The sequence below is a fragment of the Actibacterium pelagium genome, from assembly GCF_002285415.1.
Lineage (GTDB): Bacteria > Pseudomonadota > Alphaproteobacteria > Rhodobacterales > Rhodobacteraceae > Actibacterium_B > Actibacterium_B pelagium.
In genome coordinates this window covers 760,001-871,047 of the sequence record NZ_NSBU01000004.1, presented here as the reverse complement: position 1 = coordinate 871,047, position 111,047 = coordinate 760,001, and the positions used below count along the sequence as shown (strand labels likewise).

General features: G+C 58.6%; 116 protein-coding genes and 1 tRNA gene (2 of these 117 running past the window's edge). 54 read left to right on the top strand and 63 right to left on the bottom strand.

Annotation, left to right across the window (positions count from 1 at the left end; translation table 11 throughout):
• Positions 1 to 748 carry the 5' portion of an N-acetyltransferase DgcN gene (gene dgcN, locus CLM58_RS04485; RefSeq protein WP_095594673.1) on the bottom strand. It extends 254 nt beyond the left edge of the window, so the window shows 748 of its 1,002 coding nt (coding positions 1-748); it begins with the start codon at positions 746 to 748; the stop codon falls past the left edge of the window.
• A gap of 268 nt (positions 749 to 1,016) precedes the next feature.
• On the opposite strand from dgcN, the gene CLM58_RS04480 reads away from it, so the two are divergent.
• The 4 genes from CLM58_RS04480 to CLM58_RS04465 all read left to right on the top strand — a co-directional run bounded on the left by CLM58_RS04480 (position 1,017) and on the right by CLM58_RS04465 (position 4,596).
• Positions 1,017 to 1,976 (top strand): L-malyl-CoA/beta-methylmalyl-CoA lyase, encoded by a 960-nt coding sequence (locus tag CLM58_RS04480; protein ID WP_095594672.1) that lies wholly within the window; start codon positions 1,017 to 1,019, stop codon positions 1,974 to 1,976.
• A 221-nt stretch (positions 1,977 to 2,197) separates the two neighbouring features.
• A complete protein-coding gene (locus tag CLM58_RS04475) occupies positions 2,198 to 3,157 on the top strand; it encodes an acetyl-CoA carboxylase carboxyltransferase subunit alpha (protein ID WP_095594671.1) in 960 nt (319 codons plus the stop codon).
• A gap of 29 nt (positions 3,158 to 3,186) precedes the next feature.
• Entirely contained in the window at positions 3,187 to 4,011 is an 825-nt protein-coding gene (locus CLM58_RS04470) for a glycosyltransferase family 25 protein (RefSeq protein ID WP_095594670.1), read from the top strand.
• A 99-nt stretch (positions 4,012 to 4,110) separates the two neighbouring features.
• A complete protein-coding gene (locus CLM58_RS04465) occupies positions 4,111 to 4,596 on the top strand; it encodes a flavodoxin family protein (protein ID WP_095594669.1) in 486 nt (161 codons plus the stop codon).
• Between the two features lie 17 nt (positions 4,597 to 4,613).
• On the opposite strand, the gene CLM58_RS04460 is transcribed toward CLM58_RS04465, so the two are convergent.
• The 10 genes from CLM58_RS04460 to CLM58_RS04420 all read right to left on the bottom strand — a co-directional run bounded on the left by CLM58_RS04460 (position 4,614) and on the right by CLM58_RS04420 (position 12,476).
• Complete coding sequence (locus tag CLM58_RS04460; protein WP_095594668.1) at positions 4,614 to 5,297, bottom strand: leucine-rich repeat domain-containing protein; 684 nt, start codon at positions 5,295 to 5,297, stop codon at positions 4,614 to 4,616.
• Positions 5,288 to 5,734, bottom strand: coding sequence for a molybdenum cofactor biosynthesis protein MoaE (locus tag CLM58_RS04455; protein ID WP_095594667.1), 447 nt, complete (start codon positions 5,732 to 5,734; stop codon positions 5,288 to 5,290). The genes CLM58_RS04460 and CLM58_RS04455 overlap by 10 nt, the downstream gene beginning before the upstream one ends.
• A gap of 2 nt (positions 5,735 to 5,736) precedes the next feature.
• Positions 5,737 to 5,982 carry a molybdopterin converting factor subunit 1 gene (gene moaD, locus CLM58_RS04450; protein ID WP_095594839.1) on the bottom strand — a complete coding sequence of 82 codons (246 nt, stop codon included), beginning with the start codon at positions 5,980 to 5,982 and terminating at the stop codon, positions 5,737 to 5,739.
• A complete protein-coding gene (gene pgsA, locus CLM58_RS04445) occupies positions 5,982 to 6,647 on the bottom strand; it encodes a CDP-diacylglycerol--glycerol-3-phosphate 3-phosphatidyltransferase (RefSeq protein ID WP_095594666.1) in 666 nt (221 codons plus the stop codon). Before pgsA ends, moaD begins: the two co-directional genes overlap by 1 nt.
• 18 nt (positions 6,648 to 6,665) lie before the next feature.
• The gene (uvrC, locus tag CLM58_RS04440; protein WP_095594665.1) at positions 6,666 to 8,534 is read right to left on the bottom strand and encodes an excinuclease ABC subunit UvrC; all 1,869 of its coding nucleotides are present in this window, start codon (positions 8,532 to 8,534) and stop codon (positions 6,666 to 6,668) included.
• A 302-nt stretch (positions 8,535 to 8,836) separates the two neighbouring features.
• Positions 8,837 to 9,622 (bottom strand): SDR family oxidoreductase, encoded by a 786-nt coding sequence (locus tag CLM58_RS04435; RefSeq protein WP_095594664.1) that lies wholly within the window; start codon positions 9,620 to 9,622, stop codon positions 8,837 to 8,839.
• Between the two features lie 9 nt (positions 9,623 to 9,631).
• A complete protein-coding gene (locus tag CLM58_RS04430; RefSeq protein WP_095594663.1) occupies positions 9,632 to 10,591 on the bottom strand; it encodes a calcium/sodium antiporter in 960 nt (319 codons plus the stop codon).
• Between the two features lie 8 nt (positions 10,592 to 10,599).
• Positions 10,600 to 10,767 carry a hypothetical protein gene (locus CLM58_RS17245; RefSeq protein WP_188720532.1) on the bottom strand — a complete coding sequence of 56 codons (168 nt, stop codon included), beginning with the start codon at positions 10,765 to 10,767 and terminating at the stop codon, positions 10,600 to 10,602.
• A gap of 1 nt (position 10,768) precedes the next feature.
• A complete protein-coding gene (locus CLM58_RS04425; RefSeq protein WP_095594662.1) occupies positions 10,769 to 11,569 on the bottom strand; it encodes a S49 family peptidase in 801 nt (266 codons plus the stop codon).
• A gap of 79 nt (positions 11,570 to 11,648) precedes the next feature.
• Positions 11,649 to 12,476 carry a M15 family metallopeptidase gene (locus tag CLM58_RS04420; RefSeq protein WP_095594661.1) on the bottom strand — a complete coding sequence of 276 codons (828 nt, stop codon included), beginning with the start codon at positions 12,474 to 12,476 and terminating at the stop codon, positions 11,649 to 11,651.
• A gap of 192 nt (positions 12,477 to 12,668) precedes the next feature.
• Here CLM58_RS04420 and CLM58_RS17320 point away from each other — a divergent pair, with 192 nt between their 5' ends.
• Both CLM58_RS17320 and CLM58_RS04405 read left to right on the top strand, forming a co-directional pair.
• Positions 12,669 to 13,433 (top strand): OmpA family protein, encoded by a 765-nt coding sequence (locus tag CLM58_RS17320; protein WP_229666199.1) that lies wholly within the window; start codon positions 12,669 to 12,671, stop codon positions 13,431 to 13,433.
• A 41-nt stretch (positions 13,434 to 13,474) separates the two neighbouring features.
• Positions 13,475 to 15,628, top strand: a complete 2,154-nt coding sequence (locus tag CLM58_RS04405; RefSeq protein ID WP_095594660.1) for a serine/threonine protein kinase — start codon at positions 13,475 to 13,477, stop codon at positions 15,626 to 15,628.
• Positions 15,629 to 15,700: 72 nt separating this feature from the next.
• Here CLM58_RS04405 and moaB read toward each other — a convergent pair whose 3' ends face one another.
• Together moaB and CLM58_RS04395 are read right to left on the bottom strand one after the other, a co-directional pair.
• Positions 15,701 to 16,243, bottom strand: a complete 543-nt coding sequence (gene moaB, locus CLM58_RS04400; RefSeq protein WP_095594659.1) for a molybdenum cofactor biosynthesis protein B — start codon at positions 16,241 to 16,243, stop codon at positions 15,701 to 15,703.
• Positions 16,240 to 17,019, bottom strand: coding sequence for a uracil-DNA glycosylase (locus CLM58_RS04395; RefSeq protein WP_095594658.1), 780 nt, complete (start codon positions 17,017 to 17,019; stop codon positions 16,240 to 16,242). The genes moaB and CLM58_RS04395 overlap by 4 nt, the downstream gene beginning before the upstream one ends.
• A 134-nt stretch (positions 17,020 to 17,153) precedes the next feature.
• Between CLM58_RS04395 and CLM58_RS04390 the strand changes: the two genes are divergently transcribed.
• The 5 genes from CLM58_RS04390 to plsY all read left to right on the top strand — a co-directional run bounded on the left by CLM58_RS04390 (position 17,154) and on the right by plsY (position 21,255).
• Positions 17,154 to 17,900, top strand: coding sequence for a sulfite exporter TauE/SafE family protein (locus tag CLM58_RS04390; RefSeq protein WP_198950948.1), 747 nt, complete (start codon positions 17,154 to 17,156; stop codon positions 17,898 to 17,900).
• A 95-nt stretch (positions 17,901 to 17,995) separates the two neighbouring features.
• Entirely contained in the window at positions 17,996 to 18,949 is a 954-nt protein-coding gene (locus CLM58_RS04385; RefSeq protein ID WP_095594657.1) for an aspartate carbamoyltransferase catalytic subunit, read from the top strand.
• Positions 18,942 to 19,376, top strand: a complete 435-nt coding sequence (locus tag CLM58_RS04380; RefSeq protein ID WP_229666198.1) for a hypothetical protein — start codon at positions 18,942 to 18,944, stop codon at positions 19,374 to 19,376. The genes CLM58_RS04385 and CLM58_RS04380 overlap by 8 nt, the downstream gene beginning before the upstream one ends.
• Positions 19,373 to 20,647 (top strand): dihydroorotase, encoded by a 1,275-nt coding sequence (pyrC, locus tag CLM58_RS04375; protein ID WP_095594655.1) that lies wholly within the window; start codon positions 19,373 to 19,375, stop codon positions 20,645 to 20,647. Before CLM58_RS04380 ends, pyrC begins: the two co-directional genes overlap by 4 nt.
• Positions 20,647 to 21,255, top strand: coding sequence for a glycerol-3-phosphate 1-O-acyltransferase PlsY (gene plsY / locus CLM58_RS04370; RefSeq protein ID WP_095594654.1), 609 nt, complete (start codon positions 20,647 to 20,649; stop codon positions 21,253 to 21,255). The genes pyrC and plsY overlap by 1 nt, the downstream gene beginning before the upstream one ends.
• Here plsY and CLM58_RS04365 read toward each other — a convergent pair.
• The 4 genes from CLM58_RS04365 to CLM58_RS04350 are packed head-to-tail and all read right to left on the bottom strand — an operon-like array spanning position 21,252 to position 24,386.
• A complete protein-coding gene (locus CLM58_RS04365) occupies positions 21,252 to 21,662 on the bottom strand; it encodes a DUF1810 domain-containing protein (RefSeq protein ID WP_268236441.1) in 411 nt (136 codons plus the stop codon). The genes plsY and CLM58_RS04365 overlap by 4 nt on opposite strands.
• A 4-nt stretch (positions 21,663 to 21,666) precedes the next feature.
• Entirely contained in the window at positions 21,667 to 23,037 is a 1,371-nt protein-coding gene (locus CLM58_RS04360; protein WP_095594652.1) for a glutamate--cysteine ligase, read from the bottom strand.
• Between the two features lie 60 nt (positions 23,038 to 23,097).
• Positions 23,098 to 23,652, bottom strand: a complete 555-nt coding sequence (locus CLM58_RS04355) for a hypothetical protein (RefSeq protein ID WP_095594651.1) — start codon at positions 23,650 to 23,652, stop codon at positions 23,098 to 23,100.
• On the bottom strand, positions 23,649 to 24,386 hold the full coding sequence (locus CLM58_RS04350) for a 16S rRNA (uracil(1498)-N(3))-methyltransferase (protein ID WP_095594836.1): 738 nt from the start codon (positions 24,384 to 24,386) through the stop codon (positions 23,649 to 23,651). The genes CLM58_RS04355 and CLM58_RS04350 overlap by 4 nt, the downstream gene beginning before the upstream one ends.
• A gap of 12 nt (positions 24,387 to 24,398) precedes the next feature.
• Here CLM58_RS04350 and ubiA point away from each other — a divergent pair, with 12 nt between their 5' ends.
• The 6 genes from ubiA (at position 24,399) to modC (ending at position 30,498) form a co-directional block, all read left to right on the top strand.
• Entirely contained in the window at positions 24,399 to 25,364 is a 966-nt protein-coding gene (ubiA, locus tag CLM58_RS04345) for a 4-hydroxybenzoate octaprenyltransferase (RefSeq protein WP_095594650.1), read from the top strand.
• A gap of 65 nt (positions 25,365 to 25,429) precedes the next feature.
• Entirely contained in the window at positions 25,430 to 27,505 is a 2,076-nt protein-coding gene (locus tag CLM58_RS04340) for an OmpA family protein (RefSeq protein WP_095594649.1), read from the top strand.
• A gap of 9 nt (positions 27,506 to 27,514) precedes the next feature.
• Entirely contained in the window at positions 27,515 to 27,838 is a 324-nt protein-coding gene (locus CLM58_RS04335) for a hypothetical protein (RefSeq protein WP_095594648.1), read from the top strand.
• A 101-nt stretch (positions 27,839 to 27,939) separates the two neighbouring features.
• On the top strand, positions 27,940 to 28,731 hold the full coding sequence (modA, locus tag CLM58_RS04330; protein WP_229666197.1) for a molybdate ABC transporter substrate-binding protein: 792 nt from the start codon (positions 27,940 to 27,942) through the stop codon (positions 28,729 to 28,731).
• A complete protein-coding gene (modB, locus tag CLM58_RS04325) occupies positions 28,724 to 29,419 on the top strand; it encodes a molybdate ABC transporter permease subunit (protein WP_095594647.1) in 696 nt (231 codons plus the stop codon). Before modA ends, modB begins: the two co-directional genes overlap by 8 nt.
• Positions 29,416 to 30,498, top strand: a complete 1,083-nt coding sequence (modC, locus tag CLM58_RS04320) for a molybdenum ABC transporter ATP-binding protein (RefSeq protein WP_095594834.1) — start codon at positions 29,416 to 29,418, stop codon at positions 30,496 to 30,498. The genes modB and modC overlap by 4 nt, the downstream gene beginning before the upstream one ends.
• Positions 30,499 to 30,529: 31 nt before the next feature.
• Here the strand turns inward: modC and CLM58_RS04315 are convergent, their stop codons facing one another.
• From CLM58_RS04315 to CLM58_RS04250, 14 genes are all read right to left on the bottom strand, one after another.
• On the bottom strand, positions 30,530 to 32,038 hold the full coding sequence (locus tag CLM58_RS04315; protein ID WP_095594833.1) for an aldehyde dehydrogenase (NADP(+)): 1,509 nt from the start codon (positions 32,036 to 32,038) through the stop codon (positions 30,530 to 30,532).
• 185 nt (positions 32,039 to 32,223) lie between these two features.
• Positions 32,224 to 32,949 carry a ribonuclease activity regulator RraA gene (locus CLM58_RS04310; RefSeq protein WP_095594646.1) on the bottom strand — a complete coding sequence of 242 codons (726 nt, stop codon included), beginning with the start codon at positions 32,947 to 32,949 and terminating at the stop codon, positions 32,224 to 32,226.
• Between the two features lie 21 nt (positions 32,950 to 32,970).
• Positions 32,971 to 33,867: a dihydrodipicolinate synthase family protein gene (locus tag CLM58_RS04305; RefSeq protein WP_095594645.1), complete on the bottom strand. Its 897-nt coding sequence runs from the start codon at positions 33,865 to 33,867 to the stop codon at positions 32,971 to 32,973.
• A complete protein-coding gene (gene araD, locus CLM58_RS04300; protein ID WP_095594644.1) occupies positions 33,867 to 35,597 on the bottom strand; it encodes an L-arabinonate dehydratase in 1,731 nt (576 codons plus the stop codon). The genes CLM58_RS04305 and araD overlap by 1 nt, the downstream gene beginning before the upstream one ends.
• 81 nt (positions 35,598 to 35,678) lie before the next feature.
• On the bottom strand, positions 35,679 to 36,587 hold the full coding sequence (locus CLM58_RS04295; protein WP_095594643.1) for a DMT family transporter: 909 nt from the start codon (positions 36,585 to 36,587) through the stop codon (positions 35,679 to 35,681).
• The gene (locus tag CLM58_RS04290; protein ID WP_095594642.1) at positions 36,588 to 37,310 is read right to left on the bottom strand and encodes an SDR family oxidoreductase; all 723 of its coding nucleotides are present in this window, start codon (positions 37,308 to 37,310) and stop codon (positions 36,588 to 36,590) included.
• Positions 37,307 to 38,200: an NAD(P)-dependent oxidoreductase gene (locus CLM58_RS04285; protein ID WP_095594641.1), complete on the bottom strand. Its 894-nt coding sequence runs from the start codon at positions 38,198 to 38,200 to the stop codon at positions 37,307 to 37,309. The genes CLM58_RS04290 and CLM58_RS04285 overlap by 4 nt, the downstream gene beginning before the upstream one ends.
• A gap of 4 nt (positions 38,201 to 38,204) precedes the next feature.
• The gene (locus tag CLM58_RS04280; RefSeq protein WP_095594640.1) at positions 38,205 to 39,065 is read right to left on the bottom strand and encodes a shikimate dehydrogenase family protein; all 861 of its coding nucleotides are present in this window, start codon (positions 39,063 to 39,065) and stop codon (positions 38,205 to 38,207) included.
• Positions 39,062 to 40,096, bottom strand: coding sequence for a Gfo/Idh/MocA family protein (locus CLM58_RS04275; protein ID WP_095594639.1), 1,035 nt, complete (start codon positions 40,094 to 40,096; stop codon positions 39,062 to 39,064). The genes CLM58_RS04280 and CLM58_RS04275 overlap by 4 nt, the downstream gene beginning before the upstream one ends.
• Positions 40,096 to 41,589 (bottom strand): UxaA family hydrolase, encoded by a 1,494-nt coding sequence (locus CLM58_RS04270; RefSeq protein ID WP_095594638.1) that lies wholly within the window; start codon positions 41,587 to 41,589, stop codon positions 40,096 to 40,098. Before CLM58_RS04270 ends, CLM58_RS04275 begins: the two co-directional genes overlap by 1 nt.
• 9 nt (positions 41,590 to 41,598) lie before the next feature.
• Positions 41,599 to 42,549 (bottom strand): phytanoyl-CoA dioxygenase family protein, encoded by a 951-nt coding sequence (locus CLM58_RS04265; RefSeq protein WP_229666196.1) that lies wholly within the window; start codon positions 42,547 to 42,549, stop codon positions 41,599 to 41,601.
• Positions 42,550 to 42,619: 70 nt separating this feature from the next.
• Positions 42,620 to 44,218, bottom strand: coding sequence for a TRAP transporter large permease (locus tag CLM58_RS04260; protein ID WP_095594831.1), 1,599 nt, complete (start codon positions 44,216 to 44,218; stop codon positions 42,620 to 42,622).
• 28 nt (positions 44,219 to 44,246) lie between these two features.
• Positions 44,247 to 45,053: a TRAP transporter small permease subunit gene (locus tag CLM58_RS04255; protein WP_095594637.1), complete on the bottom strand. Its 807-nt coding sequence runs from the start codon at positions 45,051 to 45,053 to the stop codon at positions 44,247 to 44,249.
• A gap of 102 nt (positions 45,054 to 45,155) precedes the next feature.
• Positions 45,156 to 46,169 carry a TRAP transporter substrate-binding protein gene (locus CLM58_RS04250; RefSeq protein ID WP_095594636.1) on the bottom strand — a complete coding sequence of 338 codons (1,014 nt, stop codon included), beginning with the start codon at positions 46,167 to 46,169 and terminating at the stop codon, positions 45,156 to 45,158.
• Between the two features lie 218 nt (positions 46,170 to 46,387).
• On the opposite strand from CLM58_RS04250, the gene CLM58_RS04245 reads away from it, so the two are divergent.
• Genes CLM58_RS04245 through CLM58_RS04235 form a run of 3 tightly spaced genes read left to right on the top strand, consistent with a single transcriptional unit; the run spans position 46,388 to position 48,936 of the window.
• Positions 46,388 to 47,077, top strand: coding sequence for a GntR family transcriptional regulator (locus CLM58_RS04245; RefSeq protein ID WP_095594635.1), 690 nt, complete (start codon positions 46,388 to 46,390; stop codon positions 47,075 to 47,077).
• Positions 47,074 to 47,913 (top strand): fumarylacetoacetate hydrolase family protein, encoded by an 840-nt coding sequence (locus tag CLM58_RS04240; protein ID WP_095594634.1) that lies wholly within the window; start codon positions 47,074 to 47,076, stop codon positions 47,911 to 47,913. The genes CLM58_RS04245 and CLM58_RS04240 overlap by 4 nt, the downstream gene beginning before the upstream one ends.
• Positions 47,914 to 47,943: 30 nt before the next feature.
• Complete coding sequence (locus tag CLM58_RS04235; RefSeq protein ID WP_095594633.1) at positions 47,944 to 48,936, top strand: LysR substrate-binding domain-containing protein; 993 nt, start codon at positions 47,944 to 47,946, stop codon at positions 48,934 to 48,936.
• Between the two features lie 6 nt (positions 48,937 to 48,942).
• Here the strand turns inward: CLM58_RS04235 and CLM58_RS04230 are convergent, their stop codons facing one another.
• From CLM58_RS04230 to CLM58_RS04205, 6 genes are read right to left on the bottom strand one after another with little or no spacing between them, the layout of a single operon-like run.
• Entirely contained in the window at positions 48,943 to 50,043 is a 1,101-nt protein-coding gene (locus tag CLM58_RS04230; RefSeq protein WP_095594632.1) for a mandelate racemase/muconate lactonizing enzyme family protein, read from the bottom strand.
• An 18-nt stretch (positions 50,044 to 50,061) separates the two neighbouring features.
• Positions 50,062 to 50,823 (bottom strand): SDR family oxidoreductase, encoded by a 762-nt coding sequence (locus CLM58_RS04225; RefSeq protein ID WP_095594631.1) that lies wholly within the window; start codon positions 50,821 to 50,823, stop codon positions 50,062 to 50,064.
• 26 nt (positions 50,824 to 50,849) lie between these two features.
• Positions 50,850 to 51,602, bottom strand: coding sequence for an SDR family NAD(P)-dependent oxidoreductase (locus CLM58_RS04220; RefSeq protein ID WP_095594630.1), 753 nt, complete (start codon positions 51,600 to 51,602; stop codon positions 50,850 to 50,852).
• A gap of 17 nt (positions 51,603 to 51,619) precedes the next feature.
• Entirely contained in the window at positions 51,620 to 52,510 is an 891-nt protein-coding gene (locus CLM58_RS04215) for an NAD(P)-dependent oxidoreductase (protein WP_095594629.1), read from the bottom strand.
• A gap of 2 nt (positions 52,511 to 52,512) precedes the next feature.
• Positions 52,513 to 53,550, bottom strand: coding sequence for a transketolase family protein (locus tag CLM58_RS04210; protein ID WP_095594628.1), 1,038 nt, complete (start codon positions 53,548 to 53,550; stop codon positions 52,513 to 52,515).
• The gene (locus CLM58_RS04205) at positions 53,547 to 54,404 is read right to left on the bottom strand and encodes a transketolase (RefSeq protein WP_095594627.1); all 858 of its coding nucleotides are present in this window, start codon (positions 54,402 to 54,404) and stop codon (positions 53,547 to 53,549) included. Before CLM58_RS04205 ends, CLM58_RS04210 begins: the two co-directional genes overlap by 4 nt.
• 207 nt (positions 54,405 to 54,611) lie before the next feature.
• On the opposite strand from CLM58_RS04205, the gene CLM58_RS04200 reads away from it, so the two are divergent.
• Positions 54,612 to 55,952 (top strand): NAD(P)H-dependent oxidoreductase, encoded by a 1,341-nt coding sequence (locus tag CLM58_RS04200; RefSeq protein WP_095594626.1) that lies wholly within the window; start codon positions 54,612 to 54,614, stop codon positions 55,950 to 55,952.
• 102 nt (positions 55,953 to 56,054) lie between these two features.
• Here CLM58_RS04200 and CLM58_RS04195 read toward each other — a convergent pair whose 3' ends face one another.
• The 3 genes from CLM58_RS04195 to CLM58_RS04185 are packed head-to-tail and all read right to left on the bottom strand — an operon-like array spanning position 56,055 to position 59,388.
• The gene (locus CLM58_RS04195; RefSeq protein WP_095594625.1) at positions 56,055 to 56,855 is read right to left on the bottom strand and encodes an NAD-dependent epimerase/dehydratase family protein; all 801 of its coding nucleotides are present in this window, start codon (positions 56,853 to 56,855) and stop codon (positions 56,055 to 56,057) included.
• A gap of 4 nt (positions 56,856 to 56,859) precedes the next feature.
• Positions 56,860 to 57,597, bottom strand: coding sequence for an SDR family oxidoreductase (locus CLM58_RS04190; RefSeq protein ID WP_095594624.1), 738 nt, complete (start codon positions 57,595 to 57,597; stop codon positions 56,860 to 56,862).
• A gap of 9 nt (positions 57,598 to 57,606) precedes the next feature.
• Positions 57,607 to 59,388: an IlvD/Edd family dehydratase gene (locus CLM58_RS04185; RefSeq protein ID WP_095594623.1), complete on the bottom strand. Its 1,782-nt coding sequence runs from the start codon at positions 59,386 to 59,388 to the stop codon at positions 57,607 to 57,609.
• Between the two features lie 129 nt (positions 59,389 to 59,517).
• On the opposite strand from CLM58_RS04185, the gene CLM58_RS04180 reads away from it, so the two are divergent.
• The 5 genes from CLM58_RS04180 to CLM58_RS04160 are packed head-to-tail and all read left to right on the top strand — an operon-like array spanning position 59,518 to position 62,503.
• On the top strand, positions 59,518 to 59,991 hold the full coding sequence (locus CLM58_RS04180; RefSeq protein ID WP_095594622.1) for a hypothetical protein: 474 nt from the start codon (positions 59,518 to 59,520) through the stop codon (positions 59,989 to 59,991).
• Positions 59,988 to 60,701 carry an AzlC family ABC transporter permease gene (locus CLM58_RS04175; RefSeq protein WP_095594621.1) on the top strand — a complete coding sequence of 238 codons (714 nt, stop codon included), beginning with the start codon at positions 59,988 to 59,990 and terminating at the stop codon, positions 60,699 to 60,701. The genes CLM58_RS04180 and CLM58_RS04175 overlap by 4 nt, the downstream gene beginning before the upstream one ends.
• A complete protein-coding gene (locus tag CLM58_RS04170; protein ID WP_095594620.1) occupies positions 60,698 to 61,021 on the top strand; it encodes an AzlD domain-containing protein in 324 nt (107 codons plus the stop codon). The genes CLM58_RS04175 and CLM58_RS04170 overlap by 4 nt, the downstream gene beginning before the upstream one ends.
• Positions 61,022 to 61,034: 13 nt before the next feature.
• Positions 61,035 to 61,733, top strand: coding sequence for an RraA family protein (locus CLM58_RS04165; RefSeq protein ID WP_095594619.1), 699 nt, complete (start codon positions 61,035 to 61,037; stop codon positions 61,731 to 61,733).
• An 11-nt stretch (positions 61,734 to 61,744) separates the two neighbouring features.
• A complete protein-coding gene (locus tag CLM58_RS04160; protein WP_095594618.1) occupies positions 61,745 to 62,503 on the top strand; it encodes an SDR family NAD(P)-dependent oxidoreductase in 759 nt (252 codons plus the stop codon).
• Here the strand turns inward: CLM58_RS04160 and CLM58_RS04155 are convergent.
• Genes CLM58_RS04155 through CLM58_RS04135 form a run of 5 tightly spaced genes read right to left on the bottom strand, consistent with a single transcriptional unit; the run spans position 62,497 to position 67,063 of the window.
• A complete protein-coding gene (locus tag CLM58_RS04155; protein ID WP_143226520.1) occupies positions 62,497 to 63,237 on the bottom strand; it encodes a hypothetical protein in 741 nt (246 codons plus the stop codon). The genes CLM58_RS04160 and CLM58_RS04155 overlap by 7 nt on opposite strands.
• Positions 63,238 to 63,288: 51 nt before the next feature.
• A complete protein-coding gene (locus tag CLM58_RS04150) occupies positions 63,289 to 64,455 on the bottom strand; it encodes a mandelate racemase/muconate lactonizing enzyme family protein (protein WP_095594616.1) in 1,167 nt (388 codons plus the stop codon).
• Complete coding sequence (locus tag CLM58_RS04145; RefSeq protein ID WP_095594615.1) at positions 64,452 to 65,357, bottom strand: phytanoyl-CoA dioxygenase family protein; 906 nt, start codon at positions 65,355 to 65,357, stop codon at positions 64,452 to 64,454. Before CLM58_RS04145 ends, CLM58_RS04150 begins: the two co-directional genes overlap by 4 nt.
• A gap of 18 nt (positions 65,358 to 65,375) precedes the next feature.
• On the bottom strand, positions 65,376 to 66,290 hold the full coding sequence (locus CLM58_RS04140; RefSeq protein WP_095594614.1) for an NAD(P)-dependent oxidoreductase: 915 nt from the start codon (positions 66,288 to 66,290) through the stop codon (positions 65,376 to 65,378).
• A gap of 11 nt (positions 66,291 to 66,301) precedes the next feature.
• Complete coding sequence (locus tag CLM58_RS04135) at positions 66,302 to 67,063, bottom strand: SDR family oxidoreductase (RefSeq protein WP_095594613.1); 762 nt, start codon at positions 67,061 to 67,063, stop codon at positions 66,302 to 66,304.
• Positions 67,064 to 67,183: 120 nt separating this feature from the next.
• Here CLM58_RS04135 and CLM58_RS04130 point away from each other — a divergent pair, with 120 nt between their 5' ends.
• The 8 genes from CLM58_RS04130 to denD all read left to right on the top strand — a co-directional run bounded on the left by CLM58_RS04130 (position 67,184) and on the right by denD (position 74,531).
• Complete coding sequence (locus CLM58_RS04130; RefSeq protein ID WP_095594830.1) at positions 67,184 to 68,215, top strand: L-idonate 5-dehydrogenase; 1,032 nt, start codon at positions 67,184 to 67,186, stop codon at positions 68,213 to 68,215.
• The gene (locus CLM58_RS04125; protein ID WP_095594612.1) at positions 68,215 to 68,817 is read left to right on the top strand and encodes a LysE family translocator; all 603 of its coding nucleotides are present in this window, start codon (positions 68,215 to 68,217) and stop codon (positions 68,815 to 68,817) included. Before CLM58_RS04130 ends, CLM58_RS04125 begins: the two co-directional genes overlap by 1 nt.
• Positions 68,818 to 68,902: 85 nt before the next feature.
• A complete protein-coding gene (locus CLM58_RS04120) occupies positions 68,903 to 69,817 on the top strand; it encodes a dihydrodipicolinate synthase family protein (RefSeq protein WP_095594611.1) in 915 nt (304 codons plus the stop codon).
• On the top strand, positions 69,817 to 71,193 hold the full coding sequence (locus tag CLM58_RS04115; RefSeq protein ID WP_095594610.1) for an FAD-binding oxidoreductase: 1,377 nt from the start codon (positions 69,817 to 69,819) through the stop codon (positions 71,191 to 71,193). Before CLM58_RS04120 ends, CLM58_RS04115 begins: the two co-directional genes overlap by 1 nt.
• A gap of 11 nt (positions 71,194 to 71,204) precedes the next feature.
• A complete protein-coding gene (locus CLM58_RS04110; protein ID WP_095594609.1) occupies positions 71,205 to 72,356 on the top strand; it encodes a fumarylacetoacetate hydrolase family protein in 1,152 nt (383 codons plus the stop codon).
• Positions 72,356 to 72,655 carry an SMP-30/gluconolactonase/LRE family protein gene (locus CLM58_RS04105; RefSeq protein WP_095594608.1) on the top strand — a complete coding sequence of 100 codons (300 nt, stop codon included), beginning with the start codon at positions 72,356 to 72,358 and terminating at the stop codon, positions 72,653 to 72,655. Before CLM58_RS04110 ends, CLM58_RS04105 begins: the two co-directional genes overlap by 1 nt.
• A gap of 29 nt (positions 72,656 to 72,684) precedes the next feature.
• Positions 72,685 to 73,569 (top strand): sugar kinase, encoded by an 885-nt coding sequence (locus CLM58_RS04100; protein WP_095594607.1) that lies wholly within the window; start codon positions 72,685 to 72,687, stop codon positions 73,567 to 73,569.
• Positions 73,566 to 74,531: a D-erythronate dehydrogenase gene (gene denD / locus CLM58_RS04095; RefSeq protein ID WP_095594606.1), complete on the top strand. Its 966-nt coding sequence runs from the start codon at positions 73,566 to 73,568 to the stop codon at positions 74,529 to 74,531. Before CLM58_RS04100 ends, denD begins: the two co-directional genes overlap by 4 nt.
• 51 nt (positions 74,532 to 74,582) lie before the next feature.
• On the opposite strand, the gene CLM58_RS04090 is transcribed toward denD, so the two are convergent.
• From CLM58_RS04090 to CLM58_RS04070, 5 genes are all read right to left on the bottom strand, one after another.
• Positions 74,583 to 75,356 (bottom strand): HpcH/HpaI aldolase family protein, encoded by a 774-nt coding sequence (locus CLM58_RS04090; protein ID WP_095594605.1) that lies wholly within the window; start codon positions 75,354 to 75,356, stop codon positions 74,583 to 74,585.
• Positions 75,357 to 75,366: 10 nt separating this feature from the next.
• Positions 75,367 to 76,305, bottom strand: coding sequence for a 2-hydroxyacid dehydrogenase (locus CLM58_RS04085; RefSeq protein WP_095594604.1), 939 nt, complete (start codon positions 76,303 to 76,305; stop codon positions 75,367 to 75,369).
• Positions 76,306 to 76,397: 92 nt separating this feature from the next.
• A complete protein-coding gene (locus CLM58_RS04080) occupies positions 76,398 to 77,237 on the bottom strand; it encodes a phosphogluconate dehydrogenase C-terminal domain-containing protein (protein ID WP_095594829.1) in 840 nt (279 codons plus the stop codon).
• A 16-nt stretch (positions 77,238 to 77,253) separates the two neighbouring features.
• On the bottom strand, positions 77,254 to 78,612 hold the full coding sequence (locus CLM58_RS04075; protein ID WP_095594603.1) for a four-carbon acid sugar kinase family protein: 1,359 nt from the start codon (positions 78,610 to 78,612) through the stop codon (positions 77,254 to 77,256).
• Complete coding sequence (locus tag CLM58_RS04070; RefSeq protein ID WP_095594602.1) at positions 78,609 to 79,856, bottom strand: ribulose-bisphosphate carboxylase large subunit family protein; 1,248 nt, start codon at positions 79,854 to 79,856, stop codon at positions 78,609 to 78,611. The genes CLM58_RS04075 and CLM58_RS04070 overlap by 4 nt, the downstream gene beginning before the upstream one ends.
• A 194-nt stretch (positions 79,857 to 80,050) precedes the next feature.
• Here CLM58_RS04070 and CLM58_RS04065 point away from each other — a divergent pair, with 194 nt between their 5' ends.
• The 3 genes from CLM58_RS04065 (at position 80,051) to CLM58_RS04055 (ending at position 83,954) form a co-directional block, all read left to right on the top strand.
• Positions 80,051 to 81,220: a pyridoxal phosphate-dependent aminotransferase gene (locus tag CLM58_RS04065; RefSeq protein ID WP_229666195.1), complete on the top strand. Its 1,170-nt coding sequence runs from the start codon at positions 80,051 to 80,053 to the stop codon at positions 81,218 to 81,220.
• A 14-nt stretch (positions 81,221 to 81,234) separates the two neighbouring features.
• Positions 81,235 to 83,193 carry a transketolase gene (gene tkt / locus CLM58_RS04060; RefSeq protein ID WP_095594601.1) on the top strand — a complete coding sequence of 653 codons (1,959 nt, stop codon included), beginning with the start codon at positions 81,235 to 81,237 and terminating at the stop codon, positions 83,191 to 83,193.
• A gap of 359 nt (positions 83,194 to 83,552) precedes the next feature.
• Positions 83,553 to 83,954: a VanZ family protein gene (locus CLM58_RS04055; RefSeq protein WP_095594600.1), complete on the top strand. Its 402-nt coding sequence runs from the start codon at positions 83,553 to 83,555 to the stop codon at positions 83,952 to 83,954.
• Positions 83,955 to 84,271: 317 nt separating this feature from the next.
• On the opposite strand, the gene CLM58_RS04050 is transcribed toward CLM58_RS04055, so the two are convergent.
• From CLM58_RS04050 to CLM58_RS04035, 4 genes are all read right to left on the bottom strand, one after another.
• Complete coding sequence (locus CLM58_RS04050; protein WP_229666194.1) at positions 84,272 to 85,195, bottom strand: tyrosine-type recombinase/integrase; 924 nt, start codon at positions 85,193 to 85,195, stop codon at positions 84,272 to 84,274.
• Between the two features lie 99 nt (positions 85,196 to 85,294).
• Positions 85,295 to 85,720: a MerR family transcriptional regulator gene (locus CLM58_RS04045; protein ID WP_095594599.1), complete on the bottom strand. Its 426-nt coding sequence runs from the start codon at positions 85,718 to 85,720 to the stop codon at positions 85,295 to 85,297.
• A complete protein-coding gene (locus CLM58_RS04040; RefSeq protein WP_095594598.1) occupies positions 85,720 to 85,932 on the bottom strand; it encodes a helix-turn-helix domain-containing protein in 213 nt (70 codons plus the stop codon). Before CLM58_RS04040 ends, CLM58_RS04045 begins: the two co-directional genes overlap by 1 nt.
• A 154-nt stretch (positions 85,933 to 86,086) precedes the next feature.
• Positions 86,087 to 86,827, bottom strand: a complete 741-nt coding sequence (locus CLM58_RS04035) for a hypothetical protein (RefSeq protein ID WP_143226519.1) — start codon at positions 86,825 to 86,827, stop codon at positions 86,087 to 86,089.
• A 343-nt stretch (positions 86,828 to 87,170) separates the two neighbouring features.
• Here CLM58_RS04035 and CLM58_RS04030 point away from each other — a divergent pair, with 343 nt between their 5' ends.
• Positions 87,171 to 87,515, top strand: coding sequence for a cupin domain-containing protein (locus CLM58_RS04030; RefSeq protein WP_095594596.1), 345 nt, complete (start codon positions 87,171 to 87,173; stop codon positions 87,513 to 87,515).
• A gap of 185 nt (positions 87,516 to 87,700) precedes the next feature.
• Here the strand turns inward: CLM58_RS04030 and CLM58_RS17105 are convergent, their stop codons facing one another.
• Entirely contained in the window at positions 87,701 to 87,844 is a 144-nt protein-coding gene (locus CLM58_RS17105) for a hypothetical protein (RefSeq protein WP_158221850.1), read from the bottom strand.
• Between the two features lie 22 nt (positions 87,845 to 87,866).
• Positions 87,867 to 88,766, bottom strand: coding sequence for a LysR family transcriptional regulator (locus tag CLM58_RS04025; protein WP_229666193.1), 900 nt, complete (start codon positions 88,764 to 88,766; stop codon positions 87,867 to 87,869).
• A 109-nt stretch (positions 88,767 to 88,875) separates the two neighbouring features.
• Between CLM58_RS04025 and CLM58_RS04020 the strand changes: the two genes are divergently transcribed.
• From CLM58_RS04020 to CLM58_RS03990, 7 genes are all read left to right on the top strand, one after another.
• Complete coding sequence (locus CLM58_RS04020; RefSeq protein ID WP_095594594.1) at positions 88,876 to 89,925, top strand: ABC transporter ATP-binding protein; 1,050 nt, start codon at positions 88,876 to 88,878, stop codon at positions 89,923 to 89,925.
• Between the two features lie 78 nt (positions 89,926 to 90,003).
• Positions 90,004 to 91,251, top strand: coding sequence for an ABC transporter substrate-binding protein (locus tag CLM58_RS04015; RefSeq protein WP_095594593.1), 1,248 nt, complete (start codon positions 90,004 to 90,006; stop codon positions 91,249 to 91,251).
• Positions 91,252 to 91,330: 79 nt separating this feature from the next.
• Complete coding sequence (locus tag CLM58_RS04010; RefSeq protein WP_095594592.1) at positions 91,331 to 92,362, top strand: carbohydrate ABC transporter permease; 1,032 nt, start codon at positions 91,331 to 91,333, stop codon at positions 92,360 to 92,362.
• 10 nt (positions 92,363 to 92,372) lie between these two features.
• Entirely contained in the window at positions 92,373 to 93,254 is an 882-nt protein-coding gene (locus CLM58_RS04005; RefSeq protein ID WP_095594591.1) for a carbohydrate ABC transporter permease, read from the top strand.
• A gap of 22 nt (positions 93,255 to 93,276) precedes the next feature.
• Entirely contained in the window at positions 93,277 to 94,329 is a 1,053-nt protein-coding gene (locus tag CLM58_RS04000; RefSeq protein ID WP_095594827.1) for an ester cyclase, read from the top strand.
• Positions 94,330 to 94,331: 2 nt separating this feature from the next.
• Positions 94,332 to 95,324, top strand: a complete 993-nt coding sequence (locus tag CLM58_RS03995) for a nuclear transport factor 2 family protein (RefSeq protein WP_095594826.1) — start codon at positions 94,332 to 94,334, stop codon at positions 95,322 to 95,324.
• 260 nt (positions 95,325 to 95,584) lie between these two features.
• A complete protein-coding gene (locus tag CLM58_RS03990) occupies positions 95,585 to 96,484 on the top strand; it encodes a tetratricopeptide repeat protein (RefSeq protein WP_095594590.1) in 900 nt (299 codons plus the stop codon).
• 132 nt (positions 96,485 to 96,616) lie between these two features.
• On the opposite strand, the gene CLM58_RS03985 is transcribed toward CLM58_RS03990, so the two are convergent.
• The 5 genes from CLM58_RS03985 to CLM58_RS03970 all read right to left on the bottom strand — a co-directional run bounded on the left by CLM58_RS03985 (position 96,617) and on the right by CLM58_RS03970 (position 100,761).
• Positions 96,617 to 96,808 (bottom strand): hypothetical protein, encoded by a 192-nt coding sequence (locus CLM58_RS03985; RefSeq protein ID WP_095594589.1) that lies wholly within the window; start codon positions 96,806 to 96,808, stop codon positions 96,617 to 96,619.
• A gap of 400 nt (positions 96,809 to 97,208) precedes the next feature.
• Positions 97,209 to 97,373: a hypothetical protein gene (locus CLM58_RS17100; protein WP_158221849.1), complete on the bottom strand. Its 165-nt coding sequence runs from the start codon at positions 97,371 to 97,373 to the stop codon at positions 97,209 to 97,211.
• 259 nt (positions 97,374 to 97,632) lie between these two features.
• Positions 97,633 to 98,364, bottom strand: coding sequence for a transporter substrate-binding domain-containing protein (locus CLM58_RS03980; protein ID WP_095594588.1), 732 nt, complete (start codon positions 98,362 to 98,364; stop codon positions 97,633 to 97,635).
• A gap of 344 nt (positions 98,365 to 98,708) precedes the next feature.
• Entirely contained in the window at positions 98,709 to 100,046 is a 1,338-nt protein-coding gene (locus CLM58_RS03975) for a WG repeat-containing protein (RefSeq protein ID WP_095594587.1), read from the bottom strand.
• Positions 100,030 to 100,761 carry a hypothetical protein gene (locus CLM58_RS03970; RefSeq protein WP_143226518.1) on the bottom strand — a complete coding sequence of 244 codons (732 nt, stop codon included), beginning with the start codon at positions 100,759 to 100,761 and terminating at the stop codon, positions 100,030 to 100,032. Before CLM58_RS03970 ends, CLM58_RS03975 begins: the two co-directional genes overlap by 17 nt.
• Positions 100,762 to 101,301: 540 nt before the next feature.
• On the opposite strand from CLM58_RS03970, the gene CLM58_RS03965 reads away from it, so the two are divergent.
• From CLM58_RS03965 to CLM58_RS03955, 3 genes are read left to right on the top strand one after another with little or no spacing between them, the layout of a single operon-like run.
• On the top strand, positions 101,302 to 102,009 hold the full coding sequence (locus tag CLM58_RS03965) for a prolipoprotein diacylglyceryl transferase family protein (protein WP_158221848.1): 708 nt from the start codon (positions 101,302 to 101,304) through the stop codon (positions 102,007 to 102,009).
• Complete coding sequence (locus CLM58_RS03960; protein ID WP_095594584.1) at positions 101,996 to 103,411, top strand: radical SAM protein; 1,416 nt, start codon at positions 101,996 to 101,998, stop codon at positions 103,409 to 103,411. The genes CLM58_RS03965 and CLM58_RS03960 overlap by 14 nt, the downstream gene beginning before the upstream one ends.
• Positions 103,411 to 103,839, top strand: a complete 429-nt coding sequence (locus CLM58_RS03955; RefSeq protein ID WP_095594583.1) for a hypothetical protein — start codon at positions 103,411 to 103,413, stop codon at positions 103,837 to 103,839. Before CLM58_RS03960 ends, CLM58_RS03955 begins: the two co-directional genes overlap by 1 nt.
• Positions 103,840 to 103,974: 135 nt before the next feature.
• Here CLM58_RS03955 and CLM58_RS03950 read toward each other — a convergent pair whose 3' ends face one another.
• Entirely contained in the window at positions 103,975 to 105,183 is a 1,209-nt protein-coding gene (locus CLM58_RS03950; RefSeq protein WP_095594582.1) for a tyrosine-type recombinase/integrase, read from the bottom strand.
• A gap of 147 nt (positions 105,184 to 105,330) precedes the next feature.
• Positions 105,331 to 105,420 (bottom strand) — tRNA-Ser (locus CLM58_RS03945).
• Between the two features lie 161 nt (positions 105,421 to 105,581).
• On the opposite strand from CLM58_RS03945, the gene CLM58_RS03940 reads away from it, so the two are divergent.
• The 6 genes in view from CLM58_RS03940 to CLM58_RS03915 are tightly spaced (at most 15 nt apart) and all read left to right on the top strand, a layout consistent with a single transcriptional unit that may run on beyond the window.
• Positions 105,582 to 106,691: an SPOR domain-containing protein gene (locus CLM58_RS03940; RefSeq protein ID WP_158221847.1), complete on the top strand. Its 1,110-nt coding sequence runs from the start codon at positions 105,582 to 105,584 to the stop codon at positions 106,689 to 106,691.
• Positions 106,692 to 106,706: 15 nt separating this feature from the next.
• Positions 106,707 to 107,858, top strand: coding sequence for a D-alanyl-D-alanine carboxypeptidase family protein (locus tag CLM58_RS03935; protein WP_095594580.1), 1,152 nt, complete (start codon positions 106,707 to 106,709; stop codon positions 107,856 to 107,858).
• Position 107,859: 1 nt separating this feature from the next.
• Positions 107,860 to 108,471, top strand: coding sequence for a dTMP kinase (gene tmk / locus CLM58_RS03930; protein ID WP_095594579.1), 612 nt, complete (start codon positions 107,860 to 107,862; stop codon positions 108,469 to 108,471).
• On the top strand, positions 108,468 to 109,592 hold the full coding sequence (locus CLM58_RS03925; protein WP_095594578.1) for a DNA polymerase III subunit delta': 1,125 nt from the start codon (positions 108,468 to 108,470) through the stop codon (positions 109,590 to 109,592). Before tmk ends, CLM58_RS03925 begins: the two co-directional genes overlap by 4 nt.
• Positions 109,589 to 110,392 carry a TatD family hydrolase gene (locus CLM58_RS03920; protein ID WP_095594577.1) on the top strand — a complete coding sequence of 268 codons (804 nt, stop codon included), beginning with the start codon at positions 109,589 to 109,591 and terminating at the stop codon, positions 110,390 to 110,392. The genes CLM58_RS03925 and CLM58_RS03920 overlap by 4 nt, the downstream gene beginning before the upstream one ends.
• A protein-coding gene (locus tag CLM58_RS03915) for an MBL fold metallo-hydrolase (RefSeq protein WP_095594576.1) crosses the window boundary here: on the top strand, positions 110,389 to 111,047 show its 5' portion. Its footprint extends 139 nt past the window's final position; only the first 659 of its 798 coding nucleotides appear in the window; its start codon is at positions 110,389 to 110,391; its stop codon lies off the right edge, out of view. Before CLM58_RS03920 ends, CLM58_RS03915 begins: the two co-directional genes overlap by 4 nt.

Sequence of the window (111,047 nt, the reverse complement as noted above, 5' to 3'; positions counted from 1 at the left end):
TTGGCTCGTGGCACAGGATCAGCGCGTCGGGCTGACCGCCGTGGATCAACGCCATCGTCACGCCCGAATAGGAAACGTGGAAGATGCTGCCCTGCCCTTCGATCATGTCCCAGTGATCTTCGTCATTGTCAGGCGTCAGGTACTCGACCGCACCTGCCATAAAGTCGGCGATAACCGCATCCAGCGGAACACCGCTGCCGGTGATCAGGATGCCGGTCTGGCCAGTTGCGCGGAAGGTCGATTTCAACCCGCGCTCGCGCATCGCCGCGTCCATTGCCATGGCAGTGTACATCTTGCCGACAGAGCAATCGGTCCCAACCGCCAGACAGCGCTTGCCGCTGCGGGGTTTGCCGTTGGCAATCGGGTACTGAACGTTCGGGATTCGCACGTCATGCAGGGTGCCGCCGTTCACCTGTGCGGCGGCAACAAGGTCGCCCTCTTCACGCAGCAGGTTGTGCAGGCCCGACGCCAGATCATAGCCCATCTCAAGCGCCTTGATCAGGACCTCTTTCCACGCGGCCGAGATCACGCCGCCCCGGTTGGCAACACCGATCACCAGCGTTTTGGCACCGGCCTCAAGACCCTGCTCCAGCGTCAGGTCGGTCAGGCCAAGGTCGGCGCCGCAGCCTTCAAGGCGCAACTGGCCCACGGCATTCTCAGGGCGCCAATCCCTGATTCCGATGGCCACTTTGGCCGCAAGTTGGTCAGGCGCGTCGCCCAAGAAAAGCAGATACGGTGTCTCGATCATTACATTTGTCCCCTCATTTCAGGCGACAGATAACGCAGGTCGGACAAGAGTTTCTCACCGAAGTTGGCATATAATTGAGTAATATTCGAAGATTATTCGATAGTTGATGATATTATTCGAATAATTATCGACAAACGCTCCGGCGAAATTGAATCGCTCTGCAGCGCAGCGGCTTTGCTGCACCTGCAAATTCGCGCTTGCAGGAGAAAGAGCAATAATCTACCAATCGCACGACACAAAACGTAACATCCTTACCGAGGGACCCGATATGAGCTTCCGCCTTCAGCCCCAGGCCCCCGCCCGCCCGAACCGCTGCCAGCTGTTCGGCCCAGGCTCGAACACCAAACTGTTTCCGAAGATGGCCGCCAGCGCCGCGGACGTTATCAATCTTGACCTTGAAGATTCCGTTGCGCCTTCGGACAAGGACGTGGCTCGCGCCAATGTCATCGAGGCGCTGAACACCATCGACTGGGGCAACAAGTACATGTCGGTGCGGATCAACAGCCTTGATACGCCCTACTGGTACCGCGACATTGTTGATCTGCTAGAGCAGACCGGCGACCGTCTGGACCAGATCATGATCCCGAAAGTTGGCTGCGCTGAAGACGTCTATGCCGTGGACGCGCTGATCACCGCGGTAGAGGCCGCCAAAGGCCGCACCAAGCCGGTCACCCTTGAGGTCATCATCGAATCTGCCGCAGGCATCGCACATGTCGAGGCGATCGCGGCCAGCAGCCCGCGCCTGCAGGCTATGTCCTTGGGAGCAGCGGATTTCGCGGCCTCGATGGGCATGCAGACCACCGGTATCGGCGGCACGCAAGAGAACTATTACATGCTGCGCGAAGGCGAAAAGCACTGGTCCGACCCGTGGCACTGGGCGCAGACGGCCATCGTTGCGGCCTGCCGCACCCACGGCGTTCTGCCGGTCGACGGCCCCTTCGGCGACTTCTCGGATGACGAGGGCTTTATCGCGCAGGCGAAACGCTCGGCGACCCTTGGCATGGTTGGCAAATGGGCCATCCACCCCAAGCAGATCGCGCTGGCAAACGAAGTCTTCACCCCCTCGGACGAGGCCGTGGCAGAAGCCCGCGAGATCCTTGCTGCGATGGAACAGGCCAAAGCCAACGGCGAAGGCGCAACCGTCTACAAGGGCCGTCTGGTCGACATTGCCAGCATCAAGCAGGCAGAGGTCATCGTGGCCCAGGCAGAGCTGATTTCGGCTGACTAAAGGGCTGCTGTTTCGCGTACAGAACGCGTACAGAACCTGTACATACGAATTGCGGACGGGGCCCAAGCGGCCCCGTTTGTCATTTTGGACAAGGCGGCAAGTACAGTTCGCCCCCTCTGCAGACGAGTTTACGAACGCAATCGCGCATCTCGACCACGACGATCAGTTGCAAATTACCGAATGGGAAGCCATATAGCTGCGAACACCTTGTGGAGCGGTAGATGCACTATTTGGAATTTGAAAAGCCCCTCGCCGAAATCGAAGGCAAAGCCGAAGAGCTGCGTGCGATGGCGCATGGCGAAGACGCGGTCGACATGGAGGCCGAGGCCAAAGGGCTGGACAAGAAGGCCGAAAGCCTTCTGGCAGACCTCTACAAAGATCTGACCCCGTGGCGGAAATGTCAGGTGGCACGTCACCCTGACCGCCCGCATTGCCGCGACTATATCGAGGCGCTGTTCACCGAATACACACCGCTGGCTGGTGACCGGAACTTTGCCGATGACGCCGCCGTCATGGGCGGCTTGGCGCGGTTGAACGACCGTCCCGTCGTCGTGATCGGTCAGGAAAAGGGCACCGACACCCAGTCGCGCCTGCACCACAATTTTGGCATGGCCCGTCCCGAAGGCTATCGCAAGGCGATCCGCCTGATGGAAATGGCTGATAAGTTCGGCCTGCCGGTGGTCACACTGGTGGACACACCCGGCGCCTATCCCGGCAAGGGCGCGGAAGAGCGCGGCCAGTCCGAGGCGATTGCACGCTCGACCCAGAAATGCCTTGAGATCGGCGTGCCGCTGATCTCGGTCGTGATCGGCGAAGGTGGCTCTGGCGGGGCTGTCGCCTTTGCGACCGCCAACAAGCTGATGATGCTAGAACATTCCGTCTATTCGGTGATCTCGCCCGAGGGCTGCGCCTCTATCCTGTGGAAGAACGCCGACAAGATGCGCGAAGCGGCCGAGGCGCTGCGCCTGACCGCGCAGGACCTGCTGAAGCTGGAGATCATTGATCAGATCATCCCCGAACCCGTAGGTGGCGCACAGCGCGACCGTGACACGGTGCTGGACGGTGTCGGCAAAGCGATTGAGGCGGCTATTGCGCAGTTCGAAGGCAAGTCGCCCAAAGAGCTGATCAAACACCGCCGCGAGAAGTTCCTGAACATGGGAAGCAAGGGGTTGGCCGCTTAAGGCCAAAAGCGGGCTGGGAACGCACTCTCATGGAGATTTTTCTGGCCCTCATACACAACAACGATGCCGGGCGGCTGGACGTTATCCGGCCCGGTATTCAGGCGCTTTCGAAAGCGTTAGCTGCCTCTGCTTCGGTCTCATCACACGAATTTTCTCACCAAGACCTGAGGGCCGAATTCTCAGCCAAAAGCGCGTTGAAGCGCGACCTACGTGCGCAGATGCTGTTTCATTCCTGGGACAAGTATCTGACGCGGAAAACCAGACGAAAGGTATTTGTTTCACAACTTCTTTCCATCGTGAAAACGCACCTTAAACGCACCCCCAAGGAACAAGAAAGGGCACGCCGCAACGCCTTGATCCAAATGTCGGTGACGGACAAACACCTTCGGGCATGGGACTCGTTTCTTGAAAGCGGTGCGAACCACCTTCTGGTGCTTGAAGATGATGCTTTGTTTAAGCCCGATAGCATTGAACGGTTCTGCAGCGCCTTTCAGGGTTTGAAAAACCAGCGAACAGAAACCCAATCCTTCTATTGGGATCTGGCCGGAGGTTTTGATCTAATAGATATCGGTGTTCTGGCCTTGGAAAAAGAACGAACCGGTGACCAGATCAGTTTTCGCAAGCCGGTCACAAACACCACCTGTGGCTACCTGATGAGCCGCAAACTAATCGAGTCCCTGCGAGCACAGTTGCTGACGAACCCGCTGTATCGCGAGATATCCATTGATTGGATGCTGAACAGGTTACTGCTCGATCTAGAACAGGATATGCAATTAACCGAATGCATCCACTTCTTACCGCCAATCTTCTCTCATGGAAGTTTCTCCGGGGCGTTCGAGGCGTGGGAGAGGTAAGCGCTAACATTCAGTCTGCGCATGCGGATCGCCATACGGCCAGATCGTCCCCCACCCGGCGGCGATGGAAATAACGGCTACCATTGGGTAACAGAAGATATGACCCAGCTTCTGATCGTTTATCACTCGCGCACGGGCGGCAGTCTTCAGATGGCCGACGCAGCTTTTGATGCCGCACAGGCCGAAGGCTCCGCGATATTAAAGCCCGCGATTGAGGTCGGGCCAGAGGATCTTTTGACGACCGACGGATACATTTTCTGCGCACCGGAGAACCTCGCCTCATTGTCCGGGCAGATGAAAGAGTTCTTCGACCGCTGCTACTACCCCGTTCTGGGCCGGATAGAGGGTCGCCCCTATGCCCAGATGATCTGCGCGGGATCTGACGGTGATGGGGCGGCACGACAATTGGCCCGCATCGCCACCGGCTGGCGTTTGAAAGAAGTTCAGCCGCCGCTGATCATCTGCACACATGCGCAAACGCCCGAGGCAATTTTAGCTGAGAAGCAGATCTCCAAGGCGGATCTGGACCGCTGCCGCGAGGTCGGAGCGGCCCTTGGGGCCGGATTGACGATGGGTGTTTTCTGAACCCAAGCGTAACAGCTTTATCGACTGCGCGCAGACGGATGACGTAGGCCTGCGTCTTCGGCGGTACGCGTCAGCCACGTTCGCAGCAACCACATCGGCCCGGGAACATAGTTCTGCTGGAACGCCGAGCCGTTATAGACCTCTGGCACCTCGGCAGTCAGCTGCCGGTAATAGCTGTTCGAGCCGTCCCGAGCATAGGCGGCGTGCAGGTTCAGCCATCGCAAAGACGACATGCGGGTGAGCGGTTCGAGCGAGTACAGCTCCAACCCACCCACGGCAAGGCGCTCCAGTCTGGGCGTATCGGCAAGGGGGTTCAGGTCATGGACCTGCGACCGGCTGATCACCAAATGCCGTAGGCTAGGCAGTTCGGACAACGGGGTCAGGTCCTCCACCCGGCTGTTGCGCACGGTCAGGTACTGCAACCGGGTCTGCTCCCGCAGAGGGGACAGGTCAGCAACCGAGGTATCGGACAGGTCCAGCCGGGACAGGTTCTCGATCCGCGCGATGTCGTCGGGGATTTTGCGCAGGTTCATCAGCTCTGACAGGTCCAGAACCGTTTGGCCGTTTTCAGCCGCGGCATCGATCCGTTTCTCGGCTTTGGCATGATCCACCCGGGCAGAGTTCGCCACAAGCACGGTTTGGATGACAAGCATCAGCGCCAGAAACTGCAGCCCGCGCTTGGCCAACAGACCTAGTCCCATCGCGACAGGGCGTCCTCGTCTTCGTCCTTTGCTGCGACCCAGTCTTCCCCGTCCCCGGTGTATTCTTTCTTCCAGAAAGGTGCGCGGGATTTGAGGTAGTCCATCAGGAACTCTGCCGCCTCAAAGGCATCCACCCGATGGGGCGAGGCCGTGGCGACCATCATGATCATGTCGCCCGGTTCCATCGGGCCGTAGCGATGGATGATCAGGCAATCGCGCAGGTCCCAGCGATCGCGGGCCTCTGCCTCGATCTTTTCAAGGGCGCGTTCGGTCATGCCGGGGTAATGCTCGATCACCATTTTCGACAGTTCGGTGGTCGCCAGATCGCGGACGATGCCGGTAAAGGTCACCACGGCGCCCGCGTCGGTGCGGCCGGTGGCAAAGGCGTTGGCCTCGGCCCCGAAATCAAATGTGGCTTCCTGAACGCGGACGGTCATTGTCAGCCCCCGGTCATTGGCGGGAAGAAGGCAACCTCGCGCACGCCAGCCAAAGACGCGCTAAAGTCGGTTAGATCCTGATCCACGGCCACGCGCAGTGCGTCGCGGTCGGCGAAAGCAGCAGCATAACGCTCTTCCCGGGCGACCAGTTCGTCGACCAGTTCGGCGACGGTGGTGGCCGAAGTCTCTACCTGCTCTTTCGGCAGTCCGATCCGTTCCCGGACCCAAGCGAAATACAGAACGTCGATCATGCGTCATCCCTCAAAAACGGCAGCGACTTGCGGAAATAGTCCCACCCGGTGATCAGCGTCAGAGCGGCCGCGATCCACAGCAGCAAGATGCCCCCTTGTTCGGACGCGATCATGCCACGGTATTGGAAGATAAGGCCACTGGGACCTTCGACCACCCCGTTCAGGACGTCTTCGAAGGTCTGGCCGTCCATCCCGAAGGTGCCCATGCCGACGTAATGAGCGAACAACCCGTTAGACAGCAGCACCGCAATCGCCACCATCTGTACGGTGGTCTTCCACTTGGCCAGCTTGGTGACCTTCAACAGCCCCGCCTGTGCGCCAAGGAATTCCCGCAGGCCCGAGACAAAGACCTCGCGGAACAAGATCGCCACGGCGGGCACGGCAATCCAGAAGTTGAAGTTAAACAGCGCCACCAGCACGAAAAGCGCCGTGATCACCATCGCCTTGTCGGCAATAGGGTCCAGCATCGCGCCAAAACGGCTGGTCTGGTTCCACTTGCGGGCCAGATAGCCGTCCAGCCAGTCGGTGGCCGAGGCCCCGGCAAACAGGATCACAGCCGCCCAGTCTGCGTAGGGCGCGCCGAAAAAGATATAGACCAGCGCCAAAGCGGGGGCCGCCAGCAGGCGACCAACGGTGAGGATATTGGGGATATTCCATGTCATGAGCGAAGGTGTAACGGGTTAACCCTGTTCATGGAAGAACCCATAGATGGTTTCTGCCAAGGCGTCTGAAATACCATCGACGGCCTTCAGGTCCGCAAGCCCCGCGCGGCTGACCGCTTTGGCGCTGCCGAAATGGGCCAAGAGGGCGCGTTTGCGGGTAGCGCCGACGCCAGGGACGTCGTCTAGAGGCGTTGCACCCACGGCCTTGGCGCGTTTGGCGCGGTGGGTGCCGATGGCAAAGCGGTGGGCCTCGTCCCGCAGGCGCTGGATGAAGTAGAGGACCGGATCGTTGCGCCTCAACGCGAAGGGGCGTTGGCCGGTGCGGTGGAACTCTTCCTTGCCGTGGTCGCGGTCGACACCTTTGGCGACGCCCACCATGGGGATATCTTCGACGCCGAGGTCCTCCATGATCTGGCGCACGGCGCTGACCTGGCCCGCACCGCCGTCGATCAGCAGCAGGTCCGGCCATGTCTCGCCCTCGCGATCGGGGTCTTCTTTCAGCAAGCGCTGGAAGCGGCGAGTCAGAACCTCTTTCATCATGCCAAAGTCGTCGCCGGGCGTCAGGTCGGTGCCCTTGATGTTGTATTTGCGGTATTGGCTTTTTACGAAGCCTTCGGGGCCCGAGACGATCATGCCGCCGACGGCGTTGGTGCCTTGGATATGCGAGTTATCGTAGACCTCGATCCGTTGCGGCGGGGCATCAAGGTCGAAGGCTTCAGCAAGACCAGCCAGCAGTTTCGACTGCGCCGCGCTTTCGGACATCTTGCGGCCAAGGCTTTCGCGGGCATTGCGGGCAGCGTTTGAGACCAACTCCATCTTCTCGCCGCGTTGGGGGACGGTGATTTCAACCTTGCGGCCCGCCTTTTCGGCCAACAAGTCCGCCATCAGGTCGGCGTCTTCGATCCCATGGGACAGGATCAACTGGCGGGGTGGTTCCTTGGTATCGTAGAATTGGCCGATGAAGGCTTGCAGGACCTCTTCGGCGGGCGTGTCCCGGTCGATCCGAGGGTAGAAGTCTTTGTTGCCCCAGTTCTGGTTCGCACGGATGAAGAAGACCTGCACACAGGCTTGGCCCCCTTCCATGTGCAAGGCGATCACGTCGGCCTCGGCCACGCCGCGCGGGTTGACGCCCTGGGCCTGCTGGACCTGCGTCAGGGCGCGAATACGGTCGCGCAGGGCGGCGGCACGTTCGAACTCCATCGCCTCGGACGCTGCGGCCATTTCTTCGGCCAACTCTTCCTGAACGCGGGTAGACCGCCCGCGTAGGAACCTTTCGGCATCGGCAACAAGATCTGCATAGTCCGCTTCGCTGATCTTGCCGACGCAGGGCGCCGAGCAGCGCTTGATCTGATACAGAAGGCAAGGCCGCGTCCGGCTTTCGAACATCGCGTCCGAGCAGTTGCGCAACAGAAAGACCTTTTGCAACTGGTTCAAGGTCCGGTTGACCGCGCCTGCGCTGGCGAAGGGGCCATAGTAGTTGCCCTTCTCTTTCTTCGCGCCACGGTGCTTCTTGATCTGGGGGTACCCGTGTTCCTTGGACACCAGAATATTCGGGAAACTTTTGTCGTCGCGCAGCAGCACGTTATAGCGCGGCTTCAACTGCTTGATCAGGTTCTGTTCCAGCAGCAGCGCCTCGGTTTCCGTCTTGGTGGTCAGGAACATCATCGAGGCGGTTTCACGGATCATCCGCGCGATACGGGGGCTGTGGCCGGTGCGGTTGGCGTAATTCGTCACCCGGTTCTTCAGGCTGCGCGCCTTACCCACATACAGAACGCGGCTTTCCGCATCCAACATCCGATACACGCCCGGTGAGTGGTCGAGCGTGTTCAAATACGATTGTATGCAATCATGACCTGTGTGTCGGTTGTTATCGCTAGCGTCGCTCATAAGGCTTGTCCGTGATTCCGTTCTCTGGCTGCAATGATCTTTGGACAAGGGCAAGAGAAAACATTTCCACTGTTTCTGTGGATAAGTTTGGGGGGAACTATTCGGAGGAGGCGAATTTCCCTTGATTCATGGGGTTTTATTGACATTGCCTATTTTTTAGGCGCTTTTGCAAGTTATTGATTTTAAATGTTATTTTATTATCCACACAGCCAAACACCTGAAAACATTACATTTTTGTTACAAAAGTAATTCAGGGGTGTCCACGGTGCACAACTTCGCTGCGCTGCATCTTAAATATGTCTTTACTCAAGCCCCATCGCATCCGGCGTTTGCCAATTCAGATGCTGTCCACCATCAACGCAGATAAGCTGTCCGGTCACTGCGGGCGCGGCAATAAAATACTGCAACGCAGCGCAGATGTCTTCAGGGTTGGAGCCTCGGTTCAACGGAGTCACCGACCTTTGGCGCATGAAATTCGCTTCTGTCTGGCCCGCAGCTTTCAGGGTTGGACCGGGACCGATGGCGTTGACGCGCACCTTCGGGGCCAAGGCTTGGGCGGCGGTTCGCGTGAAGGCCCAAAGGCCCATCTTTGCGGTGGTGTAGGACATGAAGTCAGGGGTCAGTTTGCGGACGCGCTGATCAATCATGTTGACCACAAGGGCCTGCGCGCGCGGCTCATTCGTTGCATCGACCTCTGGCGCAGGGGCCTGGGCGGCGAAAGCCTGTGTCAGGGCAACCGGAGACCGCAGATTGCTTTCGATATGCCGGTCCCAGCTTTCGCGGGTCATGGTGTCCAGATCGTCATCTTCAAAGATCGAGGCGTTGTTCACCAGCAGTGTCAAAGGACCGCCAAGCGCCTGCATCGCAGCGGGAATGACCGTGGCGGTCTGGGCCTCAATCAGCAGGTCCGCCTGAACCGTCTCTGCCTGACAGCCTCTGGTACGGATTTCATCGGCCAGAGCTTCTGTCTCAGCCGCGGAAGAGGCGTAATGCAGGGCAAGGTCAAAGCCAGCGTCAGCCAGCGACAGGGCCATGGCGCGTCCAAGGCGTTTTCCTGCCCCGGTCACCAATGCACGTTTTGCCGCCATGACGCCTCCTTAGAACAGCACCGCCAGAACATACGCTACATATAGGCCGGTTAGCGCAAAGCCCCAGACCTTGGTCATATTCCAACGCAGGAACACGAAAGGCACCAGCGCCAGCGAAGCGGCCAACATGACCCACAGGTCAAACCGCAGCATCTCGGACGGGACTGGGATGGGCGCAACAAAGCTGGCAATGCCGATGATGGCCAGCAGGTTGAACATATTCGAGCCGATCACGTTGCCCAAAGCCACATCCGCCTGACGGCGCATTGCAGCCATGACCGTGGTCGCCAGTTCCGGCAACGACGTGCCAACCGCAACTAGCGTCAGGCCAATCACGGCTTCGCTGACGCCGATAACGCGCGCAATGTCGATCGAGCTTTCGACCAGCAGGTCGGCACCAAGTGGCAGGCCGATCAGGCCAAGGGCCAAAAAGCCGATGATCTTCCACCATGGCATCGAGGGGTCAGCGCCTTCGGGTTCTTCGTCTTCGTCAGAAGCGCTGGCGTCGCCCGCGGCCCGGTGACGGCGCGCGCTATGCACCGCGTCCCAAAGGACAAAGGCCAGAGCGGCCAGCAGGATCAACCCCGTTTGCCAAGTGAACTGACCTACGAAACACAGAGCGAAAAACAACAACGACGCCCCGATCATGAACAGATAATTGCGCTTGGTGTCGCATTCGTCGGTCTTCAGACCGGAAATGATCGCCGGAACTCCAAGGACTAACAGGATATTGGCGGTGTTCGACCCCACCACGTTACCCATCGCGATGCCGGGGGCGTTCTCCAACGCGGCCTGAACCGCAATCAGCAGCTCAGGCGCTGAGGTACCGAAGGCTACGATGGTCAGGCTGACGATCAAGGCAGGAATGCCAAGACGGAGACTAAGGTTTACGGCCCCACGGACAAGCGCGTCACCGGCCAGCAAAAGAATTACAAGGCCGAGCCCGACGAGAAGAAGATCCAGAACCATTTAGGTATTTATCCTTTTCCGCAGGGGCATGGACCCTTGCCGACCTTGGGGGCGCCGCAGTGACGGCATTTGCCCTGCTTCAGCAGCCCCTTCTTAAACTTGGGAAAACGCAATCTTCCGAACATGGCCAGCACGGCCATGAAAATCAGGAAAAATGTGATGATCTTGAATAGCATTCTACAACCCGTACCGCGCCCAAAGCGCCTGTTCTTCCAGACCGTGCGAGACGCTGGACACCAGTTGCGTCCCAAAGCGCTGGAACAGCGGGCGGCGCAGACCGTAGGGAAGGAAACGCACCTTGTCGCCGAAAAGCTCTTTCATCTTGGGCACCAGATGGGCTGTGCCGTCTGCCAGACCCAGATTGACCGCTTTTTCGCCTACCCAGACCTCTCCGGTGAACAGGTCGGCCTCGGTTGTCAGGCGATCGCCTCGACCATCTTTGACATGGGCGATGAAGGTTTCGTGGATCTGCTCCTGCAGGCCTTTCAGACGGGTAATATCCTCGGGGTTTTCGGGGCTGAACGGGTCCAGCATCGATTTCGACTTGCCCGCGGTATAGACGCGGCGGTCGATCCCGTGGCGCGTGATGAACTTGGAAAAGCCAAACCCCGCCGAAATCACGCCGATCGACCCCACGATGGAATGCTTATCCAGCCAAATCTCGTCCGCTGCCGTCGCAAGGTAATACCCGCCCGAGGCGGCAACATCTTCGACGAAGGCATGGACCGGGACATCAAGCTCTGTCGACAGGCGCTTGATACGACTGGCGATGAGCGAAGATTGCGACGGGGATCCGCCCGGTGAATTGATGACCAAAGCCACCGCAGCAGGCTTACGCTTGCGGAACGCGCGTTCCAGAACCGGCGCAAGGGCTGCATCGTTCAAAACGCCCGACCGCGGGCTGGCCGCGATCACGCCCTGAAGGCGCACAACGGCCACGACAGGCTCGGACTTGAGGAATGGGATCCAGCGTTTCATGCGAGGTGATGTAGAGCGTCTGATACCCCGGAACAAGGTGCGCGGGATAAACGTTACCCCCTGTTGCGTCTTTAACGCGTTATTGACCGATAATCCCGGCAGCCAGCCACTCATCCAGCTGCCTGCGGCTGATTTCGAAATGCATCGAGTCCTCACGCCCAAAACCCGCGCCCCAGACCCAGCCTTCCTCGCGGAAGAAGTCCGCAAGTATGGTCAGGCCTAGCTGAGTCTTGCCATCGGCAAAATTGTCCAGATGCCCGTCAATATTAAGATCGACCGCAAGCCCATAGCTGTGGGTAGAGAGACGATTGGTGGTGCCACGGATGCGCCGAACGCAAAGAGAACCAGAGGTATTGATCCGCTCGTACAAGTCTGGGTCGGCGCGGCGAATGTTCTCGAACACGTTGGCCAGCGAGTCGATCGCCGGGCGCAGCATGTTCACGCGGATCGGACCCACCTGTTCGAGAAACAGGATGTTCTTGAGCCCCGGATTTGTCATCGCCTGACACTGATCGTTGAGGTCTTCGCGCGGGCGACCTAGCTTAGCTTCCAGATAGTCCGGCGAGGCCACCTGGAGCCCCCGGTTCACATTGCGCCGATCAACGATATCCACCACCTGAGCATAGGCATCCAGAATGGTGTTCGGGCCGGTGCGCACCGGCTCTTCATCTAAAGGGCTAAGTGGGACACTCCCGCTTTGAACGCTGCCCAGTTGGCTGCGCAGGTCGCCGATTTCGGCTTCGAGGTCCTGAATCTGGCCGCGCAAAAGCTCGATCTCGATCCGGGCACCGCTGTCGATTGCTGGACCGTCGAAGGTCTCCTGACCCAGCAACTTGGGCAGGAACAGCCAGATCACTGGGGCCAATACGATGGCGATGGCCAGAATGACGGCCGGTAGAACGCGCATGAAAACCTCAAATCTTTACAGCGCGACGGAACCCGCGCCCTTTGACGGTAATTAAAACGGCGCAAACAGACGAAACGCAAGTCACATGGCAGACAGTTACCTAAGCATTCCTCGCAAAATCGTTGTTACAACCCAAACCGTGGTATACTCTTTTCAAGAAATCCCTCTTCTTTTTTTACAGAAAGTAAGATCATGCCCATTTTCAAACACGCCTTGGGATTGTCTCTGACCCTTGCTATGGCCGCCGTCGCGCCGGTGGCCAGCGTCGCGCAGGACGCGTCTGAGCTTTCCGCCGAAGAAATCGAAGCTCTGTTCAAGAAACAGAAGACCCGCGGCCTTGTTCTGGCCACACCGGTGACCAACGAGGCCGCCACCTCTGCTGGCAGCTCTATAGCTGCGGGCAGCACCGCGGTTGCGACACCTGTCGCACCGACAGCGCTTGCCACTCCAGCAACCCCATCCGCACCCGTTGCCAGCACCACCGTTACCGCCACAGCCCCGGTGACCGCCGCCCCGGCAGCTACGGTTGCGTCGACCGCCCCGACCGCGACACCTTCGACCTCGATCCCGACAATGACGGCGCCGGTTGTGGTTCAGCCGACCTATGTGGCGGTAGAGAAAGCCGATCAGGTGAACGTCCAGATTTCCTTCGACTTCGACTCTGCCGCGCTAAGAGCGGACCAAAAGCCGAAGTTGGCCACCCTGTGTCAGGTGATGCGCAATGTCGATGTCTCGGTCTTCCAGATCGTGGGCCACACCGACAGTTCCGGCTCTGCATCCTATAACGAGAAACTGTCGCTGCTGCGTGCACAAGAAGTGAAACGGTACCTCGTGAACGATTGCGGCATCGCTGAACAGCGCCTTCAGGCCATCGGTGTCGGCGAAAGCGCCCCGTACAACACCAGCAACCCCCGAGCGGATGAAAACCGTCGGGTCGAGTTCCAGGCGCTCGGCTAAGTCCGCGTAAAGTTATATCCAGTCCCTAGTCCGAGGTTTCCATGACCGAGTCTCTTCCGGGTGATACCTTTCAACCCGGTGATTTGCTGAACAACACATATCGGATCGAAGCCATCCTCGGGCGGGGCGGCACATCAGAGGTCTATCGCGCCCGTTCCGAGATTTCGGGCCGGCTTGTGGCGCTGAAAGTTCTGAAAGCTGAGCTGTCGGCAAATGACGATTATCTCGTCTTGCTGACGCGCGAAGAAGACATCCGTGATATCCGTCACGATGCGATTGTCCGGTATTCCGAAAACCACCGCACGCCCGAAGGCCACGTCTATCTGCTGATGGACTATATCGAGGGCCCGGCGCTGGACAACAAGCTTAAGCAGGGCCCGATGCCGATTGACGACCTGCTAACCATATGCCGACGCGTGTGCGAAGGCTTGCAGGTGGCCCATGCCAAGAATATCGTCCATCGCGATCTGTCACCGGATAATATCATCCTGCGGGGTGGCGATCCGGCGCAAGCGGTAATCATCGACTTCGGCATCGCGAAAGACACCAACCCTGGCGCGGAAACCATTGTTGGCAATGAATTTGCAGGGAAATACGCCTATGCCGCACCCGAACAGCTAAGCGGTCAGACCGATGCGCGTTCGGACATCTATTCGCTTGGCGCTCTGCTTCTGGCGAACTTCCGCGGCAAGAAACCCGATGTGGGCGGCAACCCGATGGAGGTTGTACAGAACAAGTCGCAGCCGCTCGATACCTCGGGTGTTCCTGAGCCTTTGAAGGCGATCATCGACAAGATGACCGACCCGAACCCCGCCACACGTGCCCAAAGCGTGGACGAGGTTCTGAACATGCTGGATGGCGGCGTGGTCATGGCGGCGGTCGATGACCTTCTGGACGACGCCACAGTGATTGCAGCGACAACCGTCAAACCAAGTGCGCCTGCCGAGTCTCCGAAACAGTCCCAGCCCAAACCCGTTTCCAAGGAAAAGAAATCCTCTGGCGGACTGATCGCGGCGCTGGCCGTTTTGGTCATCGCGGGCGCCGGTGCCGGGGCTTATTTTGGCGGCTTCATTGGCGGCCCCAAACTGCCGGTTGCCGACCCTTACCTGCTCTTGGCGGAGCGCCCCGTTTCCGGCTCCGCCTCTGTGTCGGGCAATGCCCCGACGGAAGAGATCGAAGCCGCCATCTCTGCCCCGATTGAGGCGTTGCAAGGCGACATCAACCTAACTCTGGCCACCGGCGAAATTGCTGAGACATGGGGGCAGGACGTGGTGACGGTTCTGAATGCGATCGCGCCCGCAGACGAATGGAAAGTCGTGGTTGAAGGCAATGCCGCGAATGTTCAGGCCGTGGTGAATGACCGCGACCTGCATGCCTCGATCAAAGGCACTTTCGCGGGCGGATTGCCCGGCGCCTTGCAGGGAACGGCCAATATCATTCTTGGGCCTTTGCTTGTGACCCCGCAAATGGTTTCTCCAGTTCTGGCGCAGCATGCCGATTGTGGGCCTCTGTCCCTGCCCGGCCTGCCCTCGGTCGGTTATGGGCTGGACGATACGATCACCGTCACGGGTCGCCTTGCTGACACCGTCACCCGTACCGCGCTTTTCGACAGTCTGCGCGCCATAGCCGGGGACCGCAGCATCAAGATCGACACCGAGATCCTGAACCCCACGCTTTGTCTGATCGAAAGCTTCCTGCCCAACGCGCCCGACAGCGCGATTGATATCGAATTCCGCTTCGGTGATACGCTGGACCCGAACGCATCCGGACGTTTCTTCGTGGGCGAAAACCCGGTGATTGATGTGATGGTTCCACCGTCTGTTCAGGACGGCTTCCTGTCGGTTTCGGTGCTGGATGTATCGGGCAACGTGTTCCACCTGCTGCCGAATCTGAACCGAACTGACAACTCTGTCGCGGGCCTGCGGGGCGACAACACCGGACCGCTGCCCGTCCGGGTTGCCTATGCCATTTCCGAGGTCGACTCGGCTGCCAAACTGGCTTTCCGCGTGGATGACAGCACACTAGGCAAAAGCAAGATCATCGTTCTGCATTCTGACAAACCGCTTTTCGACGGCCTGCGCCCGACCACGGAATCGGCCAGCGGTTATGCCGAAGCTCTGCGCGAGGAGAACGCCAACGGCAACAGCACGATCCTATCGCTGGACAGCAAAATTCTGGTCACCGCGAAACCATAGTCAGGGGCACCAGAATAAACTTAAAGACCCGCGATCAGCGGGTCTTTTCAATTTGATACTGGAAATATTCGGTCACTTCCGGCGCAGGTGCTCGTCCAGTCGCGGCAGGATTTCAACGAAGTTGCAGGGTCGGTGGCGATAGTCCAGCTGCCACTTCAAGATCTCGTCCCATGCATCCTTGCAGGCCCCGGTGCTGCCCGGCAGGGCGAACAGATAAGTTCCGTTTGCCACACCTCCGGTCGCCCGGCTTTGCACCGCTGACGTCCCGATCTTTTGCATAGAGATCATGGCGAACACCGTTCCGAAGGCATCGATCTCTTTCTCATAGACATCGCGATGCGCCTCGACCGTCACATCCCGGCCGGTCAGGCCGGTGCCGCCCGTGGAAATCACCACATCAATCCCGGGGTCCGCGCACCATGTGCGCAGCTGTTCTGCAATCTCGGCCCGTTCATCGCGCAAAATCTTCCGGTCTGCGAGGATATGGCCTGCACCCTCTAGCCGATCGACAAGCGTCTGACCCGAACGATCTTCGTCCAGCCCGCGCGTGTCACTGACCGTCAGAACTGCAATGCGGATGGGCAGGAAATCTTTGCTTTCGTCGATACGGCTCATTTGGTCTCTCTTAGTTTCGCCTGCACCATCAGCAGGTCGTGCCATGCGTCACGCTTGGCAACGGGATTTCGCAGCAGATAGGCAGGGTGAAGCATGGGCATCGCCGGGCGCCCCAAGGCCTCGGCCCATTTGCCGCGCAAACGGGTGATGCCCTTTTTCTTCAGAAGCGCCTGACATGCGTGATTGCCCATCAGGACAACAAGATCAGGATCTACCAGCTCTATATGGCGCTGCACGAAGGGCAGCAGCATAGCGACCTCTTCCGGCTTTGGGTCGCGGTTCTGCGGAGGCCGCCATGGCAGAACATTGGTGATATAAAGCGCCGCCTCAGCATCGGGGCTGGTCCGGTCCATCCCGATCGCGGCGAACATCTTGTCCAGCAGTTGCCCGGCCCGACCGACAAAGGGTTTGCCCTGCATATCCTCGTCCCGGCCCGGCGCTTCGCCAATCACCATAACCCGCGCGTTGGGCTGCCCATCAGCAAAGACCAGATTGCGGGCGCCACGTTTCAGCTCGCAATGTTCAAACGCTTCAATCGCTGTGCGCAACGCATCCAGATCACCGGCTGACTTGGCCAGGGCCTTGGCCTCGGCCACGGGATCAACCTCTGGCAAGACCGGCACAGCGGCAGGCGCGGCGTCCGGCCTGACCGCAGGTTTCGGCGCGGGGGCTTCGTAACGGTTGATAGGCGTTTCGGAAATGGCCTCATCCGCGCCAAGCTCGATCTGCCAATCAAGCATGGCCAACGCGGTGTGATAATCGAGCGCCTGTTCCATAGCGCCTAAGCTAGGGCCGTGGGCACAAGAGGTAAATAGATTCGATACGGGCAGAACATCACGTCTGGCATTGAATTCCCCGGCCAGAACCCCGACAAGAAAGATGTCGGCTAAAGTGGGTAGGAAAAACAAAGTTGGACACACAAAGCCTGATCCTTGTCGGGATCGCATTTGCCATAGGCGGAGTTTTGAAAGGCGCGACCGGAGCGGGCGCGCCTTTGTTGGCCGTGCCACTGCTGGCGATGCTATTCGACGTCAAATTCGCGGTGGCAGTTTTCCTGCTGCCGAATTTGATCCCGAACCTCTGGCAGGCATGGCATTTTCGCAAAGTCGATGTCCCGCGCAGCTTTGTACTGAAGTTTGCCGTGTTGGGCGGGGTTGGGGCCGTCTTTGGAACCTATGCGCTTGCCTCATTTCCAAGTGATGTGCTGATCGCCGGGATCGCGGGCATTCTGCTACTTTATATCAGCTTTCGCCTTCTGAATTCCGGCTGGAAACTGCAGATGAACATCGCAGAAAAGCTCTCCGCGCCAATGGGGTTGGTTGCGGGCCTCTTTCAGGGCGGCACCGGCCTGTCAGCCCCGGTGTCGATCTCATTCCTGAACGCCCTTCAGCTAGAGCGGCCCCAGTTCATCTTCACCATCTCAACCTTCTTCTTTTCGGTTGGACTGGTGCAACTGCCGCTGCAGATTGCCTTTGGCATCATGACGTGGGACCGCCTTGCGCTAAGCGCGTTGGCGCTGATCCCGCTGTTGGCCGCCATGCCGGTCGGCATGGCCTTGGGACGCGTTATGTCCCGCAAGGCGTTTGATCGGCTTTTGCTGATCATTCTGGCGGGTCTTGCGATGCGTATGCTCTATGCGACTGCGGTTGCGCTGTAAAAAGCGTGTCAAACAAGGCCCGGCCGGGCAAACCACGACTTGCCGCGTCGTCCTAGCATTCCTATAAGCATCTCCAGCCAAAGCCCGGAGGTTCCATGACATTCAGTGCCCGCCACCTTTTGGGGATCGAACCGCTGCACCCGGTGGAAATCACCACCATTCTTGATTTGGCCGACAAATACGTAGATCTGAACCGCCAGCCGAACAAACATGGCGATGCGCTGCGGGGCCTTACCCAGATCAACATGTTCTTCGAAAACTCCACCCGTACGCAGGCCAGCTTTGAACTGGCGGGCAAGCGTCTGGGCGCCGATGTGATGAACATGGCGATGCAGGCGTCCAGCATCAAAAAGGGCGAGACGCTGATCGACACGGCGCTGACGCTGAACGCCATGCATCCCGACCTGCTGGTCGTGCGCCATCCACATTCGGGCGCGGTTGACCTGTTGGCGCAGAAAGTGAACTGCGCCGTGCTGAACGCAGGCGACGGCAAGCACGAACACCCGACTCAGGCCCTGCTGGACGCGCTGACCATTCGCCGCGCCAAGGGCCGGTTGCACCGCCTGAACATCGCCATCTGCGGTGACATCTCTCACAGCCGCGTGGCGCGGTCGAACCTGATCCTTCTGGGCAAGATGGAAAACCGTGTCCGCCTTGTCGGCCCGCCCACCCTGATGCCCTCGGGCATCGGCGAGTTCGGGGTCGAGGTCTATGAGGACATGGCAGAAGGTCTGAAAGACGTCGACGTCGTCATGATGCTGCGCCTTCAGCGCGAGCGGATGGACGGCGGGTTCATCCCCTCGGAACGCGAGTACTATCACCGCTACGGTCTGGATGCCGAAAAGCTGGCCCATGCCAAGCCCGACGCCATCGTCATGCACCCTGGCCCCATGAACCGCGGGGTCGAGATCGACGGTGACATCGCCGACGACATCAACCGATCCGTGATTCAGGAGCAGGTCGAGATGGGCGTGGCCGTCCGTATGGCCGCGATGGACCTTTTGGCCCGAAACCTGCGCGCCCCAAAAGATGAGGGCGTCTATGTATGAGCCCAAGACCCGCGCGAAGCTGAATGAAGGCGAGAAAGTGATCGCCCGGTTCGACGCTGATCGCACCACCTATATCCGCGATCACGTGGTGATGGCCGTTGTGCTGGGGATCGGCGCGATGATCGTGCTGCACTACATGGGCGAGGTCTGGTGGGTCGGCGGTCCGGCCGCCATTCTGGCGATCGGCGTGCGCGCCACCTATCTGGCCTCGGACGATCTGGCGGCCTTTTGGGAACTGACCGACCGCCGCCTGATCGGCCCGCAAAATCGACAAGTTCGACTGGGCGAGATCAAAGAGCTTCGCAGCCTTGGCAGCGCCGTGCAGATCGTCACCAACACTGGTGACAAACACCTGATGAAATACCTGGCCGACAAGACCGGCACGCGCGAGCAGATCGAGCGCCACCTGGGCGGAGGACTGAGATGAAACAGCTGATTGAAAACGCCCGCCTGATTGACCCCGAGACCGGCACCGACAGCCTTGGCTGGCTGCTGGTCAAGGACGGGGTAATCTGGGACACCGGCTCTGGCGACGCGCCCGAGGCGGATATGGTGCTGGACGCGGGCGGCAAATGCCTTGCCCCCGGTATCGTCGACCTTGGCGTGAAGATTTGCGAACCCGGAGAGCGGCACAAGGAAAGCTTCCGCTCGGCCGGTCTGGCGGCGGCAGCGGGGGGCGTGAGCACCATTGTCACGCGGCCTGACACCCTGCCCGCCATCGACACGCCCGAGGCACTGGAATTCGTCACCCGTCGTGCGCAAGAGGTTGCCCCGGTCAATGTCTACCCGATGGCTGCCCTGACCAAGGGCCGCGAGGGGCGTGAGATGACCGAGTTTGGCTTCCTTCTGGACGCCGGGGCCGTGGCCTTTACCGATGGCGACGCAGTCACAACCAGCACCAAGGTGCTGAGCCGTGCCATGACCTATGCCCGCTCGCTTGGCGCGTTGGTCATCGCCCATCCGCAAGAACCGGGCCTGTCCAAGGGCGCGGCAGCGACCAGCGGCAAGTTCGCATCGCTGAAAGGTCTGCCAGCGGTCACCCCGATGGCCGAACGCATGGGACTGGACCGCGACATCGCCTTGGTTGAGATGACCGGCGTGAGATACCACGCCGACCAGATCACCACCGCCCGCGCCCTGCCCGCGTTGGAACGCGCCAAGAAGAACGGGTTTGATGTCACCGCCGGGGTCTCGATCCACCATCTGACGCTGAATGAATTCGACGTCGCCGACTATCGGACCTTCTTCAAGGTCAAGCCGCCGCTTCGGTCCGAGGATGATCGCAATGCCATGGTCGAAGCCGTGGCCAGCGGGCTGATCGACGTGATAAGCTCGATGCACACGCCACAGGACGAGGAATCCAAACGCCTGCCGTTTGAAGAGGCCGCCTCTGGCGCCGTGGGGCTGGAAACCTTGCTGCCTGCCGCGATGCGCCTGTATCACGCCGGGGCGCTGGACCTGCCGACGCTTTGGAAAGCGATGTCGCTGAACCCGGCCCAACGGCTTGGTCTGCCCGGTGGCCGCCTGTCGCAAGGTGCGCCTGCCGACCTTGTCCTCTTTGACCCCGAAGCGCCTTTCGTGATGGACCGCACCAAGCTGCAGTCGAAATCGAAGAACACCCCCTTCGACGGAGCCCGCATGCAAGGTCGTGTACTGGGCACATGGGTCGCCGGAAACCGCGTCTACGGAGAAAGCTGATGCCCGAGATCGTCACCCACCGCGAAATTCTGATCCTCGTCGCGATCCTTGCCTATCTTCTGGGCTCTGTCCCTTTTGGCATCGTCATGGCGCGGGTGTTTGGTCTTGGCGACCTGCGCAAGATCGGGTCGGGCAATATCGGGGCAACCAATGTCCTGCGAACGGGCAACAAGCTGGCGGCCTTTCTGACACTGGTTCTGGACGCGGGCAAAGGCGGGATCGCCGTGCTGGTGGCCCGCGCCATGGTGGGCGAGGACGCAGCCCAGATCGCCGGTTTCGCAGCCTTCGTCGGCCACCTCTTCCCGGCTTATCTGGGGTTCCGGGGCGGCAAAGGCGTGGCAACCTTCCTTGGCACGCTGCTGGCGCTGGCCTTCCCCGTGGGTGTCATGGCCTGTGCGACATGGCTGATCGTGGCGTTGATCACCCGCTACTCTTCCTTGTCGGCGCTGGTCGCGGCGGCCTTGTCGCCCGTCTGGGCCACGCTGTTGGGCCACCCGGACAAGACGACCCTTTGTGCGGCGCTGACCATCCTGATCCTGATGCGGCACCACGAGAACATTCAGCGCCTGCTGAAGGGTGAAGAAACCAAGATCGGGAAAAAGGGCTAGGTGCCCAGCATCTCCAGCGTCTTCAGACAGCGCATGCCGCCGAAGAAACATTCAAGGATATCCGTGAACGGGCCCGGTTTGCCCGAAGCAGCCTCGAACAAGGTCGCGGATGACCTGAGTTTCATGGCGTCGACCGCGCTTCCCATGATCGCGTCGGGCCGCATGTTGCTGTGGATCAGCAAGGCCTCGCTGATACGGACCAGCCGGGGCCCTAGGATCGGATCGGCCAGATACTCCCGTGCCTCGGTCAAACCGTTTATGCCGTAGCGATCAGCATTGACCGACCGGCCCAGACCTTTGAGCTGGGGGAAGATGAACCACATCCAGTGGGAAAGTTTGCGCCCGTTTCGTATCTCGCGAAAGGCGATGTCATAGCTGTGCTGTTGCGCCGTTATGAACCGCTGCAGGTCGCTAATAGCTGAAATCCTTGTAGATCCGGGTCAGGTTGCCACCCCAATCGCCTTCATAGTGCTGAAGCAGCTCATCTGCAGGAACCATACCCGTTTCCACGCTGTCTTTCAAAGCGTTCAAGAAATGCGTCTCATCCGGCACCAATCCGCCGGCGCCGGGTTTGGCGCGGACCTTCAGGCCGGCCTCGGCGATGGTCAAAACCTCACGCGCGAGGTCATGCATTTTCACGCCAGCGGCTTCCGCCTGCAGCCCTTGTTCCGAGGCAGCGACGCGCAAGGCTTCGCGGGTCTCGGCATCCCAGTCCTTAACCAGATCCCACGCCGCATCCAGCGCGTTCTGATCATAGGTAAGGCCAACCCAAAAAGCGGGCAACGCACACAGGCGACGCCACGGGCCACCATCGGCGCCGCGCATTTCGATGAACTTCTTGATCCGCGCTTCGGGGAAGATTGTGGTCAGGTGGTCGGCCCAATCCGACAGGGTCGGCTTTTCGCCGGGCAGCGCGGGCAGTTCACCTTTCAGGAAATCGCGGAAGGACTGGCCCAGCGCGTCGATATATTTCCCGTCGCGATAGACGAAGTACATCGGCACATCGAGCGCATATTCCACCCAAGCCTCGAAGCCAAAGCCATCCTCGAACACGAATGGCAGCATGCCGGTACGGTCAGCATCCAGATCGCGCCAGACGCGCGAGCGCCAGCTTTTGTGGCCGTTGGGCTTGCCTTCCAAGAAGGGCGAATTCGCAAACAGCGCCGTGGCAACCGGCTGTAGGGCCAGCGCGACGCGCAGTTTCTGGACCATGTCGGCCTCGGACGCGAAGTCGAGGTTCACCTGAACAGTGCAGGTCCGGTACATCATGGTTTTGCCCATGGTGCCGACCTGATCCATGTAATTGGTCATCAACTTGTAACGGCCCTTGGGCATCACCGGCATCTGCTCATGCGTCCAGATCGGGGCGGCGCCCAATCCGATGAAGCCGACGCCGACCTCGTCCGCAATGGCTTTGACGTCGCGCAGGTGCTGGTTCACCTCGTCACAGGTCTGGTGGATGCTTTCCAATGGGGCACCGGACAGCTCTAGCTGGCCGCCGGGTTCCAGGCTGACATTTGCTCCGTCCTTGGTCAGGCCGATCAGCTTGTCAGCTTCCAGAACCGGGTTCCAGCCATGGCGGTCGCGCAGACCTTCCAGAACGGCAAGAATGGACCGCGGGCCGTCATAGGGCAGCGGTTTCAGCGTGTCCTTGCAATAGCCGAACTTCTCGTGCTCGGTCCCGATGCGCCAGTCTTCCTTGGGCTTGCAGCCGGAAGAGAGATACTCGGCCAACTGTTCATAATGTTCGATCGGCCCGCCGCCGGACTGGGGGATGGACATGGGAATGCTACCTTATGCCTGTCTTCTGACCTTCACACCTGTCTCCCGAGGCAAGCCAAGTCAAGAGCGGGGCGGAAGGATTTCGATATTGTCATGGCCAGAAGGGAACTTTTCCCAGACCACGGTTTCGGACTTGTCCGAACGACCCGAGGCCTTGGTGATCGCCGCATAGTCCACGTCGGAAAGGGCTGTCAGGGCATCGAGAATCCGATCCGATCCCGCAGCATTTCCGGGAATGACCAACCGCTTGCCGCCAGAGTCTTTGAACACCCAGAACAGGTCGGGCATGAATGGACCCATGTCAGAGGTGGTGATTTCGATACGGATCAGGTCCTCGATCGAGATGGCCCCGCCGCCAACAGGGCTGAGATAGGATATCTGCCGCTCATCAACCTCGACAACGCCCAGCCCACCGTCCTCTGACGGGAAACGGGCACGGCGGACGCCGCTCCAGACCAAGGCGATCCCGGCAAAAACGATAACGGCAAAGACCCAGCGCGTAATCCCAAAGGTCGATACGGCCCCCATCAGACCGACCGCTGTGACGACAACGCCGATCAGGGCCTCTCGCCAGCGGTGCAAGGCGTCCTGCACCTCGGGGCGGATGAAGCTCACCGCCAGTCTCCAAGCGTTTGCTGCCAGAGGGTCATCGCGGCGACCGCGGCGGTATCAGCTCGCAAAATTCGCGGGCCAAGACTGACCACATGCGCGAAGGGTAAGGATTTCAGGCGCGCACGTTCAGCGTCAGAGAACCCGCCTTCGGGGCCGATCAGGATGGCCCAAGGGCTGCCATCATCGGTTTGATCAAGAAACAACTGGTTGCCTGCCTCGGCTTCGTCGCAAAACATCAGCTTCCGGTCTTCCGGCCAGTTGGCCAGCATACTTTCCAGCTTTTCCAGATCAGCAACCTCGGGCACATAAGTTCCGCCACACTGCTCGGCGGCCTCGACCGCGTGGGCCTGCAGGCGATCCTGTCGAATGCGTTCGGAATTTGTGAAATCAGTCTGCACCGGGACGATCCGGCGCGCGCCCATCTCGGCGGCTTTCTCGACGATGAAATCCGTTCGGGCTTTCTTGATCGGCGCAAACAGCAACCAAAGGTCGGGCGGATCCATCTGAGGGGCCGATTCCTCGACGCAGACCAAGATGCCCTTACGCTTGCCCGCCTCGGCAACCTCGGCCTGCCATTCGCCGTTTTTTCCATCAAAAACCGCGACCATGTCACCTGCGGTAAGCCGCATTACGCCGAAAAGGTAGTGTGCCTGCTCCCGCGACAAAGGAACCGTTTGCCCCTGCCCGACCGGGTGCTCTACATACAACCTGACTTTTGCTGATTTTCGCTGCACCATGAGGGCGACCATATGGCCGAGACCGACAAAACGCCAGAGGCTGAGGGCACCGTTTCAGACGCGGTCGCAGGCAATTGGGTCGACACCCAAGCGCCGGAATGGACCCGCCCCTATCTGCGCCTGTCGCGCGCGGATCGTCCGATCGGAACATGGCTTCTGTACATTCCCTGCCTATGGGGCGTCCTGCTGGCTGCCAATGCCACCGGCTGGACCCGGTTTGACCTATGGATCATCCTTGGCTGCGGGCTTGGTGCGTGGCTGATGCGCGGCGCGGGCTGTACTTGGAACGACATCACCGACCGCGATTTTGACGGTCAGGTCGAACGGACCAAATCCCGTCCAATCCCTTCGGGTCAGGTGACCGTGAAACAGGCCGCCGCTTGGATGGCTATTCAGGCGGCTTTGGCGTTTATAATCCTGCTGACTTTTGGCAAAACCGCGATCCTTCTGGGCATCGCCTCGCTGGTGCTGGTGGTGATCTATCCATTTGCCAAGCGGTTCACCTTCTGGCCGCAGGTTTTTCTGGGGCTGGCCTTCAACTGGGGCGCGCTGGTGGCCTGGGCGGCCCATACCGGAGAGATCGGCGTGCCTTCCCTTCTTCTCTATGCAGGTGGGATCGCGTGGACGCTGTTCTATGACACGATCTATGCCCATCAGGACAAAGACGACGACGCATTGGTTGGTATCAAGTCCACCGCACGCCTGTTTGGCGAAGAAACACCGAAATTCCTGCGCCTGTTCCAAATGGCAACGGTCCTGTTGCTGACGGCGGGTGTTGTGATGGGATTGCTGTCTTCGGACAGTATTGTGAGAACGCTGGCCGCGATTGCAGGGGTCTGGGCATTGGGCTGGCATATGGCCTGGCAGATGGTGCGGCTCGACATCGACAACCCCGACGTCTGCCTGAAGCTTTTCCGCGCCAACCGCGACGCCGGGCTGATTCCCGCCGTCGGGCTGGTGCTGGCCCTTCTCCTGTGATTGCGCCGGGGGGCCAATGGCCTTAGAACGTTGCCACCTGCCTTGACCACTCGAGCTGGAACAGAATGCGTCTGAACCTAACCCAAGCCACTGCGCTTACATTTGCCCTGGCGATTGGCCTTGCCGTGATCGGGGCGATCTTTGCCGCCAACGCTGTCGAGCGTCGGACAGCCTTTGAAATTCAACGGGTTCTTGGGCTGGAAGGCTATGACTGGGCACAGGTCACCCCGGATGGCCTGCGGGTTCACCTTGCGGGTGTCGCACCAACCGAGTCCGCGCGGTTCCGCGCCCTGACCCTTGCGGGTCAGATCATCGACTCTGACCGTGTGATTGACGAAATGGGCGTCACCCCGACCAAGGACATCCGCGCGCCCGAGTTCTCGATCGAGATCCTGCGCAAACCCAACGGTCTTTCTGCAATCGGGCTGATCCCGGCATCGCAGGACCGCGCCAAGTTGCTGACCGATCTGGACGACGCGGCAGAGGGAGCGGACCTGACCGATCTTCTTGAAACCGCCGACTATCCGCTACCCGATGGCTGGACCGATGCTGTTGAGTACGGGGTCTCTGTGGTGGCAGGGCTTCCGCGCGCGAAAGTGTCGATCTCACCGGGGTTGGTGTTTGTCGAATCCATTACCGACAACGAACGCGCGCGCCGTGAATTGTCGAGCCGCCTGCGTGATGACGCCCCCGAGGGTGTTTCGGTCGTGACCCAAATCGTCGCGCCGCGCCCGGCCATCACGCCCTTCGTTCTGCGCGCCGTCCGAGAAGGCGAAGCCCTTCGCTTCGACGCCTGCTCTGCCAGCACCGCCGGCGAACGCAGCCAGATCCTGCTCGCCGCCCGAGAGGCCGGTGCTGAGGGTGGATTGAACTGCGTTCTGGGTCTTGGCGCCCCTTCTGACAAGTGGGGAGAGGCCGCAGCACTGGCCATCGAAACTCTTGGCAAGATTGGCGATGGCAGCGTGACCTTCACCAATGCGGACATCTCGTTGGTGGCGGCGTCAGATGTCGACCCTGCCCTGTTCGAGGCGGAAACCAACGCGCTGGCACGCGCCCTGCCGTCCCCCTATACGTTGCTCGCGACGATCCGGCCCGCCAAAGTCTCGAAGACCGACGTTGCCAACAAGGACGTGCCAGAGTTTCAGGTGATCCTCAGCCCCGAAGGTCATGTGCGCCTTTCGGGCCCGCTGCCCGATGACCTTAGCCAGCAGGCGGTTGAAAGCTATGTCTACTCGCGCTTCGGGAGCGAGCACATCAGCAACCGGATTGAACAGTCCGAGACCCTGCCCGACGGCTGGCCCCTGCGTGTCCTGACCGGGATCGAGGCGCTGTCGCTTCTGAACCATGGCATCGTCACCATCCAGCCAAGTTACCTCGAACTAAGCGGGACAACGGGCTATGAAGAGGCCCGTTCGCAAGTCACACAACTTTTTGGCCGCAATCTGGAAAGCAGCGCAGTCTACAGCATCGACGTCGAATATCTTGAGACACTCGACCCCGAGGCGGGCAAGCCCACTCCGCAAGAGTGCGTTGACCGTGTGAACGATATCCTAAAGGCCAACAAGATTACCTTTGCCCCCAGTTCTGTCACGATCGAAGGTGCCTCTGTCGGCGTGATCAACAAGATCGCCGAAGCAATGCAGGATTGTCAGGACGTCCCGATGGAGATCGCTGGCCACACCGACAGTCAGGGTCGAGAAGAGATGAACCTTCAGCTTAGCCAGTCGCGTGCAGAAGCTGTTCTGAACGCCCTTCTGGCGCGCCGCATCCTAACGACAAACCTGCGGGCAAAAGGCTATGGCGAGACCAACCCGATTGCCGACAACGGCACCGAAGAAGGCCGCGAGGCGAACCGCCGTATCGAGTTCACCCTGCTCGGGCCCAAGCCTGAGCCCGAAGCCGAGACCACCCCAGAAACCGAAGACACGGCAGAGAACGCCGAGACTGAAGCGACCCCGGCCCCAGAAACAGAGACCGCAGAGACGACGGCATCCGAGGAAGAGCCAGCCCCCGAGGCAGATTCCAGCCCGTCCGACGTCCCGTCTGACGAGGACACAGCGTCTGATCAGATCAAACCGACCGGCCCCGGTGCCGACGCCAAGCTAGTGGCGCGCCCGTCAACCGCTCCTGCCAGCGAGTAAGGACCCAGTATGGACAGAATCGAATTCATCATCTTCACCGCGATCGTGCTGTTCCTGACCTTCCTTCTTGGATGGTTCGGCTATTGGCTGGTTCACAAAGTGGTTCGCGTCACCAAGGCCGACATGGGCGAATTGGACCAGATGGCCAAAGAACTGCACGAAGCCAGCGAAGAAAAAGAAGAAGCGATCCACTACCTGCATCAGCGCGAGGCAGAGCTGACCAGCAAGATCTCTCAGCTTGAAGCCGAGCTTAGCGCGGCGATGGATGGGCTGCGGGAAGCGCGCAACGAAGCCGAAGAACTGCGCGCCTATATCGAGAAGCAGAACGCGTAAGCTCCGCGACTTTCGGACCGCTTCCGGGCAGGTCTTCAACTTAGCTCTTGCGCGCAACCATCTGCGGCGGTGATATTTCTGCAAATGGCAAAGGGCCGGACGTGTTGCTGAAATATCTGAGAATTCAGGCGATTATGGTTTTGCTTGGCGGTCTGCTTGGGCTGCTGACCGCCCCGGAAACCCGGGCCGGAGAGGCAACCGTTTTCGCAGCAGCCAGCCTGAAAACGGCTTTGGATCAGGTCACGCAGGACTTTCAGGAAGACACCGGCGACAAGATCACGATCAGCTATGGCGGGTCCTCGGTTTTGGCTCGGCAGATTGAACTGGGCGCCCCTGCAGATCTTTACCTGTCCGCAAGCACCGCCTGGATGGATTACCTGCAGCAGGGTGGGCACATCGATGCCGCGTCGCGCGTCAATCTGCTTGGCAACCGGCTTGCCCTGATTGTCCATGGCGAGGCCGCGATCATGCTGGCGATAACGCCAGAGCTGCCCTTGGCCGATATGCTGGGCAACGGCCGGCTGGCCATGGCCTTGGTCGATGCGGTCCCCGCGGGCATCTATGGCAAAGCGGCACTGGAACGTTTGGGGCTTTGGGACGCCGTCGCGCCCAAGGTCGCCCAGACCGACAACGTCCGCGCAGCGCTGGCCTTGGTTGCTACCGGGGCGACGCCGATGGGCGTGGTCTATGCCACCGACGCGGCAGCGGATCCCCGTGTAACCGCAATGAGCCTTTTCCCAGAGGACAGCCATCCGCCGATCATCTACCCGGCCGCGCTGACGACATCGGGCAACGAAACCGCAGCGGCCTTCCTTGCCTATTTGTCCTCGGACACGGCAGCTGAAAGGTTTGTCGAAAACGGCTTTCAGGTTCTCGGAGGGCGCGATGACTGATTGGCTTAGCCCTCAGGAATGGCAGGCGGTGGCCCTGTCGCTTCGGGTTTCCTTTTGGGCGACGCTGGTGGCGTTGCCGTTTGGAATACTAACCGCCTATGCGCTGGCGCGCTGGCGGTTTCCGGGGCGGCAACTTCTCAATGGGCTGGTGCACCTGCCATTGATCTTGCCGCCGGTGGTCACTGGCTACCTGCTACTGTTGGGCTTTGGCACCCAAGGGCCGATCGGTGGGTTCCTTGAAAACTTTGGCATCGTCTTTGCCTTCCGCTGGTCGGGTGCCGCCCTTGCTGCGGGTGTTATGGGCTTCCCGTTGATGACGCGGGCCATCCGCATTTCGATAGAAGCAGTGGACCAAAAGCTAGAGGAAGCCGCAGGCACGCTTGGCGCCTCTCGCCCGATGGTATTCCTGACCGTGACCCTTCCCCTGATCCTGCCCGGCGTTCTGGCTGGCGCCGTCCTGTGTTTCGCCAAGGCGATGGGCGAGTTCGGTGCAACGATCACCTTTGTGTCCAACATTCCCGGCCAAACACAAACCTTGCCCTCGGCCATCTATGCCTTCCTGCAGGTTCCCGGCGGCGAAAGCTCTGCGATCCGGTTGGTAATCGTGTCGATCATCGTCGCGATGGGGGCATTGATCGTCTCGGAGTGGCTGGCGCACAAAGCGGCGAAACGGGTGGGTGGATCATGACGCTATCCGTACACCTGACCCACAGGCGTGACGACTTCTCGCTGGACGTCTCTTTCGAGGCACCGCCCGGGGTGACCGTTCTCTTCGGCCAATCGGGGTCTGGCAAAACCACCGTCATCAACGCGGTGGCCGGGCTGCTGCGTCCTGATAATGGCCGCATCTCTGTCGGCGACTGGCTGCTTTGCGACACAAGCCAAGGCATGTGCCTGCCGCCCCACAAACGGAGGTTGGGATATGTCTTTCAAGAGGCGCGCCTTTTCCCCCACATGACAGTCCAGCAGAACCTGCGTTACGGTCAGCGTTTCGCTCCGCGCAACGCGCGGCCCGAAGATGAGGCGCGCGTGACAGAAATGTTGGGCATCGGCCACCTTCTGTCACGCCGCCCGTCCGATCTGTCGGGTGGCGAAAAACAGCGGGTTGCCATTGGCCGTGCACTTCTGGCCAGCCCGAAGATGATCCTAGCCGACGAGCCGCTGGCCTCTTTGGACGCCGATCGCAAGGAAGACATCCTGCCCTATTTCGAACGGCTGCGGGACGAGACCGACATCCCGATCCTCTACGTCAGCCACTCTGCCGCCGAGGTTGCCCGCCTTGCCACAACCGTCGTCGCCCTGCACGAAGGGCGCGTCACGCGGATCGGCAGTGCTGCCGAAGTGTTAAGCTCACCGGACCACCTGCCCGGTGGCGTCCGCGCGGCGGGTGCGGTTCTGGACGCAACGGTCCGGCAACACCACGACGACGGATTGACCGAGCTGAACGCCGGGGGTGAACCACTTTTCCTACCCCGCATCCCGCAACCAGTTGGCCAAAACGTTCGCGTCCGAATAGCTGCCCATGAGGTCCTGCTATCGCGCGGCCGACCCGAAGGGATTTCTGCGCTGAACATCCTTGAAGGAGAGATCACCGCCCTGCACAGCGGCGGCGGCCCCGGCATGATGGTCACCCTAAGCACCCCCGCCGGCCTTGTTCCCGCGCGGATCACCAAACGATCGGCTCAGGCAATGGGACTGAATGTTGGCGACCGCTGCACGGCAGTCATCAAAACAGTCGCCATCGCCCCGATCGACATCGGCACCTGAACTTAAGGGCCCCGGTTTGGTTAGACTAACCTCACGCCTCTGACATCAAAGAATCCGGCATGTTCTGATAGCAAACAGGTCGCAGAAAGCGCCGGATCGCCAGAGTACCAACCGAAGTATGCCCGAAGTTGGTCGAGGCCGGGTAAGGCCCGCCATGCACCATCGCGTCGCAGACCTCGACGCCGGTCGGGAACCCGTTGACCAGAATTCGGCCCGCCTTGCGTTCCAGAACCGGCATCAGGCTTTGCGCCAGCGCGGTGTCAGCGTCGTCCATGTGCAGCGTACAGGTCAGCTGACCCTGCAGACTGGCAGCGATCTTTCGCATCTCATCCTTGTCCGCCACCCGCACGATCAAGCCCAGCGGCCCGAATACTTCTTCGCCCAAAGCCTCGTTTGCCAACCATTCGGCACCCGTGGTGACATAAAGATAGGGTGTGGCGTTGCGCAGGTCGCACATCGAGGTCAGCACCTCTTGCACGCCCTGCGATCCCGCCACTCGGTCGCGCCCGGCGCGATAGGCGGCGGCGATGCCGTCGGTCAGCATGGTTTGCGCGCCAATCGGTTCAAGCGCAGCAACGGCGGCAGCGGCGAAAGCGTCCGCCTCGGGCCCGTCGATCACCACCGCGATACCCGGGTTGGTACAGAACTGTCCGGCGCCCATAGTCAGCGACCCGGCCCACCCGGCGGCCATCGCTTCTGCGCGCGCGGACATCGCCTCGGGCAGCATGAACATCGGGTTGACCGAGCCCAATTCGCCGAAGAATGGGATCGGTGTCTCGCGTTGCGCGCAGAGGTCGAACAATGCCCGACCGCCGCCAAGCGACCCGGTAAAGCCCACGGCATTGATCAGCGGGTGCTGGACCAACGCGGTTCCGACGTCGCGCTTGCCGCCTTGGATCAGCGAAAAGACGCCCGGATGCACATCACAGCGCGCAATCGCGGCGTTGATGGCTTCAGCCACGATCTCGCTGGTGCCCGGATGCGCCGAATGCCCCTTCACTACCACGGGACAGCCCGCCGCCAAGGCCGAGGCCGTGTCGCCCCCCGCCGTCGAAAACGCCAACGGGAAATTCGACGCCCCGAACACGGCGACAGGGCCGATGGGCCGTTGCACCATCTTCAGGTCCGGCCGCGGCAAAGGCGCCCGATCCGGCAGTGCTTCGTCATGACGCCGATCGAGATAGTCGCCCTGCAGGATATGGCTAGCGAAAAGCCGAAGCTGTCCTGTCGTGCGGCCCCGCTCGCCCTCTAGTCGCGCTGCGGGCAATCCGGTCTCTGACGTGCCGATCTCGGTGATCAGTGCGCCCCGCGCTTCGATTTCGTCCGCGATCGCATTCAAAAACGCCGCCCGGCTTTCCCGGCTGGAATAACCGTAGCTCCAGAACGCCTCTTCCGCAGCCGCGCAAGCCCGATCAACCAGTGCCGGCGTGCCGACGGAATAGTCAAAGGCCGGGCCGTGCGCCGGTTCAGAGCGGAACGTTGTGTCACCGGCGACCCATTCCCCGGCCACCAGATGTTTCCCGTGGGGCGCAAATGTCATCTCGTCTCCCATTTTAGTCCTCATTATCCTTGGTCGGGTCCCTACCCAAACCTGTTACGCCTATCGGGCATGATGCGGATTCCTCTGCCCCCATACCCATGTTTTTGTTTGACCCGATGCGACACGGGATTTCGCTTGTCCCATGTCATCAAGCATCATGCGGCTATTGTCACTGTGCCACCAATTCAGCGCCCATTTTTCTTACGCCAAGCTGCAAATCTCTCCAGGTTTTCTTCCTTGGTGGCAGGGTAAAGCCCAATGATCGATACCCCGTCCCTCACCTGTTCGATGGCAAAATCTTCATAAGCTGTCATCTCGATGGCCTCCTGCGCCACCTCATCGGCAAGGTATGCTGGGATCACGATCACGCTGTCGTCGTCGCCCACCATGATGTCACCGGGGAAGACCGCAACGTTGCCACACCCGATCGGGCCATTGATCTCGATCGCTTCGTTATTGGTCAAGTTCGTCGGGCTCGACGGGCGATTGTGATAGGCGGGGATGTCCAGCTCGCCGATATTCATCGCGTCGCGGAACCCTCCATCCGTGACCACACCTGCGCCGCCCCGCACCATCAGGCGGGTGATCAGGATGTCACCGGCCGAAGCCATCGAGGCATCGCGGCGGCTGTCCATGACCAAGACGTGACCTTCCGGACAGGTTTCAATCGCGTGGCGCTGCGGGTGCTCTGGATTACGGAAGACCGTCAATTGGTTCCGATCCTCGCGCGCCGGGATATAGCGCAGCGTAAACGCCGGGCCGACCATGTTGCGGCCCTTGCCCTTGATCGGCCGCACGTCCTGTATCACTTGGTTGCGTAACCCGCGTTTGAACAAGGCCGTGGCCAGCGTGGCCACTGATACTTGGGCCAGCATATCCTTTGTTTCCGGCTTTAGGGGATGTTCACTCATCGTGCTCTCGCTATCTGACGCTCAACCTATCAAGCTGTTTTTGCTCATGAATTCTTTCAGCCGCTCGCGCTGCACCGCGCTTAGCGGCCATGCCGCAGGCGGGCGGGCTGCGCCGCAATCCTCGCCCATCATCTGTAGCGCGGCCTTCACGCCCGGCACGTTGGCACCACCCTGCTCTTCGGCACGGATATCTTCGAACACCTGCATTTCAGCGATCAGGTGCCGCGCCTTGGCATAATCGCCCGCCTCCAAAGCGGAATTGATCGCGACCGAGCGTTCCGGCCAGACATTGATCAGCCCCGAGGTAAAGCCGCGCGCGCCCACCGCATAGAAGACCGGCGCCCAGACCTCGGCCAACCCACCAGTCCAGATGATGTGATCCGGGCAAGCCTCGATCGCGGCTTTCAGCTTCATCGCGTTAGGCGTCGCCCACTTCACCCCGACAACGCCCTCGACAGAGCAAAGCGCCGCGATGGCGTCGGTTCCGATGGCATCATTGCGCAAATAGAGGATAAGCGGCAGCCCGTCTGCCGCCTCGCGCACCCCCTCGATGTAAGAGACCAGACCGCGCGGTGCGACAAAGGGATCAGGCGGTTGATGAATCATCAAGGCCGCGGCTCCTGCCGAACGCGAGGCTTCAGCCAGCCGTTGCGCATCGCGAATGCCGCGTCCGACTCCCGCCACCATGGGCACCCTGCCTGCGATGAACCGACCGGTCGCTGTCACCATGGCTTCGGCCTCATCTACCGTGAGCCCATAATACTCGCCAGTGTTGCCATTGGCGGTCAACACCTGCACCCCCGCTGCAATCGCGCGGTCGATAATCGGTTTTTGCAGGTCTGGCGCAATGTCGCCCGCCGCATCAAATGGCGTCACGAGGATGCCAGAAACCCCTTTCAACGCGTCTGCAAGATTCATCAGTTGATCTCCGGTTCGGATACCGCTGCGCCGAAATCAGTGCGCAGAAAGTCAAAGTCACAGCCCTTGTCGGCCTGCTCCACATGCTGGCTAAACATCTTGCCATAGCCCCGCTCATAGCGCGGCGGCGGCGCCGTCCAATTGGCACGGCGTGTGGCCAGTTCTTCGTCGCTTAGTTGCACGTCAAGCCTGCGGTTCGGGATGTCCAGCTCGATGATGTCGCCGGTTTCGATCAACGCCAGCGGCCCACCCACGAACGCCTCGGGCGCCACATGAAGGATGCAAGCCCCATAGGACGTGCCTGACATGCGCGCATCCGATAGCCGTACCATGTCGCGATGCCCCTGCTTCAACAGCGCCTTGGGCATCGGGATCATCCCCCATTCCGGCATCCCTGGTCCACCCTGCGGCCCTGCATTGCGCAGAACAAGCACATGGTTCAGGGTCATTGGATAATCCTCGTCGTTGATGATTTCCTTCATCTCGGCATAGCTGTCGGCCACGATCGCGGGGCCCCGGTGCGTCTGAAATTTCGGATCCATCGCCGCCGGTTTGATCACCGCCCCATCCGGTGCCAGATTTCCCCTCAGCACCGCCAGCGACCCCTCGTGATACACCGGGTTCGTCAGAGGGCGGATCACATCGGTATTGTAGTTCTGGGCACCCTCGATGGTTTCGCCCAGCGACTTGCCCGACACCGTCATCACCGACAGGTCCAGCTTGTCGCCCAACTCCTGCATCAGCGCAGGCAAGCCCCCGGCATAGAAGAAGTCCTCCATCAGGTATTCCTTGCCCGAAGGCCGAATGTTGGCGATCACCGGCGTCGTGCGACCGATCTCGTCCAGATCTTCCAGCCCAAGGTCGACACCCGCCCGCCGCGCCATGGCGATCAGGTGAATGATCGCGTTCGTAGAGCAGCCCGTGGCCATCGCCACGGTCACGGCATTGCGCGTGCTGGCGTCGGTCATGATCTTGTCCGGTGTCAGGTCCTCCCAGACCATATCGACGATCCGGCGACCGCAGGCGGCCGCCATGCGCTTGTGCCCGGCATCGGGCGCCGGGATGGACGAGGCGCCGGGTAACGTAAGCCCCCAACCGTCGGCGATAGACATCATCGTGCTGGCTGTTCCCATCGTCATGCAGGTGCCATAGCTGCGCGCGATCCCCCCTTGGACACCCATCCATTCTTCCTTGCCGATGGTCCCGGCGCGGCGTTCATCCCAGTATTTCCAGACATCTGTGCCCGACCCAAGTTTCTGCCCGGCATAATTCCCTCGAAGCATCGCGCCCGCGGGCATGAAAATGAACGGCAGCCCCGCACTTACGGCCCCCATCACCAAAGCTGGCGTGGACTTATCACACCCGCCAAGCAGGACAGCCCCGTCGATAGGATGCGCGCGCAATGTCTCTTCGACTTCAAGCGCCCCCATGTTGCGGTAAAGCATCGAGGTCGGCTTCAGGAATTGCTCGGAAAAGGAATGAACCGGCATCTCTACCGGCATGCCCCCGGCCTGTAACACACCCTTTTTCACGAACTCTGCCCGGTCGCGCAGGTGATGGTGACAGGGCGACAGATCCGACCATGTGTTGATGATCGCGATGACTGGCTTGCCCTCCCAGTCGGCATCATCCAGCCCCATCTGCATCGCCCGGCTGCGATGCCCCATCGAGCGCAGGTCATCAGGTGCGAACCAGCGGGCCGAGCGAAGGTCCTCGGGTGTCTTGGTCATGGCATTCTCTCTTGTCCCAGTTTCAGCGCGCCCTTTACGTCGGTCGACCCGAGTAACCGGCACATCCCCGGGGCAGGTTTTTCAAACCGTACGACCATGCGATCCCCCTTGCTGTGCCTTTGCGACTTCCCGCCGCCAGATATAAAGGCCTGACGCGATGATGATTGCACCGCCGCCCAGTGTCCAAACCGTGGGCCATGTGTCGAAGATCAAGACCCCGACCAGAGCCGCCCAAAATACTTGGCTGTAAATCAGCGGCGCCAAGATCGAGGCATCCGCCCAGCGATGCGCGATCGTGGCCCATATATGCCCGAAAAGCCCAAAGGCCCCGATCCCCAGCAGCACCATCCAAGTTAAGGTGTTTTCCGGCCAAACCCACGCCGTCAGCCCGAATGGTGCCAGTGCCAAAGTCGCCAACCCACTCGACCAGATCTGTTGCGTGGCGTTGGTCTCTACCCCGGCCAGCATCCGCGTCATGACGAAGTACATCGACGCCAACAAAAGCGTGCCAAGGCTGAAGAACATCGCCGGGTGGAACTCTGCCCCCCACGGCTGAACCACCACCACCACCCCGACAAATCCGGTGCATACCGCCGCGATCCGACGGACCCCCACCTTTTCTCCTAGGATCGGGATGGCCAGAAGGGTCACAACGATAGGTCCGGCAAAGGCAATGGTCGTCGTCACAGTGATCGGAAGGTATTTCAGCGCATAGAAGTTCAGCACCGTCCCGCCGAACAGGAACACCGACCTCATGAATTGCTTCAGTGGCGCCTGCGACCGATAGGCGGACGCGCCCTCCTGCGGCAAGTAAATCAGGTTAGCGTAAAGAAAATGCCCGGCGTATCGAACGAACACGATCTGCAAGACCGGCAATCCGGCGATGCTTAGCCATTTGGCGCTGGTGTCGATGCCGGTGAAAAACATCACCGCCAGCAGCATCATGGCGACGCCACCGCTGGTTCGTTCTTCGCGTGGCCGGACCACCATCTAAAGTGTCATCCCGCCGTCAATGGCCACACATTGTCCGGTCATATATCGGCTTTCGTCGCAGGCCAGATACACCACAAGGTCAGCAATCTCTTGCGCCTCGCCCAACCGGCCCATTGGCTGGCGAGCCACAAATTGCTTCATGGCTTCTTCATAGTTACCCGTGTCGTGCAAGCGCTGGTGCAGGCTTGGACTGTCCACCGTCCCCGGTGCGATACAGTTACACCGAATGCCTTGCGTGATGTAATCGGCAGCCACCTGCTTGGTCAGCCCGATCGTCGCGGCCTTGGACGTGCCATAGATGAACCGGTTGGGAAGCCCGCGCAAGTTAGAGCAGACCGAGGCGATATTGACGATCGACCCGCCGCCGCGCTCCAGCATCCCCGGCACCACTGCCTGGATTGCGTGGAAATGCGCCCGAACGTTCAGGTTCATAGCAAAATCGAACTCGTCATCCGTGGCCTCCAAGATCGTGCCGGCATGTACCACCCCGGTGCAGTTGACCAAAATATCCGGCGCTGCGTCCTGAACGGCCGCGACCAACGCAGCCTTGTCGAGTGCATCCAGCGCAAAGGTCTGAGCGACCTCAAGCCCCTCCAGCAGTTCGCCAATCAGGTCGGTCGCCACAACATGGGCTCCCTCTCTTGCCATAGTCTCAGCCGCCGCGCGGCCGATCCCCTGCCCCGCCGCCGTGATGAACGCTCGCTTCCCAGCCAGTCTCATTCTTTATTGCTCCCAAGATTTGCACTCATCCAGTTCACCAATTCTGGAACCAAAAGCGCGCCGTCCCCTTTCGCACGGACCTCGCCAAGCGTCGCATCAGCAGCGCCCGACATGCGGCTCGACAGCCCAAGGTTTTCAGCCATCCGTCGGTAATACCCGACGTCCTTGGCCGCATTGTCCACCGAGAACGCAAGGTCGATCTGGCCCTTGGTGGCGAAGTTGGTGATGAAATCCATCATTCCCGAATGGTTCGGCCCTGCCGCCATCACGTCATAAAGCGACTGCCGATCGATCCCTGCCGCATCTGCCAGCGCATAGGCCTCGGCCATGGCGCAGGCCGTCGTCATCGCGAAATAGTTGTTGATCAGCTTGATCGTGTGGCCATTGCCCAACTTGCCAAGGTGAAACACGTTCTCCCCCAGCACGTCCAACACCGGCTTGACCTTTTGATAGGCGTCTTCGTCCCCTGCGCACATGATGTTCAATAGCCCGTCCTTGGCGTGGGCAGGCGTCCGTCCCAGCGGAGCATCCAGATAGGCCGCGCCTTTGTTCGCAAGGTCTGCACCAATCTTAAGTGTCGAGCCGGGTAGCGAGGTTCCGAAGTCGATCACCACCTGCCCATCGCGCGCACCCGCAAGAATGCCGTCTTCGCCGTAGACCCGGCTTTCGACCTGCTCGGAGGTTCCGACACAGAGCATCACGACATCGCTTGCCTCGGTCAGAGCCTTGGCCGACGCCGCCTCTTGCCCGCCGCGCGCAATCGCCTCTTCCACGCCAGTCCGGTCCCTGTTGCCCAGAACCACCACCGCGTAGCCGGCCTTTTGAAGGCACTCCACCATCGCCCGGCCCATCAGGCCAAGACCAATGAATCCGATTTTCGGTTTTCCCATTGCCCTACTCCTTAGGCTTCAAATCTTCTAATCCCGCCAGCTTCTTTTGCGCCTCCGGGGCAATCCCGGAATAGGCTTGAAAGCTGCGTTGTACCATGTGCCGGAAAAGGTCGAAGCCAGTGATCACTTCCGCTCCCGCATTCCGGCACGCCTTCACAAATTCTGTTTCAACAGGTGTATAGACCGCATCAAATACCCACCCCGGTTTGCAGGGTAGGGGCGTGGGAAAGGCCGATCCCGGATAGGCATGCATCCCTAGCGGCGTTGCATTTACGAGCCCATCCATACCTTCTAGCACTTTGGGCAAATCCCCCATTGGGACCGCCCGCGCAACAGGGCCGACCGCCTCTGCCAAATCCCGCGCCAGATCCTGATTGCGGTCCCAGATCACGATCTCTTCTGCACCCAGATTGGCCAAGGCATGCGCCAGCGACCTCGCCACACCGCCCGCACCGGCCATAGCCACGCGCCCCGGTTTTGCGTCACCCATCTTCTGCCGCCAAGCCGACAAAAAGCCCGAATAATCCGTGTTCCCACCTCGGACACCATCTGGTTCAAAGATCACAAGGTTGCTCGAGCCAATCCGCGCCAAGGCAGGGTCAAGCGACGCGCCAATCCAAGAGGCCGCCTGCGGCTTATAGGGATGGGTCACGCTAACCCCCGTCCATCCTTGCGCCCGACACTCTTCCAGCGTGGCCTCGAAATCGAAACCCGGCCGTCCGATGCTGTCGATAAGTTCGAAAGCAAGCGTCAGCCCATGCGCTCGGCACAAATGATCCAACCCATCGGCAAACCGACTCCGGCCAAGGTTCTCGCCGATCAGGCCACACCGAATGATATCCCCCTGCCCAGCCATGTCTTTCATATGCTCTCAACACGGCCACTTTCGGCCGACTTCAGCACGGCCTCTGTCACCGCAAGCGTCGCCAGCCCGTCGCGCCCCGTCGCAAGGAGCGGCTCTTCACCACCGTCGGCCACCCGCGCGAAACGCGCCAATTGTTCTCGGATCGGGTCAACCACAGGCAAGTTCGGCCCCTTGGTAACCTGCATCGGGTTGCGCCAATCAGTGTCCTTTCCCGCGCCCCCTTGCCATAAGTCGAGAGAGGGAAACCCAAACGCCCCTTTGGTTCCCACGATCCGCATCGCATCCTCTCCAGAGAAGGCGATCGCCGGGTTCTCACCCGAGGCCGCTTCGAATGCCCATGGCGACGCTCCGGCATCCGAGATCAGGAACGTTCCCAACGCACCGTTTGCGAACCGGAACGCGATTGCCGCTGTGTCCTCGATCTCTAACCCGCGCCGCGCGTTGGCGGTCATTGCCGACACTTCGACAACTTCGCCAGCAAAGAAGCGCAAAAGGTCGATCTCGTGGCTTAGGTTGGTCAGGATCGGCCCTGCCCCCTTTTGCCGCCGCCACGGCACATCGTAATAGGTGTCGTGCTTGCGCAATGACCAGAGGCCATTCACACCAACCAGATCTCCGATCCGATCCTGCATTGCACGCGCTTCAGACACGAAGGGATGACACCGGCGGTGGTGCCCCGTGACAAGCGGCACGCCGCGTGTCTCTGCCGCTTCACAAAGTAGCGTGCCTTCTTCGATCGTCTGCGTGATCGGCTTTTCGACCAAGGCGGCCCAACTCCGTTCGATCACGGCAAGGCCTGACACCACATGATCCGGCGTCGGCGTGGCCACCACGGCGGCCCGTGTCCCATCGGGGACATCATCCAACGTGGCTACGGCAGGCAATCCCATCGCCTGCAATTCTTCGCGCCGTGCCGCGCCCGGTTCGACCACCGCGCTCAACGACACAGCGTCGCATTCGATCGCCTGTTCGGCATGACGCAGCCCGATGCTGCCGCCTCCGATGACGCAAATGGGAACTGCGGCCGCCATCACATCACCGCACCAATCTGCCAGGGTACGAATTCGTAATCGCCCAACCCCTGCGCTTCGGATTTGCTTTCCTCTCCCGAGGCAACGCGCAACCACATCTCGTAGATTTCGCGTCCGACCTCTTCGACACTGGTGCCTGCGCTAAGGACGCGGCCTGCATCGATATCCATGTCCTCGGTCATGCGCCCGAACATCTCGCTGTTGGTGGCCACCTTTACGGTCGGCGCAGGCTTAGACCCAAAAGCCGACCCACGACCGGTGGTGAACACCACGAGGTTGCACCCCGATGCAATCTGTCCGGTCACACTTGCGGGGTCGTATCCGGGGCTGTCCATGAAGGTGAAACCGCGCGCGCGCACCGGTTCGGCATATTTGTAAACCCCGGTCAGTGGCGTCGTGCCCCCTTTGGCCGCCGCCCCCAGAGACTTTTCAAGGATCGTGGTCAGCCCACCCTTCTTGTTTCCGGGGCTAGGGTTATTGTCCATGCTGCCCTTGTTGCGCGCGGTATAGTCTTCCCACCAGCGGATCAGCTCCACCAGCTTGTCACCCACGTCTTGATCGATCGCGCGCGCCGTCAACAGATGCTCGGCACCGTAAATCTCTGGCGTCTCGGCCAATACCCCGGTTCCGCCCTGCGCCACCAACAGGTCACAGGCATGGCCCACTGCGGGGTTGGCGGTGATCCCCGACCACGCGTCCGACCCGCCGCATTGCAAGGCCACCATCAGTTCAGACGCCGGACACGGTTCGCGCTGCGCTTCATTGACCCGCGGCAGCATCGCCTCGATCTTGTCGATCCCCAGTGCCACGGTTTTGCGCAGCCCACCCACATCCTGAATGTTCATCGCCTGGAAAAGAGGCCCTGGCGTCAGACCGTAAGCCTCGACCAACCAGTCGATCTGGTTCATCTCACATCCCAGACCCGCCATCAGTACACCGCCAATATTCGGATGCCGGGCATAGCCCCACATCACCCGCTGCAACGCCTCGAACCCATCGCTGCCCTGCCCGGCCATGCCGCAGCCCGTGCCATGCACAAAGGCCACCACCCCATCGACATTGGGATAGTCGGCCAGAACTTCGGGCGTGAAATGCGCCGCGATCATCCGTGCGGCGGTGGCGGAACAATTCACGCTGGTCAAAACGGCAATGAAATTGCGCGTCCCCACCCGGCCACTCGGGCGACGATAGCCCATGAACATGTCGGGTTCTGCTGCTGGCGTGACCGGGCGTAGGTTGGTCGAGAACGCGTAATCGGTATCCACATTGCGAAATTCGAGGTTATGCGTATGAACATGCGCGCCCGCAGCGATATCCTCGGCGGCGTACCCGATCACCTGAGCGTATTTCAGCACTGGTTCCCCCTTGGCAATCGGGACGGTGGCCAGCTTGTGCCCGCGGGGGATCACCTCGCTGGCGCCCTCCTCTCCGGGAGCCAATTGGCGAATTGCAGTCACAACATTGTCGGCATCCGACAGACGAACGGTATTCATAGGCAAACCTCAGGCACAGGCGGGGCTGTCCCCCGTCCAGCGGTGGATCGGAATATGCGGCTCGGGGGCCAGTCGCGCACGGGCGTCCAGCCACATGTCGCGCCAAACCTCCCAGTCGCGCAGTTCAGTTTTCGGCGCTTTACGCGACCGGGCAACGAAATCGGGGAAATGTGCACGGCCCGTATGTTGGCCTGTGACGTTGTAGCGAATGTCAAAAGACCAGCGGAAGATCTCTGACGTGTTGTCACGCGCTGCGTGCGGTGTCAGCGGGTGGAAAATCACGGCACCGCCAGCCTTGACCGGCAACGGGCGTGCGGCGGCTTCGTTGATGAACCCGTCAGCAATCGAGGTCTGGCGCTTGGGGCAATGCGGGTACATACGCGGCTTGCCCGGGATCACCTCAAGACAGCCATTGGTCAGCGTCGCATCCGAAATGGCCAGCCAAACCGTCACGATCTGGGTCTCATCGCCATCTTCATGCGCGACGGCACGATCCTGATGCCAATCAGTGGACATGATGTGCGCCGTGGTCTCGTCGCCGCGCAGGGTCCGCGCCGGGGGTTTGAGCCGCACGTGCTGGATCGGGTTCGAGGTGATTTCCGGCCCAATCAGGTCTTCCACCATGTCCAACAGACGTGGGCAGGTCAGCATGTCAAAAACCGCCGGACCGATGTGAAACGGTGTGTCCGCTTCGATCTTGGACCCGGGCAGAGAGATATCCATTGGCTGGAACCATTCGCACCCGGCCTCGTATGCAATCAACAGCTTGTCGAAGAACCCAAGCCCCGCGCCATCGGGCACGCGCCCTTCCGCCTGCCAGATGGCGTACATGCCATCAAGCAAGGTTTCATATTCCGCCCTGACCGCGTTCAACACCGGTTCAGGCAGTACGTCTTCGACGACCAGAACGCCCTCGGTTTCGAACCGCGCGATCTGCTCCTCTGTCAGCATCAGACTCATGGGTACACCTGTCGGAACAAGCAAGAGAAGGCGCGGGCCGGGAAGTTTTCCCGGCCCGCGTCATAGGACCTTATAAGAAGATCGAGATAATATTCGGCCAGATCAGCAGCACGCTCAGCGCCAGCAATTGCAGCACGATGAACGGCAGGAAGCCCCGGAAAATCGCGGTCAGCGAAATATGCGGCGGTGCCACAGATTTCAGATAAAACGCCGCAGGCCCGAAGGGTGGGCTGAGGAAGCTTACCTGCATGTTCATACAGAACACGACACCGAACCAGATCGCCACGTGGCGCGGGTTCAACTCGCCGAAGACACCGATTTCTTCCACCGGCAGTTTCAGAACGATCGGCAGGAACACCGGCATGATCAGCAGCACGATACCTACCCAGTCCATGAACATGCCCATGATCAGGAAGATCACCATCATCACTAGGATGATGCCCATCGTCGGCAGTTCTGCCGCGACGATCATGTTGGCCACATAGGTCGGACCGCCGGCCAGTGTGTAGGCCGCCGCCAGCGAGGCCGCACCGATGGTCACCCAGATGATCGTACCCGTCGACTTGAGCGTCCGCATCAGACTGTCCCAAACGATTTCGAACGTCATTTCGCGGCGGATCAAGCCAATCGTGAACACCGCGACAACGCCCATACCGGCCGCTTCGGTGATGCCTGTGATCCCCATGTAGATCGACCCCAGTACCACGCCAATCACGACGACCGGTGCGATCAGGCCTTTGCCCATGTCCCAACCGGTATTCACGCGCTCTTTCCCGATCAGGAACATCAGAACCCCGGCCAACACCAGCGCCCCAAAGAGCCACGGCAGGTCAGAAACCATGCCAAGCGCGATGGGATCGACGCCCTCTGCCACCGTGTTCTGCCCCATGGCGGTGAAGAACAGGTTGCGCAGGATCAGCGCGCCTAGAATCCACAGACCGAAACGCGACAGGAAGCCCACGAACATCAGGAACTTTTGCTTACCTTTCGGCGCATCCGGATCTTCCTCTGGCAAAGGCGCCAGCGACGGGTTCAGGTTGGTCCGCACCACGATGTAGATGATGAAGAACGACGCCAGCATGAAGCCCGGAAGGAACGACGCCGTGAACAGCGCCTTGATCGATGTTTCCGTCACCAGACCATAGAAGATCAGAACGATCGACGGAGGGATCATGGTGCCCAGAGAACCGCTAGCACAGATCGTACCGATGGCGAGGTTCTGGTTATATCCCAGACGCAACATCTGCGGCAGTGCGATCAGGCCCAGCAGCACCACTTCGCCGCCGATGATCCCCGACATTGCCGCCATAATCACCGCCATGATCGAGGTCACAATCGCGATCCCGCCGCGCGTCCGGCTTAGCCACATGTTAAGCGAGTTGTACATGTCCCGGGCGATGCCGGAGCGTTCCAGCAGCGAGGCCATGAATATGAATAAGGGCACTGATATGAGAACATAGTTCGTCATTTGTCGATACACCGCCTGCGCGAGAATCGACATCGGTCCCGAGCCGAACCGGCCAAAGGACACCTCTGGCCCGAATTTCATCACGATCACCGCCACCGCCAGAAATGCCGAAGCAAAGCCAAGCGGCATCCCGATGGCGAGCAGGAAGAACATGCCAAGTAGAAGGATCAGGCTGAGGGTGGCGACATCGCCCACCTTCATCCAGGAGAACATTGCAAGGAATTCCACGTCAGTCTCCCAGGGTTTTCTTAATGTTTTCGATTTCCGACTCGTCGATATCGTCGAGAGGCGAATGATGTTCGGGTGCCTTGTTCCAGTCCGCAATCAGGTTTGAGATTGCCTGAAGACAAACAAGAATGATGATTATCAGGATGGCAGGTTTGACGATGCCCGGAATGGGCGGATCCCAAGCCGTGCCGAAGGTCTCCATCCGCAGCATCCGGCGCTTGGCGTCGGCATAGTTCCCCCACACAAGCGCGAAGGTGAACCCGGTGATCAACAGCACCGACAGCACGTCAGCCGCTTTTTGCACCCAACGGGGCATCATGTCGTAGATCACGTAAATGCGGATATGGCTGCGCTGCTGCATAGCATACTGGCCTGCAAACAGGAACACGAAGGCCGCGATCCACAAGGATAACTCGTTCGCCCACAAAGTCGGGCGCGAAAAGACATAACGCGACACGACTTCGTAAAACATTACGATCACGATCATCGCCGTCATGATCATCGCCATGCGCGAGGTGATCAACGAGAGAATGTCAAAGAACCCATCCGGTTCGGTCTCGATCGAGCCTCTGAAGTCCGACAAATAAAGCGAGGAAAAAAGAACCGATGCTCCGATCGCGGCCAACATCGCCCACACAATGGGGCGCCCTTCGGGCCGGATCATCTCATGCATGCCATACGCCTCATCGGACAGAAGGCGGTTCGCAACCAGCCAAACGTAGAGGAGCGCGACGAGTCCAGTGCTTGCCAGCATGAGCATCCGCATCGTTTGTCTTAAGCGGCCAAGCCAGACGCTGTCATCTTCCATTCTCGTCCCTCCCCGACGAATCTTTGGATTTTCTTGATTTTGTAGTCTGCGGTGAGCCCGAAAGCAGGCTCACCGCGGCGTCTCTGGGACGCCCATATGATCTTACTTGATCAGACCGATCTGGGTCAGGAAGGCCTTGTGGCTCTTGACCAGCGCGTCAGCTTCAGGCGAACGCGTTGCCCAGTCATCCCACGCAGCCTGAGCTGCGGCACGGAACGTCGCACGATCTTCCGGCGACCAGTCGTACAGGGTGACGCCTGCGGCGGTCAGCTCGGCCGCTGCCTTGTCGTTGTTCAGGCCGTTCGACAGAGCGATCTGGAACGAAAGCTTCTGCCATGCGGTGTCGATGATGCGACGCTGCGCTTCGGACAGACCGTTCCAAACGTCAAGGTTACACGCCAGGTGGTCCGACGGCATCGAGTGGAAGCCCGGATAGGTCGCGTGCTTCACGATGTCATACAGACCCAGACCCACGTTGTTGTAGAGGCCCGAGGCGTCTGCACCGTCGATGATGCCGGTTTCCAGCGCGGTAAAGATCTCGGTGAAGTCCATCACGATCGGCGATGCGCCGAGCTTTTCGAAGATTTCGGTTTCCATGCCCGGGGGCGAACGGAACTTCCAGCCTTTCAGGTCTTCAAAGCCAGCAATCGGCTTGGACGAAGACATCGATTCCTGACCATAGATAGCCCAGCCGATCAGCTGCATGTTCTGTGCGTTGTACAGCTCTTGTGCAGCGGCATAACCGTCACCGTAGTACAGCCACGAATACTGCTGCCACGGGGTGTCGTAGCCACCCATGATGTCGCCGACGAACTGGAACGCCGGGTTCTTACCGGTCTGATACGCTCCGCCAGTCGCGTCACAGTCGACGATACCGTTGATGGCAGCATCGAACGTCTCGGTGGTTGCAACAACCGAAGACGAATAGAACATCTCAACGGTGATCTCGCCGCCAGACATGGTCTGTACATCATCGGCCCAGATCGCCAGCTGTTTGCCGGTCGGGTGTTCCGTTGCGTAGTGGGTCTGGACCCGCAGCGTCACCGGGTCGGCGAGCGCGGCAGTAGCTGCCAGTGTGGTCGCACCAGCCAGCATCGTAATCAACTTCAGCGTCATTCGTTTTTCCTCCCTAGGCGGCTCTTTGACCGCCGGTTTCGTTTCGCACGTCCTCCAACGCACGGCACAGATGGTATACCATCTCCACGAAAGGTAACTAACGTCGGCTCGACAAGCAACCTGTTTTGGTATACCAAATTTCAGACCGCGACGATTTATGCACTCTAAGCGGGGTCACGACGCTGGAAAAACACTAGGAAACAGGGCATGTGATCCGCATGGCAGAACCAACGCTTGCAGAACATATCGCTAACGAGTTGCGCCGCGACATCCTGCGGGGCAAGCTCGCGCCGGGAGAATCCATCAAGGAACGCGACAACGCCGCCGAAATGGGGGTCAGCCGCACGCCGATGCGAGAGGCGATTCGAATCCTCGCCAAAGAGGGTCTGATACAGCTTCGCCCTTCCCGCAGCCCGATCGTAGCCCGGCCCAACTTCAAGAATGTCGAAGACCATGCACAGGTCTTGATCGCGCTGGAAAAACTGTCCGCCGAACTGGCCGTCAAGAACGCATCCGACGAGGATATCAGCCACATTGCGGGCATTGTCGATCACATGTCAGAGCATTTCGACACCTCTGACCCGCTCGACATGTTCGAGATCGACATGTCCTTTCACACCGCAATTGCGGATGCATCAAAGAACAAAGCGCTTGCCGAAACGCACCGCACCTTTCTTCAGCGCCTGTGGCGCGCGCGCTATCTGGCCGCGAGCCAGCGCCGTAATCGGCAACGCGTCGTCAACGAACACACGCTGATTCTGAACGCCCTGCGCGGACGCGATGCAAAGGCGGCCCGCGCCGCGATAGACAACCACCTCTGGCATCTTGCCGAGGACATTCGCGAAGTGATCGAAAAAGAAAGTGCGGCCAACAATTCCGCTGGCACGCCAACAGGAGACCCCCAATGAAACTTCTTAGATATGGCCCCGCAGGTGAAGAAAAGCCCGGCATTCTTGATGCAAATGGGCAGGTCCGGGCCTTATCCGGTTCTGATTTCGAAGGTCGTGGTGTATCCTTGGAACGCTTGGACGAGCTGCGCGCCCTCGACATCGAAAACCTGCCGGTCGTCGAAAACCCGGGTCGCATCGGAAGCTGCCTTGCGTCGGTCCCGAACTTCTTCTGCATTGGCCTCAACTATGCCAAACACGCCGCCGAAACCGGTGCTAAACCACCCGCCGAACCGATCCTGTTTTCCAAAGCGACATCGTCGCTGCACGGTCCCTTTGACGATGTCGAAATCCCTCGCAACTCGCTCAAGACCGACTGGGAAGTCGAGCTGGGCGTGGTGATCGGTAAAGAGACGCTTTACGTTTCCGAAGAAGACGCACTGGATCACGTTGCCGGTTACTGCACTATCAACGATGTTTCCGAACGCGCTTTTCAGGCTGAAATGGGCGGTCAATGGATCAAGGGCAAATCGGCCCCCACTTTCGGCCCCACCGGCCCCTGGCTCGTGACCGCCGACGAGGTGCCCAACCCCCAGAACCTGCGGCTGTGGCTGTCACTCAACGGCGAGGTTGTTCAGGATTCGAACACCGACGATATGATCTTCACCGTTGCCCAGATCGTCTCTTACATGAGCCGCTTCATGAAACTGATGCCCGGCGATCTTATCGCCACCGGCACGCCCTCTGGTGTTGGCCTTGGTATGACTCCGCAACGCTTCCTACAGCCTGGCGAAGTCATGGAACTAGAGGTCGAAGGACTGGGCAGCCAGAAACAAACTGCTGTGGCGGCGCGCTAAGCGCCCCACACCGAATCAGAAAGTGCCCCGATGGCCCGCGCACTGAACCTCAACGCCTATCTCTATTTCGAGACGGTGGCGCGGCGGGGCACCATCACACGCGCTGCCGAGGAATTAACCGTCTCACCCTCGGCGGTCAGCCAGCAGATCAAACTTCTGGAACAATACCTTGGCGTGCGCCTCTTTCGCCGCGAGGGGCGCCGGCTTAGCCTGACACTTGAAGGCGAACAGCTTTTCCAAACGTCGTCGACCTCGCTTACCATGCTGCGAGACGCCCAGAGAAACCTTGGTCGCACGCGGGAATCGCGCCGCCTAAACCTGCGCGTCACCCCCAGCTTCGGCGTTCGCTGGCTTGCCCCGCGTCTGCATGACTTCATCACCCGCTATCCAGATTGGGACCTGCGTGTCGACGCGGCCCCAGACCCGACCGATTTCAACCGCGAAGTCATGGATCTCGACATTCGCTACGGCAGCGGTCTTGGCAGTGATCACTGGAGCGGTTTTCATACCCGCGTGGTGATGCACGACCACGTATTGCCACTGTGCAGCCCAGATTACCTTGCCTCGCTGCCCAAGGGCGCAAGCCCCGCCGACCTTTTCGATGCCGCGCGGCTGATAGACAGTGCGCGCGCGCTTTGCCAATGGGATCTGTGGCTTCTACAAAATGGCATCGCGACACGGGGCAACCGCAAGACCATTCTCATGGATCGGTCCTCTATGTCCCTGCAGCTGGCCCTTGATGGGGCCGGTATCGTCTTGGAGTCGCTTGCACTTGCGCTGCCCGAGGTGTCCGAGGGCCGGTTGGTCCCGGTCACGCCAAAGCTCCCGGTGTTGCGTTTTCCGGCTTACTGGGCGCTTTGCCCGACCCGGCACCTGCAACGTCGTGCCGTACGCCTGTTCCTTGACTGGCAAGAGGCCGAGGCCGAAATCCACGACCAAACGCTTAACAAGGTTCTGGCCCAGCACAGCCTTAAGGTTCAGGATATCGAGCTTGACGCCGTGCAGCGTTCCGACGGTCCGTGACAGGCGCTACACCGGCTGCTCGATATGCACCCGTTCAAGCGCCGCCCAATCAAAGCTAACCCCGATGCCCGGCGCGTCCGGCGCCACGGCCAGATGATCCCGGACCACAAGCGGCCGCGCGGTGTACCGGTCGATGGGGAAGGAATGCACTTCCAGCCAGCCGCCATGGGGCTGCGACGACACGAGGCTAACATGCAATTCCTGCATCCCGTGGCTACACACCGGCACGCTATGCGCCTTGGCCAACTGCGCCACCTGAAGCCAACCGGTGATGCCCCCACAATTTGACGCATCCGGCTGAATGAACCCCAGCTTTGCATCCCGGAACGCCATTTCGAATTCGTGGATCGTATGCAGGTTCTCGCCCATCGCCAGCGGGATATCGGTGCTTTCCGCGATCTGGCCAAACCCTAGATAATCATCCGGGATCGTCGGCTCTTCGAACCAATAGATGTCATAGGGCGCAAAGGCCTTGGCTGCGGAGATCGCCTGATCGACGCTCATCGCGTAGTTGGCATCCACCATGAAGGTCACATCCGGCCCGATCAACGCGCGCACGGCCCGAATCCTTTCGACATCTTCGGCCAGTGTCGGCTGCCCGATCTTGATCTTTACCGCGTTGAAGCCGCGTGCAAGATACCCCTCGATACTGACCAACAGCTTGGGCAACGGGAAATTCAGGTCGATCCCGCCCGCATAGGCCTTGCACTTTTGCCCTGCACCGCCCGCCACTTGCCAAAGAGGCAGACCCAGTGCCTTACAGCGCAGGTCCCAAAGCGCGATATCAACCGCCGAAATTGCAAAAGACGCGATCCCGCCCCGGGCCACGTAATGCACATGCCAGCCCATTTCCTCGTAAAGTGCTTCGACATCCGTCGCATCCTGCCCCACGAGAAACGGCGCAAGGTCATGCTGAATCATCGCCAAAATCGCATGTCCACCCTTGCCACCGGTATAGGTGTAGCCCGTCCCTTCCGATCCGTCCTCAAGCCGTACAGTCGCGATGATTAGCTGGAAATACGTGTGATCCCCGTGCTTTGCATCCGAGAGAACCTCGTCCAGCGGCACGTTGAAAAGCCGCGCCTGAACCTCTGTGATCCGCGCCATACGATCCCCCCGTTTCGTTTAACGGCCCATCCAACCGCCATCGACGGTCAGAACGGTACCATTCACGTAATCTGACGCCGACGAGGCCAAGAACACGACTGGACCCGCGAAATCATCGGGCCGTGCCCAACGCCCCTGCGGAATGCGCGCCAAGATCGCATCTGCCCGATCCTGATCGCCGCGCAGCTCTCCTGTCATCTCGGTTTCGACATAGCCCGGCGCAATGGCGTTCACGTTCACGCCTTGCGCCGCCCATTCGTTGGCCAATGCCTTTGCCAGCTGAACCACGCCACCTTTGGCCGCGGCGTACCCCGGAACGAATAGCCCACCTTGGAAACTTAACACCGAAGCCGTGAAGATGATCTTGCCGGATCCCCTAGCGACCATCCCGCGCCCGATCTCGCGCGTTAGAACAAATTGCGACGACAGATCCACATCGATCACCTGGTCCCATAAGGCGTCATCATGATCGACGGCTGGCTTGCGCTTCAGGATACCGGCGTTGTTAACAAGGATGTCTGGCACGTACTCGTCCGCCATCACCTGCTTGGCGAAACGCCGTACATCCGCCCTGTCGGAAAAGTCGCAACGATGCGCACTAAACTCGCGCCCCATCGCCCGAACTGCGCGCGCAACTTCGCTATCTGCATCAAGCGAAGAGCTGACCCCGACGATATCCGCGCCTGCGGCCGCCAGCGCCTCGGCCATGGCGCGGCCAAGGCCACGGCTGCACCCGGTGACCATCGCGCTCTTGCCGGACAAATCGAACATGCCGGACATTATCCCCTCCTTAGCAGCTGTCGCTGTCAGTGGATCAGCGACCCACCGTTCACGTCAACCTCTGATCCGGTGACATAGGCCGAAAGATCGGAGGCAAGGAACAAGGCGCAACCCGCCACGTCAGAGGCCTCTCCGGCGCGTCCCATGGGAATGCCTTCCAGGATCTGCACCTTCATCTCCGGTGTCAGCTTGCCCGCCGTGATATCGGTGGCGATGAACCCCGGGCAAATCGCGTTCGACCGGATGCCATCGGGCGCCAGTTCCCGCGCCATCGCCTTGGTTAATCCCAGAACACCGGCCTTGGCCGCTGAATAATGCGGCCCGCCAAAAATACCACCGCCCCGCTGCGCCGAGACCGAGGACATGTTCACCAACTTGCCGCTCTTGCGTTCACGCATATGGGGGATCACTGCCTGGCTCATGTTCAGTGTCCCCAGAAGATTCACGTCCAGAACCGCGTCATAGTTCTCGTGGCTGATGTCCATGATCTTCAACGGCTGGGTGATGCCCGCATTGTTGACCAGAATATCTACCTGCCCAAACGCTTTCAGCACCGCCGCGACGGCCGCGTCGCAATCAGATTTGCGCGTGACATCGCATGCCAGCCCGATATGGCGCTCTCCAAGATCGGCTGCCGCGTCCTCGGCCTGCGACGCATCAAGGTCAAGGATTGCCACCTGACACCCATGCTCGGCAAAAAGCCTCGCCGTCGCCTTACCAAGCCCGCGCGGACTGGCCGCGCCGGTGATGATGGCGGTCTGTCCGTCCAAAAGTCCCATGTTTCTTTTCCTTTATATCACTTGTCATGAACCGGCTTGCCGGTCTGTTTTTCGTACACGCGCACAACGGCGCTATCGTCATTGCGGCCAAGGCCCATCGCTCCTGCTTGTTCAAGCACCGCAAAGGCTGCCTCGGTCATCGGCAGGTCCACACCAGCCGCCTGACCGGTCTCTAGAACCAGCCCCACATCCTTGCGGAAAATGTCGATGGTCGAGGTGACCTCGGGCTCGGCCTGCATCATTCGAGGGGCCCGGTCGCCAAACATCCAACTGTTCCCCGCCGCACCGCTGACGATCTGGTAAAGGGTCTGCGCATCGCATCCGGCTTTGACGCCAAGCGCCATCAGTTCCGCCGCCGCCACCAGATGCACCCCGGCGGCCAATTGATGTACAACCTTGTAGGTCGCGCCCAACCCCGGCTCGGCCCCTAGCCGGTACACTGTTTTGGAAACCGCCTCTAACAGCGGCGCGGCACGCTCGAACGCCGCGTCCGGCCCCGAAGCCATTACCGTCAAGGTCCCGGCATCTGCGCCCACCTGTCCACCGGACACCGGCGCATCTAGCATCATGTGCCCCATCTCGACCAATCGCGCTGCGATCATGCGGGCGCTCTCGGGCGCGACCGTCGAGGACAACACAACCACGGCTCCCGGCGCCAAGGCGTCAGCAGCGCCGTTGTCAAACAATGCGGCCTCGGCCTGATCCGCCGTCGCCACCATCACTAGCGCAAGATCCTGCCCGGCCGCAGCCTCGGCCGCGCTTTCTGCAGGGATACCGCCGGCCTCGGCAAAACTCGCGCGCGCCGGGGCATACAGGTCAAACCCGGTCAGTGCGATCCCCGCAGACAGGATATTACGGGCCATACCTTGGCCCATTGCCCCAAGCCCGATGATCGACGCCTTTACCATGATTAGCCCTCCAGCCAGTTCTTGACCCGCGCCGTTATGCTGCTGACCGACAGGCCATACTGGTCATGCAAAGTCGGCAAGGCACCCGCGTCCAGAAACTCGTCCGGCAGCGCGATTTGGCGGAACGGGACATGCGCACCGGCCCGCATCAGGGCTCCGGCCACTGCCTCGCCCAGCCCACCCGTGATCGAGTGGTTCTCGGCGGTTACCACCAGCCGCCCGCCCTTCTGCGCCTCGGCCACGATGGTTTCGGCGTCCAGTGGCTTGATTGTCGGGGAATGCAGCACCGCGCAGGACACTCCATCTGCCGCCAATGCCACCGCCGCATCCAAGGCTCGCATTGTCATGAACCCCGATGAGATGAACAGAACATCCGTCCCGTCCCGGATCACCTTTGCCTTGCCCAACTCAAACCGATATCCGTACTCGCCCAAAACATTCGGCACCTTGCCGCGCAAAAGCCGCATGTAAACCGGCCCCGGCGTGTCCGCGATGACCCGTGTCGCTTGATCGATCTCGACCGCATCGCACGGATCGATCACGGTCAGGTTTGGCATCCCCCGCATGATCGCAAGGTCCTCGGTCGCCTGATGACTGGGGCCATAACCTGTCGTCAGACCCGGCAGCGCACAGCAAATTTTGACTGGCAAGTTTTCCTCGGCAATCGCCATGGCGATGAAGTCATACGCCCGACGAGCCGCGAACACAGCATAGGTGGTGGCAAAGGGAACGAACCCCTCGCGTGCCAATCCGGCTGCAGCCGACATCAAAAGCGCTTCGGCCATACCCATCTGGTAGAACCGGTCGGGATGGGCCTCGGCAAAGACATGCAGGTCGGTGTATTTCGACAGGTCCGCCGAAAGCCCCACGATGTCCTCGCGCGTCTTAGCCATGTCGACCAGTGCATGACCGAATGGCGCCGAAATCGCTTCGCGCCCCTCGGCATCCAGCGACGCGATCATCGCGCTGGTGGCCAGCTTTTCCTCGGGCACAGAGCGCGGGGTGTACTTGTCCTTGCGGCGGGAATGAGCGGGGATCATTGCGGCATCTCCTCGTCCAGATGGGCCAGTGCCTTGGCCCATTCATCCGCTTCTACCCGGATGAAATGCGTCTTGTCGCGGGTTTCTAGGAAGGGCACACCTTTGCACATCAGCGTATTGCAAATGATCACGCGCGGGCACGGATCGGGATGATTGCGCGCCGCATCAAAGGCCGCAACGACTGCATCCAGATCATTGCCGTCCACCTCTTGCGCGTACCAGCCGAAGGCGGCCCATTTCGCGGCTTCGGTGCCGGGCGCTGTGGCCAGCGCCTCGCGCGTCGGCCCATCAGCCTGCTGGTTGTTGAAATCCACCACGGCGATCAGATTGTCGAGCTTCCACTGAACCGCGCTCATCACCGCTTCCCATGTCGATCCCTCGCCCAACTCGCCATCCGACAGCATGTTGTAGACAAAGGCCGGGTTTTTCTTGCGCTTCAGGCCCAGCGCGGCCCCAACGGCAATGCCCAGACCGTGGCCCAGCGACCCGCCAGTGATCTCCATCCCCGGCGTATAGGCCGCCATACCCGACATCGGCATTCTGCTGTCATCCATGCCATAGGTCTCTATCTCGTCCTCGGGCAGGATACCTGCCTCGATCAGGGCCGCGTAAAGCGCGATCGCATAATGCCCGATCGACAAATAGAACCGGTCGCGCCCCTCCCATTCCGGGTCATGGGCGCAATAGGTCATGGCATGGAAATAGCTCACCGCCAGCACATCTGCGACACCTAGCGCCTGCCCGATATAGCCCTGCCCCTGCACCTCGCCCATCCGAAGTGCATGGCGCCGGATTGACCAGGCCCGCCGCGGCAGGCTGACATTGTCCCCGGTACGTCCGGTCTGGGTCTCCATACCCGCGTCCTCCCCTTAATGCTTCCTCTCACCAAAAGCAGAAACCGCGTTTGGCAGGTCTGCAATCCAACATTCGCCGGCACTTGAAACAAGTCGCAAATCTTAAACGACTTTGAAGCTGAGCTTAAAAGATCATGCAAAGATCGTCATGGTCCAACACCCGTTCATACCGCTAAACCTTGAAGGACCAATCCGGGAAACACATCCATGAACCTTTCTTCAATGCTGGCTGCGCGCGCGGCCGAGGGCAAACCCGTCCGTGTCGGTCTGATCGGCGCGGGCAAGTTTGGCTCGATGATCCTTTCGCAAGCCCGCCATATCGACGGCTTTCATGTTGTTGGCGTCGCGGATCTTGATCTGACCAAGGCGCAGGCCTCTTTAACCCGCGTTCACTGGGAACAAGAACGCTTCGCGGCACCAACCTTTTCCGATGCCTTCGACACCGGCACGACCTGCTTGACCGATAACGCTGCCGACCTTTTAGAGTTCGACGGTATCGAGGTGGTGATCGAGGCCACCGGCCACCCGACCGCCGGGATCCGCCATGCGCTGGCAGCAATCGACGCGGGCAAACACGTGGTGATGGTCAATGTCGAGGCCGACGTGCTGGCCGGTGCCATTTTAGCCGAACGCGCGCGCAAAGCGGGCGTGGTCTATTCCATGGCCTATGGCGATCAGCCCGCCGCCATGTGCGAGCTTGTGGACTGGGTCCGTGCCTGCGGCTTTGAGCTTGTGGCTGCGGGCAAGGGCATGAACTTCTGCCCGAACTACCGCTATTCCACCCCGGACACGGTCTGGGATTTCTTCGACTTCACTGAAGAACAGGTCAACTCGGGCGACTTCAATCCGAAGATGTACAACTCGTTCACAGACGGGACCAAAGCCGCCATCGAAATGGCCGCCGTTGCCAATGCCACCGGCATGGACTGCCCGCACGACGGGCTTGCCTTCCCGCCCGCAGGGCTTCAGGACCTCGCCGAAGTGTTCAAGCCGCGTACCGAAGGTGGCCAGTTGGAAAAGAACGGCATCGTCGACATCGCAGCCAGCCGCGAACCCGACGGGCGAGTGGTGCTGAACAACATCCAGTATGGGATGTTCGTCACCTTCCGCGCCCCGAACGCCTATACCCGCGACTGTTTCAACCAGTACGGGCTGATGACCGACAAAAGCGGTTGGTACGGTTCGATGTGGCGGCCCTTCCACCTGATCGGTCTGGAAACCGCCATCTCGGTGCTTTCTGCCGCTCTACGCCGCGAACCCACTGGCACGTCGCGCCTTTACCGTGCCGATGCCGTCGCCACCGCGAAGGGCGACTTTGCCGCCGGGGACATGCTTGACGGTGAAGGCGGGCACAAGGTCTGGGCCAAGGCGATCCCCGCATCCCGCGCCGTGGCGGAAAACGCCCTGCCCATTGGGTTGGCCCATCATGTGAAACTCAAACGCGCTGTACGTCGCGACCAGATCGTTTCGCTTGATGACGTCGAGATCGTCGATGATCTGGATATTCACGCTCTCAGAAAGGAGCAGGAACGGCTTTTAAGCACCTGAATTTAGCCTTCAGACGTCATGCCGAGGCTCGATCCCCGGCAAGACATAACCGTTTATCTTGGAGCAGCAAACCGGTCGGGGCCACTGTAGCAAGTTGCAACCTCAGTCGTCGAAATGCCCGGCCTTGGCGAACATACCGCCCTGCCAGATCACCGCCGGATCGGTTGGGTCTTCTTGCGGGACATCGTCGAAAAGCCCGGCAAACTGCGCCGAACTGTCCTGCGGCCGCCAGCCAAGATAGTCGGTTTCCGAATTATCCCACCAGCTTTCGGCATTGTCCGAAACGCCATAAACGATGGGACATCCCAGCCGGGGCGTGTCGATCATCCGCCCGATCAGCCGCACCATGTCGCCCGCGCTCATCCAGGTGGCCATCATCCGCCGGTCCTTGGGGGCCGGAAAGCACGACCCGATCCGCACGATCAGCGTCTCGATCCCGTATTTATCCCAGTAAAGACGCGCCAGAGCCTCTCCATAGGCCTTCGAAACACCATAGTTTCCATCCGGCCGGATCGGCGAAGACGCGGTCAACCGCGTCTCGCGCTTGTGGAAGCCAATCACGTGGTTTGAACTGGCAAAAAGGATGCGTTTGACCCCCTCTTTGCGTGCTGCTTCGTAAAGCGAATAGGTCCCTTCGATGTTGACCTTGTGGATCAGATCGGCCCGGTTCTCTGTCGAGATTCCGCCGAAATGCAGGATCGCGTCACAACCGCTGACCAGCTTGTGCACAGCATCTGCGTCGGTCAGATCGCAGGGCATAATCTCTTCACCCGGCCGCGCCTCACCCAGATCGGCGATATCTGACAGACGCAGGATCTCGGCAAACTCCGACACCCCGTCCCGGATCAGCCCGCCAATGGTTCCCGCTGCACCGGTCACCAGCAATCTGTTGACTTTTTTCATGTCATTAACCCCGACCGATGTAGGGCATATTCGTTGCCATCACCGTCATGAATTGCACATTCGCGTCCAGCGGCAGCGAGGCCATGTGCAGGACCGAGTCCGCCACATGTTTCACATCCATCACCGGCTCGACTTGGATCGACCCGTCCGCCTGCGGCATTCCGGTGGTCATCGATTGCGCCATATCGGTCAGCGCGTTGCCAATGTCGATCTGCCCGCAGGCGATATTGAACGGCCGACCGTCCAAGCTGATCGACCGTGTCAGACCGGTGATCGCGTGTTTGGACGCGGTATAGGCCGCAGACCCCCAGCGTGGCACATAGGCCGAGACAGACCCGTTATTGATGATCCGTCCACCCTGCGGATCCTGACTGCGCATAACGCCGAAGGCCGTCTTGGCGCAGATGAAACTGCCGGTCACGTTGATGTCGATCAGGTTGCGCCAATCGTTTACGTTGATCTCGTCAACTGGCGCGCCTTTCAGCGAGACACCCGCATTGTTGAACAACGCATCGACGCGCCCCCATGCACCCACGGCCCTGTCAAAAGCAGCCTCGACCGCGCTTTCCTCGGTCACGTCACATTCAAGCACGAGCGCATTTTCATGATCGGCAGCAACCTCTTCCAGCGAAGCACCGGTACGCCCGACCAATCCAACCTGCCAGCCTGCTGCCAAGAACCTCTCTGCCGTTGCCTTGCCGACGCCACGCCCGGCCCCGGTGATGATAATGCTATTGGTCATGTCAGCCCCTTAATGATTGTCCCGTGGCAACGTCTGCCGCACCTTCTGATAGGCCGTGGCCAGTTCTAGGCAACCACCGTTGGCCAATTGGCCAACATGGGTGCGGTAAATCTCTTGCCAGGGTGTCTGGTGTACAAGTTCCGGCGCTTCCCAAGCGTCGATCCGGGCCTGCCATTCACCTTCATCCACCAGCGCGTTCATGGTCGAGGCATTCAGATCCAAACGCACGATGTCGCCATCCTGCAAATAGGCCAATCCTCCGCCAACAACGCTTTCCGGGCTGGCGTTCAGGATCGACGGGCTTTCCGAGGTCCCCGACTGGCGCCCATCGCCAACTGTGGGCAAGTGGTTAATGCCCTGACGGACAATCGCATCGGGCGGCAGCATATTCACCACCTCGGCCGAGCCGGGATAGCCCACGCACCCGACGCCGCGAATGAACAGAATCGTGCGTTCGTCGATATTCAAATCGGCATCATTAATCCGATCGTGATAATCCTCGGGGCCTTCGAACACGACGGCCTTGGCCTCGAACACACCCTCGTTTCCGGGTTCGGACAGGAACCGTTTCCGAAAGTCTTCGGAAATCACGCTGGTCTTCATCAGCGCGCTATCGAAAAGGTTCCCCGACAGCACCTTGAACCCCGCGTTTTTCCGCAAGGGCGCGTCATAGGTGGTGACCACATCAAGGTCCTGGCTCTCCCACCCGACTAGGTTCTCACCCATCGTGGCGCCGGTCGCCGTCATCGCGCCTTCGTTCAAGCGGCCTGCTTTCTTCAACTCGCCCATCACAGCCGGCACGCCGCCCGCGCGGAAAAAGCTTTCGCCCAGGTATTCACCTGCCGGCTGCATGTTCACCATCAAGGGCACGTCAAACCCGACTTTTTCCCAGTCGCGTACGTCCAGTTCGACCCCGATATGACGTGCCACAGCTTGTAGGTGTGGCGGCGCGTTTGTGGACCCGCCAATCGCAGCATTCACGACGATGGCGTTTTCGAACGCCTCTCGTGTCAAGATGTCGGAAGGTTTCAGATCGTCGTACACCATTTGCACGATACGCTTGCCAGTTTCATAGGCCATCGCCATGCGTTCACGGAACGGCGCGGGAATGGCCGAGTTGCCAGTCAGGCTCATACCAAGCGCTTCGGCCATGGCATTCATCGTGCTGGCTGTGCCCATCGTGTTGCAATGGCCCAGCGAAGGCGCCGAGGAGCAGACACGGCTCATGAACTCGTCATAGTCGATCTCTCCAGCGGCCAAGAGACGGCGGCTTTCCCACACGATCATCCCCGACCCGGCCCGCTTGCCCTTCCACCAGCCGTCCAGCATCGGGCCGCCATTAAGCGCAATCGCGGGGATATCCATCGTCGCGGCCCCCATCAGCATCGCCGGCGTGGTCTTGTCACAGCCGGTGGTCAGGACCACCCCGTCAATCGGATAGCCATGAAGCACTTCGACAAGCCCCAGATAGGCGAGGTTGCGATCCAACGCCGCCGTAGGGCGTTTGCCGGTTTCTTGAATCGGATGCACCGGGAATTCCATCGGAATGCCCCCAGCCTCGCGGATGCCCGCCTTGATCCGATCCATCAGGAAAACGTGGATTTTGTTACAGGGGGCCAGGTCGCTGCCGGTCTGCGCAATGCCGATGATCGGCTTGCCGCCTTGCAGTTCCTCGCGTGTGTATTCCTGATTTTGATAACGCTCTACATACAGCGCCGTCATCCCTGGATTGTTGGGGTTGTCGAACCATTCCTGCGACCGAAATCGTTTTCCTGCGCGTGTATCTGACATCTCTTCCTCCCCCGAAAATCCGTGCCGAAGACACTGATCTTGTCTCGGCTCTTGTTATACATTTCCCATTTGGTATACCAAATGCAAGCGTAAAGACGCGCGACCGCTAGGAGGAGGCGGATTGACCCGATGAAACGGCTTACCATCAGCTTGATAACCGCACTGTGCTTGGGAGGGCCCGCATTCGCAGAGGTCGACCTGGACGCGTTTCGCTCCTGCGTTGATACGCGAATAGAGAACAATGCCCCTGCTGCCGAATGCGTACATGCGGCCCAAGCGGCATGTCTTAGCTACGACCCCGAAGAACAGACCGCTTCGGCCACACTTTGTTTTGTCGAGGTCAAGGACGGGTGGTCCACCGGCATCCAAGACCAAATGCAAAAGATCTCTGCCGAAGCCGAGGAACAGATCACTGCGATCGCGAGTATCGAGCTCAAGTACGACCTTCTGGCAAACTTGCTGCAATGCGATCGGATGCATGATCTGGCGCGCCTGACCGAAACGCCCGGCGAAACGATAGCCCTGCAAAAGGCCCGCTGCGAGGCAACGGCAACCGGGTTGGCGCTGACCAAGCTGATCTTGCAGTCACGCCGATTGCCATGACACCACGCAGGGCCTTTTGGCGCGGGTATCTGGACTGCGCCCCTTTCATCCTGATCGTGGTCCCCTATTCCATGCTTTTCGGCGTTGTGGCCCGTGACGCCGGTTTGGATGTGCTTCAAACCATGTCCATGTCGGTTTTGGTCATCGCCGGAGCTTCTCAATTCACGGCTGTGGCGCTTTTGCAGGAAAACGCCCCCGTCTTTATTGCTCTTTTCGCCGCGTTGGCGGTCAATCTGCGCATGGCCATGTATTCAGCGGCACTTGTGCCGTACGTTGGCCACGCGCGGCTCGGCACGCGTGCATTGATGGCGTATCTGATGGTCGATCAGGCCTTCGCTGTGGCCGTTCGGACCTACGAGGATCAACCCGAAATGAGCCCGGCCGCGCGGGTGGCCTATTACTTTGGCTGCATGCTTCTGATTTGCCCGATCTGGTACGGCTGCACACTTCTTGGCGCACTGGTCGGTCAGGCGATCCCAGCGGCCTTCTCACTCGATTTCGCCGTTCCGGTCTGCTTCATCGCAATGACGGCGCCGCTTCTGCGATCCGCGGCACACGTCGTGGCCGCGTTGGTCGCCGCTGTCGCCGCCTTGGCCTTTGCCTGGGTCCCATGGTCATTGGGACTGATCGTGGCCGCCACGCTTGGTATTCTGACTGGTGCGCAAACAGAATTGTATCTGCGCCGTCGCGCCCAGAGGGCAACAACATGATCTCTGACTCTGCCTTCTGGACACTCACAGCACTGCTGGCCATCGGAACCTTCCTGATCCGGTTTTCCTTTCTTGGCATTCTGGGTGGTCGGCAGTTGCCGGACTGGCTGCTATTACACCTGAAATATGTTGCCGTCGCTGTGTTTCCTGCGCTGGTCACCCCATTGGTGATCTGGCCCGAGGCAACCGGCGGATCGCCTGACCCCATTCGCCTGATTGCCGCTATCGCCGCCCTGCTTGCCGGGCTGCGGTTTGGGGTAATCTGGGCCATCATCGCCGGCATGGGCACGCTTTATGCCCTGCAATTCTTAACCTCCTGAACCGAGTTGCTTCATGATCGAAGAACCGCCCATCCTGACCCTACGCCCCAACTTCCCACGCCCCACGGCGGACCAAATCGCGGCATTCCAAGATGTCCCCACCGGTTTTGTTTGTGATGCCATGGGGGGCCAAGGCGCGCTTGAAAGCCGCATTCAACCCATCGGTGGCGGCCGGGATATCGACTGCCGGGCGGTAGGCCCCGCATTGGTGGCCGACAACGGACCACAGGAAATTCTGGCGACCATGGGCGCACTGCACATTCTAAAGCCCGGAGACATCGTGGTGTCCGCGGTGCACGGGCATCGGAATTGCTCTGCCGCGGGCGACCAGTTCTGCGGAATGCTGAAAAACAAGGGCGCTGCGGGCTTCGTCACGGACGGAGAAATGCGCGACTACGACGGTATCGTTGAAACCGGTTTGCCCGCATGGTGCACCGGGCTCTCGCCGAATTCACCCTATTCCAACGGCCCGGCCAAGGTCGGCTTTGGGGCGGTTGTCGGCGGCGTGAATATCGAAAGCGGCGATTTGATCGTCGCGGATCGCAACGGCGTCGTCATTGTCCCCTTCGCAGAAATCGACACGGTGATCGCGCGTCTGCGTCACGTCCAAAAACTTGAAGCCGACTTGGAAGAGAAAGTGGCGGCTGGATTTTGCCAGATGCCAGCCATCGAAGAGATGATCGCCGACGGCCGGGCCGTCGTTGTGGAATAAGGAGTCGAGGCATGAAACGGAACGAGATCAACCTGTCTGATCTGACTGCGGTGGTTACTGGTGGGGCCCAAGGGATTGGCTATGCCGTGGCCGCGCGCTTTCTGGCCTCTGGCGCGCGGGTCGCTTTATGGGACCTTGACGAAGCGCTGGCCGCCAGGTCCGCCGAAAAGCTGGGCCCACTAGGTCAGGTCATTCCAGTTGCCTGCAATGTTTCGAATTCTGAAAGCGTGACTTCCGCGCTGGCTCAGACCGAAGCGAAACTGGGACCCGTCGATATCCTGGTCAACAGCGCAGGCATCGCGGGACCAAACGCGGCGGTCGAGGACTATGATAACGCCGCCTTTCGCGACGTGATTGATATCAACCTGATGGGCACCTTTTTTACCAACAAGGCGGTCACCCCCGGCATGAAGGCCCGAAATTTTGGGCGTATCGTCAACATTGCCTCGGTCGCCGGAAAAGAGGGCAACCCCAACGCCTCGGCCTACTCTGCGTCGAAGGCCGGTGTCATCGCCTTTACCAAATCGCTTGGCAAAGAACTTGCAGGCCACGACATCGCCGTGAATTGCATCACGCCCGCCGCCGCGCGCACGGCCATTTTCGACCAGCTTGAAGAGGAATTCATCGAGTACATGCTGTCGAAAATTCCACGAAACCGCTTTGTCGAAGTGGAAGAAGCCGCCGCCATGATCGCGTGGATGGCCAGCCCCGAGAACTCTTTCACCACCGGCGCTGCGTTTGATCTTTCGGGTGGGCGCGCAACCTACTGATCAAGGTCGGGGCCCCCGCTATTTCGCTCGGCCTGACTTAAGGCACGGGGTTTCTCCGTCCGACGCACTTCTTGCGCCGAAGCGGTGCTGTGGAACGTATACCGGCCAACAGTCACGTCCTTGATGCCGTGTTCTTTCAGATGCTGCGCGCCAAGGTACGTTTTACGCAACAGATCAAGCGTGTCGGGATCATAACCGTGCAGCAGAAACACCCAAGGCATCGCCTGATCGGCACCGCGCAAGGCCTGCTCACGGGTCATTGGTGGCGGCGGTTCCGGGCGCAAAAGCTGAGCCGAAACCGCGCCGCGTTGCGACGCAAGGAACGGGGCCATCTGCCCGCCAAGCCAATCTATGACCGCTTGCTCGCGCCCATCCTCAGGCGTGAAACGAAGGGCTGCGACTGACCGCCCCAATCCGAAACCAGCGCTTGCCGCAACACGGCAAAACCCTCGCACCATTCCGCGAAAGCGAGGCATCATCTCGCTGGTCCAGTCCGAAGGCGCGTTCAACCTGTCCAGATAAGGCTGAGAACGCGCGACATCTACATCGGTGACTTCATAAGTCACCAGATACCGCGGCGCCCCTTTGGTCGCGATCCAACGTGTCGCGCGCAGAAAGCCGGGAACCGACAGGCGTTCGTGAAAATGCTCGTAGCTGTGCCAATAGTCGTGATCCGAGGTCTCTCCGTCGATGTCATAGAAAAGAACCATCGCAGCATCGCTACATTGGGCCATTACGCTCTCCATTTGTCACATCCAGCGGGGCGCCCGCACCGCTAGGTCGTGTCATTCAATCTCGTAGCGCGCGATGAAATCCCGATCGGGTTCCACCCCGATGCCTGCACCCGTCGGCACTGTGACAAAACCGCCATTGTCCGCGACCTGCTGCTGGATGTTCAACGGCTCCAAAAGCATTTCGTCGCGGAAGATGTTCAGGGTCGTATCGAACTCTAGCCACGGTTCCCGCGGGAAGAGCCCACCGGGCAAGGGAGGCATTGCCGCCAGAAGCTGTAAGTTGACGGCGACAGCGATTGCCGACCCCCAGACATGGTTGATCACCGGTGTGTGGTGCGCATGGCATAGCGCCAAAACACGCAGATACTCGCTGATGCCTCCCAATGCACAGACTTCGGGTTGCGCGATGTCCAGCCCCCGGTTTTCCAAAATGGCGCGCCAGCCCCAGCGGTTGAACTCGGCCTCGCCACCCGAGATGTTTACCTTCAGCCCCGCGCGCAATTCGCGATAGCCGTCCAGGTCTTCGGGCGCGACGGGTTCCTCGAACCAATAAGCGCCCAGTTCCTCGAGCGCCCGTCCAACATAGAATGCGTCGGGCGTCGTGTAGCAATGGTTGGCGTCGACCATGAAATCGAAATCGGGGCCCACGCCTCGCCTTACGGCCTCGCACAGTTTCACATCATCGCGGGCGCCAAGTCCGACCTTCATCTTGGTCGCGACAAATCCCATGTCCCGGATCGCGGCAGCCTCATCGGCAAATCGGGCAACATGATCCGCGACGCTTTCTCGTTTCAGCATCATGCCATAGCCATAGGCCTGAACCTGCGTCCGATGCGCCCCGCCGATCAGCTTGTGCAACGGCAGGCCCGCGACTTTGCCCGCGATATCCCAAAGCGCGATATCAACACCCGAAAGCGCCTGAAGCGGCATGCCTTTCTGGCCGTGATCCCGCAGCAGATTATAGACCCTGTGCCACAACACATCGCGATCCAAAGGGTCGCTGCCAAGGACCATCGGCGCGATGACCCGTTCGACAATCCCCTTATTGGCCAATGCCACATTGCCGGGGCCAAAGCACTCGCCCCATCCCGTGATCCCTTCATCGGTCTGCACCTCGACAAGATGCGCCGTGCGTTTGGCGTAATATTGCTGGGAATACCCCAGCTCTTCGGGCATGTCGGTTTGCAGCACATGACTGTGTATGGCTGTGATCTTCATTCGTCCGCCGCACCCGCAAAGGCGCTTTTGGCGCCTGCGCTTTCCTGTGTCTTAAAGATCGACCCCGTGTCCGGAGCCGGTGGCATAGGCATCACCACCGGTACCTTTTCAAGGCGCGGCGTCAGGCAAGGCGAGCCGGTAATCGTGCGATCCTTAAGGTCTTCCCAGAACTTACGCTGCCCCAACGCGTGGAAGTAGGAGTTCGAGCCAAGGATCGGCCAGGCATCAGCACTGGCGCATTCGTAAAACAGGATCTTCCGGGTGCGATCACTCATGTTCGGCGCGGACCCGTGCAACAGCCGCGCGTGGTGTACGGTCATGCTGCCTGCCTTACCGGTCAGGGTTACGATCCTGTCCTTTTCGAACAGCGGATCTTTCGGGTCGATCGCCCCGGCGAAATAGCCGTTCGCCGTGTGATCCAACAACGGTCCACGATGTGTGCCGGGCACCACCATCAGCGGACCGTTCTCCTCGTCCACATCCTCAAGCATCAGCCCAAAGGCCAGCAGATCGTCATTCGTGTGGGGATAAAACATCCAGTCCTGATGCCACTCGACAGCCCGCCCGCCGCCGGGCGCCTTGGTATTCAGCTTCGACGTCAAGATCGTCGTATCCGGACCAAGCAGGTCGTTCAGAACCCGGGTCATCATGGAATGGCGCAAGACCTCCCAGAAGTAGGGGTCTTGCTTATGCGGGATCTTTATCCGGGTCAGACGAGGCGCATTTGCGCTGTGGCCTGCATCAAGGTCATAGACATCGTTGCTTTCGCTTACGGCCCGCGATTCCTCGATCAGCCGGGTCGTGATGTCGCGCAGACGTTCCAGCTGCTCCTGAGTGACCGCGTTCTCAATCATCAGATAGCCGTTTTCGGCGTAGAAGTCCTTTTGCTGCTGACTCAGCATGGCCTGCCCTCCCCGCAGTTACTTTTTCGTCGCGGCCTCCATATCGACCCCGTTCAGGCGCCCGACGTGATCCGACAGCATCGGCACGAAATCGGAACCGCCCCCAACGGCCTCGGCATGGGTGAAATAATGGCGCGCGGCAGAGGCCATCACGTTCATCACACCAGCATCCGTGGCCATGGCGTTCACATAGCGAATGTCTTTGGACATGTTGGCGATAGAAAACTTATGTGCGTTCTCATCCCGCTCGCAGACGTATTTCATGAATGTCCCGAAGAACCCGCTTCCAAGGCGGCTGGGTTCGATTACTTCGCGGAACGTATGGGGCGAAATGCCAACCTTTGCCCCCAAAACGGCAGTTTCCGAGTAAAGCGCCGCGTAGGCCGCCCCAAGGAAGTTCATCATCAACTTCATCTTGTGCCCGGTTCCAACCGGACCGATGCGTGTAATCGTGCCGGCCCAGCAATCGATGACCGGAGTGATCACCTCCAGAAGGTCCTCGTCGCACCCGACCATGGCATCCAACATGCCTTCTTCGGCCTCTTTCGGGGTCCGCCCCAGAGGCGCGTCCACCATCCGAACGCCCTGCTCGGCCATCTCGGCCGCCAAGGCCATGGTCGAAACCGGGTCGGCGGTGGTTGTATCGATCACGATCAACCCCTCACGTGCCCCGGCAAGGATGCCGTCTGGCCCGCGAATGGCCGCTTCCACCTGTGGGCTGTTGGAAAGGCAGATATGGATGATATCGCAGTTTTCTGCCATCTCGCGCGGGCTGGCCGCCTCTTTGGCCCCCATCCCGACAAGACTGTCGATCGGGGTGCGGTTCACGTTCCCCTTGATCCACAGGTCGTACCCGCCTTGCAAGATGTTCTTGGCCATGCCGTGGCCCATGTAGCCCACGCCGATAAAGCCGATAACCGGTTTGTCCGTCATATATTCCCCTCCTAAAGACTTGCCGTGATGCCCCCATCCACGAACAGGGTGTGCCCGTTCACGAAACTCGCCGCATCCGAGGCCAGGAACACGCAGGCCCCGACCAGTTCTTCAACCTCACCCCAGCGCCCCGCCGGAGTTCGTTTTTCCAACCAAGCAGAAAACTCTGGGTCGGCCACCAATGCCGCATTGAGCGGCGTATCGAAGTAGCCGGGCGCAATGGCATTGCAATTCAATCCGTGCTTCGCCCAGTCCGTCGCCATGCCCTTGGTTAAGTTGGCAATGGCACCTTTCGACGCCGTATAGGGCGCGATGCCGGGACGGGCGAGCGCGGCCTGCACGCTGGCAATATTGATGATCTTGCCCTTGCCCCGTGTGATCATGTGCCTCGCAGCAGCCTGTCCGACGTAAAACGCTGAATTCACATTGGTCCGCATCAACCGATCGAAAGCGTCGACTGGAAAATCCTCCAGCGCTGTGCGGTGCTGCATCCCAGCGTTGTTGACCAGAATATCGATGGGACCATGGTTGGCTTCAAAGCTATCAATCTTCTCTTGAACTGCCTTTGGGTCGGTCACGTCGAAACACAAGGTCAAGACGTCGGCACCGGTCGCGCGCAGCTCTTCGGCCGCGGCCTCAAGGCGCCCGGGATCCCGAGCATTCAGCACAATTCGCGCGCCAGCTTCGGCCAAACCACGTGCCAAAGCCCGACCGATCCCCATCGACGATCCTGTGACCAGTGCCGTCCGCCCGGTCAAATCAAACAACCGCATAAATCCCCTCCCAGCGTGGTGTCCGGACGGTTGACATTGCCCTGCAAACCCGCCTTGATGAAAATGGTATACCATTTCGGGGCCGTTGCAAGCAAAAGCCCCGACGGGAGGAAACAACCTTTGAAAGCACTCTATGCCCACGCGGCGCATGACTTGCGCCTGACCGACTGTTCTGTCGAAGCCCCCGGACCCGGAGAGGTTCTGGTGAATATCTCTCGTGGCGGTATCTGTGGCACGGATCTACATTACCACCTTCATGGCGGCTTCGGAGCGATCAGACTTCGCGAGCCGATGATCCTTGGGCACGAAGTGGCAGGACATGTGGCCGCCTTGGGGGCTGGGGTAGAGGGGCTAAGCGTGGGCCAGTTAGTCGCTGTGTCGCCATCGCGCCCCTGCGGGGCCTGCCAAGAATGCTTGCGTGGATTGCCCAATCATTGCCTGAACATGCGGTTTTATGGCTCGGCCATGCCTTTCCCCCATATTCAGGGTGCATTTCGTCAGGAACTGGTCGCCCTAGCGTCGCAATGCGTCCCGGCGGACGGGCTAAGCGCGGCTCAGGCCGCTATGGCAGAGCCTCTGTCCGTGGCCCTGCACGCCGTTCGGCAGGCAGGTGAAATGCTGGGCCGGCAAGTTCTGGTCACCGGTTGCGGTCCGATCGGCATCCTTGTGATCCTTGCCGCGCGCCGTGCAGGCGCATCCCGGATTGTCGCGACCGACATCTCTGAAGCCTCGCTGGAATTCGCACGTTATATCGGGGCCGACATTACCCTGAACACGGCCGAAGACCCCGAAGCCCTTGCGCCGTTCTGCAAAGGAAAAGGCCAGATCGATGTTCTGTTCGAATGCTCAGGCGCCGAGGTCGCGTTGGCCTCTGCCTTGGCCGCGTTACGACCGCGCGGACGCGCCATACAGCTGGGCCTGTCTGGGGACATGCGCGTGCCCATGATGCAGATCACAGCCAAAGAGATCGAACTGGTTGGGTCCTTCCGTTTCCACGAGGAGTTTGCGATAGCCGTCGACATGATGCGCGCCGGCTTGATCGACGTGACGCCCCTTGTCACGCATTCCTACCCGCTCGCGGATTTTGCAGCAGCCTTCGCAATGGCGGCTGACCGTTCGCAAGCTATGAAAGTTCAACTGGAGTTCACCTGATGCTGACCTTTGCAGCAGCGGTGTTTTTCCTGATCATCACACCCGGCCCCGGCGTGATGACCACTGCCGGGTTTGGCGCCGCCTACGGCTTTCGGCCTTCTCTTGCCTATGTTCTTGGGCTTTTCATCGGAACCAACCTTGTCATGCTGTCGGTGATGACGGGCCTTGCGGCAATCATCCTGTCGGTGCCGTGGCTTCGAAGCGTCCTGATGATCTGCTCTGTGGCGTATCTGCTTTATCTCGCCACGCGGATCGCTTTTGCCGGTGCGCGGATCGCTTTCACAGAGGCTAAGTCACCTCCGGGGGTGGTCGGAGGGGTATTGCTGCAAGCGATCAACCCCAAAGCCTATGCCGTCAACACGTCCCTGATCACGGGGTTCAACTATGCACCCGATGCCTTTCTGTTCGAGATGATCACCAAGGCGCTGATCCTTAATACGATTTGGATTCCGATCCATCTGGCCTGGCTCTGGGCTGGGGCGTCACTGCATCGGCTCAACCTTTCAGAGCGCACCCAGCGCAGGATCAACATGGCTATGGCCCTGTCCATGCTTGGCGTCGTCGCCCTTGCCCTGTGGTCCGCGAAACAGGCTGCCGGATGACAACACGACCTTTTCACCTAGCAACGCATCGTGCTTCGAACAGCCCACAAGGCATCAGAAGCCACGCCCGACGAATGGAGACCCAATGACACAACGCTATTCCGGTATCTGGCCCGTCGCGCCGACACCTTTCTTACCCAACGGACAAGTCGACGCCGAAGGCATGAAGCGTGTTCTCGACTGCATGATTGATCAGGGCGTTGACGGTATCTGCATCCTTGCCAATTTTTCGGAACAATTCCTGATTACGGATGACGAGCGCGCCGCGCTGACACGCCTGTCGCTGGAACATGTCGCTGGCCGGGTTCCGGTCATCGTGACGATCAGCCATTTTGCCACGCCGATCGTCGTGGACCGGGCGAAGTTTGCCAAAGATCTTGGGGCCGATATCGTCATGATGATGCCCCCCTATCACGGAGCCCTTCTTAAGGGCACGCCCGAGCAAACCTTCGAGCAATTCCGCGCGGTCGGAGAGGTCGGCATCCCGATCATGCTGCAGGATGCGCCGCTTTCGGGTGTGGACCTACCCGTGCCCCTGCTGGTGAAAATGGCGCAGGAAATCGAGATGCTGAAGCTGTTCAAGATCGAATGCCCTCAGGCTGCGGCCAAACTTCGGGCGCTGATCGAAGAAGGTGGCGACAGCATCGAAGGCCCGTTTGACGGTGAAGAAGCGATCACCTTGCTGGCCGATCTGGATGCCGGCGCGACCGGCACCATGACCAGCGCCATGATCCCCGACCTGATCGGCCCGATTGTCCAAGATTTCCTTGCGGGCAAGCGGCAGGCCGCCATTGACGGCTACGCACGCGTACTGCCCGCGGTGAACCACGAAAACCGGCAGTGCGGCTTTCGGGCCGCGAAGGCAGCGATGGTCGAAGGCGGCGTGATCGCTTCGGATTTTTGTCGCCACCCGATCCCGCCTCTGCACCCCGGGACCCGCGCCATGTTGCTTGAACTGCTGCGCCCGCTTGACCCGCTGGTTCTGCGTTGGGGGAAGTAATGAGTATCGACACGGCGATATCTCGGCTCAAACCGCTGTTGGGCAACAAGCTTTCGTTGTCTCAGGCCGACCGCAACCTGCACGGCCAGAACGAAACCTATTACCCCCTTACGCCACCGGATGCGGTGGCCTATCCCGCCAACACGCAGGACGTCTGTGACATTCTGAAGATCTGCAACGAAGAGCATTGCCCGGTGACCGCCTATGGCGCGGCCAGTTCGTTAGAGGGGCAGCACTTGGCGGTGACAGGCGGGATCAGCCTTGATCTGCGCGACATGAACCAAGTGCTAGAGGTGAATGCCGAAGATCTGAACGCTGTTGTTCAACCCGGCATTACACGCCTGCGCCTGAACGAAGAACTGCGCGCAACAGGCCTGTTCTTTCCGGTCGATCCCGGCGCCGACGCCAGCATCGGCGGGATGGCCGCGACCCGAGCATCTGGCACCACGGCTGTGCGATATGGCACGATGCGGGAAAACGTGCTCGCCCTCGAAGCAGTGATGGCCGATGGCACCATCATCCGCACAGGTAGCCGCGCTCAGAAATCCTCTACCGGTTACGACCTGAACCACTTGCTTATCGGCTCTGAAGGAACGCTTGGAATTATCACCGAGCTGACCGTGCGCCTACGGGGCAGACCAGAGGCGACGATTGCAGCCACATGCCGCTTTCCAACCGTCAAAGACGCCGTGGACTGTGTCATCCTGACGATCCAGTCCGGCGTGCCCATGGCGAGAATCGAGCTTTTGGACGAGATGATGGTGAAGGGGTTCAACGCATATTCCAAAGCAAACCTGCCCGAAGAACCGCATCTGTTTCTAGAGTTTGACGGCACTTCAGGCAGCGCAAGAGAGCAAGCCCGGACCTTTGAAGAACTCGCTGCTGACTTAGGTGCACGGGGCTGGAAAACGGCAGAACGGCCCGAGGACCGTAAAGCGCTTTGGACCATGCGCCACTCGGCACATTACGCGACCGCTGCTTTGGGCAAAGGTGGTCGTATCTGGCCCACAGATGTCTGCGTACCGATCTCGCAGCTGGCAGAGGCCGTTCTACAAGCTCAGCGCGACGCGGTGCGCCTTGGTCTGACATCGACCATTGTTGGGCATGTGGGTGACGGCAATTTCCATGCAGGACTTAGCGTCGATCCATCAGACCCCGACGAGATGGCCCGAGCCGAGCAATTTTCAAACGCGCTGGCCGAAACCGCGCTAAGGCTGGGCGGAACAGTCTCAGGCGAGCACGGGGTCGGGCTGGGCAAGCAGAAATTCATGAAGGCCGAACACGGCCCGGCCTTGGCCTATATGCGTGCGATCAAGGAAAGTTTTGACCCCAATAACATCCTGAACCCGGGCAAAATGTTGCCGCTCAGGAACTGAAGGAGAAAGCCATGCTTCCCCACAGCAATCCCTTTTCCCAAGCCTGCTTCGTCGGGCGTGTCTGGCGCCCTGGCATTGGCCCAGCTCTGATCCGCCTAGACGGTGACACCGTTATCGACATCACCAGCCGCGATCTGCCCACAATGCAAGCGCTGCTGGAAACAGCCGATCCTGCGGCCACGGCAAAGGCCGCGACAGGCGTGCCGATCTGCGACCTCAGCGAGTTGTTGCAGGCCAGCACCGCCGATGCCGGCTCGGATGCGCTGCGCATTCTGGCCCCACCGGATCTGCAGGCCGTCAAAGCCAGTGGGGTCACCTTTGCAGAATCCATGGTCGAACGCGTGATCGAGGAACAGGCGGCGGGCGACCCAGATCGGGCCGAGGCAATCCGGCAACGGGTAAAACGCGTGATCGGTGACAGCTTGGCAGGCATCGTGCCCGGGTCCGAACAAGCCATGAAGGTCAAGTCGGTGCTTCAAGAGGAAGAACTTTGGTCCCAGTATCTTGAGGTCGGGATTGGACCCGATGCCGAGGTCTTTACCAAATGCCAACCCATGGCCGCCGTAGGCTGGGGCGCCGCGGTCGGGCTGCACCCAATGTCGAACTGGAACAACCCCGAACCTGAAATCGTATTGGCCATCAATTCACGCGGAGAGATCGTCGGGGCCACATTGGGCAATGACGTAAACTTACGTGATGTCGAAGGTCGCTCGGCACTTCTACTGGGTAAAGCCAAGGACAATAACGCGTCCTGTGCCATTGGCCCCTTCCTGCGTTTGTTCAACGATGGGTTCTCGTTGGATGACGTGCGCAAAGCCGAACTGTCCATGGAGGTGACCGGCCAGGACGGCTTCCAGATGGACGGGCATTCTTCGATGACCAAGATCAGCCGCGATCCCGCTTCGATCGTGGAACAGACCATCGGCCGCCATCACCAGTATCCTGACGGGTTCTTCCTGTTTCTGGGCACCATGTTCGCGCCGGTCAAGGACCGCGATGCCCAAGGTCAGGGCTTCACCCATCACGCGGAAGATGTCGTGAAAATTACCGAAAGCACTCTGGGCCAACTGGAAAACACCGTGCGCCTGTCGACGGATTGTCCCGAATGGACCTTCGGCACCGCCGCGCTGATGCGCAACCTTTCACAAAGGGGGCTGCTCTGATGGTAGACGTTTTTGACGACACGCAGTGTTCGCTTGGAGAAGGCCCGCTTTGGCATCCCGAGCGCAAACAGTTCTTCTGGTTCGATATCAATGCGCACCGGCTGTACTCCCGGACCGACGCGGGACGACAGGTCTGGCAGTTCGACGCGCCCGTCTCGGCGGCAGGATGGGTTGATCGTGACCGGCTTCTGATTGCCAGCGACACAGAGTTGTTCCTGTTCAATGTCGAAGATGGCGGGCGCACCTACACCTTGCGCGTCGACGCTACGGGCCAAGAAGAACACCGGGTGATCCTGTGAGCGGGTCCTTCCTTGCCATAGGAGAGTGCATGGTCGAGATGGCTGATGCCGGTGATGGCCTCTACCGTCGCGGCTTTGCCGGGGACACGTTCAATACCGCATGGTACGCCCGCCGCCTGCTACCCCGCGATTGGCGCGTCGGATATGCCAGCGCCATCGGCAAAGACGCGGTCTCTGTGGAAATGAAGGCGTTCTTCGAAGAACAAGGGATCGAAACAGCGGCCCTACGAGAGGTCGAGGACCGCACGGTCGGGCTTTATATGATCAGCCTCGACAACGGAGAGCGCAGTTTCTCTTATTGGCGCAGCCAGTCAGCGGCCAAAACACTGGCCGACGACCCGGCGTGGCTGACCGATACTCTATCGGGGCAAGACATTCTTTATTTTTCAGGTATCACCCTTGCGATCCTGACGCCCGCGGCGCGCCGGCGACTTTGCGACGCGATCATGTCCGCGCGGGCTGGTGGGGCGATGGTCGCCTTTGACACAAACCTGCGCCCCCGCTTGTGGGAAGACAAGGCAACAATGCAGGACGGAATGTTGTTGGGGGCCTCTGTGGCTGATGTAGTTTTGCCGTCATTCGACGAAGAAACGCAGCTCTTTGGGGACACCACCCCCGGCGACACCATCAAGCGCTACCGCAATTGCGGCGCCCGGGTCGTAGCCGTCAAAAACGGCAATGCAGACCTGACGCTTTGGGATGCCGACGGGACGCGCACCCTACAGACAACACAGGTCACGGATGTGATCGACACCACGGCAGCAGGCGACAGTTTCGGCGCCGGCTTCATGGCTGGTCTCGCAACCGGTCAAAGCTGCGATCAAGCGGCACATAGTGCCATGTCACTTGCCGCGCAGGTCATTCAGTCACGGGGCGCGCTTGTGCCCAGCTTATTCGAGGAAGGAACAGCATGAACATTCTCATCATAGGTGGCGGCGGGGTCGTCGGCCAAAAACTTGGTCGCGCACTTGCCGCGCGCGGTACCCTGCGTGGTCAGGACATTTCCAAGATAACACTTGCCGATGTGGTGGATCCGGCACCGATTACTGGAAACGTAGCGATCGAAACCACCACCTGCGACATCACCGATCCCGCTTCTGTCGCGCGATGTGTCACTGCGGATGTGGACGTGATCTACCTGTTGGCCGCCATCGTGTCGGCCCATGCCGAAGAAGATTTCGACGCCGGTATGTCGATCAACCTGATCGGCACGCTCAATGTCTTGAACCGCGCCCGCGAACTTGGGACGAAACCCGTCGTGGTGTTTTCGTCCTCTATCGCTGTCTATGGCGGCGAAGTGCCGGACCCGATCATCGACCATACCTTCCTGAACCCGCAAACCTCTTACGGTACGCAAAAGGCGATGGGCGAGATGCTGATCAACGACTTTTCGCGCAAAGGGTACATCGATGGGCGCGGCTTCCGCCTGCCTACGATCTCGGTTCGCCCCGGCAAACCCAACCGCGCGGCGTCGTCCTTCATGTCTTCGATCCTACGAGAGCCCCTGAACGGACAAGAGGCGATATGCCCGGTGGACGAAGATTTCCCGCATTACTACCTGAGCCCCCGAAAATGCGTCGAAAATCTGGTCAAAGGCGCCGAACTTGAAGAGGCAGATCTTGGCCAGAACCGTTGCATGATGATGCCCGGTCGCATGTGGACGATCCGCCAACTGATCGACGCAATGACCGCCGTTGCCGGGCCGGAACCGGCCAAGCTGATCCGGTGGGAGGCAGAGCCCGATATTCAAGCCATCGTGAAAGGGTGGCGCTTTGACCTGCGCCCGGAAAAGGCCCTGAAGCTTGGCCTTACCGCCGACGAAAGCTTCGAGGACAATATCCGCTACTATCTTGAGGACGACCAGCCTAGCGCCTAAAGCGCCAGGCAATTCTCTTTTCATACCAAAAGGCCCGCCGTATTCGGCGGGTCAATCCAGCCACTTGCGGCAGGTTTCAAGCCTCTCCAAGGCGGCCCGCCGCAACAGGATCATATCGATATCGATCCCCATCATCAGCCCGCCTGCAGCGACGACCTTATCCAGCATTTCCTGATCGCCTGACAGGAACCCGGCAGGTTTGCCCGCCGCCGTGATCCGCTGGATCGCCTCAACGATCGCTGCCTGAACCTCGGGGTGCTTGACGTCGCCGGGATGACCAAGGCTTGCTGCCAGATCGGCGGGACCAATGAACATCGCATCAATTCCGTCGACTGCCGCGATCTCTTCGATACGTGACATCGCATCGGCGGTTTCGATCTGGACGATCAAACAGATATTGTCTCGTGCCGTTTTGACGTAATCAGTCACGGCCCCGAACCGGCTGGCGCGCGTGGAACCGGCAACGCCCCTGATCCCCTTGGGCGGATACTCGACCGACGCCGCAGCCAATTGCGCCTCTTCGACCGTCTGCACATAAGGGATCACGATGTTGCGTGCACCGGCATCCAGCAGTTGCTTGATCTCTGCCGGGTCAAGATGCGTTGCGCGGACGATCGCCTCGGTATCGTAGGGCTCAATCGCCTGAAGCATCGAGAGCACGCGATCGATATGATTGGGCGTGTGTTCGCAATCGAGATTGATCCAATCGTAGCCGCAACCAGCCAACATCTCTGTCAGGGCCGGATCACGTGTCATGCTCCACAGACCAAGCTGCAACTGTCCTGACTGGATGGCCTCTTTAAAACGGTTCTTTCGCAGTTGCATCCCTAGCTCCTCAATTGACCGGCGTTAGCAGTGGCTGATCTTGCAAGAAGGCCAGCACGTTGTTGCGTTGCAGAGCCGCCATCTCGGCGCGCGTCTCATGCGTCCCTGACCCTTGGTGAGGTTGGATCACGACATTATCCAAGGCATAGAACCGCGGGTCGATGTTCGGTTCGTTCAGGAACACGTCCAGCCCCGCCCCTGCGATCTTGCCGGCCTCCAAAGCGTCCAGCAATGCGGCCTCGTCCACGGTCGTTCCACGGGAAATATTCACGACGATGCCGCGCGGGCCCAGCGCTTCGATGACTTTGTTCGACACGAACTTTTCGGTGTCTTTGCCCCCGACAAGAGCGACCACCAGATAATCGACCGCCTCGGCCAACGACACCGGATCGGAATGATACGTCCAGCCCGGCGTGTCCTTTTCCGAGCGGGCGAAATAGTGGATGTCCATCTTGAACGCGGCCAGCCTGTCGGCAATCTCGCGCCCGATACGGCCAAGGCCGACGATCCCGGCCTTGCCGCCAGACACTTTGCGATTCAAGGGATACTCGCCCTTGGCCTGCCATTCGCCCGACCGGGCCCATGCGCTGGCATGTTCCATCTCTCGTCCGGTCATCAACAGCAGCGCCACGGCAAGGTCAGCCACGTCATCGTTCAAAACGTCGGGAGTGTTGGTGACCTTGATCCCGCGGGCCGAGGCCGCCGTCACGTCAATCGCGTCATAGCCGACACCGTAATTTGCGATCAGTGCAAGGTTCGGCAACAAATCCATCTCGTCCGCGCCAAAGGCTGAGTGACCCTTGAACGCCACTGCGCGAATACCGGCCCGCGTTGCATCGTCCAGCCCGGCGACATCCCCCGGCCCTGAAACCACAACAGGATCTAACGCCTCGATCATCGCGTCGCGATCGGTTTCACTGTATGGCCCAATCATCAATGTGGCTGTCATCCACTTCTCTCCCCGTTTCTTCCCTATGACGTCTGGTGACGGTCGCTTTTCGTATCACGCAAAGTCAACTCGAAACGCACCGACGGTTTCTCTTAGCCCGCACAAATCTCTTCGACAGAGCGTTTCACCGCCTCTAGCGAGAACACTTGGTCCAGCCAATCTTCCTTGAAGATGACGGATTTCGCCTTATCGATGGCCATCAGGGCACCATCCGAGAATTTACCTTCCGGGAAAATGCCAAAGGCGATCGCCAACTCGATCTTGAGGTGGCCAAGCACAAAGTCATGGGCCGCCGCCTCGGGCACACCCATTGCCACGGCCCGATCGGTCGCATCCCGAAGGGCAAGCGACAGTGTCGCCGCCACGGTTTCCGACAAGGCTGGTTCTAGCACAGCGATGTTCTCTAGTGTGCAGCGATGCGACCGCGCGACGGGGGCATAGATCACCTTCGCGATTTCCTCGCAAAGCACATAGTGCTCTTCCGGCCCTTGGATCAGAGCACAGACAATGCCCTGAGGGGCTGCGATCCCACCGAAATAGTCTTCCTGAGCCGCCACGCTTTCATGTGCCTCAAGAATATGCGGATGGCACGGATGGGTGCAAAAATAGGTCACATCCGCGCGGTCCGGCATTTCCCCGGCATAGGGCGCCGCTGCATCCAAAACGATGATCGCCGTTCCCGGGCGCACCTTGTCGATGAACGTATGTGCGATCTTCCCGATCAGGCGATCTGGCACCGCCATCAGGACGACGTCCGCCCCGGCCAAAGCCGTGTCTTGGTCAACCGTATCCAATCCGGTTTCGGCCTTCAGGCGCTTTTGACCTTCTTCGGATATTTCCACTGGTTGTACGTCAAACCGCGACGCTTTCAGGTTGGTGGCAAGGCGTACCCCCATTTTGCCACCTGCGCCCAGCAAAGCCACTTTTACCATATTCAAATCCTCCTCATCAGGCGGCACCGCCGCCACGTTTGATCCAGCCAAAGAAATCTGCGCTCCCCATCTGCCCGCCCTTCAGGGCGATCTGCAGCCCGTCAAGCGCCGGGTCATCAGAGTGAGCCGTCAACAAAGACGCCCCCGGTATCGTCGGCGCGAGGGCGGAAAAGGCGTATATGCCCAGTTTCTCGGTGGCGTAGCCGGAGGTGTCTCCTCCGGACACCACAGCCCGGCGCAAGCCAAATTCACGCACACAGGTTTCCAGTATCTGCCCCAGCGCGGCGCCGATCCTGCGGTTGACCAATGACGATGCAATTCCGCTTTCTGCGACGGCAGAGCGCAACCGCGCCACTGACGGGTCATCCGGCCCCCGCGCCGAGCAGACTACAACGTCCCGCCCCGCCGCGACCGCTGCGAAAACGGATTGCCGGAATGCGGCCAGCGTTTCTTTACCACTGTCCTCTGCCAGTACTGCGGTCGGGTCCAACACAAAAACGTCGAACCCATTACGCTCGGCCCAGTCGATCTGTTCCGCGGTCGTTGGCGACACGGACCCCGACACCACCAGCACCTGCTCCGCCTCGCCGACCCCGTCGGTCTGGTATCGGGTACTGATCATCCCGGCTTCGCGCCAATGCGCGATCAACGCATATTCCACGCCTTGCGAGCCCACAGCGAACCTCTGCTCCCCTTCCCAGATCAATGCGCCGTTCGCGGCCATGTCGGCGTCGGTCATCGCATCCAGCGTGATCACCTCGGCGCCTGACGCGCATTCCCTTTTCCAGGCTGCAAACGGATCTGCTGCCAGATCTTCGACACTGACCGTTCCGAACCGTTTCAAGGTCTGCTGACCGATATGCCGCGCCACGTCGGATTCCCGCATGGGCGTGACCGGATGTCGGGCCATTACCGGGTGGCGATCCAGCCGGTAAACCTGCTCACCGGCCGACGCAAAGAGATGCCCAAACGCCTGATAGCGCCGCATAACTGGTGCCGCCACAAGGCACGGCACAGGCGCATCCCCAAACATCCGCATGCCGATGTCCAGTGCGGCCCCGATAGAGCCAACTTCTGGCGCGCTATCCAGCGTCGAGCAGGTTTTGTAGTGAATGACCCGCGCGCCGGAGGTGTCCAGAAATGCCAGCGCCGGGGTCAGGTTGTCTTCCATCCAGCCCGGCGACTGGCTGCGGGCCGTACTGGCAATGCCAATCGCGCGCGCGTCAGGAAAGCGGGCCAGCATGTCGGGCGACGGTGCTTCTAGGAAAAGCACGGATGGCACCCCGGAAAAGGTCAACACCTCCATCACCGCCGCCGAGCCGGTGAAATCGTCGCCATACCAGCCGACAAGTATGCCCTGCGACAGGCTGCTCATGCGCCATATTTCTTTAATGCGCGCGCCAGCGCGGGGTGATCCTTGGCATAGGTCTCTGCGGGAGTTCCAGCGATGGCCGCATCCCACGCGTCGCGCAGACTTTGCACGCCCGCCGCCGGGCCATCGGGATGCGCCATGATCCCGCCCCCGGCCGCATAGATGCAATCCGCGTGTCCCAGACGGGCATAGGTTTCGGGCGGTTGTATGGCCGACTGACCAGAAGAAAACACCGGCATTGCAATACAAGGCTTGGTGGCAAACATCGGTTCCAGCAGCGATTTGGCCGATGCGATCACGCTGTCATCCGTCTCGCTGAACTTGTTCTGCAATCCGTTGACATGCATGTGGTCAGCCCCGGCTAACCGCCAGATCTTGGACCATGCGGCATAGTCCCAGCCCAGCATGGGGGCCCGGCTGAGGTATCCCCACCCGTTACGATGAGCGTGCACCGGCAAGGCGCTGTGTCGTGTCAGACCCAACATCCCGGCTACGCCAACCGAATTGAGACTGACCATCACGCAGGTGCCGCCTAGGTCCTGAACCAGATCGTGACGATGCCGCATCTGATCGACCTCTCCGGTCAGGTTGAAGGCATACATCACCTTTTTCCCGGTCCGGTCAGCATGTTCATTGATGACCCGCATCACTGCGCGGGCGCGCGCTTCAAAAGGGCATTGCGGCCCGTCCGCCTGCAATTCATCATCTTTGATGAAATCGATCCCGGCGTCGGCAAGTGTGCGGACCCGATCTGCCGTTTCCTCGGGGCCAAATCCGACCGACGGCTTGATGATCGTCCCGATCAGCGGCCCCTTGTCCACGCCAGCAAGCCGTCTTGTTCCGTCGATACCAAATTTCGGACCCGGGTAGGCCCCCGCGAAGTCATCGGGCAGGCGCAGATCGACAAGCCGCAGGCCCGAAAACTGCCTCAGCTCGAAAAGATTGCCGGCAACCGTGGCCATCAGATTGGGCAGGTCCGGCCCGATATTGCCCAGAGGCCATGACAATGTCACCCTTGCCCGGCTGTATCGCGCCCCGGTCATTCGCCCTGGCAGGCTTGGCGCCTCGACTTCGCCTTCTTCGGTCAGGCTGTCGACCCGCGCGGCAGAGCGTTCACGTAATTCAGGTGTTTCACCGGGCACGCTTACGAAGGTGCCAGAGCTTTGCTCGCCCGCCATCGCTTCGGCGGCCTGGCGTGGGTCGTCCGGCGTTTCGATCACATAATCCGCTTGGATGCGTTCCGACAACGCTCGCCTCCCCAGTTTCTATTTCCTTATGTCGGGCGCAGTATTTCGGCTGCTACCTGCTGCACTGAAACCGCTTGCCAGCAGTTAAAAACCGACTCAAATTCTCCACTGGGTATTTTGGTATACCAAATCTTGCAATTTTGGTATACCAAATTTCATCAAGACAATCTGCGCTCTGGGAGGGGCACAAGAAAATGACCGGAATGATCTTTGCCGACAGCCTGTCGCGGCTCGGGACCGAGTCTGCCTTCACAATTCTGGCGCGTGCGCAAAAACTGGCGAGTGAGGGGCGCGATATCATCAATCTCGGCATTGGGCAGCCCGATTTCCAGACGCCGGATCACATTGTCGAGGCAGGGATCAAGGCGCTGCGCGACGGCCACCATGGCTATACACCCGCCAATGGCCTGCCCGCCCTGCGCGAGGCCGTCACCGCCGACCTGCATCGCCGTCATGGGGTCGAGGTGAACCCGGACAACGTGGTCGTGGTGCCCGGTGGCAAACCGACGATGTTCTTCGCGGTGCTGATGTTTGGCCAACCGGGGACCGAGATCATGTATCCCAACCCGGGATTTCCAATCTACGAATCCGTGATCCGTTATTCCGGGGCCAAACCAGTTCCCATTGCCCTGAAGGAAGAGAACGATTTTGCCTTTTCGGCCGAAGAAGTTCTGGCCCAGATCACCCCGGCCACGAGACTGATCATCATCAATTCACCCGCCAACCCGACCGGAGGGGTCACCCCCCGCGAAGAGATCGACAAACTGGTCGCCGGTCTTGCCGATCACCCGCATGTGGCCCTGATGTCGGACGAAATCTACTCCAACATGCTGTATGGTGGGCGAGAGCATGTCTCGCTTTTGCAATACCCGGAAATCCGCGATCGGCTGATCATGCTAGATGGCTGGTCCAAGACCTATGCGATGACCGGTTGGCGGCTGGGGTATGCGGTCTGGCCGGACGCGGCCGTGGACCATGTGACCCGCCTGTGCATCAACGATCATTCCTGCGTGAATGCCGCCACGCAATACGCGGGCATCGCCGCGCTGAACGGACCTCAGCAACCCGTCTATGACATGGTGGCCGAGTTCGACAAACGCCGCGAGGTGATCGTGCGCGAGCTGAACGCCTTGCAAGGCGTAACCTGTACCGATGCGGCGGGGGCTTTCTATGCTTTCCCCAACATCACCGGTACCGGGATGACCTCGGCAGAGGCGCAAAACCTGTTCTTGGATGAGGCGGGCGTTGCCACGGTCGCGGGCACGTCTTTCGGCGAATGGGGGGAAGGTTACGTCCGATTCTCATACGCAAATTCGACCGAGAACATCCTCGAAGCCATCGCGCGAATTCGCAAACTGCTCTGACGTCGAGACATAACATGCCCGATATCCAGTCTATGGCCCATGCCATCCGGTTCCTCGCCCTCGATTCAATTCTGAATGCGCGCGAAGGCCATCAGGGTGTGCCGCTCGGCATGGCAGAGATTGCCAGCACACTCTATGCCAACCACCTTAAGGCCGACCCGGCCGATCCGCTTTGGCCCGACCGGGACCGAGTGGTTCTGTCCAACGGGCACGGATCGACGTTGCTTTATGCGCTGCTGCACCTTTCGGGCTACGAACATGTCACGCTGGAGGCCTTGAAATCCTTTCGCAAGCTGGGATCGGTCACCGCAGGCCACCCCGAAATAGAGCAACATGCCGGGATCGAGATCACAACCGGCCTGTTGGGGCAGGGCATTGCCTGTGCAGTAGGCATGGCAGTGGCCGAAGAACGTCTGGCCGCACAATTCGGCCGTGACCTTGTCGATCACCGGACATGGGCCTTTGTCGGAGACGGGTGCCTGCAGGAAGGGGTCGGGCAAGAAGCCATCTCGCTTGCCGGTCATTTGCAGCTTGGAAAGCTGACCTTCCTTTGGGATGACAATCACATCACCGACGATGGCGACACCATCCTGTCGATCAGCGAGGATGTCCCGGCCCGGTTCCGCGCTGCGGGCTGGCACGTGCAAGAGCTGGACGGACACGACATACCAGCCATCGACGCTGCCCTAAGCGCGGCGCGCGACGACCCCCGCCCCTCTCTTCTGGCCTGCCGGACGACCATCGCCCGAGGCATCCCCCGGCTGGAAGGACAGCGCGGCGGGCACAGCGCCCCCCTGACCGAGGCAGATTCCGCCGAGGCGCGCGCGGCGCTTAACTGGCCGCACGGGTCCTTCGAAATTCCCGATGCCGTATATCGGGACTGGCATGATTGCATGGCAAAGGGAAAGGGCGCGCGCAAACACTGGCAGGCACGATTGGACGCGCATCCCGACGCACAAGAGTTTCAGCGCTGGACCAGCGGCAGCCTGCCGGATGGCTGGGAGCAAACCGCAGCCGCGCAATCGCACGCTGGTGCTGTTGGCCCGGACGCCCTGCCAACCATCACGGCCTCTGGCGATGTCTGCGACCAGCTGGCCAAGGCCCTGCCCGAACTGTTCGTGCTGTGCGCTGATCTGGAAGCGCCGACCAATCACAAACGCTCTCGCACCGCATTCACGCGCCAAGACCGAAACGGCAGCTATATGCATTGTGGCGTGCGCGAACACCTGATGGGCGCGATGGTTGATGGGATTGCCGCCCATGGCGGGTTGCGCCCGATCAACGTCACCTACCTTGCCTTTGCCGATTACGAACGACCCGCAATGCGTATGGCGGCCCTGATGGGACTGCCCGGCCTCTTTGTCTTCAGCCACGATTCCATCGGTGTCGGGTCCAACGGCCCGACCCATCAGCCGGTCGAGATTCTGGCCAGCTTCCGCGCGATGCCAAACATGCGCGTCTTTCGCCCCGCCGACGCGGTCGAAACCGCCGAAGCGTGGCAGATCGCGATAGAAACCTCGGATGGCCCTTCAATGCTTGCCCTGTCTCGTCAACCGGCGGAACGGGTCCGTGATGGCGCCGACGAGAACCTGACCCGCAAGGGGGCCTATGTCCTGCACGAACCTAAGAATGGCCGAGACCTGACACTGCTTGCGACCGGAACCGAAGTCGGGCTGGCAACTCGCGCCAGCGCTCACCTCGCCGAAATCGGTCTCAAAGCGGCCGTGGTCTCGATGCCCTGCTGGGAACTTTTCGAGGCCCAAACCGAAGAATACCGCGCACAGGTACTGGGAACGGCACCCCGCATTGGGATCGAAGCAGCAATGTCTTTCGGCTGGGAACGATGGCTCAGGCCGGACGACCGGTTCATCGGGATGCAGGGCTTCGGCGCCTCTGCCACAGCGGATGTGCTTTATGCCCATTTCGGCATCACCGTTGAAAACGTCATCTCAATGGCACGTGAAATTGTTTAGGCACGTCTCAGCCGCCAAAGGCGCGGCTAAGATAGCGATCTGTGGCGGAGGAGGTGTCCGCAGAATTTTAATCCTAATAATTTGAAATTAAACGTTCTAAATATCAATAACCCTCTACCATACCACAATTTATACCACATGATCCTGTCGCTAACAGCAGCGATAATAAATCATTCATTTGCACTGGACTTTGAAATTTAGAATGGTTAGCGGAGCTCTACAAATGCTACAGATTTTCACCTGACCCATGGTAAGTCAGATTCGCAAGTTGATCTGCCTGCTCTAATCTTACTCAAAAAAACCAAAGAAAGCCCAAACAGTATACATAAATTGGAAAGACTTTGAAAAGTGCGGGCATCATGGCGCTGGTTGCTGTCAACATGATGGGCAGTAGGCTACGTCATTTAATTTTAAGCCAGAATAGGTTTGCGGCTTTAGCCGCAGGCTTAGCCATAGCGGTAGCGATTGGCTATCTGACACTTACACCGCCTCCTGCAGATAAAGAGGCCTTGGCCTGGGATAAGCTTTATCATTTTGTGGCCTTCTTCGCCTTGATGATCCCGTTTTCGCTTTGCACCAGGCGCTGCCTTCTTCTAGCAATTTTTGCAGCACTAGCCTTCGGTGGGGCAATTGAAATCCTCCAACCGCTTGTTGGCCGCGACTGTGATCTGGACGATTTTCTCGCAGATGCCTTCGGCGTTTCTACTGGTGCGGTGATGGCATACTGGCTCGGTATGCGCCAGCGAGCCCCAACCTCTTAATCAAGGTCCCGTTTTGCTTCACCGTGCAGCTTAAATACACACACAAAGTTAATTTCCGTGCATGACGTCCATACGTGAGACCAGCCAACTAAAACAGGTCGAAAGCAAACCCGGTTTGGGCCGTTGGGAGTGATTGCGTCCTCCGCATTCATAGCTCTGACGTGGACTGCAAAATCTCTTTCCTATTTAGGTATTGCACTGCTCGTGATGAATTAGAGCTCACCCCGCATACCCTTCAAAATCTCTGAACGCCGTTGGCTGCTGACGGGCAAGTATGAAGTCACCGACGTCATCATCCCCTCATGACCCAGGTTCATTTACCAAGCCTTGAGTTTCTCCATGTCACCTTTGCACACCTCGACACCAAGTCGCATCAATGTCGTTCTGAAACTATGTGGAGTGTATTCAGGCAGTTGAACTGCGGCAAAGGCATTTCGGATGATCTTGTTCAACGTTGTCGTGTTGGCATAAGGCTCTCGCGACAAACCAATAACAGTAAAGCCACCACCCTCAGCTATACCTGTCTCTGCCTTGGGAAACAGAGCATCAGCGGGCCCGAAGAGCTTCTCCTTACGCAGGAACTCAACCCAACGCGTAAAGCATTCTAGGTAAGCCGCATCGACAGGAAAGAAGGTGGTATCGATTGTCTTGGCAGCTTTGGTGTTGACCTCTTTGGCATCCTGAAAAACGCGACCATTAAAGAGATCAATGTGCTTTAGGCGCAAAGAAGCCACCGCACCAACCCGTGCCCCCGTTAGCATGAAGAAAGCGAACAGTGCCTTGTCGCGTTTCTCAAATTCAGTGTCGTCAGGCATCGCTTGGAAAGCGTGAAATGCAGCCTCCACTGATGGGCTTTCTTTTTCGTTGGCCGTATGCGCGATCCGGGCAGATTTCCGACTGTTCTTGAAATAGGCTGTATCGGAATAGCTGATCCGTGATTTGTAACCCGGCTGCCCCGCAAGCCAATGAAAGAAGTTACGTACGAGGGCCAATGTTGCATCAACCGTAGAATGGCTGAGCGACCTTCCTGAGTTACCGATTGATTTTGCCAGGTAGTCTTTGAAAGTTGCCGCTTGCTCAATGTGAAACCGCTTGAACGATTTAAAGTTCGTTGACTGCTCGAACTTCAAAATCGCGGCCAGCACCTTATCCGTGGATTTCTCATCAAGCCCTTTCGCCTGCTCCAAATAGAACACGTACTTCTGCTTGATCCGCTCGTTTTCCTCATTGAGTTTTCGCATAAAGACACTCCGAGTTAGATGTTTCTATTCAGGTAAAATTTGAGGCAGTTCGGCCACGTCAGCTGAAGTGAGGTTTCAAACTACGGCTGCGGGGTTCCGTTAGGCTTGAGAGTCAACCTTGGTTGCGATCTCGAAAACTTCCGAAAGCCCGACCAAATCAGCCTTTGATGAGAAGCGTTGAATTGGTCGCTCACAAGCCTCACAAAGACCAACTAGCCGACCCTTCGCATCGCCGTTAGGGACATAATCGAGCATTGCGCCAAGAGGGCGCCGAGGCATACGACAGCTCAGGCAGTACATCTGGTCCGAAGCCATCTTGATTGATTTCCGGATTGAACGTCTCGCGAGAAATTCAATCAGTGCTTCACCAAGAATGTAGTGGGGTTTGCGCTCGGACATCACCTGCAAGCCGACCTTGCGCCATGAACGAACAGTGGCGGGCGTCACCTTGAGTGATGCAGCCGCCGTTTCGTAGGTATAGAGCCGATCTTTCTTGATACGTTGTGACGAAATGCGCTTTGCCATTACTTGGTCACGCGTTTCGACGGTTCGAACTTGTTGGCTTCCGCCCAAGCGTTGAGGTCCTCGCCACGATAGATAATTTTGCGACCCAACTTGTAGAATGCTGGCCCGACCCCCTTGTGACGCCACTGTGCGAGTTTTTCACGGTCACCAATCAGATCAAGCTCTGTATCCCCAAGTACGTAGTTTCGGTTCTGCTCAAACAAGTTTGTCATTTTCCAATCCTTTTGTGTTGGACTGGATTACTTTGAGCAGGGTTTCACCGGCATGGGAACAAACCGTGAAATCCCATATGGCCGCTTTGAAAAGGCCTTAGATCACACACCTTTTAAATTCGTCGAAAGTTAGAAATCGATAGTGGAGTGCCTGTTAGGATTTCAGAGACATGTAGTTCAATAACCCTAGTGCATTTGCCGGTGGATTGATGTCTTCTTCAGTCAGCTGACTGATGGCCCACTTAGCTTGATTATGCACGCTGGCTGTAATCCCAAGCACTTCATAGATCTCTTCCAGCGCTCGCCCAAACTCTGTCGATGGATGGCCTCCATCCCGAGCGGCTCCATAAGTTGGTTTTTTGCGCTTATGCTTTGCATACAGTCGAGCGAGGCGTAGCGCGATGGTCCTCGCATAATGGTTTGGTGGTCGGTGGGCGACCGACCAAAACCTCTCCTCCTGATCAAGGAGTTCTTTGAGCCTGTCGTTATAAAGATAGACCGCTTGGGCCATCACCATCAAAGACACATGGGAGAAACCAGACTGCGCTACGTTGCTTAAAGCCAGATCAACCGACGTTTCAGCCCGCTGCCGCCCGACCACTCGAACAGCTCGCGTATTAATCGCAGCGCTCAGTCGTTCAAGCATCTGGTTCTTGGACATGTTGCCCTTTTCCAAGACTAATCGGGAAATAGCCGATTCCAAATTCTTGATCACGGCCTCGACGGCTTCTTTCTCTAAATTAAATTCTTCTTTGCTTTCGTGAAAGTTCTGCTTCGACACATCAAGCCGGCGTCCAGCTCCGCCTAAAAGTGTCGTGGGAACGGAGTCGTCCTGTGGTCCGATCAACTTGTCGACAATCGCATCGATCTCTTCGTCTACTGTCATTTCGCTCATAAAGGGGTACTTAGGGAGACCCTTTTGGCATTTCAACGAGCGCTCAAATCTGGTCTAGAGGAAGTCATTTTGAAAAAAGGGGGGCACCAGTGGGGGCTTTTGGTATTTACTTTTCGAAATGTCAGCAAAGCGAGTTGGTCGAATTTCGGATGATCGTGTCAAGGGCTAACGTATTCGGGAATGAGCTTTTGGAGACTTAACCAATAGTGTTCGTTTCCAGCCCACAGCAGCCATTCGTGCCCTCGCGGCGAATGATCGCTATGAGCCCATTGTTGAAGTTGACTGGCGGCTCGCTCAGAGGTTTTACTTAGGAAAGTGAAAAGATTGTAGAGAGCCTCAAGAGATGAATTTTCCTGATTTTATGAAGAATTTTCCACTTCTCGATATTCCATTTCCGAAGGAGGTCGTTGAAGCGCACGCTATCCGGTCCGACAACGGGTTAGTTGTGTTTTTTGACTTCCATCAAGACGTTGAATTGCCTGCGCATTCACACGAAGGGCAGTGGGGAACTTGCTTCGAAGGCGAGGTTGAACTGACCATTGATGGCAGAACCCATTCCTATGGACCCGGCGAAACTTGGAACATCCCTTCGGGCGTGGTTCACAGTGCAAGGATTAAAGCCGGTACCAAAGCGATGGATGTGTTCGAGGAACCTGACCGCTACCCGGTTCAAGATCAGAAACAGTGAGCCGCTTCCAGACGCTGCTTTCATCATCGAGTTTCCTAATCGTGTTCTCGCAAGGAAGTTCTGGAATTCGAATGACTTCCAAACGCTTGCAATGCTGCGTTGCTAAGGGTCTACGCTCAATGCGATCTTGGTAGACAAGGTGCCATAGCTGAACGGCGGCAAAGTCCCGCATTGCAGGCTTTCGTTCACATTGCGGCGAAGGCCCGGTTTGAGCCCAAACTGTCGGTTGAAGCAAGGCGCACCAATGTCCGCTTGCCGAAATCAATCAATGCACTTGGCTGTTTGTAAGTAAGTGTTGGAGTGAAAGCAAAGGCAAATTCGCGCGCCATCGAGCGGGCAAGCATTGAGAGACTAATCCGGGATCACGCTTCGTACCTTTTGCAACAGCCAGATGTGAAGTGGGTTATTGGCATCGCGGATGTGACGGACGGCATGCAAGTGGAACGTACCACCCTCAATCGGCAGAGGCTGGTGGACGATGTCAAATCGCCGCGCATTGTCTCTTGCAACTCGTTCAGGGAGGGTCACCACAAGGTCTGAACTTTCGACGATCGAAAGCGCAGCGAAAAGCGAAGGAACAATCGTCTGGATGTTTCTTTTGTAACCTTGAAGATGCAACGCATGATCCACCAGATCTCGGATTGGGCCATGTGGTGAAATGAGAAGGTGGTTCGCCGCCGCGATCTGCGCCAATGTCAGATCGCCCGATAGAAGCGGATGATCCCGTCGGCCAGCAAGTACATAGTGCTCTGGAAAAAGCTCTTGGGCGACAAACGTGTTTTCGCTTCCTGCCGGAAAGTCGAAATATCCGATCGATAGATCTATCCGGCCCTGCGCCAGTGCGTCCAACGCTTCGATATTGTGCAACGGAAAGGCATGGATGTTGATGTTCGGGCTGACTTTGCGCAGCTCGGCAACAAGCTTTGGAATGATCCCGGTAAGTTCATAGTCGAACGCGCCGATCTTCAAGTCAGTCGCGGCCGTACTTGGGTTGAACTCCTCAGCCCCCTCCAGAGTCTCCGAAATAAGCCGGACAATCCTGCGAACCTTGGGTTCCAGTTCGCACGCCAGAGCGGTTGGCTCCAGCCCGTGAGCGCGTCGCAAAAACAGGGCGTCCCCATAAAGATTACGCAATCGCTTCAAAGCATGACTGACCGCTGGTTGAGTCAGCCCCATTTCGCGCGCAACAGCCGTGGCCTTCCGATGGCGCATGGCACCGAGAAAAACCAGGAGGATGGTGGTGTCGACCAACCTGAGATCAATTTGATTTATATCTCTCATTGAACGAATTCATTATTCTAAAAATCATTGTTCGTCTAGTCTTCTTGCAATCGTATGCAAGGAGATTCCGGGAGGGAACATGGCGGAAATTCAGCTTCGCAATATCGGGAAGCGTTGGGGGTCTTTTGTGGGGGTCGATAACTTTGACCTGACAATTGCCGACAAGGAGTTTCTCGTGCTTCTTGGCCCGTCAGGTTGCGGCAAGACAACGACGATGCGGATGATTGCGGGACTGGAGGACGCAACAGAAGGCGATATTCTGGTTGATGGTCAGCGCGTCAACGACATGGAGCCGAAAGACCGCGACGTGGCGATGGTTTTCCAAAGCTACGCGCTTTACCCGAACCTGAATGTCTACGAAAACATTCGGTTCCCACTTAGGGTGCGCGGGGTTGATCCGTCGACCCACGATGAGAAAGTCCGCCGCGCCAGCGCGATGGTGGAACTTGATGACTTCCTGCACCGCAAACCAGCAGAGCTTTCCGGCGGCCAGCGTCAGCGCGTGGCCCTCGCCCGTGCCATTGTACGCCAGCCAAACGTTTTCCTGATGGATGAGCCGCTGTCGAACCTGGATGCAAAGCTTCGGGTCTCAACCCGTGCGCAGATCAAGAACCTAAGCCACGAACTGGCTGTTACGACGATCTATGTGACTCACGACCAGATCGAGGCGATGACCCTCGCCGACCGCGTTGTCATCATGAAACGGGGCGTGGTTCAGCAAGTTGGCACGCCTGTTGATATCTATGACCGGCCCGCCAACGCATTTGTGGCCAGCTTCATTGGCAATCCGGCGATGAACCTCGTCGAAGGCGAAATATCAGGTGGCACTTTCCGCGCCAAGCACGTCGAGATTAGTGGCCTGAACGTACCGGATGGCACAATCACTCTGGGCTTCCGTGCCGAGGATGCAAATGTTGCTGAAAGCGGTGGCCAGATCAATGCGCCTATCTACACGATGGAACTCTTAGGCGATGCAACCATGGTTTCGGTTCGCATCGGTGGGGCGCTTGTTTCGGTCAAGGCCGACAAGAATTATCGCGCAGAAATCGACGAAACGGTTTCAATATCAGTTGCACCCGAACAGTGCCACCTGTTCGACGCAACGACCGGAGCGCGTGTCGGAAGTTAACGTCGAGAAATTGCCGCGAAAGCGGAGCAAATCGGGTGCGGGCTTCGAAGTTGCACCCTCGAACACAGGGAGAGAAAAATGCTTCTCAAAAAACTAATCACAGCCGGAGCACTCACGAGTCTGATGTCCTCAGCAGCTTTTGCCGCGGATTGTGGACCATCCGGGCAGTCGATCCGCATTCTTGCCAGCGACTTCCCCGCAATTCATGCCGTCGCGGGAACCGCTGAAGAGAACTGCGCGGCCGCTGCAGCGGAGTTCTCGCGCAATCACACCACCGAAGCCCGTCAGATTATGAACGCAGCGCTGACACCTAACCCTGCAGAATACACCAGCGTTATTGTCGCAAACTCGACGTTGACGCAATTGATGAACGATGGGCTCGTGCGTCCTTTGAATGATCTTATTGAAAAGTACGGGCAAAACATTCCTGACAATCTGAAGATCAGCATTGACGGCAACGTTATGGCCATTGCGTTTATGGCAAACTCCCAGCATTTGTTCTCGCGAACGGACATTCTGTCTCAGGCCGGAATTGATAGCGTACCGGGCACCTATGACGAAGTGGTCGCCGCTGCAAAAGCAATCCGCGAAGCTGGCATCATGGAATACCCTATCGTGATGAACATGAAGACCGGATGGAATGTTGGCGAGTCGTTCAATCTGGCTTTTCTTGCTCATGGCGGTGAGTTCTTCAAGCCGGGCAGCGCGGAACCATCTGTGAACAGCGCTGCCGGCGTCGCGGCACTCGAGACTTTGAAATCGTTGGTTGAATATGCACATCCAGACCATTTGACCCAGGCATCAAACGAAACCCAGGGTCTGTGGGAAGCCGGTGAAGCGGCATTGGGCATCATGTGGGGCTCGCGCGGTTCGCCAATTCTGGACGATGAAGGATCGACCGAGGAAGTGACTTCCAACACCGTTCTGTCGGCTGCGCCCTCTGTGGAGCCGGGCGGCGTTCCCGGTGCAACGCTCTGGTGGGATGGTTTTACCATTTCGACCAACGTCTCGGATTCTGAAGCCGAAGCCACCTTTGCCGCATTGGCGAGTGCTCTGACGGCTGAGATGGTCGCCGCCAACAATGATGATGCTGTTTGGTTGCTAGATGGATTCAAACCGGGTCCAGCTGCGGCAGGTGTTTCCGCGACGGCACAGGGAGGCGCAGCACCTTATCCGATGCTTCCGCAGATCGGGCTGATGCACAACGCATTGGGTTCGGAACTCACGGACTTCCTGAAAGGTGATGAGAGCGCCGAGAAGGCCCTAGCAGACGTCGAAGCGGCCTACACGACTGCAGCTAAAGAAGCAGGTTTCTTAAGTAACTAATCTGAAGAAACCTGTGTGAGGGGGGCAATGCTTCGAAGGCTCCCCTCACATCAATCACCCCCAATCTGAGGGCCCCGTCATGAAGCATCGGACATTCTTCTGGTTCATTCTGCCAACGCTGTCAGCGATGATACTGTTTATCGCTCTGCCGATCGTGTCGGTCTTTTTACAGTCGCTTTTTGTGCAGCACGAACAAGTCCTTGTCGTTTCTGAAAGCTGCGGCCCCTTCGGGTGCAAAGAGTCCACGAAGGTCGATCTTGAAGCTACTGAGAAGCTTCGGGAGGAAGCCCCTATGGGGCAATACAATGGATTGGGTACCTATATTAACCGCTCGCACCTGGCATTTGCCGAGGTTGGCAATGCCTGGGGTTCCACCACGACATTTGGTGAGTTTTGGGACCAAGTGTTCGATCTTCCGTTCTATAACGCGCTAATATTCACACTCACCTACACCGCTATTGTCACGCCCTTGGTGCTCGTCCTTGGACTGGCCATCGCGATTGGCGTTAACGGCCTGCCCAAATTGATGAAAGGCCCGTCGATCTTTGTCTCGCTTCTGCCCTTTCTGGTGACCCCGCTGGTTGGCTCTCTCATCTTGTTCTGGATGGTAGACGGTGATGGCGTGATTGGCGCGACCATCCAGCTGATTTTCGACGATCCAAATCTCAGCCTCAAGGCATCGACTGCACTGACCTGGACGATGCTTATCGTTTACGGGGTGTGGCACACATTGCCGTTCAGCTTTATCACGTTCTATGCCGGTCTTCAGACAGTACCGTCAGACACTTTGGAAGCCGCGCAGATTGACGGGGCCAGCAAATGGCAACGGACAATATTCGTGGTCGTCCCGCATCTGATGCCGCTCGTGTCTTTCGTGACCTTGATGCTTCTGATGGACAATTTCCGGGTGTTTGAGCCGATTGTCAGCTTTTCTGCAGAGGCGCACGCGCGGTCTCTAAGCTGGATCATCTACAACGACCTTCGCGAAAGCGGAAACCCGCTTTACGGCTCGGCCGGAGCAACCTCGATGCTGACAATTATCGGGGTGGTCATCTTGTTGACGCCGGTTCTGATCCGCACCTGGCGCGACTTCAACCGCAAAGCGCATTGAGGGGACGATCATGGCAACTCAGTTAGAGACCCGAATGACCCCTGTTAAGGCGATATCTTTCGCGCTCGTTGGGCTGTGGCTTCTCATCGCAGCATTCCCGTTCCTTTGGACCTTTTGGGGAAGCTTCAAAGTTCAGGCCGACTTCTTCTCGAAAGCTGACTGGACGAACGCACTGTGGGGAACCAACACAACAGAAGAAACCGGCGGTGCGTTTACCGGGGCTGGTTATCACGGTGCCTGGATCACCGAAGAGTTCTGGCAGAACGTGATCAATTCCGGAATCGTCGTTTTCTTCACGGTAATTATCTCGCTGACATTTGGCACGCTGGGCGGATATGCTCTCGCACGATCAGGCTTTCGCTATGCCTTCTGGCTCTTGATGGCCGCGCTTGTCTTCCGCGCGATGCCCCACATCACACTTGTTTCGGGTTATCTGCTGCCGTTCTTCGAATGGAACATCTGGGGCCACTTGCCGACGACCATCATCGTTCTTGTCGCGATTAACCAACCCTTCACTTTGTGGATGCTACACTCGTTTTTCCTGAACATTCCCAAAGATATGGACGAAAGTGCCATGGTGGACGGCTGCACGCGGTTTCAGGCGTTTCGACATGTGATCGTGCCTGTAATGTGGCCAGGCGTGATCACCACCGGTCTGTTTAGTTTCCTTCTGGCCTACAACGACTTCGCCGTGACGGCGATGCTGCTGAGTGAAGAAAACGAAACCATCATTCCGGCAATCAACAGCTTCCTTGGAACAACCCAAGTCGAGGGCAAGGTGATGTATGCGGTGGCTGCCGTGGTTTCCGCGACCGCGCCATTGTTTGTCCTGATCTTGTTCTTCCAACGTCAGATTGTCAGCGGAATGACCGCAGGAGCAGTGAAAGGATAACCGGATGTCGGAAACACCTGTCATGAGTGACGTCCACACCGCGAACAAGTCAATTATTGCCAAGCTGCGAAGTGCAATGGTGGATTTTAGCGAAAGCGCAGTTCGCCCGGCGCTTCGCCAAGCCCTAGCAGCTGACGCGGTCGTTCACATGCCGCACCCCTTGGGTGATTTGGTTGGGCCGGATGATCTTTTCGACTCCTGCTACGCGCCGCTGTTTGATGCGATGCCGGATCTTGAGCGCCGGGACTGGATCGTTATGGCGGGCCGGACAGAACATGGGGACAACTGGGTCGGATGCGGCGGCCACTATGTTGGAACCTTTGTCGGGCCCTGGCTGGATATCCCGCCGACGGGGCATCTGACCCATATGCGGTTCCATGAGTTCTATCGGATCGAAGACGGTAAGGTTGTCGAGATTCAAACTCTATGGGACATCCCCGAAGTGATGATGCAGGCTAGGGCCTGGCCCATGGCGCCGTCATTGGGTCTCGAGTTCTGCATTCCCGGTCCGGCCACGAACGATGGTCTTGTGCCCGGCCCGTGGGATGAGACGCAGGCGAATGCGTCCTGCAACCACATCGTCACCATGCTGAACCACATGAAAAAGCATCCCAGCCAGGGCGGCCCCGAGGTCATGGAGATGCCGCGCTTCTGGAGCGACCGCGTGAACTGGTACGGCCCCGCAGGTATTGGAACAGCGCGCGGCATCACTGGCTTCCGCAACTGGCACCAGATTCCATTTCTGAACGGCATGCCGGATCGCGGGCAGTATGTTAACGAGATCACCTATCACTTCTTTGGCGATGGTGACTATGCAGCGGTGACCGGCTGGCCAAACATGATTCAGACCGTGACACACGACGGTTGGATGGGCATTGCACCTTCGGGTAAGCGCATCACCATGAAATCGCTGGATTTCTGGCGCATGGAGAACGGCAAGATACGCGAAAACTGGGTAATGGTCGATCTCCTCGACGCCTATCGGCAACTGGGCGTGGATGTCTTTGCCCGTCTGCGTGAGTTCAACAAAGTGCGCGTTCCCGGTCGATTGCCGTTTCCAATAGGTGATGCATGACGATGAAAGGGTTTGACCCAAAATTCGTCGATTTCCCCGACTATATCATCGGCATTACGAAAGAACTGTGGGAAGATCGCCAAATCGCAAAATTACACGACTACTATGCGCCCGGCATAGTAGTACGCTCTCCCGCCTCGGTTGTCGTCGGGAATAGGGATGTCATCGCGGCAACGATGGCGACGCTTGCCGAGTTCCCTGATCGCACATTGCTGGGTGAGGATGTGATCTGGTGCGGCAGGCCTGAAGACGGAATGCTGTCGTCGCACCGTTTGCTCTCTACTGCCACGCATTCACATCCGGGAGTGTACGGGGCACCCACCGGCACAAAGCTGCAATATCGAATTATTGCCGACTGCCATGCCATCAACAACCAGATCAACGACGAATGGCTGATCCGCGATCAGGGAGCAATCGTGCGGCAATTGGGTTTGAACCCGAAGGACTATGCGCAGGACCTGATCGCGCGCGAAGGCGGACCAGAGGCCTGCGTTCCGCCATATACACCTGCCAACGACGTTGCCGGTCCCTACCGTGGCACGGGCAACGAAAACCCCTGGGGCACGCGTCTGGCGACGATGCTCAAGCGGATCATGCATGCTGAATTCGAGGCGATCCGCGAAGAATATGACCGCGCCGCTCAACTGGAATACCCAGGCGGCGTTCGCGCCACCAGCTTTGACGGTGCAGATCAATTTTGGATGGGGCTCAGGGCCAGCTTTCCGAAGGCGGACTTCAGGATACACCACGTCATCGGCCGGGAAGACCCGGCGATGCCTCCCCGTGCTGCGGTTCGCTGGACCCTTCACGGGACACACCAGGGATATGGTACCTTCGGTGAACCTACCGGTGCCGAGGTGTTCGTGCTTGGTGCGACGCACGCCGAGTACGGAGAACTGACCAGCGGCATGCCGAAGCTTCGTCGCGAATGGACACTCTATGATGAAACAGCGATCTGGAAGCAAATCTTGCTGCAAACGACCGCTGCGCGATAATGAAGGGACCAGACGTCGAGAACGCTGAAGTGAATTCACACTTTGTCCCGCTGAACCGCCGTTCAATTACCCCCACGCCAAACGACTGTTTTCACACCGTTGACGCCCGTTTCCGGATGACCCGCCGCCGTTGTAGCGGGCAGTCTTTGCATCTCGGCACAGGCTTGCATTAGTTTAGGGCTGAGATGCTAGTTTGATTTACCGCGAGGCACAGCGCTCTCAAGAAGAGGAAACCTCACACAGTCTAGTAGGAGAACCCTATGAGGTGTCCGGAACTAATCCTAACCGTAGCGCTGGTTCTCGCGCCGCTGGATTGTTTGGCTCAGACTTTGGCCTCTGATTTTTATCGATTGAACAGAGAGGAGCTACTGCCCTTTGCTGAGCAAGGGATAGCTGAAGCACAATATCGCCTAGCAAGAGATTATCATGTCTCGGGCCAGGATGACCGGTTTGCACAAGCCGAAAAATGGTATCGGCTTGCCGCAGTTCAGGGGCACGCCGGAGCGCAGTATGATTTGGGCCTCATGTACAGACGCGGTCAAATACCGCCTTCGCCAGAAGGCAATTGGCTGGGACAGATTGTCCGAAATATTCTAGGAAAGCACTCCTCAAACGCGGACCACATCGCGGCTTTCAAGTGGTTCAACGTCGCCGCCGACCAGGGGCATGTCCATGCACAATATTTGCTCGGCCAAAGCTACGAAGCGGGCCTTGGCGTGGACCAAGACTATGATCAGGCGATCGAATGGTATCTGCGCGCCTCTGAAGGCGGAGAAGATGACCCTCAGTATAATTCGGCAGCCAACAATGCTCGGTCTGCCTTGGGCGCCATGTACGAAAGTGGTCGTGGCGTACCACAGGACTTTGAACAAGCCGCGAAATGGTATCAAAAGGGTTTCGGTAACCCGGACGCCATTTTCAATTTGGCATTGATGTACCGTGACGGCCGCGGTGTGCCACGGGACTTAGTTCTGGCATACGAGTTCATGTATCCCTTTTCGCAAGGCGCCAGTGTCACACTGATGGGCCCAAGCAAAAAGATCGTTTGGGAACTCGAACGTGAAATGACAATGGAGCAAATCAAAGAGGCGCTACAACGCGTTGAGGACTGCAAAGACACTAGGCTCTATGGACGGAGTCCTGACTGTGAATTTAGGTGAATGAACATTCGCTACTTCTGAAGGAAGCAGTACTGAGGATTACACAGCAGCCTACGGGAAGGCAGCTTTGTTCGCTCAGCCGACATGCAATCAAGGCCGCCGATAAATTTTCCAATTAGGACAATCTGTTCGTCATCGAGAAAGCCATTTCATCAGCCATGCTAAGACAACCAATACGGCAGCAAGCCCCAATAAGACGGGAACCAATCCATATCCAAAACCAAACTTGAAGCCGAAAAGAACGCCTTGCGCTAGATAAACAAATACGACCATGAACAACAGCATAGCCGCGACAAAAGCCATAACATTTAGCCATTTCTTCATTACAGTTTCCGCTACTTGCTGCACTGACAATGCTTCATAACACCCTAGGCACCCAAGCCACCTCGACGGCCCTCATCGGCCTTAAGGCTCACTGGTCTGCCCCCATCGGGTGGTCCGATTTGATTGTTAGTGCATCATGGTAGCGAGAGATCGCGCGCCTTCAAAAGCTGGTCTCGCTGCTGCATTAGGTTTTTTCTTAGGCCCCTTGGGTGTTCTTATTACCTTTTTCTTGAAGGACGCCGAGCAAAGTTGATTATGGCGCGGTTCCATCTGCCTACGCTAAGGCCTAAAGGAAGCTAGTTCTGGATTTATCAGGGCAGGTACGAACGATTGCGCCAATCCATTTGCAAGGGGCGACGAGGTGCGCCCCTTGGTGTATCCACTAAGAGTTATGGACTTGCTACTTCTTTCCCCCTCCGGGGAAATTGTCGCGATTAGCACCTCCGCCGGTCTCTCCGTCGAACGTGATGCCCGGCCTTGGGCTGTCACCTGCTTGTGGCTTTCCTGCGAGCGCGGCAGTCGAAAATGACGACAGAGCCAATATCATAATAGGAATGTACTTCATTCTAACCTCCTTGGGCTGATGTTTCTAAAGTATAGAAAGCTGGCTATCGTCGGTAATTACTAGCACTATGCTCAACGGCTAAACGCAATTTAGACCTCTTTGCTCGGTCTAAGATGCATAGAAGACCTCTACTCTCTGCGAAGTCTTTTTTCTGTCCTGCGCGGTATTCGCGAAGCGTTGTGCCGACGAATTTTTCGAACTCTATAACCAAATTTTTTGCACAAAACGCAAAAAATTACAAATACACCAACTAGGATATCTACCAACGTGCGGCATCTACGCCGAACCAAGTCTCAGTCAATGTGTTCAAGCTTCCATCCTGAGACATATCGAAAATCTGGTCCTCGAAAGCGAAGCGCAGATCCATGTCATCGCTACGCACCGCCATAGCGATGCCTGGCTTGATTTTGATTTCGTCTCGGTTCCCGATGATGACAAACTCGCCGCCTGAGGCCTCGGCCACCGGGACAAGGGCCTCCCTTTCGCCAAACAAAGACATGACCTGCCTGTCCCGCACTGCGGCAAGAGCGGCTTCGAGGGTTTCGTATTCGTTAAAAGAAGCGCCAGTCGTTTGGGCATATGCCGTCACTGCGGGGTCAGGGAGGTGCGAAATAATTGCCCCCTCAATCGTCCATTGCGTGCCGGGCAAGCCGATATGGAGGAATGGATCAAGCATTAAATAGGGCATCGTTCGATCAACACCGTCTATGGCTTCGTCACCCATCGAGACCCCGGCCACAATTGCGTCTACCTCGCCCGCTTGAAGTGCAGACCAAAGCTGCTCAGGAGGCAAAACCTTCCAATCACAAGAAAAGCCTGCGCGCTTGCAAAGCTCGTCGCCCAAAGCCTTTTCGAACCCTTGAAGTGCCGCGGGATCAATTGTGTAACTGCTCACGTTGTAGACCTGAACCGATCCGACATTAATCGTATCAGCAAACCCAGGAAATGAAGCGATTGAAAAGGCCGTGGCCAAATAAGAAACGTGTTTCATTATCTTCCTCTCCAAATCTGTTTGCCGAACCGGGACAACGGTAAGTAGTCGGGCTAATTAAGCCTTGCAAAGGCGTCTTTTGTCGTTGATCGAAGTCAAAACGGCAATTGGACCCCACGGGTAGGCTGCTCGCCACCATTCCTTGCAAAATTCGTTCGCAGAGTAACTAGTGCTGCGAACACCGCGCGACTGACCACTTCATCCGCATCGTGGACATAGGTCCAATCCGCCACGAAGGTCCGGAACGAGCCCGACGTTTGGCTTCGTTGAAGAAAATGACGGGTATAAGCCCCAAGCGGACGGCCATATAGGATCCAGTTCCTAAGTCTAATCGTAACGCAAAATTACTTACATCCCGATCTGAACGAGTAGATCGCAGTCCCGTCACGATCAATATAACGTTCACGTCCATCGCCGTATACGAAAGCGAGTTTCAGGCGAAATGGGCTTCCTCGAACCCGCTTCTCATCGAACATGATGGCGATCTCTCCTTCCTTATCGATATAAGCGGGATCACCGCGATAGCGCACGAAGGCCAGACCGCCTGAGAAGTCCGAGGCTGCTTGGAATTTCGCGGGGATTACGATCTTTCCAGTCGCATCGAGGTATCCGAATTTTCCACTATCTTCGAAAACTGCGCGATCGTCATAGACCATTCCAATTGAAGCAAAAGATGGCTCGATTAGGATCGAGCCAGTCCTTACATCAATCAATCCCACGACTTTTTTGCCGCGCTTTAAATCAATATATTTTCTAATTGGGCTCAGTTTTGGCCAATCAAAATGGAACTGACCGAAATTCGACATGATCTGTTTGTTCGGTTCTTGAAGTTCCACGGTGTAAGTTCCGTTCCGGTCAATGAAACCAGTTTCATTGCCGATCCTGATTTGAGCGACACCCTCGTTGAATGGAGCAGCCATGTCGAATTCCGGCTCGAATTCGAATGCCTTGCGCTCAACATTGTAGTAACCAGCCTTATCGCTCACGTAGACATTCAAGAGGCCCTCTGACAGGACGTTGACCCGATCGAATTGGGCTTCCGCGAGCACGTCGCCGTTCACATGCATCACGCCTTGCTTTCCCTTCGTCTCAAACATGACGTAGGGACCGTGGCTCAAGAACCTGATGACATCGTATTTCGGCTCGACGACGTATCGGGCTTCGCGGTCAATGAGGCCCCACCACCCGTCGACCATGACGATTGATACGCCCGCGCGGAACCCGGATGCGAAGTCGTAGTCAAAGGGAATGACATCCTTCCCGGTGGTATCAATGAAGCCCCATTTGCCCTCACGTGACACCGCCGCAACCCCATCATGGAAGCCGTATACTTCGTCATAACCAGGGGGGATGATCTCGCCCTCTGCGCTGACAAATCCCCATTTAAGTGCCGCGCCACCAGCGAAGTTCGCCACCGCAACAGGCCCGTCAGCACCAAGAACATTGGGAGCAAACCTGAGGTCTGTGCATCCGGGAATCGGAAACCGCAAGCCTTTCAAGCTGTCGTAAGCCGGTTCCGCTATGACGTCTCCACTTTCGGATATGAAGCCCCACTTGTCGTCAACGAGAATTGGATAGAGCACCCCCTTGCCAGGTGTATCTTGTGCACTTCCCTGAAACGCTGCGCCAAGCGCCAAGAAGCCAGAAATTAACAACCCAAGTGGGCTAAACGCTGTTCCCATTCATGGCCTTCCTTCCTTTGAGACCCGCATAAGCGGCCGAAACCGATCCGCCTGCGAGCAGAGTAATAAGCAGGAGAATGGGTGAGACCGGCGAGAAGTTCTCCCTGAGCGTGACGTTCTCATAGATGTGCAAGGTCCTATTCCAGCTTCCACGCAGACTGACGGAGCCACCTCCGGGCTTGCTGAACAAAACCCCGAGACCCGAGCCTCTCGCATTTGGAACACCGCCGACGACAATCTCCCACCCCTGTGAAACCAGCTTGTCTGTTAAGTCCCTGACAGCCGGCAAGGTTTCGTTCTGAGCTTCAATACGATAAAGCACACCCGGCCCGCTGGACGCGTTCCCGAAAGGATCAGCGGAGATACTTGAAACGGTAAGACCAGGACTGTCTGGCATGTCAGTTGCTCGCAATAGCATCTCTTGCCGAGCGACCTCGTAGGGGAGATAGGCGCAAAACGGTACCCCTATGAAGGTAAGGGTGATCGCCAGTCCAACTGATATAGGCCTCAGACAGCCCATCGAAGACATGAAGAAAGCCCAGACGGCCCATCCCGCGTAAGGTAACAGCAAGACCGGAAAAATGAAAACTATCAGAAGATAGGAGGCAACGACGAGAGTTGCAGACGTCAACGTGCCCAAGCACACGATTACACAAACCACCGCCAGAAAAGCGTTTATCTTGTTGCTCGCAAGCATTTGACGAATGATAAACATAAAGCGCCACACGGCTTTGACTGACATCAAATAGAATGTTGAGAGAAGTAAACCTCTTGAGCGACCGCTCTGTCCGCTCAACTTCCCTTCAATTACTCCATGCCAAACGACTGCGTTTACACTGTGACACCAGTTTCCAAATGATCGGCCGCCAGATTAGCCTACCTACCCGAAGGTATAGCCTGCCATCCCGATGCTGCTTTGATTCAGTGTCGAAAGGCCGGCATGATCTAAACGTTCCCTGCTTCTCCCCCGGCGTGTAGTGAGGCACTGTTAAGCCGCCGGGGGAGGACATATGACCCGCCGCTGATGTAGAGGGCATCTCTGAGGGTGGTGGCTTTGAGCGGACATTTGGTCAAATTGCAGCGGATGTCGGTCTGAACTCGAAGCGGACTAGATGGCATTCAAATTATCCGTCCAGTTTTGAAGGCAATGGTGTGCCCGTTCGCGCAGCAAACCATTCCCATAACTAGTCTTTGTCTCAGGATTAGAACGGCAGCAGCGGTTGACAGGAGACGCTTCTGCTGAATGACTTTGAAGATGAGCGGTTTCAATATCCACATTGTCTTTGACTTGCTTGCAGCATCGCTTTCTTTGGTGGGAACGTATTTGGCCTATACTTGGCGCCTTCGTGCGGCAAACGCGATGGCGTTGGGCAAACTAAGCACAGGCTATGGTATCGCGTTGGTCACCGGGGCAGCAGTCGGCGGGTATGGTCTGGGCAGCGCAAACCTCATCTTGTCAGAAATTCCAATGGTTGGCCGCAGCATCGTCGGCGCCCTTGCCGGTGCGACCTTGGCGATTGAGATCTATAAGAGGTTTCGCGGCATAGTGGGTAGCACCGGCGTGATCTTTGTCATTGGTTTCACGACAACCGTGGCGGTCGGTCGTATTGGTTGTTTGCTCTCCGGGCTCGAAGATCAAACGCACGGCATCCCGACCGGTGCATCCTGGGGGTGGGACTTCGGTGACGGTATCTTGCGCCATCCGGTGCAACTCTATGAATCGACGGCAATGGCAGTATTCTTGGTAGGAGCGGTTATAGCGCTTGCCGTTCGCTCGCCATTTTTCTTGAAAAACGGGTTCTACTTGATGGTTGGTTTCTACGCGGCCCAACGGTTCATCTGGGAATTCCTGAAACCTTACACGTCGATCGCTGGACCATTAAATTTGTTTCACTTTGTTTGTCTCAGTCTAATCGCATACGCTATTTACATGATTTTGAGGTCAAAGGATGCTCGAACGTAAGTCTGCTCCATATCTGTTTCACGGGCAAACCACGTCTCTTTGCGACGAATGCCTCGCGACGGTCCCAGCAAAGATCATCATCGAGGGTCAGAATGTATATTATCAAAAGAGGTGTCGTACCCACGGCGTACGCAAAGCGCTGATTTCAACAGACGCAGACTACTACAGGCGCTGCCTTGACTGGGTAAAACCCGGCGATCGCCCAAATGAATTCCAAACTCGTATCGACAGGGGTTGTCCCTACGACTGCGGCCTTTGCCCCGACCATGAGCAACACAGCTGCCTCGCCATTATTGAGATAAACGAACACTGCAATCTCAGCTGCCCGGTGTGTTTTGCAGACTCCTCACCATCTCGAACAGGAACCCGGACGCTGGCCGAAGTCGAGACAATGCTGAACACACTGGTCGAAAGTGAGGTTGAGCCAGACCTTCTACAAATATCGGGTGGAGAACCGACGCTACATCCAGATATCTTGGAAGTTCTTCACCTTGCGAAATCCAAACCAATCCGACACTTGATGGTCAACACAAATGGATTGCGCATTGCTCGGGACAAGGAATTTGTTGCCAAGTTGGCCGAGCTCAAACCCGGGTTTGAAGTTTATCTACAGTTCGATTCATTAAGGCCAGACGTGCACCAACAACTACGAGGTGCCGACCTGACACGCATTCGGCAGCAGGCTCTTGAGAATCTAGAGGAGTTTGGGATTTCGACGACGCTTGTCGCTGTGATCAAGAAGGGCCTCAACGACGACGAGGTCGGCGACATTGTGAAACATGCGTTGACCTGGTCCTGTGTCCGTGGCGTGACCTTCCAACCGATACAAGATGCCGGACGCAATGACGGCTTTGAGCCCGACAGGGATAGAATCGTTCTTAGCGACATCCGCCGCAGCATCATTGAGGCAGACAATCCGTTCACCGAACGAGATGTGATCCCGCTTCCCTGCAACCCGGAATCGATCACGATCGGTTATGCTCTGCGGCAGGGAAAAGACATTGCGCCGGTCACAAGTTTTCTTCCGCGCGAAATGCTGGTTGATGAAGTGCCCAATACGGTCAGTTTTGAGAAATTTCCCGAACTAAGAAAACGGTTGTTTGAGTTCTTTTCATTAGAAAGTGATCCGACCAATTCATCGGAGCGGTTGGAAGCGCTCTTGTGTTGCTTGCCAGAGGTCCCGACGCCGGGCAATCTGGAATACTCTAACATCTTCAGGGTGGTGGTTTCAGAATTTCTTGATCCGCACAACTTTTGTATTTCACGCGTGAAACGCTCTTGTGTTCATTTTGTTACTTTGGATGGCAAGATCATCCCGTTCGACACCTACAACCTTTTCTACAGGGACGCGGCTGCGCGGGCGCGGCGAATGAATTCGCTTTCTATGTTAGGAGCTCGGTGATGTTTTATCTGTTAGTTTTCACGGCATTGATATGCTTTGGTGTTTGGGCGGTCGGGAAACCCGAATACGCGAAGCTCGGTCTATTTACAGTCTCATTGATTGCATTATTCATCGGAGGTTGTGGCTTTTTATTCTCAGGCGCAGCAGTTCTCAACTGGGACGGTTGGTCGAGCGGTATTTTGTTGTTCTCTTTGCCATCAGGTATCATCGGAACCCTGATTGGCTGGTTCGGTTGGAGAAAGTTCAAGCGAACCATGGGCACCATTACAGATGCCAATGGAATGAATCCTCAGCTGGTCGGAAAAGTTGGATTTGAGTACCGTGGAAAAAAAGTCGATGTGGAAGATGATTTCTATTGCTTTGATGGGAAAAACTTTGAGTCCGTAACGTCAGTTAAAGAGTACATCGACTCAATTCTACCTGATTAGGGGCAGGCCTTTGAGCCGGTTGAGCATGGTTTCCGTAGATTTCTTCTTCATGTGTTCCCCGCACAAAAACTGCAAAGTATACATTGCTTAATTGGTCAAAGCAGAACCCGACCAGAACGCATTTCAGAGGTTTCCTTACTTTTCGTCTTCTGGTGCCACTTTTTCTGCACTGCCACCAGCGTCGGAAACAAATTTCGACCAACGTTCCATGAGAGCGCGCCGCTTTTCGAGAAGGTCAGACCGAGAATACGCTCGCTCGACATCCGATCCAATCCGGTGTGACAGGCTCAACTCTGCGACCTCTCGTTGTGCGTTCGAGACCTCAGAGGCCCAGTCCCGGAAGGTAGAACGGAACCCGTGAACCGTAACTCCTTCCACTTGCATCCGCCTCAAAAGCATCAGCATCGACATGTTGGAAAGAGGCCTATGCCTCTTCTGCCCCTCAAAAACATACTCCGACTTCATGGCGCGAAGAGGCTCAATGATTGAAAGCATTTCTTCTGTCAGAGGAACTCTATGGTGTTCGCCTGTTTTCATGCGATCCGCAGGGCAAGTCCACAGCCGGGCTTCTGCGTCGATTTCGTCCCAGCGCATACCTAATACTTCGTTCGTTCGTGAACCGGTTAGGCAGGTAAACATCAATGCTTTCGCAGCCATGGCATTTCGAGATTTGAGCTCGGCATAGAACGCTGGCACGTCTTGCCATTTCATCGCTTTGTGATGCTTTACCTTGGCATTCACTTTGGGCAGAACATTCCCGTCCTTGATGGCAGTCACTGGGTTTTCACCGGAACGGAACCCTTTGGAGCGCGCTACATCCAAAACTGTTTTGATCCTCTGCGCCAAACGTTTCGCTGTCTCATGCTTCTGAGTCCAAATTGGAGACAAGCACATCAAAACCTCTGGCTGGCCAATGTTATCGACAGGCATTCGCCCAATTGTAGGAAATGCATAGTCGCGTAGCGTATTAATCCACTGCTGGCCGTGCTTAGCATTCTTCCAGGTCGGCATCCGCTCAATGTGAACTTGTTTCGCTAATTCTTCAAAACTCGGGACTTGCTGCTCCGCATTGTAGCGCGGGTTGAGACCCTGCCTCGCCATGCGCCTATATTCCAGGGCGCGCTCACGCGCTTGGTTCAACGTCACAACATCTGCGCCACCCAACCCAAAGTCCGTCCTCAAAGGGGCGCCCTTCCTATTCTTTTGTCCCTTAACGACGACGCGAACGATCCAGCGCCGTGCGCCTGATGGATCAACAACTAAATAAAGCCCATTTCCGTCACCATGCCGACCTGAGCCTAGATTTTGTACGAGTTTCTTAGTGAGTTTACCGGTCAGCGCCAATTACATACCACATTTTATACCACACATTGAAATAATATAGGGATCATAGAAACAAACTCAGCAAAAATCTATTCGGGAAATTTTTCATTAAATTCAGATATTTATAAGGAAATTCGCAACTCAATCACACTCTACAAAAAGGTGATCTGGCGGAGGAGGTGGGATTCGAACCCACGGTACGCTTTCACGTACGCCGGTTTTCAAGACCGGTGCATTCGACCACTCTGCCACTCCTCCGGCGGGTCGTCATAGCCAATTACCCTTCGTGACCGGAAAGTGCCAGCCAATTTTTGCCCGTTGACGCAGCGTGGACTTTCCATGCGCCGGACCCGAAGCTATCATGCCCCCAGGCAGATTTTATGGACCGCGCGGAAACAGTCGCGGCGAAGGGCAGTGTCATGAAAACATCCTTGGTGGTGCGTGGGCTTGGTGGGCTGGCGGCAGTCGGCCTTTTGAGCGCGTGCGAGTTGGAAGGCACAGGAACCACGGAAGCTCCGCCCGCGGCTGAAGTTCAGGCAGGAACTGAAGTGATTGAGCGTGAAACCGATGTGGATGCTCCCTCGATATTTTCGGCGAATGAAACCGGTCTGTGGGACGGACGCCCGTCTTTTGGCGGGGTTTGGGTTGCGCATCCGGATGCAACTCAGCCCGAACGCGTGCGCATCACGAATGTCTCTACCGGCAAAACCGTTGCAGGGGCCCTGTTCCGCCGTGAGCGAGATTTCCCTGGTCCGCGGTTCCAGATCTCTTCGAATGCAGCGGCGGCCCTAGGCATTCTTGCCGGCCAACCCACAGAATTGCAGGTGATTGCGTTGCGCCGCGAGACGGTGACCATCACCCCGGCCGAACCTGAACCCGCGCCCGAACCAGAAGTAACCGAAGAGGTTATCGAAGCCGCGCCGGAAGTAGCTGATACCGAAGCAACCGATGGTGAGGGCACCGAAGCTGCCGCGCTGACCCCGGAAGAGCTGCGTAAGAAGCGGCGGCAGGAAGCCGCGGCCAAGCGCAAAGCCGAAAGGGAAGCCCGGATCAAGGCCCGCGAGGAAGAGCGCGCGCGCATCGCTGCCGAACGCGAGGCGAAGGAACAGGCGGAAGCAGAAGTCCGCGCAGCCGCGGAAGCGGCCGCCGCAGCCGCCGCAGCCGACGCTGCTGCCGAGAAAGCCGCGACCAAGCCAGCGGCGCGCCCTGCCTCGAACGACCCGATTGCCGCCGCTGCTGCCGCACTCGAAAGCGTCGAAAGCGAAGCGCCCGCAGCTGTCGAAGCACCAAAACCGCCTAGAGCCCCGTTTGCTCAGGTTGGTGTTTACAAAACCCGCGAAGAAGCCGATCAGATCAGCGCTGTGCTAAGCGGCGCAGGATTGCTGCCGACGGTCGTGGAACGTCGCTTCCTGAACCAGATCAGCTATCGCATCATCGTCGGACCGGCCCAAACCCAGTCCGAATACGACACATTCGTCGCGCAGCTATCGGCCTTAGGCTATGATGGCGTGAAACCGGTTCGCCGCTAATTAAAGGAGGCCCTTATGCGCAAATTCCTGTTTTCGCTCGTGGCGCTTCTATGCCTGAGCCTTCCGTCCTTCGCAGCGTTCGAGACGCGCGCCAATTCGGCCTTTGTGCTGGATCAAACCACTGGCACGGTTCTGTTCGCCAAGAATGCCGAGCAGCCGCTGCCACCCGCGTCGATGTCAAAGCTGATGACGCTGAACATGTTGTTCGAGGCCCTGAAGGATGGGCGCGTCAGCATGGACACGCGCTTTGCCGTTTCGACCAAGGCCCGCGAGATGGGTGGATCAACCATGTTCCTGAACGAACGTGACCGCCCCACCGTCGAAGAGTTGATCCAAGGTATCATCGTGATGTCTGGCAATGACGCCTGCGTCGTCGTGGCCGAAGGTCTTGCCGGGACTGAAGCCGCCTTTGCGCGCTTGATGAACGACCGAGCCCGCGATCTGGGAATGGAGAACTCTACCTTCGCCAACGCCAGCGGTTGGCCCCACCCTAACCAGCGCATGTCGATGCGCGATCTGGGGTTGCTGGCAAACAGGCTGATCTCGGAGTTCCCGGAATATTATGGGTTCTTCTCGGCGACAGAGTTTGACTTTGACGGACGTGCACCGACGAACCGGTTCAATCGCAACCCGCTTTTGAAGCTGGGCATTGGGGCCGACGGTCTGAAAACCGGTCACACCAACGAGGCGGGCTATGGTCTTGTTGGCTCTGCTGTTCAGGGCAATCGCCGGGTGATTTTCGTGATCAGTGGGCTGAATTCGGAAAAGGAACGCGCCGAAGAGGCAGAGCGCGTCGTAAGCTGGGCTTTCCGCCAGTTTGTGCAAAAAACCGTTGCGAAAGAGGGTCAAAGACTAGCCGAAGCCAAGGTCTGGATGGGCGCGGAACGCAGTGTCGCGCTGGTCGCCCCTTCAGATATCGAGCTGATCCTGCCTGCCTTAGTCCGCAACGAGATTGAGGCACATGTGGAATTCAACAGCCCGATCGAGGCACCGATCGAGGCGGGTCAACAACTTGGGGAACTGGTTGTGAACCTGCCCGAAATGGACCAGCAGCGCCTGCCGCTGGTGGCTGAAACCTCTGTCGAAAAAGGCGGCTTCGTGCCACGCATCCGAACCGCCGCTGGTGTTCTGATGGGCAAGATTACTTCTGGCGAAAGTCTGTTCTGACATGTTCATCACCTTCGAGGGGATCGACGGCTCTGGTAAATCCACACAGGCCAAAGCTCTTGCTGCGACATTGGAAGCGCAAGGGATCGAAGTGGTTCTGACCCGCGAGCCGGGCGGAAGCCCCGGGGCCGAAGAAATCCGACGCATGGTGCTTGAGGGCGAACCTGACAAGTGGTCGCCGCAAACGGAACTCTTGCTGTTCACGGCTGCGCGCCGGGATCATCTGGAAAAGACCATCGTGCCTGCGCTTGCCGCGGGCAAAGTCGTGATCTGCGACCGATTTGCGGATTCTACGCGGGTCTATCAGGGCATTACCCGGGGTGATCTGCGCAAACAGGTGGACACGCTGCACCAGCTGATGATCGGACGCGAACCGGACCTGACCTTCATTGTCGATATGGACCCCTCCGTCGGCTTGGCCCGCGCCAAGGGGCGGCAAGGCACCGAGGAACGGTTCGAGGATTTCGGCGTCTCCATGCAGGAACAGATGCGCGAGGGTTTTTTGTCCCTTGCGGCTGAATTCCCCGACCGCTGTATCGTCATCGACGGCAACCGTGACATCGACACCGTCGCCGCCGAGATCGCCGGGATCGCCAAGGCCAATCTGGGATGAGCGACCGCCCTGAACCCGATGCCATCGACGGCGCCCCGCATCCTCGTGAGACAGAGGTCCTTTACGGCCAGCACTCCGCCGAAGAGGCGTTTCTGACGGCGTTCAATTCGGGCCGCTTGCACCACGGATGGCTGATCACCGGACCGCGTGGCGTGGGCAAAGCGACGCTGGCATGGAAGCTGGCGCGCTTCCTTCTGGCCACGCCCAAGGAGGACGGCGGCTTCTTCACCGCCCCCACGCCCGAGACATTGGACATACCTGTCGATCATCCGGTTTCTCATAGGTTGCTGGCCCTTTCTGAACCCGGCCTCTTCCTGCTGCGCCGCGCCTATGACGACAAGAAAGACGCACTGAAAACCGTCATCACCGTGGATGAGGTGCGCAAGCTGAAGAACTTCTTCTCGCTGTCTTCAACCGACGGCGGTCGCCGCGTAGTGATTGTCGATTGCGCGGACGAGATGAACGTCAACGCCGCCAACGCCCTGTTGAAACTGCTGGAAGAGCCGCCCGAAGACGCGGTGATCTTGCTGATTGCCCATCAACCCTCGCGCCTTCTGCCGACCATCCGGTCGCGCTGCCGCGAGTTGCGGTGCCAACCGCTAGTGCCCGAGGACATGGCCCTCGCGCTGGCGCAGGCAGAGGCCGAAACCGACAACCCAACGGGCCTTGCCGCGCTTTCTGGCGGGTCGGTGGGCGAAGCCGTCCGGCTAACCAACCTAGGCGGGCTGGACCTTTATTCCGACCTTGTGCGCCTCTTTGGCACCCTGCCCCGTCTGGACCGCCAGATTGCGCTGAAGCTTGCCAACAGCGCAGTGGGCAAGGCCAACGCGCCGAAATACGATCTGCTTCTGACCCTGATCGACACCTTCCTGTCGCGACTGGCCCGCACCGGCGTCGCGGGACCGCCCGCCCCCGAAGCCGCCCCCGGCGAGGCCGAGGTCATGACCCGCCTCTGCCCCGATACCTATGCCGCCCGGACATGGGCCGAGCTTGCGCAAGAGTTGACCGATCGAATGCAGCACGGTCGAGCGGTCAACCTTGACCCTTCGTCGCTGATCCTTGATACGGTCCTGAAGATTGACCAGACAGCGGCAAAAATCGCCGCAAGAGTGCAGGCATGAGCGTACCCCAGATCACCGACAGCCACTGTCACCTCGACTTCCCTGATTTCGATGGCGAACTGCCCGAGATCATCGCGCGCGCTGAAGAGGCTGGCGTGACTCGCATGGTCACCATCTGCACCAAACTGCGGCAAGAGCCGCAAGTCCGCGCGATCGCCGAGGCGTATGCCCCCGTCTTCTATGCTGCCGGCACCCACCCGATGAGCGCGGCAGAGGAACCGATGGCCACCGTCGACGAGCTGATCGCACTGGCCAAACATCCGAAGTTCGTAGGCATCGGTGAAAGCGGGCTAGATTACCACTACACCGCCGAAAGCGCGCAGGTGCAAAAGGACAGCCTGCGCATCCATATCGCAGCCGCGCGCGAAACCGGCCTGCCCCTGATCATCCACGCCCGCGCGGCCGACGATGACATGGCCCGTATCCTGTCCGAGGAATACGCCAATGGCGCCTATTCCTGCGTGATGCACTGTTTCTCGTCCTCTGCAGAGTTGGCAAAAGCCGCTCTGGACCTTGGGTTCTACTTGTCCATGTCCGGCATCGCGGCCTTCCCCCGCAGTCAGGACCTGCGCGATATCTTTGCTGCGGCCCCCGTGGACCGCATCCTTGTAGAGACCGACGCCCCCTATCTTGCCCCGCCGCCCTATCGCGGCAAGCGGAACGAGCCCGCCTATTCAGCCAATACCGCCAAGGTTGGTGCCGAAGTGTTTGGTATGGACTACGCGGCCTTCGCCGCGCAGACGCAGGCGAATTTCGAACGTCTGTTTTCCAAAGCCGCCACCTATGAGGTCGCCGCCTGATGAGCCTGCGTTTCACCATTCTTGGCTGTGGATCTTCCGGGGGCGTGCCCCGGCTTGGCGGACACTGGGGGGCCTGCGACCCACAGAACCCCAAGAACCGCCGGTTCCGTTGCTCGATGCTGGTGGAACGTGAAGGACCCGAAGGTGTCACCCAAGTGCTGATCGACACCACACCGGATATGCGCTCGCAACTGCTGCACGCCCATGTCGGACGGCTGGACGCGGTGGTCTATACCCACAGTCACGCAGACCATGTGCACGGGCTGGACGATCTGCGCCAGATTGTCTTCAACATGCGCGAAAGGCTGGATGTCTGGGCCGACGGGCCCACGCAAAACGACCTTCTATCGCGCTTTGGCTATGCTTTCGTGCAGCCAGAGGGCTCGCCCTATCCGCCGATCCTCGACATGCACACAATCAACGGCCCCTTCACCATCAATGGCGCTGGCGGAGAGATCACGTTCACCCCGTTCAAGGTTAATCACGGCTCTATCGACGCCCTTGGCTTCCGGATCGAGGATTTGGCCTACCTGCCTGATGTGGCCGAGATCTACGACCAAGCCGTGCCGGTCCTGAAGGATCTGAAGATCTTTGTCGTCGATGCCCTGCGCCGCGACCCGCATCCGACCCATGCCCATCTGGCCAAAACGCTGGA

What these genes read in the sequence shown, in the direction of transcription:
- CLM58_RS04480 (WP_095594672.1), top strand. Translation starts at nt 1,017, where the DNA reads ATGAGCTTCCGCCTTCAGCCCCAGGCCCCCGCCCGCCCGAACCGCTGC.
- CLM58_RS04475 (WP_095594671.1), top strand. Translation starts at nt 2,198, where the DNA reads ATGCACTATTTGGAATTTGAAAAGCCCCTCGCCGAAATCGAAGGCAAA.
- CLM58_RS04470 (WP_095594670.1), top strand. Translation starts at nt 3,187, where the DNA reads ATGGAGATTTTTCTGGCCCTCATACACAACAACGATGCCGGGCGGCTG.
- CLM58_RS04465 (WP_095594669.1), top strand. Translation starts at nt 4,111, where the DNA reads ATGACCCAGCTTCTGATCGTTTATCACTCGCGCACGGGCGGCAGTCTT.
- CLM58_RS04460 (WP_095594668.1), bottom strand. Translation starts at nt 5,297, where the DNA reads ATGGGACTAGGTCTGTTGGCCAAGCGCGGGCTGCAGTTTCTGGCGCTG.
- CLM58_RS04455 (WP_095594667.1), bottom strand. Translation starts at nt 5,734, where the DNA reads ATGACCGTCCGCGTTCAGGAAGCCACATTTGATTTCGGGGCCGAGGCC.
- pgsA (WP_095594666.1), bottom strand. Translation starts at nt 6,647, where the DNA reads ATGACATGGAATATCCCCAATATCCTCACCGTTGGTCGCCTGCTGGCG.
- uvrC (WP_095594665.1), bottom strand. Translation starts at nt 8,534, where the DNA reads ATGAGCGACGCTAGCGATAACAACCGACACACAGGTCATGATTGCATA.
- CLM58_RS04435 (WP_095594664.1), bottom strand. Translation starts at nt 9,622, where the DNA reads ATGGCGGCAAAACGTGCATTGGTGACCGGGGCAGGAAAACGCCTTGGA.
- CLM58_RS04430 (WP_095594663.1), bottom strand. Translation starts at nt 10,591, where the DNA reads ATGGTTCTGGATCTTCTTCTCGTCGGGCTCGGCCTTGTAATTCTTTTG.
- CLM58_RS17245 (WP_188720532.1), bottom strand. Translation starts at nt 10,767, where the DNA reads ATGCTATTCAAGATCATCACATTTTTCCTGATTTTCATGGCCGTGCTG.
- CLM58_RS04425 (WP_095594662.1), bottom strand. Translation starts at nt 11,569, where the DNA reads ATGAAACGCTGGATCCCATTCCTCAAGTCCGAGCCTGTCGTGGCCGTT.
- CLM58_RS04420 (WP_095594661.1), bottom strand. Translation starts at nt 12,476, where the DNA reads ATGCGCGTTCTACCGGCCGTCATTCTGGCCATCGCCATCGTATTGGCC.
- CLM58_RS17320 (WP_229666199.1), top strand. Translation starts at nt 12,669, where the DNA reads ATGCCCATTTTCAAACACGCCTTGGGATTGTCTCTGACCCTTGCTATG.
- CLM58_RS04405 (WP_095594660.1), top strand. Translation starts at nt 13,475, where the DNA reads ATGACCGAGTCTCTTCCGGGTGATACCTTTCAACCCGGTGATTTGCTG.
- moaB (WP_095594659.1), bottom strand. Translation starts at nt 16,243, where the DNA reads ATGAGCCGTATCGACGAAAGCAAAGATTTCCTGCCCATCCGCATTGCA.
- CLM58_RS04395 (WP_095594658.1), bottom strand. Translation starts at nt 17,019, where the DNA reads ATGGAACAGGCGCTCGATTATCACACCGCGTTGGCCATGCTTGATTGG.
- CLM58_RS04385 (WP_095594657.1), top strand. Translation starts at nt 17,996, where the DNA reads ATGACATTCAGTGCCCGCCACCTTTTGGGGATCGAACCGCTGCACCCG.
- CLM58_RS04380 (WP_229666198.1), top strand. Translation starts at nt 18,942, where the DNA reads ATGTATGAGCCCAAGACCCGCGCGAAGCTGAATGAAGGCGAGAAAGTG.
- pyrC (WP_095594655.1), top strand. Translation starts at nt 19,373, where the DNA reads ATGAAACAGCTGATTGAAAACGCCCGCCTGATTGACCCCGAGACCGGC.
- plsY (WP_095594654.1), top strand. Translation starts at nt 20,647, where the DNA reads ATGCCCGAGATCGTCACCCACCGCGAAATTCTGATCCTCGTCGCGATC.
- CLM58_RS04360 (WP_095594652.1), bottom strand. Translation starts at nt 23,037, where the DNA reads ATGTCCATCCCCCAGTCCGGCGGCGGGCCGATCGAACATTATGAACAG.
- CLM58_RS04350 (WP_095594836.1), bottom strand. Translation starts at nt 24,386, where the DNA reads ATGGTGCAGCGAAAATCAGCAAAAGTCAGGTTGTATGTAGAGCACCCG.
- ubiA (WP_095594650.1), top strand. Translation starts at nt 24,399, where the DNA reads ATGGCCGAGACCGACAAAACGCCAGAGGCTGAGGGCACCGTTTCAGAC.
- CLM58_RS04340 (WP_095594649.1), top strand. Translation starts at nt 25,430, where the DNA reads ATGCGTCTGAACCTAACCCAAGCCACTGCGCTTACATTTGCCCTGGCG.
- CLM58_RS04335 (WP_095594648.1), top strand. Translation starts at nt 27,515, where the DNA reads ATGGACAGAATCGAATTCATCATCTTCACCGCGATCGTGCTGTTCCTG.
- modB (WP_095594647.1), top strand. Translation starts at nt 28,724, where the DNA reads ATGACTGATTGGCTTAGCCCTCAGGAATGGCAGGCGGTGGCCCTGTCG.
- modC (WP_095594834.1), top strand. Translation starts at nt 29,416, where the DNA reads ATGACGCTATCCGTACACCTGACCCACAGGCGTGACGACTTCTCGCTG.
- CLM58_RS04315 (WP_095594833.1), bottom strand. Translation starts at nt 32,038, where the DNA reads ATGACATTTGCGCCCCACGGGAAACATCTGGTGGCCGGGGAATGGGTC.
- CLM58_RS04310 (WP_095594646.1), bottom strand. Translation starts at nt 32,949, where the DNA reads ATGAGTGAACATCCCCTAAAGCCGGAAACAAAGGATATGCTGGCCCAA.
- CLM58_RS04305 (WP_095594645.1), bottom strand. Translation starts at nt 33,867, where the DNA reads ATGAATCTTGCAGACGCGTTGAAAGGGGTTTCTGGCATCCTCGTGACG.
- araD (WP_095594644.1), bottom strand. Translation starts at nt 35,597, where the DNA reads ATGACCAAGACACCCGAGGACCTTCGCTCGGCCCGCTGGTTCGCACCT.
- CLM58_RS04295 (WP_095594643.1), bottom strand. Translation starts at nt 36,587, where the DNA reads ATGGTGGTCCGGCCACGCGAAGAACGAACCAGCGGTGGCGTCGCCATG.
- CLM58_RS04290 (WP_095594642.1), bottom strand. Translation starts at nt 37,310, where the DNA reads ATGAGACTGGCTGGGAAGCGAGCGTTCATCACGGCGGCGGGGCAGGGG.
- CLM58_RS04285 (WP_095594641.1), bottom strand. Translation starts at nt 38,200, where the DNA reads ATGGGAAAACCGAAAATCGGATTCATTGGTCTTGGCCTGATGGGCCGG.
- CLM58_RS04280 (WP_095594640.1), bottom strand. Translation starts at nt 39,065, where the DNA reads ATGAAAGACATGGCTGGGCAGGGGGATATCATTCGGTGTGGCCTGATC.
- CLM58_RS04275 (WP_095594639.1), bottom strand. Translation starts at nt 40,096, where the DNA reads ATGGCGGCCGCAGTTCCCATTTGCGTCATCGGAGGCGGCAGCATCGGG.
- CLM58_RS04270 (WP_095594638.1), bottom strand. Translation starts at nt 41,589, where the DNA reads ATGAATACCGTTCGTCTGTCGGATGCCGACAATGTTGTGACTGCAATT.
- CLM58_RS04265 (WP_229666196.1), bottom strand. Translation starts at nt 42,549, where the DNA reads ATGAGTCTGATGCTGACAGAGGAGCAGATCGCGCGGTTCGAAACCGAG.
- CLM58_RS04260 (WP_095594831.1), bottom strand. Translation starts at nt 44,218, where the DNA reads ATGAAGGTGGGCGATGTCGCCACCCTCAGCCTGATCCTTCTACTTGGC.
- CLM58_RS04255 (WP_095594637.1), bottom strand. Translation starts at nt 45,053, where the DNA reads ATGGAAGATGACAGCGTCTGGCTTGGCCGCTTAAGACAAACGATGCGG.
- CLM58_RS04250 (WP_095594636.1), bottom strand. Translation starts at nt 46,169, where the DNA reads ATGACGCTGAAGTTGATTACGATGCTGGCTGGTGCGACCACACTGGCA.
- CLM58_RS04245 (WP_095594635.1), top strand. Translation starts at nt 46,388, where the DNA reads ATGGCAGAACCAACGCTTGCAGAACATATCGCTAACGAGTTGCGCCGC.
- CLM58_RS04240 (WP_095594634.1), top strand. Translation starts at nt 47,074, where the DNA reads ATGAAACTTCTTAGATATGGCCCCGCAGGTGAAGAAAAGCCCGGCATT.
- CLM58_RS04235 (WP_095594633.1), top strand. Translation starts at nt 47,944, where the DNA reads ATGGCCCGCGCACTGAACCTCAACGCCTATCTCTATTTCGAGACGGTG.
- CLM58_RS04230 (WP_095594632.1), bottom strand. Translation starts at nt 50,043, where the DNA reads ATGGCGCGGATCACAGAGGTTCAGGCGCGGCTTTTCAACGTGCCGCTG.
- CLM58_RS04225 (WP_095594631.1), bottom strand. Translation starts at nt 50,823, where the DNA reads ATGTCCGGCATGTTCGATTTGTCCGGCAAGAGCGCGATGGTCACCGGG.
- CLM58_RS04220 (WP_095594630.1), bottom strand. Translation starts at nt 51,602, where the DNA reads ATGGGACTTTTGGACGGACAGACCGCCATCATCACCGGCGCGGCCAGT.
- CLM58_RS04215 (WP_095594629.1), bottom strand. Translation starts at nt 52,510, where the DNA reads ATGGTAAAGGCGTCGATCATCGGGCTTGGGGCAATGGGCCAAGGTATG.
- CLM58_RS04210 (WP_095594628.1), bottom strand. Translation starts at nt 53,550, where the DNA reads ATGATCCCCGCTCATTCCCGCCGCAAGGACAAGTACACCCCGCGCTCT.
- CLM58_RS04205 (WP_095594627.1), bottom strand. Translation starts at nt 54,404, where the DNA reads ATGGAGACCCAGACCGGACGTACCGGGGACAATGTCAGCCTGCCGCGG.
- CLM58_RS04200 (WP_095594626.1), top strand. Translation starts at nt 54,612, where the DNA reads ATGAACCTTTCTTCAATGCTGGCTGCGCGCGCGGCCGAGGGCAAACCC.
- CLM58_RS04195 (WP_095594625.1), bottom strand. Translation starts at nt 56,855, where the DNA reads ATGAAAAAAGTCAACAGATTGCTGGTGACCGGTGCAGCGGGAACCATT.
- CLM58_RS04190 (WP_095594624.1), bottom strand. Translation starts at nt 57,597, where the DNA reads ATGACCAATAGCATTATCATCACCGGGGCCGGGCGTGGCGTCGGCAAG.
- CLM58_RS04185 (WP_095594623.1), bottom strand. Translation starts at nt 59,388, where the DNA reads ATGTCAGATACACGCGCAGGAAAACGATTTCGGTCGCAGGAATGGTTC.
- CLM58_RS04180 (WP_095594622.1), top strand. Translation starts at nt 59,518, where the DNA reads ATGAAACGGCTTACCATCAGCTTGATAACCGCACTGTGCTTGGGAGGG.
- CLM58_RS04175 (WP_095594621.1), top strand. Translation starts at nt 59,988, where the DNA reads ATGACACCACGCAGGGCCTTTTGGCGCGGGTATCTGGACTGCGCCCCT.
- CLM58_RS04170 (WP_095594620.1), top strand. Translation starts at nt 60,698, where the DNA reads ATGATCTCTGACTCTGCCTTCTGGACACTCACAGCACTGCTGGCCATC.
- CLM58_RS04165 (WP_095594619.1), top strand. Translation starts at nt 61,035, where the DNA reads ATGATCGAAGAACCGCCCATCCTGACCCTACGCCCCAACTTCCCACGC.
- CLM58_RS04160 (WP_095594618.1), top strand. Translation starts at nt 61,745, where the DNA reads ATGAAACGGAACGAGATCAACCTGTCTGATCTGACTGCGGTGGTTACT.
- CLM58_RS04155 (WP_143226520.1), bottom strand. Translation starts at nt 63,237, where the DNA reads ATGGCCCAATGTAGCGATGCTGCGATGGTTCTTTTCTATGACATCGAC.
- CLM58_RS04150 (WP_095594616.1), bottom strand. Translation starts at nt 64,455, where the DNA reads ATGAAGATCACAGCCATACACAGTCATGTGCTGCAAACCGACATGCCC.
- CLM58_RS04145 (WP_095594615.1), bottom strand. Translation starts at nt 65,357, where the DNA reads ATGCTGAGTCAGCAGCAAAAGGACTTCTACGCCGAAAACGGCTATCTG.
- CLM58_RS04140 (WP_095594614.1), bottom strand. Translation starts at nt 66,290, where the DNA reads ATGACGGACAAACCGGTTATCGGCTTTATCGGCGTGGGCTACATGGGC.
- CLM58_RS04135 (WP_095594613.1), bottom strand. Translation starts at nt 67,063, where the DNA reads ATGCGGTTGTTTGATTTGACCGGGCGGACGGCACTGGTCACAGGATCG.
- CLM58_RS04125 (WP_095594612.1), top strand. Translation starts at nt 68,215, where the DNA reads ATGCTGACCTTTGCAGCAGCGGTGTTTTTCCTGATCATCACACCCGGC.
- CLM58_RS04120 (WP_095594611.1), top strand. Translation starts at nt 68,903, where the DNA reads ATGACACAACGCTATTCCGGTATCTGGCCCGTCGCGCCGACACCTTTC.
- CLM58_RS04115 (WP_095594610.1), top strand. Translation starts at nt 69,817, where the DNA reads ATGAGTATCGACACGGCGATATCTCGGCTCAAACCGCTGTTGGGCAAC.
- CLM58_RS04110 (WP_095594609.1), top strand. Translation starts at nt 71,205, where the DNA reads ATGCTTCCCCACAGCAATCCCTTTTCCCAAGCCTGCTTCGTCGGGCGT.
- CLM58_RS04105 (WP_095594608.1), top strand. Translation starts at nt 72,356, where the DNA reads ATGGTAGACGTTTTTGACGACACGCAGTGTTCGCTTGGAGAAGGCCCG.
- CLM58_RS04100 (WP_095594607.1), top strand. Translation starts at nt 72,685, where the DNA reads ATGGTCGAGATGGCTGATGCCGGTGATGGCCTCTACCGTCGCGGCTTT.
- denD (WP_095594606.1), top strand. Translation starts at nt 73,566, where the DNA reads ATGAACATTCTCATCATAGGTGGCGGCGGGGTCGTCGGCCAAAAACTT.
- CLM58_RS04090 (WP_095594605.1), bottom strand. Translation starts at nt 75,356, where the DNA reads ATGCAACTGCGAAAGAACCGTTTTAAAGAGGCCATCCAGTCAGGACAG.
- CLM58_RS04085 (WP_095594604.1), bottom strand. Translation starts at nt 76,305, where the DNA reads ATGACAGCCACATTGATGATTGGGCCATACAGTGAAACCGATCGCGAC.
- CLM58_RS04080 (WP_095594829.1), bottom strand. Translation starts at nt 77,237, where the DNA reads ATGGTAAAAGTGGCTTTGCTGGGCGCAGGTGGCAAAATGGGGGTACGC.
- CLM58_RS04075 (WP_095594603.1), bottom strand. Translation starts at nt 78,612, where the DNA reads ATGAGCAGCCTGTCGCAGGGCATACTTGTCGGCTGGTATGGCGACGAT.
- CLM58_RS04065 (WP_229666195.1), top strand. Translation starts at nt 80,051, where the DNA reads ATGACCGGAATGATCTTTGCCGACAGCCTGTCGCGGCTCGGGACCGAG.
- tkt (WP_095594601.1), top strand. Translation starts at nt 81,235, where the DNA reads ATGCCCGATATCCAGTCTATGGCCCATGCCATCCGGTTCCTCGCCCTC.
- CLM58_RS04055 (WP_095594600.1), top strand. Translation starts at nt 83,553, where the DNA reads ATGGCGCTGGTTGCTGTCAACATGATGGGCAGTAGGCTACGTCATTTA.
- CLM58_RS04050 (WP_229666194.1), bottom strand. Translation starts at nt 85,195, where the DNA reads ATGCGAAAACTCAATGAGGAAAACGAGCGGATCAAGCAGAAGTACGTG.
- CLM58_RS04045 (WP_095594599.1), bottom strand. Translation starts at nt 85,720, where the DNA reads ATGGCAAAGCGCATTTCGTCACAACGTATCAAGAAAGATCGGCTCTAT.
- CLM58_RS04040 (WP_095594598.1), bottom strand. Translation starts at nt 85,932, where the DNA reads ATGACAAACTTGTTTGAGCAGAACCGAAACTACGTACTTGGGGATACA.
- CLM58_RS04035 (WP_143226519.1), bottom strand. Translation starts at nt 86,827, where the DNA reads ATGAGCGAAATGACAGTAGACGAAGAGATCGATGCGATTGTCGACAAG.
- CLM58_RS04030 (WP_095594596.1), top strand. Translation starts at nt 87,171, where the DNA reads ATGAATTTTCCTGATTTTATGAAGAATTTTCCACTTCTCGATATTCCA.
- CLM58_RS17105 (WP_158221850.1), bottom strand. Translation starts at nt 87,844, where the DNA reads ATGGCGCGCGAATTTGCCTTTGCTTTCACTCCAACACTTACTTACAAA.
- CLM58_RS04020 (WP_095594594.1), top strand. Translation starts at nt 88,876, where the DNA reads ATGGCGGAAATTCAGCTTCGCAATATCGGGAAGCGTTGGGGGTCTTTT.
- CLM58_RS04015 (WP_095594593.1), top strand. Translation starts at nt 90,004, where the DNA reads ATGCTTCTCAAAAAACTAATCACAGCCGGAGCACTCACGAGTCTGATG.
- CLM58_RS04010 (WP_095594592.1), top strand. Translation starts at nt 91,331, where the DNA reads ATGAAGCATCGGACATTCTTCTGGTTCATTCTGCCAACGCTGTCAGCG.
- CLM58_RS04005 (WP_095594591.1), top strand. Translation starts at nt 92,373, where the DNA reads ATGGCAACTCAGTTAGAGACCCGAATGACCCCTGTTAAGGCGATATCT.
- CLM58_RS04000 (WP_095594827.1), top strand. Translation starts at nt 93,277, where the DNA reads ATGAGTGACGTCCACACCGCGAACAAGTCAATTATTGCCAAGCTGCGA.
- CLM58_RS03995 (WP_095594826.1), top strand. Translation starts at nt 94,332, where the DNA reads ATGAAAGGGTTTGACCCAAAATTCGTCGATTTCCCCGACTATATCATC.
- CLM58_RS03990 (WP_095594590.1), top strand. Translation starts at nt 95,585, where the DNA reads ATGAGGTGTCCGGAACTAATCCTAACCGTAGCGCTGGTTCTCGCGCCG.
- CLM58_RS03985 (WP_095594589.1), bottom strand. Translation starts at nt 96,808, where the DNA reads ATGAAGAAATGGCTAAATGTTATGGCTTTTGTCGCGGCTATGCTGTTG.
- CLM58_RS17100 (WP_158221849.1), bottom strand. Translation starts at nt 97,373, where the DNA reads ATGAAGTACATTCCTATTATGATATTGGCTCTGTCGTCATTTTCGACT.
- CLM58_RS03980 (WP_095594588.1), bottom strand. Translation starts at nt 98,364, where the DNA reads ATGAAACACGTTTCTTATTTGGCCACGGCCTTTTCAATCGCTTCATTT.
- CLM58_RS03975 (WP_095594587.1), bottom strand. Translation starts at nt 100,046, where the DNA reads ATGGGAACAGCGTTTAGCCCACTTGGGTTGTTAATTTCTGGCTTCTTG.
- CLM58_RS03970 (WP_143226518.1), bottom strand. Translation starts at nt 100,761, where the DNA reads ATGTTTATCATTCGTCAAATGCTTGCGAGCAACAAGATAAACGCTTTT.
- CLM58_RS03965 (WP_158221848.1), top strand. Translation starts at nt 101,302, where the DNA reads ATGAGCGGTTTCAATATCCACATTGTCTTTGACTTGCTTGCAGCATCG.
- CLM58_RS03960 (WP_095594584.1), top strand. Translation starts at nt 101,996, where the DNA reads ATGCTCGAACGTAAGTCTGCTCCATATCTGTTTCACGGGCAAACCACG.
- CLM58_RS03955 (WP_095594583.1), top strand. Translation starts at nt 103,411, where the DNA reads ATGTTTTATCTGTTAGTTTTCACGGCATTGATATGCTTTGGTGTTTGG.
- CLM58_RS03940 (WP_158221847.1), top strand. Translation starts at nt 105,582, where the DNA reads ATGAAAACATCCTTGGTGGTGCGTGGGCTTGGTGGGCTGGCGGCAGTC.
- CLM58_RS03935 (WP_095594580.1), top strand. Translation starts at nt 106,707, where the DNA reads ATGCGCAAATTCCTGTTTTCGCTCGTGGCGCTTCTATGCCTGAGCCTT.
- tmk (WP_095594579.1), top strand. Translation starts at nt 107,860, where the DNA reads ATGTTCATCACCTTCGAGGGGATCGACGGCTCTGGTAAATCCACACAG.
- CLM58_RS03925 (WP_095594578.1), top strand. Translation starts at nt 108,468, where the DNA reads ATGAGCGACCGCCCTGAACCCGATGCCATCGACGGCGCCCCGCATCCT.
- CLM58_RS03920 (WP_095594577.1), top strand. Translation starts at nt 109,589, where the DNA reads ATGAGCGTACCCCAGATCACCGACAGCCACTGTCACCTCGACTTCCCT.